Below are 115,343 nucleotides of genomic sequence, written 5' to 3' on the forward strand. Positions count from 1 at the left end.
CGCAAAGAGGCCAAGCGCGGCGGTCTTGAGCCCGATGAATGTTACAAGCTCGGCCCCATCGAGGGAGACGGTGTTCCCGACATCGCCATCGAGGTGAATGTCTCACGCTCCCACCTCAACAAGCTCGAGGTCTACCGCCGTTTGGGTGTATCCGAAGTTTGGGGGTGGGAGTCGTCCACCAAGGAGATCGTCATCCATCGCGCCACGCCCGAAGGCTACGTGCAAGCGTCTGCGAGCGTTGTCTTGGCGGACTTGGACATTGCGCTGCTCGCCCGGTTCGTTCGGCCCGGCGAGAACCAGACGCAGCTCTCGATCGCATACCGAGACGCTCTACGCGAGACGTGAGCGTCCATTCCATCACGGAAGCTCGTTGATGCCCACTGGCTGCACGTTGTCGATGACCGAAGGGTCATGACTCCCCGCCTCCCCGGCCTTGGCCTCGGCCGCGACCGAGCTCGCGCTGATGTACCCGATCGGCCCGCCGGCGACCGTGGTGATGAAGACATCGACGGTTCGTTCATCGCCCGCGCGAAGCGGCTTTGAAAGCACGCACTCGAGGATTTGCGGCATCAAGGGGTCCGGATCGGCGAGGAGCAATTTGCACCCGCGGGGGACCTTGCTTTCGACGAAGTTGCTGAAGAACGCCGAGACGTACACGAGGCGAATCGGTGCGCGTGTGGCATCGGGGCCCTGATTGCCGACCACGAGCTTTTGACGCTTCACGTCCCCCGGCGCGACCGAAGGCACGTCCCACGAGAGATAGACATTGGCGCTGTATCCGGTGGCCGCGGCGCTCGAACGCTCCTCCGATTCGAGGAATTGAACGTAGGGTGCCACCCAGTTCGTCGTGAAATTCTGCTCGGTGTCGATGCGCTCGTCCGGTGACACGATGGCGCCGCCATAGGTCATACCGACGAGCGTGGCATGGGTCGTCACCAGGTGAAATGTCAAGGTCACGCGGTCATCCGGGCCTAGGCCCGCAGGGATTTTGCAGTCCACGATCTCGGGGATCAGCGGATCCGGATTTTCGTACGCATAGCTGCAGCCCGCGGGGAGCGACGCCCTCCGGTCGAAGTTGACGAAGGTCGGCGTGACATACACGAAGCGCGATTCGGCCCGCGTCGGGGCGCCGCGGTTGGTTATCACGAAATCCTGCGTGGTCCCCTCCCCCGGCGCGGCGGACGCAATCGTCGAATAGAGCTCCAAATCCACGCGCCCCGGCGCACCGAGCTCGCTTTCGCGGCTCATGAGCGCATCGAGCTCGCGTTCATGGCCCGCGAGCGTATCGAGCTCGCCCTCGCCACCTCCCGTACCGTTGGTGGCCGACTGCAGCGAGCACGCCGACGGCACGCCAAGGAGCACCGCGAACGCGGCCATGGCCGAAGCCTTGCCGTATCGAATGGTCATCATGGTTCCCCCCGAATCCGTGAATCGTCGAAGACGATATGCGTCTTCCAATCCTTCGAAAGCAAGCATTGGTCATGCCGCCTTCGACGACGGATTTGGATTTCGAAGTCGTTCGATGTCACACCGCCAACCGCGGTGCAAAATGCACCATGCGTATCGGAAGAGCGACGCGCGAGGAACGAAACGACTATCCCGCGTGGGACTTCAACGATGCCGCGAGGCGCACCGCGGAGGTGCCCAGCCCCGTGGGCATGAAGGACCGATCGCGCGGCGCGGGCGGCGCACTGGGGGAGAGCGCGGCGCGGGAGCGACGGAGCTCGGCCTCCGTGTAGCGCGCGCACCGGCGGTGCCATTCGAGGATGCCGGACATCCAGCTTTGAAGGTGCTCGGCGTGTTGGGTGAGGATCGCGCGGACGGGTTGTTCGAGGCCGAAGTCATCGAACATCGCGGGCAGGTCCCGGCTCACGATGAGCTCGAATTGTTGCATGCGCAACTTCATGAGCTCCGCCACGATGTCGCGGGCCCTGAAGCGATCGACGTCGAGGAAGTGCTCGATCACCAGCACGATGTTGTGAAGCTCGCCCTCGAACTCCACCTCTTTTTGGTAGGAGAACAAATCGTTGGTGAAGCACGCGTAGTCCTGCGCCGCGGTCTCCATTTCGTGCATGACGCGCGTTTGGGAGAGCTCTCGCGGCACCACATCGAAGTGGGCCAGCTTCGCGAGCGTGAGGGTGAAGTCCGATCCAAATGTCTTGCGGCGCATTTCCACGTAGTCGATGGGATCGGGGATGCGGTTTTGCGCTTGGTTGGCGAGCTCCCAGAGCCAGCTCGCGGTCATGTCCTCGATGGTCTCGCGAAACTGCAGCCGGGCCTCGTCCTTCATCGGCTTCACGGTGCGGCGCCAGAGATCGGCGAGGCCGCGTTCGATGGGGTTCGTCGGCTCGGGGGTGACCCCGCCATCGAGCGGCATGAACGCAGCGAGTCGGGTGTTGGCGACCTTGGCGGCGGCGAGGTTGCGCGCGGCCCCGAACACCCACGGAAAATAGTCGTCGCCGTAGGTGCCCCACGCGAGCCAGTCCGATGACAGCTGGAGCTGCTCCAGATGGGCGTCGGAGTGGATCATGGCGGCGCAGTGGGCGAAATCGAACCCAATGAACCGCCGCTCGTCCCAAATGCCGCCGCGCTCGACGCCGGGCACCGAGTCGAACATGCCCATGCTCCGCGCCCAGCCCACCGCGTCCCGGCGCGCCGCATGGATATGCGGGCTGGTGCGGAAAGAAAACGGCATATACAGCTCCGGCAGCTGCAGATGGCCCACCACCGCAAAAGGCTCGTGGGCGTGCTGCTTGGCCCGTCGCACCAGACCGAGGCTCGGCAGCCGCGTGGCGGAGGTGCCGATGCCGGTGGGACCGGGGAGCGCGTACGAGGGCTCTTTGACCGCGCCCTCGTTCATGTAACGGCTGGAGCGCGCGTGCCACTCGTGCCCGCCCGATTGCCAGTCTTGCAGGCCTTTGACATAGGCCGCCACGGCGAGCTGCTCGTTCGGGGGCACCGCGTGATCCGCGAACAGGGCTGGAACCTCGGTCAGCGCCGTGTTCTCGAACTGCTGCAAGCGGGAGGTGAGCTGATCGTTCACCAGCTCCGCGGCCTCTTGCGTGCTGCAATCGAAGAACCGCTCGAACACCAGCACCGCGTTGGAGTTCTCCCCTTCTTCCTGCACCTCGCGCTGGTACGAAAACAGATCGTTGCGCAGGTGCACGGCGTCGGAGAACGTGTCGCGCAGGACCTCCATCGGGCGCGAGGCTGCGATGTTCGCCGGGACCTCCGCGCCCACCGCAAACTCGACCAAATTCGCCGACCAGGGCGCGCCCCCCACCCTTCGCCGCATTTGCACGTACTCGATGGGGTTGGCAATCCGGCCAAGCTCGATGTTGTGGAGCTCCCACATCGACTCCACCATCAAATTGTGCGACGTGGTGATGAAGCGTTCCCGCCATGCACCCGACATGGCCGGCGTGGTGCGCGCCCAGAGATCCTTTAGGCCGGCCTCCGCGGGGTTGGTGGGCTCCGGCGACGTTTCTCCCTCGCGGATCATGAAGCGCTCGAGCTGATCCAGGTACTCCTGCCCGCCCCGGACATTGCGCGAATATTTGAAGTGCTCGAGGAAGTGATCGTCGAAGAAAAACACCCAGACGTACCAATCGGTGATCAAATCCAGCTTGGCACCATCGCAATCGGGATGGGTATACGCGCACATGAGCGCGTAATCCATTTTGGCCAGCTGCTCCTCGGTCCACACCACCCCGCCGCCGGGCTTGGGGGCATCGAGCATCCCCATTTCCTTGGCCCACGCCATGGTGTGCGCGCGGGCGCGCTCCAGGTTCGGGTTGAGCCTCGCCGGATACGGCATATAAAACTCGGGCAGTTTGAACGCCTGCATGACGATGCCTCCGCACCCTTGGCCGGCCGGCCGCGGGATTCGTGCATTGGGACTTTGCGACATCCAACCGAGCGATATCCCGTTACCGTGGGCGGTTCGGTTTCGACCGACTGCGTAACATCTCTTGCGCACCGAAGTCCAGCCCCAGAGCACATTCGTCCCGCGCGCGATGCGCGATTTACAACGCGCACCCGCGATGTGCAAAAGCCTCGATCGCGATACGCAAAGCGCCAGCTCGGGAAAAACTAAGGGGTGGGCTTGAGCACGCCGTTGGCGTCGCGTTTGAGAGGGTGCGGCTGCTTGGGCAATGGAGCGCCGGGCGCCTGGGCGACCGAAACACCCTCGTGCCAGTCGGGCGGCGCGATGGCGACGAACCGCGCAAAGCCGCCGGTGCCGCCCTCCGGCTTGGCATAACCGATGGATACCAGGGCGCCCGCCTCGGGGACCTTGTCCAGGTTTGCGACACCCTCGGCCTGTGCGAAATGGTTATGCATCAGCCACGCCTCGCCCTCGAGGGTGGGGGTCGTATCGGTGTCGAGCGGCTCGTGGCCGTGGAAGAGGATCTTGCGCTCGAGGTGCAGGAGCTTGAGCGCATCGAGCTTGATGCCCGGAAAAGGCGCCACGGCGAATCGCTCGACCTCATTCCACTTCTTGTACCAGTCGGAGCGGATCATCACCACCGAGCCCTCGGGGATGGTGCCATGCCGGCCTTCCCATGCTTTGATATCGTCGACCGTGCAGTGGTAGCCGGGATCTTTGGCGACCTGCTCGTGAATGTCGATGACGACCAAGGGGCGCACGGAGAACGTGGGCGGCAAATCGCTGATGGTGGCGCCGTATTCGTCCCAATGCGCGGGCGGATCGAGCTGGGTGCCGTATTGATCGGTGGTCAATTCGTAGCTCGATGCGATGAAGCCATGTTGCTTGTACGTAAACTCGTCCCCGGGCTTGATGAAGTCGGGAATCCCCCGCCCGGCGACGGTGGGCTTGAACTTGGCGGCGCCGAAGCCTGGCCACACCGGGATGGTGGGATTGAAGGCGTGCGTCAAATCGATGTACTTTGCTTGCTTGAGCCGATTCTCGTAAATATCCCACAAGCCTTGCTTCGCAGGCGGCTCCTTCTTGTCGCACGAAGCGGCGAGAGGCCATGCTGCCAATAGAACCAGGGATGCGAGGCGCGTGGATCGGGTCATTGGGGTGACGATGACCGTAGCACGGCGGTCACGTGGCCCGGCCGCGCGCATGGCGGCGGAATGCGATGCCGCGCGGCGAGAGGCGATAGCCCGTCTCCAGGCTCTCGGTGAGCCCGAGCTCCTTCAATTTGCGGACGTCCAGCTTGAACGATGGGGGATCGCGGCCAATGGCGGCCGCGAGCTCGGCGGCGCGGGTGCCCTCCGGGTGGGTCGCGATCACCTCGAGCACCGCGTGGGTCCACGGACCGCGGCGACTGGCCGCGTCGAGCCGCGCGAGCCTTCGTACCAGGGCATCCAGCTCCTCGTCGTCCATGGTGGCTCGGGCGCGCAGGGCGATGCGGGGATCGGCGCCCGCGACGCGAAGGTGGATGCAATAGATCGTGCCAGGGCCATGTGCATCGAGCTCGGCGAGCAGCGCGTCGCGATGGTCGTAGCCGGCCGCGCGGGCATCGTCATCGGTGATCGCGCGCGGGGAGACTTCGTCGACCCGGTCGATGGCGAGCTCGCCCGCTTGGGTCCGCAAACGCCCCCCGGCTTTGACGCGGGCCCGTTCCCACCGTCGGTAGGCGCGATCGATGGTCCCCGCGACCAAACCGTCCAAGATGCGTTGCTTCAAGAGCATGGCAGAAGTTTACGCGAACCATCTGCGCGAGGACGCCCACCTCGGTGATGCCCGCACGCGCCGTTCTTTTTTTGATCACCTGCAGAACCCTCGGTGTCGAACGGGGATATGAGCATCATCGACTTTACGAAAATCCGTCTTGGTCCTGCGAGCTTGGGACTTCTTCTTACCGCCGGCGCCCTCGGCACGACCGCGTGCAAAAACGACGATGGAGCACCGACGAACGGCAAATTGGGCCGAATCCAGGTGACGAACACCGGCGTATCGCGCACCGACGCGTCGATGAACCAGTACGTCGCGACCGCCGAGTTCATCGACTACGACGCGCCGGGACACCGTCCGAGTCCGACCCGTCGACCGTCTTGCGCGTCGAATGCCGCTACTCCTCCGAGGAGCAGAGAGGGCGCATTCCAGCCGCGGTGCTCAACAAATTGCCCGCGGGCAGCGCCGATTTCGCGATCTCCACCGAGAACGGCGATCTCTACTCGATGGACGCGTGGACCATGATCGTGCACCTTCACTCCATCGCCGCCCGCGAGGGCGGAAGCGCGGCCGGCAAGGCGACCTTGAAGTGAGCGAGGCTCGGGGCGTTCGTCCTATCCGCTCGGACGATCCCCGTGCTCCTCGATTCGATCGCCGCGCGCCGAGGTGAGGTCGTCCTCGGCACCGCCATCGTGCCGCAACGGCGAATGGGCCGACCATGTGAATCGATCGATCAAGAGCGGCTTCTCGTCCTTTGCGAGCGGGTCGACCAGGCCCACCGCGAACACCTCCACCCGGCCCTCGTGGTCGACGCGCAATCGAAGGAAATGGCGGTACGCGGGGCTCCCCAGCGCGGCAAAAGGCTGCGAGTGATTGAGCCCCAAGCGATGAATCATCGCCAGCATCGCCCCGAACGCCAAGCCGCTGCCCCACGTGGCCACCAGCCAGGCGATGACCATCCAAAACGTGCGCGGCAGGGCCCCGGCGCCGGTGAGGAAGACGCCCAGCCGGTCGATGATGAGCGCGACATCGACCGGCAGCATGCCCGTGAGCAGGCCAAACGCCATGGCAAACGGGATCGAGCGCCACGCGCGATGCCGGCGCCACCCGATCAGCAGCGCCGTGCCCACGGCCACGGACACGCTCATGGCGAAGGAGACCCCGAGCGCGGCCCTCGGGCTCGCGTTCACGTAGGCCAGGAGCGCCAGGGCGTGGCCGGCGGCGAAGACGGCGGTGATGAGCCACCCCGAGCCGCCGGAGGCCACGTGCCACGGCAGGCGCCCGAGCATCTGCCGCGACGCACGCGGCCCCGGAAATTCCGCGTCGATGCGGTAGGCCGCGCCGCGCGGGGAGACGCGTGCACCATGCAAGAATGCGCCTCCCCCGCCCGCCACCACGTGCAGGCTCGCGCCTTCGCTCGAGCGCTCGTAGTGGTGCACGTCGCCCGCGATGAAGAGCGTGGGGACCTGGGCGGCGTCGATGCCGATGGCGTTGAGCATCAGCGCGCCGTTCGGCCGCACCTCGCCGTAGGCGCGCGCGGGATCGGGCATCATCACGATGCGCGCGCCCGAGCTGGGCACGCGAAAATACGCCTGCTGGCGCGGATCGATGCGTTTCAGCTGGCGATCGACGGCGAAGAGCTCGAGCGACGGCGCCAGCGGGAGACGGAAATAGCTGGCGCGCTGGATCGAGGTGTAGCCGTAGAGCGCCATGGTGTCGGGCTTGTCCACGGCCACGCCGCGGCGAAAGGCGTCGGCCCAGGCGAGCACGGGGAACTCGTTGGTCACCGGGTGCAGCGCGCGCTGGCTGAGCGGCGACTCGGTCTGCTCGAAGGCGCACGGCGCCTGGCAAAGACGCGCAAAGCCGTCGAGCCCATCGTACCAGTCGTGGTTGCCGGGGATGGCCAGAAGGACGCGGGGGACCTCGTCGCCGAGCTCCTCGAGCACGCGGTTCCAGGGCTTCACCAGCCGCCGCGAGACCTCGCGCACGGTGGCCACGGGATAGGCCAGATCGCCGCCGAGGATCAGCACATCGCCGCGCGGGAGGCGCGTGCCGTCCTCGAGCTCGTAGGTGCCGAAGACCAAGCGCGCGACCGCCTCGCTCACGGACACGTCGTCCCCCGTGTCGGCCACGAAGTCGATCCAGAGATCGCGGCCCATCGCCTCGACCAGGGTCGGCGCCTTCTTCGCGCCGCGCTCGGAGAGCACGTCGGCCGCGCGCTCGATCAAGCGCGGCGGCGCGTCGGGCACCATCCACTGGCGCGAGTCGATGTTCTCCGTGGCGATGGCCGAGGCCACCAAGTGCCGGAGGTGCCCCCAGAACGCCGTGAAGCCGAACCACGCGATGGCGCGCGGCCGCCGGCGTCCGCGGGTGTACGTGCTGCGCGGTACGTCGGGCGGGGCGGGCGAAAGGCGAATCGGAGTGGAGCGCGCGGGGAGCTCGGGCTCGAGGGCGGGTGCAGCGCCGATGCCAGGTTGCGGGGGCACGCCCCGAGAATACTGTCTTTTACTCGAGGATGGCGCCGGTGTCGGCGGCGAGCGCCCGCTCGAAGAGATCGCTGAGGCCCATGGCGAGGGGGTGCGGCACCTCGTCCTCGCGGAAAAAGGCGACTTCGCGGATCTCGAGCGGGTTCACGCGCTCCTTCGCGGGGGCGCTCTCGGGCGGCTCCACCTCGCAGCGGACCAGCACATTCACGGCGTGAAAGCGGATATCGCGATCGGGGCGCGAAAAGACCCCCACCACCCGCTCGAAGACGGGATCGCTCACGCCCGTCTCCTCCAAGAGCTCGCGCACCATGGTGCTGCGCAAGGTCTCACCCCACTCGAGGGTGCCGCCGGGCATGGCCCATGTGCCCGTGTCGGCGCGGCGGATCAAGAGCCATCTTCCGTCGCGCGTGTGCGCCGCCACCACGATGCCGACCACCGGACGGCGCAGTACGTGCCGCATGATCTCGTAGAGAATCTTGAGGGCCCCTTTGGGAAGCGCGGACAGCGGTGCAAAGTTCATGTGCTGCCGTTCTACTCCACATCCGCCCTACCTTCGCGGATTTCCAGGCTGAAGATCGGGCAAGACGTGCTTAGTATCCGGCCCATGCCGACGCTCCGTCGATACACGGTTCTTCCGCGCCTCCCCGCCCCCCTCGAGCGCCTGCGCGACATCGCGCACAACCTGTGGTGGGCGTGGTCCCCCGTCGCAGTTTCCCTCTTCGTTCGCGTCGATCCCGATCTCTACGACGAAGTCTTCGGCAACCCCATCGAGCTCCTGTCGCGCGCCTCGCAGCGAAGGCTCGACGAGCTCTCCACCGACGATGCCTTCCTCAGCCACCTCGAGATGGCGTGGAGCACCTTCCAGGCCTACATGTCGCGCGAGGGGTGGTTCAAAAAGACGTACCCCGACGCTCAGAATGCGCGCATCGCGTACTTCTCCATGGAGTACGGGCTGCACCAGTGTCTGCCCATCTACTCGGGTGGTCTGGGGGTGCTGGCCGGCGATCACCTGAAGACGGCGAGCGATCTGGGCATCCCGCTGGTGGGCGTGGGCCTCGCCTACGCCGAGGGCTATTTCCGCCAGGTGCTCAACGACGACGGCTGGCAAGGCGAGCGCTATCCCATCAACGACTGGCCGCGCCTGCCCGTGCAGCCCGTGCGCACGGCCGACGGCAAGCGGCTCATGATCCGGGTCGCCTACCCCGATCGCAACGTGCTCGCCCAGCTCTGGAAGGTGCAGGTCGGGCGGGTGCCGCTGTTCTTGCTCGACACCAATGTCGAGGAGAACGCCAAGGCCGATCGCGCCATCACGGGCCCGCTCTACGGCGGCGATCAGGAGTTCCGCGTGCGCCAGGAGATCATGCTGGGCATCGGCGGCGTGCACGCCCTGGAGGCGATGGGCATGACGCCGACCGCGTGCCATATGAACGAGGGCCACTCCGCCTTCTTGGCGCTCGAGCGCATCGGGCGCTTGATGCGCGAGCGCGGCGCCAGCTTCGCGGTGGCGGGCGAGGCCAACTCCGCGGCCAGCATCTTCACCACGCACACCCCCGTGCCCGCCGGCAACGACGTGTTCCAGGCCGATCTGGTGCGCCGCTACCTCGAGCCGTACCGGGCGGCGCTCGGCATCAGCGAGGAGCAGCTGCTCGGCCTCGGCCGCGTCGATCCGCGCGACACCAAGAGCGCCTTCTCGATGCCGGTGCTCGCCATCCGCTCGGCCGACCACTACAACGGCGTGAGCGCGCTCCACGGCGAGGTCTCGCGCAAGATGTACCAGACGCTCTGGCCCGAGCTGCCCGAGCACGAGGTGCCGATTGGCTCGGTCACCAACGGCGTGCACATCGCGTCGTGGATCAGCTCCGAACATGGTGCACTCTACACGCGTTACCTGGGCCCGCGCTGGGCCGACGAGGTCGACGATGCGGCCCTCTGGGCGCGCGCGCAGAACATCCCCGACGCGGAGCTCTGGCAGACGCACGAGCACCGCCGCCACCGCCTGGTGCAACTCTGCCGTCACTGGCGCAGGCTGGCGGCCGAGCGCCGGCAGCTCGCCCCGGAGGAGGTCGAGCGCGCCGAGCAGGTGCTCGATCCGCGCGCGCTCACCATCGGCTTCGCGCGCAGGTTCGCCACGTACAAGCGCGCCACCTTGCTCTTCAGCGACATGGCGCGGGTCAAGCGGCTGCTCTGCGATCCCGATCGCCCCGTGCAGCTCGTCTTCGCCGGCAAGGCGCACCCGCAGGACAAAGGCGGCAAGGAGCTGATTCGCTCCATCGTCCACGCCAGCCGCGATCCCGAGCTCCAACGCCGCGTGGTGTTCATCGAGGACTACGACATGCGCATCGCGCGCGCCATGGTCTCCGGGGTCGACGTGTGGCTCAACACCCCCCGCCGTCCGCACGAGGCCAGCGGCACCAGCGGCATGAAGGCGGCCGCCAACGGCGCGCTGAATGTCAGCGTGCTCGATGGCTGGTGGGCGGAGGCCTGGAAGAGCCACGGCTCGGAGGTGGGCTGGGCCATCGGCCGCGGCGAAGAGTACGAGGATGGCCTGGGCGACGCGCTCGAGGCCGAGGTCCTCTACGATCTGCTCGAGCGCGAGGTGGTGCCGCTCTTCTTCGACCGCACCCCGCACGATCAGCTGCCGCGCGGCTGGATCAAGCGCATGAAGAACGCCATCTCCAAGCTGGTGCCCGAGTTCAACACGGCGCGCATGGTGCGCGAGTACACGGAGACCTTCTATGTGCCCGCCATCACCCTCTCCGAAAAGCTCCGCGCCGACAACCTGGCCGAGGCCGAGCGCCTGACCCGCTGGAAAGAAAAAGTGCGCCAAGCGTGGCCCCACGTCGCCATCCACTCCGTGGCCCTGCGCTCCAAGGAGCAACTCTATGTCGGCGAAGCCATGGACGTCGAAGCGGTGGTCGACCTCGGCGCCCTCGCCTCCGACGATGTCGTGGTCGAGCTCTACCACGGCCCCGCCGCCGCCGGCCAAGACCTCCCCCACGGCGAGGTCATCCCCATGAGCCTCGCCTCCCGCTCCCCCGAGGGCCGCCACATCTACCACGGCGCCATCCCCGCCCGCGACAGCGGCTCCCACGCCTTCGCCGTCCGCATCATGCCGCACAACACGGCGCTGACGCATCCTTACGAGACGAGCTTGGTGCGCTGGGGTTAGGCCACCATGCCGTGACGTGCGTTGGCCGGTCTCGCCCGATTGCTACCCGGGTAGCACCGATTGCTACCCGGGTAGCACCGATTGCTACCCGGGTAGCACCGTGTGCTAATCTTTCAGCAATGGCGAAATCAGCAAAACGCAAGGGCGCCACGACGACGTTCTCCGTCTCGGTCGATTCGGAGACGAAGAAGATCCTTCGCAAGCTCGCCGACGATGCATACGGCGGCAACCTCTCCGCGCTGGTCACCGAGGTCGCGAGGGACGCGGCGCGGCGCCAGGCGGCGGCCGAGCTCCTGCGCATGAACGGCCTCGAGCCGATGGGGTTCGCGGAGACATTGGCCTTCGAGAAAGAGATCGAAGCAGAGCTCGCGAGCCCCTCGAAGAGAAAGCGCAAGGTCGCATGATTCCTTGCTTCGTGCTCGACACGGGCGCGCTCATCGAGGCCGAGCGGCCGGGCCCCCGCATGCGCGGATTTTTATCGATGGTGCACCACGGCCGCGCCGCAGCTGTCACGCCAACGTCGTGCGTGCTCGAGTGGTGGCGAAAGCGGACAGACCGGTGCGAGAAGGTCCTCGCCCTGGTGAATGTGGAGCCGCTCACGCTCGCGGCCGCGCAGGCTGCCGGCGTCGCGCTCGGAAAAATGAAGGAGCGCGTCGATAGCAAGCTGTCCATCGACGCGAGCGTCCTCGCCACGGCGTCGTTGCTTGGCGCCATGGTGTTGACGGGAGACTTCGACGACCTCTCCCGCGTTGCAACGCATTTCCCCGGAGTGCGCGTGCTCTCGTCGCGATCCGAAGGTGGCTCCTCCGCACGATAAACGCCTTAGCCGATCGATCCCCGAGCCAACCGTGACGCGGGGCGCTATGGTCGACGGCGGAGGGCTCGCGGCATTGGAAATGCAAAGCGGGCCACGTCCGAATTCATGCGGAGGTGATCATGGGCGTCGTGCAATTCGAAAAGGGAGCGGCGGTGGGAACGAACGGCGGACCGCCCGCGGGCGAGATCATCCGGAGCTATGCCCCTGCCAGCGGCGAGCTGCTCGGCGAAGTCCCGGTCATGTCGCAGAACGAGATCTTCGCGGTGGTCGAGCGCGCGCGAAAGGCGCAGGCCGCGTGGGGTGTTCTACCCGTGGCCGAGCGGTGTGAGCGTCTCTTGCGCCTGCGCGACGCCATCGTGGAGCACGCCGAGGAGCTGGTGGAGACGATCACCCGCGAGTGCGGCAAGCCGCGGCACGAGGCCCTCGCGCACGAGGTCACCATCATCGCCGATCTGCTCACGCATTATTGCCGCCGCGCCCCCGATGTGCTCGCCCCGCGCCCCATCGATCTGCACCTGTTCAAGCACCGCAAGAGTTATGTGCATTATACACCCCGCGGGGTCGTCGGCGTCATCTCGCCCTGGAACTACCCGTTCTCGATCCCCATGGGCGACGTCGTCTTCGCGCTCATCACGGGCAGCGCCGCGGTGCTCAAGCCCAGCGAGGTCACGCCCCTCACGGCCCTCAAGGCCAAGAGCATCTACAACGGCACCGGCCTCCCCGAGGATCTCTTCGCCGTGGTCACCGGCCTCGGGGCCGCCGGCCAGGCGCTCATCGACGCCGGCGTGGACAAGCTCGTCTTCACGGGCGGCGTGGAGACCGGGCGTCGCGTGGCGGCGGCTTGCGGGGCGCGCCTCATTCCGTGCGTCATGGAGCTGGGCGGCAAGGCGCCGCTCATCGCCTGCGCCGACGCCGATCTGGAGCGCACCGCCCGGGCCATCGTCTATGGTGGCTTCTCCAACGCCGGGCAAGCGTGCATCTCGGTCGAGCGCGTGTACGCGCACAAGGACGTTCATGCGCAGCTGGTCGCGCGGGTGAAGGAGCTGGTGGGCGAGCTTCGCGTCGGCGATCCGTCCAAGGACTACGTGGACGTGGGGGCGATCATCTTCCCCAAGCAAATCGAGATCGCCGAGCGCCACATCGAAGATGCCCTGGCGAAGGGCGCCGAGCTGGTCACCGGTGGCAAGAAGCGCCCCGGCCCGGGCCAGTTCTTCGAGCCCACCGTCCTCGCCAACTGCACCCACGAAATGACGGTCATGACCGAAGAGATCTTCGGCCCCATCGTCCCCTTCGCCAAGGTGGAGTCCAACGAGGAGGCGCTCTCCCTCGCCAACGCCTCGCACCTGGGCCTCAACGCCTACGTCTTCACCCGCGACACCGCCAAGGGCCGCGCCCTGGCCGAGCGCATCGAGGCCGGCAGCGTGGTGCTCAACGACGTCCTCGTCAACTACGGCGCCACCGACGCGCCCTTCGGCGGCATCAAGCAGTCGGGCTACGGCCGCGTCCACGGCGACGACGCCCTCCGCGACATGGCCGAGTCCCGCCACGTCAACTACAACCGCTTCGCCGGGCCCGAGCGCGATCCCCTCTGGTACCCGTACACCGGCAAGAGCCTCGGCTGGATGATGCGCGGCGTGCGCTTCCTCTTTGCCGGCAACGGCATCATCCAGAGGCTCGGGAAGCTCATTTAGAGCCGCGCGAAGAAAATATACACGGTGTCGCTCGAACGAGGGAAGATTGCAAAACAGGCCGCCTCGCAAAGGCAGCCGATGCGCCGTCGCAAGGGCCGCCCGATGCGCCGTCGCAAGGGTCGCCAATGCGCCGTAGCAAGGGCCGCCCGGTGCGCCGTCGCAAGGGCCGCCCGGTGCGCCATCTTCCCCGCTTCCGGCAGTAGCCCCTAAATCACGGTCGCGGCCAAGCCCGTCGCATTGCGGCGGGCCTCCACGACGAAGGAGTAGCACTCCAGCGCGTCGCGAAAGCCGACCTCGTCGCTCTGCCGCGCCGCGCGCACGAGCGAACGGAATTTCAGGTAACGACGGCCGTCGAGGCCGAGCAAGAGGCACACGAGCCCCGGATCGCGCGGCGCATCGACCGAGCCGCCCAGGCCTGCGGCGGAGGCGAGCACGCGGGTGAGGAGCACGTCGCACGCCATGATGGCCCCCAGCGCGTCGTGCGCCCCCAGCAAATGCTCGCACTTGCGAACGGCGTCGCGGTCCGCCTCGGGCCATAGCTCGGCCATGGTGAACACTGTGCCCCCCTGCGACGAGGGGGACACCGTCGGCACCAAGTACGAGCCGCTCTGCGAGCCATCGCCGCGCGCGAGCGCCGGACGCGGCTGAGGGCCGTCGGGATCGCGCGCCAGCGCGTGCGCCGCTTGCCCCACGGGCGAGGGACGAGCCACCGGCGAGGCGCGGACCACCGGCGAACGCTTGTCGTGCGGCTGCGCCATTTGGGGGCGCGCGTCCGGCTTGGGGCGCGGGGACTCGGCCAGACCGCGGATGGCATCGGCGATGCCCGACGTCTCGTCGTCGAGCAGCATGATGATCTCGCGGCGGTTCGGCAGCTCCTCGCGGTAGGTCTCCATGGTCAGCTTGGTGATCTGCTCCAAGCCCTCGAACACCCCATCGCCGCGCGTGGCCACGGTCCCCACCGACGGCGCGCTGAACAAATTGAAGCGCCGATCGAGCTCGTCCTCCGAGACCACGTCCGCGAGGTCGCGCTTGTTCCACTGGAACGCGTGCGGCATCTGCGAGAGCGCCCGCCCGTGGTCGGCCAAGTTGGCGTTCAGATCCTCGAGCGACTCCTGGTTCGCGTCGAGGCGCGCGCCCTGCGAGTCGGCCACGAAGACGATGCCGTCGGCGCCCGTCAGCACCAGCTTGCGCGTGGCGCTGTAGTAGACCTGGCCCGGCACCGTAAAGAGCTGCAGCCGCACCGTCATGTTGCGGATCTTCTGCAGGCGCAGCGGCAGAAAGTCGAAGTAGAGGGTCCGGTCGGTGGGCGTGGCGAGCGAGACGAGCTTGCCGCGCTTCTCCGGCGCCGAGGCCGCGTGGATATGTTGGAGCGTCGTCGTCTTCCCCCCGAGGCCGGGACCGTAGAAGACGATCTTGAAGACGAGCTCCTGAGTTAGTGGGTTGAGCGAGGCCATACGCGCAGCTGCGTGGAACGTCGGGCGCCGCAAGCGGCGGACCTGCGTTCGGGACGCTGCGAAAGCATCGTAGTAGCAATTCGCCCCAGATCAGGTCCAATTCCTCAACGAGAATGCGCGATTTTATCGATCTCCATAGCCACTGGATCGCCCACATCGACGACGGTGCACGCAGCCCCGAGCTGGGCATCGCCCTCCTTTCCCGCCTGCACCAGGCCGGCTTTTCCAAGGTGATCGCCACGCCCCATATGCGTCCAGGTATGTTCGACAACGACCGGCCCGCACTGGAGCGGGCGTATGAGGCGATGACCCCCCACATCCATGAGGCGCGCGAGGCCAAGGTGGCCCTGCCCGAAATCGGCCTAGCCAGCGAGCACTTTTTCGACGACATCGTCTACCGGCGGCTGGTTCAAGGCCAAGGCCTCCCCTACCCCGGCACGCGCGTCTGCTTGATCGAGCTGCCGCCGCAATCCTTCCCCGCCTTCCTTCAAGCGCGCCTCTTCGATCTCCGCCGGGCCGGTCTCACCCCCGTCCTCGCCCACCCCGAGCGCTACCAACCCGTGTGGAAAGACCCTGCCGTGCTCACCCCCCTGCTCGACGCCGGCACGCACCTGCAGCTCGACCTCTGCTCGTTGGTGGGAAAGTACGGCCGCAAGGCCCAGCGGGCGGCCGAGGAGCTCCTCGAGGGCGAGGCCTACGAGATCGCCTGCTCCGACGCCCACAAGCCGGACGACGTCGATGCCGTGGTTTCGAGCATCGAACGACTCGAATCGCTCGTCGGACGCGACGAACGAGCACGTTTGCTCATCCAAGGCCCTCGCACACTGCTAGCTCCCAAACCCGACTGAACCCTGCAGACGTTTGCCTGCCTGAAATCGGCCCTGGACGGGCCGAACCTGGCTCAACCTGCCGGACCTCCGATTTTGAACCTGATTGAACCCTGATTGAACCTGACTGAGGAAAGATTCCCCATGCCAACCGAAGGAAACGAACGGATCGCCGTCATCGGACTCGGATACGTCGGTCTACCGGTGGCGCTTGCCTTCGCGCGCCAATTTCCTGGGACCGTCGGTTTCGACATCGACAAGAAGAAAGTCGAAGAACTCCAGAACGGCTACGACCGAAACCACGAGGTGAGCAAAGAAGTGCTCACCGGCACCCCGCTCCGGGCGTCCAGCGATCCGAACGATCTCAAAGGCATCACCTTCTTCGTCGTCGCGGTGCCGACCCCGGTCGACGAGCACAACGTCCCCGACCTCACGCCGGTCATCCGCGCCTCCGAAACCGTGGGCAAGGCGCTCGCAAAGGGCGGCGTGGTCGTCTACGAATCCACCGTCTACCCCGGGGTCACCGAGGACGTGTGCGGCCCGATCTTGGCGCGCGTATCCGGCCTCGATCGCAAGGATTTTCGCCTGGGCTACTCGCCCGAGCGCATCAACCCCGGCGACACGGAGCACACGTTGGAGCGCATCGTGAAGGTGGTCTCCGGCGAGGACGGCCCCACGTTGGAGCGCGTGGCCAACACATACGGCGCGATCATCCAGGCCGGCGTTCACCGCGCGCCGTCCATCAAGGTGGCCGAGGCGGCCAAGGTCATCGAGAACACGCAGCGCGATTTGAACATCGCCCTGATGAACGAGCTGGCCATCATCTTCGACCGCATGGATATCCGCACCAGCGACGTGCTCGCGGCGGCGGCCACCAAGTGGAACTTCCTCAAGTTCAAGCCGGGCCTGGTCGGCGGTCACTGCATCGGCGTCGATCCCTATTACCTCACGACCAAGGCCGAGCAGCTCGGCTACCAGCCGCAGGTCATCCTCGCGGGCCGCCGCATCAACAACAACGTGGGTCCCTTCGTGGCCCAGCGCACGGTCAAGCTCCTCATCGACGCGGATCTCCACGTCAAGGGCGCGAAGGTGGGCGTCTTGGGGCTCACGTTCAAGGAGAACGTCAACGACCTTCGCAACAGCAAGGTCCCCGACATCCTGACCGAGCTCGATCAATTCGGCATCAAGGCGCTCATCCACGATCCGCTGGCCAACGGGCCGGAGGCCGTACACGAGTACGGGCTGCACCTCTCCGATCTGAGCGCCTTCCAAGATCTGGACGCGCTCATCTTCGCCGTCTCCCACGAGGCGTACATGAAGCTCGGCCAAGCCAAGATTCAGTCCTTTTTGCGTCCCGGCGGCGTGTTCGTCGACGTCAAGAGCGCCTTCGATCCGCGCAAGGTCGATCGCAACATCCGCTACTGGAGCCTCTGACGAACACATTCACCCTCGCGTGAACGCCGCGAGGCGTGTCGCGAGCTCGGGCTCCATGCTGTGCGCCGCCGGGGCTTTGGCTCAGGGGGCGCACTGCGGGAGCTGGTCGTCAGTCGCCCCTCGCGTGAACGTTGCGAGGCGGTTCGCGAGCTCGGGTTCCACGCTGTGCGCCGCCGGAGCCGGCCTTTGGCTCAGGGGCACGCGCAGCCGGGAGCCCGTCGTCAGTCGCCCTCGAGTGAACGTCGCGAGGCGGGTCGCGAGCTCGGGTTCCACGCTAAGCGCTGCACACCGCCGGGACTTCGGCTCAGGGGCGCACCGCGGGAGTTCGTCGTCAATTGCCGTCGGGTGAACGTCGCCAGGCGGGTCGCGAGCTCGGGTTCCACGCTGTGCGCCGCCGGCCTTTGGCTCAGGGGCGCGACGCGGGAGCCCCTCGTCAGTCGCCCTCGGGTGAACGTCGCGGGGCGGGTCGCGAGCTCGGGCTCCATGCTGTGCGCGGCCGGGACTTCGGCTCAGGGGCGCCGCGGGGAGCTCGTGGTCAAGGCGTTTTGCGGAGGGGGGTGCGGTGCTTTTCGGGCAAACGATGTCCCGTGGGACGACTTGCGAGGTGGTACGGCCGGACACTCCGCGCTATAGGTGCGTGCCGAAGTGGCCGCCGAATCCCGCAACCCCCTCCCGACATCAACCGAGCTGAGCACGCAACCCGCACCGCCCCCCGGATTTTTCCGACGTCATGCCGCGAAACTGATCGCGTCGGCGGTGATCACAGCGAGCATCATCTTCACCCTGCAAAAGGGAGGGCTCAAGCTCTGGCCCGATAGCGGCAACTTTGCCCACGTGCAGTGGTGGTCCATCGGCCTCTATCTGCCGCTGCTCATCGCGGCCACGTACTTCCGCGCGGTGCGCTGGCGCTTCTTGCTGCGCTCCATCGCCGATATCCCCTTGCGGCGCGTGCTGGCGGTCTCGTGGATTGGCTTCGCCGCCATTTTGCTCATGCCCTTCCGGCTCGGCGAGTTCGTTCGCCCGTACATGATCCGGGACAACAAGGGCAAGCTGTCGATGTCCGCCGCCACCGGCACCGTGGTCGCCGAGCGGGTCGTCGATGGTCTCTATTTGAGCATCGTGCTCGCGGTAGCGCTCATCACCGTCCCGCACCTCGAGCCGCTCCCGGCCACCGTGGTGGGGCTGCCCGTGTCGGTGGCCGCCGTGCGCCACTCGGGCTTCGTGATGCTCGGCTTCTTCACCACCGCCTTCATCGTCATCGGCGTCTACTATTTCGCGCGCGAGTGGGCCCGCAAGGTGACCCTGGCCGTCTTTGGCTTGGTCTCCAAGAAGCTCGGCGAAAAGCTGTCCGGCATCGCCGAGCGCCTGGCCGACGGGCTTCATGCCTTCAGCCGCGGCCGCGACGCCATCGGCTTTCTCTGGGAGACCACCCTCTACTGGTTCTTCATGGTCGCCAGCATGTGGGCGCTTGCTTGGGGTTGCGGTGTCGCGCACGCCGACGGCAGCGCCATCACCTTCGGCGAGACCTGTGCGCTGATGGGGATGCTCAGCGTGGCCATCCTCATCCCCGGACCGCCGGGTCTTCTCGGTGTGTTTCAAGCGGGCATCTACGCCGGCATGACCATGTACTTTCCGACCCACGTCGTCATCGGCGAGGGCGCGGCCTATGTCTTTCTGCTCTACCTGGTGCAGCTGGTGTGGACCGTGATCGCAGCGCTCATCTTCTTGGTCGGGGATCGAGGAGCGTTGAAGCAGCTGAGCTCCACCGACGGCGACCCCGGTGCGGAGCGCGCGGCCGCCTCGTAAGTGCTACACCTCGGCATGGCCGAGACCTCCCTCCCGATCCCTCCGGTCGACTTTCTCGTACGCCAAAGCGACCTACGCCAAATCGAGGTGCGCGAGCTTCCACCGCCTGCGAAGGTGCACCTCGACGAGGGTGACATCCTGGTATCCGTCGAGCGATTCGGATTTACGGCGAACAACATCACCTACGCTGCGCTGGGCGACAAGTTCGCATACTGGCGCTTCTTCCCCGCCCCCGAGGGCTGGGGACGAATCCCCGCGTGGGGCTTTGGCACCGTGTTGCGCTCCCGTGCGGCGGGCGTTCCGGAGGGCGAGCGGCTCTACGGGTTTTTGCCCATGTCTTCGCACGTGGTGCTGCGCCCTACGAGCGAAAAAGCGTGGGGCTTCATCGATGGCGCCCCGCACCGGGCGGAGCTCTTCGCGCTCTACAACCAGTACACGTACACGCGCTCGGATCCTGCTTACGATCCGGCGAAAGAGGCGGAGCAGATGCTCTTTCGCCCTTGTTCCTCACGTCCTTCGCGCTCGACGATTTTCTGCACGAGCGCGCGTGGGACGGGGCGGACACGGTGCTCCTCACGAGCGCGTCGAGCAAGACCGCCGTCGGACTTGCCTTTCTGCTCGCCGAGCGAAGGCGCAAAGGCGATGCGAGCCGCGATGGCATCGACGTGGTCGGGCTCACCTCGGCGCGCAACGCGGCGTTCGTGCAGGGGCTCGGCTACTACGCCGCGTGGTGACGTACGATGCGCTCGCGAGCTTGCCGGGCAAGCGGATCGTGCAAGTCGACTTCGCGGGGAGCGGGCCGCTCATCGACGATCTGCACGAGCACGTGGGCTCGCGGCTGCTCGGGACCCACGCGGTGGGGCTTACCCATTGGGACCAGCGGGAGAGCACGGGGACGAGGTCGGGGTCGCCGCGTTCGGTCTTCTTTGCGCCTGCTCAGATCCGCAAACGCTCCGAGGAGTGGGGCGCGGCGGTGTTTCAAGCGCGCTTCGGCGAGGCGTGGCGGGGCTTCGTGGGCTCGCCCGCGGGGGTGTCCAAGTGGCTGCGGGTGCAGGACCATCGCGGGCCCGAGGCGGCGCGGCGTGTTTATCTGGACGTGCTCGATGGACGTGCCAAGCCGGATGAAGGCTTGATCGTGGCGCTGTAGTCGTCGCGTGGGGCGCGAGGGGCGCCGTCATGCGCGGCGCGGAGGTGCGCCTTGACGCGGGCGCAAAGCGTTGTACCATTCGGTAAACACTGTGACGTTTGGTACAAACATCGACTTCGACTGGAGGAAGTGCACATGACCCTCGCTCGCCCGCCTGTTCCGCCGTTTACGTTCGAAACCGCGACCCAAAAGGTGCGTCTGGCGGAGGACGCCTGGAACACGCGTGATCCCGAGCGGGTCGCGCTGGCCTACACGGAGGACAGCCGGTGGCGAAACCGGTCGGAGTTCCTCCAGGGGCGACCGGCCATCGTGGCCTTTCTCACGCGCAAGTGGGCCAAGGAGCACGACTACCGTCTCATCAAGGAGCTATGGGCCTTTCACGAGAGCCGCATCGCGGTGCGGTTTCAGTACGAGTGGCGCGACGATGCCGGCCAGTGGTTTCGCGCCCACGGCAACGAACAGTGGGAGTTCGATGCGCACGGCTTGATGCGCCGTCGTGAGGCCAGCATCAACGATGTCTCGATCCGCGAGGCGGACCGCAAGTTCATTTGGCTGCTGGGTCCCCGCCCGTCCGATCACCCTGGCCTGACGGAGCTCGGGTTGTAATCTCGACAGCGGGAGCTCGGGTTGTAATCTCGACAGCGGGAGCTCGGGTTGTAATCTCGACAGCGGGAGACATGGCCAAGACCGTCAGCGAGCGTCACGATGTGCTTCCAGCCCTGGGCGAAGTGTTCCGCGAGCATGGCTTCGAGGGCGCGAGCCTTTCGCTCATCACCGAGCGCACGGGGCTTGGAAAAGGGAGCCTCTACCACTTCTTCCCTGGCGGAAAAGAGGAGATGGCAAGCGCCGTCCTGGCCGACATCGACGCATGGTTCGAGGGCCACATCTTCGCCCCCCTCCGCACCGACGACGATCCCAAACGCGCCATCCGACAGATGCTCGCCGCCGTAGAAAAGTATTTCCTATCCGGGAGGCGCGTCTGCCTCGTCGGCGCCTTCGCCCTGAGCGAGAGCCGCGACCGCTTCGCCAAATCCATCCGCAGCTACTTCGTCTCCTGGACCGACGCGCTCACCGACGCCCTCCTCCGCACCGGCCAAGACCCCAAATCCGCCAAAGACTTCGCCGAAGAAATCGTCGCCACCATCCAAGGCGCCATCATCCTAGCCCGCGCCCTCAACGACCCCGCCTCCTTCCGCCGCACCCTAAGCCGCCTCGAATCCCGCCTTTGACGCACGCACGCAACGCAGAAAAGACGAAAACAGGCGCCACCCGCCTAAACCAGGGCGCTTCACTGGAAGACAAAAGCCAATCTCGGGCCCCCTTCACTGCGAACGCGACGCCGTAGACGAATGCCGGCCCCGCCGCCTCCAAACACAGCGCCGGTCTCAGGCCCCCTTCACTGCGACGCAACGCCGTTGACGAAAGCCGGCCCCGCCGCCTCCAAACACAGCGCCGGCCTCAGGCCCCCTTCACTGCGAACGCAGCGCCGTTGACGAATGCCGGCCTCGCCGGCTCCAAACACGCCCCCGGTCTCAGGCCCCCTTCAACACAAACGCAACACACGTAGACGAGAAGCCGGCCTTTCCGGCTCCAAAAACAAAAAAGCCGGCCTTGGGCCGGCTTAACCGAGAGAGAGCACAGGAAGACGAGAAGACAGGAAAGAGAGAGGGGGATATGGATTCCGAGACATTCGGAAACCGTTCCCGTCTCCCCGCCTACCTGTGCTCTCTCTCGAGAGACGCCGATGTCGAAAGGATGGGAATCACCGCCGGTGGGGCGGCTCGAAAGACGTTTTCTACGGGAAGCCCGACACAGTCGGGCCGTCAGCTAGCTGCCCGCGAGCAGCTGAGAGGTTGCAACCGCCTTGGCCTTCGCCGGCTGCTCGGCTTTTTCCGGCTTGGGAGACGCGGTGGCGGTCTCCGTGGAGGGAACGTCGCCGCAGCAGCGGAAGCCGATTTGGTAGAAGATGAACGTTTCGTTGTGCGCGGTGGTCATCGGACGGCAGCGGGTGCGCACAGGGCCCCAGTAACCGCCTTTGAGGCCGCTCTTGTAGGGGCGGCCGCTCTCGTTTACGACCCACTCGTCGACGTTGCCGGTCATGTCGTGGACGCCGTAGGGGCTCACGCAGGCCTCGCGGAACCCCGACGGATCGCGTTGGTCGAGGCGCGCCACTTCGGCGTCGCGCGTGCGGGGGTCGGCGATCAGCTTTTCGTCGGGCTCGGGGTGCGGCTTGTCGATGTTGCACGCCTCGGCGTTGCGCTCGAGACCGTAGGGGTACGGTAGGCGCTCTTGGCCTTCGCAGGCCACGGTCCATTCCGTTTCGCCGCAAAGACGTTTGCCGAGGGATTCGCACGTGGCCTTTGCTTCGATCCACGTTTTCATCACCACCGGCTTCTCGCCGGCGATATTGGGATATTCGTATTTATCGATGCAGAACTTTTTGTGGCTCGTCGCCGACTGGCAAGGACCGGTCGGAGCGAACTCGGCGCACCGCATCTTGGTCTCGGGGTCGACCCAGCGCAGGCACTTCTGTTCGAGCCAGGGACAATAGTCGCCCTCGACTTGCACCATATCCGCCGGGCAGGCGCCCGAGGCGCCAAGCGCTGCAGGTTCAGCGCCGGTGGAAACTGCAGGTATGGCGGGTGCGGCAGCCGCCGCAGCAGGCGCCGCAATGGCGGCCGTTACTCCGTCTCGCTTCTGCAGCTCGCTGTTCGCGAGCTTGTTGCCAGCTGCCGACGGGCTCGGATCGGACGGCGCCGCCGTGGCCACGCCTCCGTCCGGAGAGCTGGCACCAAAGATGACCGCTGCAATCGCAACACTGACGAAAATACCAAGTTGACGCATTGTGGTTCCCCCCGTGGAGGGGGCACTTCCTCTTCGGCTTTCCGCCGCAGGGACTTCGCGTTTTGCGAAGTCGCTAATTCGTATAAGCAATTGTCTCGCCAAGATTTTACGTGTCTCTCGACCACGCTCCCCGCGGTGGCGGATGCCGCCGCCGCGACCCCATCGCGACCCATCGCAAAGTCCAACCCGAGAACGCGACCCGCTCGCGCCCTGGAAATTTCCCTGTATTTCATACTCTAATGGAGACAATGTAGGTGGGTCACGTTTTCGGAGCGACACCCCTGGGGACATGTACGCCGTATCCGGGTTCTCACAGCGACATCCACCGCGACACCGGCGCCAGGGTTTCGTGCTTCGATTGCGAGAGGGCGGTAAAAGTGCGTAAGTGTCGATGCGCGAAAGGCCCGCGCGATGTACGCGTACAGGCGACTTCTTTGCGCATTTGGTTCGCGTACAGCCAATATAAATACATACATAGGACACAAGGTCGTAGATGTGTGCGAGCCTTGTTTCCGCGCATTTTCAGGGCAGTTCCAGCGTATTTTCGACGTACTTCTGGCGCGCTTCAGCGCACGCAGAGCAGGGCGGTTGCCGCCTCCAGCGGAATATCCTCGACGATCAGCGCCTCGCCTTGAATGCAACCGCCCTGGCAGACCGCCACCGGCTTGGCCTGGCCGGAGTCGCAACGGTGCACCACACCGCGCGCGCAGTGGAACCGCTCCACCTCGCAAAAAGCGCCCAGCGCCTCGGGATCGTGCGCCGGCGGCGGCGAAAGACCGGGATCCACCGCGGGGTGCGCGAAGACGGCCGCAGGATCCGGCGCGCAAAGCTGCTTTTCCGCGCTCTCGCGCGGCATTTCCATCTCCAACCCCTCGACGACGCAGCCGCGCGCGCAGGCGGGCAGCGAATCCCACGGGCAGCGGCACCCTTCCGGCGAGCAAGGCCCGGACGGCGTATGGGCGCGCGACACGGAGACCACACCCCCGCGGCACCGCGCCAGCCCGTCGGGGCACGGTGCCTCCTTTGGTTCGCCCGGCATGGGCGGCTTTGGAAAGTCGCCCGCAAACCCGTGGTCACGCAGCCACGTGGACAGACAGCCACGCTGACACGCCGGAAGCACCACGAGCAGCACCCACGGCATCAGGCGCCGCAGGCGGGTGCGGCGGGATACGTGCGGTGCGGCGGGTACGCGAGGGGCGGCCACCTCGACGAGGTTACGGCGTCGCTTGCGTGCGCGGCGCCAAAATCGCGGCCAAAACGTCGGGCTTGGCCGGATCGCGTTCGAGGCGCGGCACGCGCAGCCCCCCGTTCCAGCTCACGCGAAGGGTGCGGTAGTAGCCATCCTTCTCGGTAATGAGCTCGATGGGCGCGTTGGTGCCCTTGGCCGCGAGCACGCTCTTTTCGAGCACGTCCGCCGAGTACTTGCGGCCGTTGACGGCGACAATGGTCGAGTCCGGCAATAGACCTGCGCGGGCGGCGGGACCTTCGAGCGACAGATCCTGAACCACACCTTTGTCGTTGAGCACGAACCCTAGCGATGTGCGCTCGTTGCGAAAATGCGCCACACGCTCGATGGAGGAGCGCAGCTCGTTGGGCTTGTCCTGGTAGACGAGCTTGTAGCCGCTGCCCTCGATGCCGCCCAGCGGCGCATGCGGGGCGACGGCCATGATGCGCTGCTCGAAGAAGCCCTTCCAGTCGTGGGCAGCCACGTCCCCTAGGGCCTTGAGCACATCGGCGAGCTCGTAGGGCTTCACCTGGGCGCCCGTGTTCTGGCCCCCGAAGAACGCGCGGGAAAAGTCATCGAGCGAGCGCTTTCCACCAGTCTTTTGGCGGATGAGCGTGTCCACCTCCAACCAGATCAGCAAGCTCTCCGGGTAGTAATCCATCGCGCGCTGCGCCGAGTACCAAGGCCGGTTCGACTCCTGCCCAAAGGCGGGCGTATACGTGGTGTCGGCCAGTGAGCGCCACTTGCGGCCGGGAATCGAGTCGAGGGTGGCGGCGACGAGCGCCAGCTGGTCTTTGGCGTCGGAGACGGACCCCAAGCCGCTGCGCGCGGCGAGGAGCCAGCCATAGTAGTCCGTGAGCCCCTCGTAGACCCAGAGCAGCTCGTTGTGCATCGGCTGCTGGTAATTGTCGGTCGCCAGGCCCTTGGGCCTTCGGTATTTGCCATTCCAGGAGTGCGCGAACTCGTGCGGGAGCAGCTCGCGCGCCAAGCGGAACGTGTCGTCCTTGGAAAAGAGGCTCGCGCCCGAGAGGTTCTGGCTGGAGGCATGGTGCTCGAGGCCACTGCCGGCGAAGTCGCCGGTCAGGATATACAAGAAGGTATATTTGTCGTAGTGGCGCGCGCCGAAGAGGCTCGTCGCCTCGGCGATCAGCCGGCGGTAGAGGGCGATTTGCTTGTCGTTCGCCTCCAGCGCCTCTTTGGTCTCCGCCACCAGCTCGAGGGAGTGCGAAGCGCCGAGCGCGGTGCCCAAATCGATGGTGCGGCCGTAGCGGCCCATGACCACCGGCGAGTCGACCAGGGTCTCGAGCGATACGGGCTTGAAGCTCACCGTGCCGCCACCGCCGCCGCCCCCCTGCTGAGACGGCGACGTCGACTGCGACTGCGATGCGACCGGCAACGCCGTGGCCCAATGCCAATTGGCGGGGACGTCGACTGCCGCCTCGACCTGCACATCGCGCGCGCGCGTGCCCTTCGGATAGAGCAGTACCCGGTTCCAATTGAACTCCGAGACATCGGCGGTGGCCAACCATCGTTTGTCGACGACCACGTCGAGCTCCACGTCGACCGCCGTGCTGCCGGCCGGCAACGTCATCGAAAATTCCGAGATCTGCTCGGGATCACGCTGCCACGCGAGCGCCTTTCCGCCTGCCGAGAAGCGCAGCCCGCTGATATCGGCGACCTTGCCCGTCGGCCCGTGGTTGCCTGGAATCCACTTTGGGTACACCAGTGTGATAGGGCCCGGCCGCGCAGGAACATGAATCTTGGCGTGCAGAATCATCTGCGGCACGTCGCGCGCATCGACGCGCACGGTCATCGGCCCCGCAAGGGAGGTGGGCGCGGCCGGTGCCGCCGAGGCATCCGGGGCGCACCCGGTGAGCCAAAGAGCGATGGGAAGAAGATGCAGGCCAGCGGTTTTTCTCATGGCAGTATCTCGCTCCTACCACCAATTTGGCCATCCCTTGCAAGGTTCTGGATGAGCTGACGCTTTGGCGGTTTTTCTCCCGATTCGCCCATGGGATTCGGGAAATTTTACTTCTCACACATCGCCCCCAACTTCCAACTGCCGGCACACGCCCGAACCGCCGGCTCACATCCCAAATGCCGGGCGTACGCCGAACGCGAATCATCACGCACCCAGGCGCCCGCCGAGCGTGAAACGCCACGCGCCCAGGCGCCACCGAACGCCCGAAATGCCGAGCACACGCCGAACGCGAAACGCCACGCGCCGAGGCGCCGCCGAACGCCCGAAATGCCGAGCACACGCCGAACGCGAAACGCCACGCGCCGAGGCGCCGCCGAACGCCCGAAATGCCGAGCACACGCCGAGCGCGAACCACACGCCCGAAGCGCCGCCACACGCCCGAAGCGCCGCCACACGCCCGAAGCGCCGCCACACGCCCGAAGCGCCACCACACGCCCGAAGCGCCGCCGACCCCCCCGAAATGCCGGGCACACGCCAAACGCCGGCGCGACGAGTCCTTAAATGCGAACGGGGAACCGCCTTTTTGTAGCGTTCCCCGTTGCTATGAGCCCGCGATGCGGGCCGCTACGACTCGATGAACGACTTGAGCTGCTTCGACCGGGACGGATGGCGAAGCTTGCGGAGCGCCTTGGCCTCGATTTGGCGGATGCGCTCGCGGGTGACTTCGAAGTCTTGTCCGACTTCTTCGAGCGTATGATCGCTCTTCTCCCCGATGCCAAAGCGCATCCGGAGGACTTTTTCTTCACGCGGCGTGAGGGACTTCAGGACTTTGCGGGTCTGCTCGGCGAGGTTCATGTTGATGACCGCTTCGGCCGGCGACACCACGCTCTTGTCCTCGATGAAGTCTCCGAGATGTGAATCTTCCTCTTCTCCGATGGGCGTCTCGAGGCTGATCGGCTCCTTGGCGATCTTGAGGACCTTGCGCACCTTATCGAGCGGGAGCTCCATCTTCTCCGCGATTTCTTCGGGGGTCGGCTCGCGGCCGTACTCCTGCACCAGGTAGCGGCTGGTGCGGATCAACTTGTTGATCGTCTCGATCATGTGGACCGGGATGCGGATCGTGCGCGCTTGGTCGGCGATGGCGCGGGTAATCGCTTGCCGAATCCACCACGTGGCGTACGTGGAGAACTTGTAGCCGCGCTTGTATTCGAACTTGTCGACGGCCTTCATCAGGCCGATGTTCCCCTCTTGAATGAGGTCGAGGAACTGCAAGCCGCGGTTCGTGTACTTCTTGGCGATGGAGACCACGAGGCGCAAATTCGCCTCCACCAGCTCCGCCTTGGCCCGCTCGGCCACCCGCTCGCCCTCGCGGATCTCGTTGTAGGTCGCGCGCAAGGACTTGATGTCGAGCTGCAGCTCCTCTTCGACCTTCTTCAGGTTCTTGACGGCCACCGCGTGGTTCGAGAGGACCTCCTCGGGGGTCACCCCGTGGCGGCGCTTGAAACGGCGCTCGCCGTTGGGATCGCCCTTGGCCGTGCGCGCCTCCTTGCGCAGCTGGTCCATGTCGACGCCGGTGCGCTTCTCGATCTCCGTCGACCCGCTCTCGGCGCGCTCGATCTTCTGGATCAAGGTGCGGAGCTTCATGACGACGCGATCGATGGTCTTCTTGTTGAGGCGCATGTCCTCCAGCGTCTCGACCATCTTGGCGCGGTTGCCCTCGATCTCCGCGTCGATGGCCTTCTTGCGGGCCGCGCTGGCGCCGGCGAGCTGCACGCGCAGATCCTGGGTGGCCTTGTCCAGATGACGGACCTTCTCGATCAGACGCAGGATGCGGCGATCGGCCTCCTCCTCGTCGAACTCGCGGTCCTCGTCCTCGGCGTCGCGGATGATGTCCTTCACCCGGATCTTGTGCTTGCGCAGCTTGTCGCCGAGATCGATGATCTCGCGCACGGCCACGGGGCTGTTCAGGATGGCGCCGAGGATGGTGTGCTCGCCCGTCTCGATGCGCTTCGCGATCTCGACCTCGCCCTCGCGCGTGAGGAGCGAGACGCTCCCCATCTTGCGCAGGTACATGCGGACGGGATCGTTCGACTTCGAGTAGTAGCTGCCGTCGTCGGCTTCTTCCTTCTCGCTGCGGGGAACCTGCTTCGTCTTTTCGGCGGCTTCCTCGGCGGCGATGCGCGTGGGGGCGATTTTGACCTGCGTCGCAGCATCGACGATCTCGATGTCCTCGTCGCCCAGGACGCCCATCACGTCGTCCATCTGATCGGCGACGACATCGGCCGGCAAAGCGTCGTTCACCTCTTCGTAGGTGAGAAAACCCTTGGTTTTGCCAGCCTCGATGAGCTGCTGAACTTCTTTCCGGTCGCGGTTCTTCGTCGCCATCGCGTCTTATACCTCGTGAGGTTTCTGCTGCAGGGTCCGCGGGCAATGCGCGGGTCTAAACTAGGGCACTGAAGGAAGGGTTACTGAGGTCGATTTGGGGCAGGAACAGTGGGGGGGAGCGGTTACTCGCAGGGGGAGCGGGGAATGGGGGGAGCAGTCGGCGGTCGACTGAGAGAAAATGAAGCGAAAGGGTAAAGGAGTCGTTCTTTTTCTAAAGCGACCCGTCCTAATACTCGGGTTCGGCTTTGGGTCCAGTGTCTAGGCCAAAGATTTTTGAAGAAGTGATGTCGGGCGCGCCATCGCGGGCGCCATCCCGAGCGAATGAGCCGGGCGGTCGGTTCTCGCGGGCGTCCGTTCGGGTCGCCTGAACACGGCGGTGCGCTTCCCTCGCCGCGGTCAGCTGAGATTCGAAGTCACCGTCATTTTTCTGGCTATCCGCAATTTCGCGGGTGGATTCGGCCAGCCGGATCGCGCGAAGCGTGCCCGCGGCCCGGGACGCTTGGGTCTTGGCTGCCTCGACCGATTCATGAACCGGTGCCGCAAGCCGCTCCGCCGCGAAGGAGCGAATGGCGGCATCGAGCGACGACAGACGCGATTGAAATCGGTCGGTGTCGAGCCGCTCGCCATCGAACGACTGGGCCAGCGCGGCCACCGTTTGTGCCGAAACGCCCTCGAGGAGCTCGAGCCATGGCTCCACCTCGGGATCGCGCAGAAGCTCCGGGTGCTCGATGAGCGCCCCCACCAGATCGCGCCGGGCGCCGGCGCCCGGGGGCCGGGCCGGCAAACGCGCGCGCGCCGGGGGATCCGACGACTCACCGCGGCGCAAGGTGGGCGGCGGCCCGGCCTTGGCAACGGCACGTTTGACGGAGGCCTCCAAGGCGCGAAAGGCATCCTCGGGGACGTGACGCGCTACGCCGTCCAAAAGACGCAAATCGATGCGGCCGGCCAGCTCCATGGCGTGGGTCTTTGCCATCATCTTAATGAGAGGATCGTCCTCCTCTGCGAGAAGTTGCGACACTTCCGCGACGCGCGCGGCCCGCTCGTGAACGTCGGACGCGGTAAACGTGGCATCGAGTGCGCCATCGATCAAAAACTCGAGCATGCCCCGCGCGTGCGCCAGGATTTCATTCAGCGCCGCTACCCCCTTGGTGCGTAGAAACTCGTCCGGATCGACCCCGGCGGGCAAGTTCCCGACCTTGGCCGAGAGGCCGACGTCTCGAAGGTGAACGCGGGAGGCGCGGGTGGCTTTGCGGCCAGCGGCATCGGCATCGAAGAGCAGCACCACCCGTGACGCGAAGCGTTTGAGCAGCTTGGCCTGTTCGGCCGTAAAGGCCGTGCCAAGGGGCGCTACCACGTTTTTGACGCCGCGCGCCTGAAGCGACACGACGTCGAAGTTCCCTTCGACGACGATGGCGCACTGCTCTTCCCGAATCGCATGCCGTGCTTGATAGATGCCGAAGAGCATCTGTCCCTTGCTGTAAATCGGACTCTCGGGCGAATTGATGTATTTTGCAGGCTTATCGTCGCGCCCCCCATCATGATTGGAGCGCTGGGAGCGCGCGGAGTCCGGATCGTCGGACGGCGCAAGGGGGCGCAAACTGCGGCCGCTGAAGGCGACCACCCGGCCTTGCGGGTCCACCACGGCAAACATCAAGCGATGTCGAAAGCGATCGTAGTGCCCCGTGCCCGAGGAGCGCGGGACGAGCAGCCCCACGTGCTCCGCGAACATCGGGGAGACGCCCTGCTGCTTGAGAAAGGTCGCCAAGCCATCCCACGCCGCCGGCGCATAACCGATGCGGAAGGCTTGCAGCGCGTCATCGATCGGAGATAGCGGCGATTCGGTGTCGTAGGCATCGTACGCGGTGTCGCCCGAGGCCCATGTTGGCACCAGCTCGCGGCGCGCGAGCTCCTCCAAGGCGTAGTGGCGGTGGGGATGATCGCGCAGCTGACGCTCGAAGAACGTGGCCGCCAGGTTGTTCACCGCGTAAAGGTCGTCGCGCTGCTTTTTCTGTCGGTCGACTTCGCTCCGCTCGCGGACGTCTTCCTCGATGGGAATACCGGCCTTCTCGGCCAGAAGGCGAACCGCCTCGGGGAAGGTCAGGCCATCGAGCTTCATGACGAAGTCGATGGCGCTTCCACCCTCTTTGCAGCCAAAGCAGTGGAAGAAGCCGCGGTCCGGATTGACGTGGAAGCTCGGCGACTTCTCCTTGTGAAAAGGACAGAGACCGGTAAACGATCGGCCGCGGCGCTTGAGCGTCGGCACGCTCTCGAGAATGAGGGCGACGATGTCCGTGCGCTCGCGTACGAGCGCGATGGTCTGCGGCGATATCAACGAACGACCGTCCCGAACTCTCCGTGCCTCGCGAGCTTAATGCCATGTGACAGAGCGACACCGTCCGGTCAAGTGCTGGAGTCACTCGGAAAAAAACGTACCTTCGGCGACACCTTGCCGCAGGTCCCTCGACGCCAAATTTGCGTCCGCGCTCGGGCTCGGACCTCCTCGCGATCGGGCGCGCGCCCGAATCCGCAACGGCTTCGATTTCGAGCCCGATGTCGTCCAATCTGGCGTTGGCGTAGGGCGCGGGTGTGCTTTTGCCGTTCCCGAGGTTTGCAAATCCCGATTTTGGAATCCCCGGCTCGGATCCTCAAAAAGACCGGAAACGGCGACGAGCGCGGCGCCGTGGGAGGCGCTCGGGGCTACGAACGGGGTGGACTCGCAAGGGTCAAGCATGGTATGCGCGGCCGCGGAAAACACATGACTTCTCCCTCCATCCCCACCGGCTCCGGCACCGCAGCAAACAGGCAAGGCAAGATCGTCCAGGTCATCGGACCGGTCGTCGACGTCGAGTTCCCCGAAGGGCAGCTGCCCAAGATTCTGAACGCTTTGAAGGTGACCAACCCTGGCATCTCCAAGGCCAAAGAGAATCTGACGCTCGAGGTCGCCCAGCACCTCGGTGAGAACACGGTGCGCACCATCGCCATGGACACCTCGGACGGCCTCGTTCGCGGCATGGAAGTGCGTGACACGGGCGGACCGATCGCCATGCCGGTCGGGCCCGAGTGCCTCGGGCGCATTTTGAACGTGATTGGGGAGCCGGTCGACGAGGCTGGTCCGCTCAATGCGAAGAAGACGGCGCCGATTCACCGTGCACCGCCTACCTTTCAGGAGCAGTCGACGAAGGTCGAAGTCTTCGAGACGGGCATCAAGGTCATCGACCTGCTCGCCCCGTACCGTAAGGGCGGCAAGATCGGGCTGTTCGGCGGCGCCGGCGTCGGAAAGACCGTGCTCATCCTCGAGCTGATCAACAACGTCGCCAAGGCGCACGGCGGTGTGTCGTGCTTCGCCGGCGTCGGCGAGCGCACCCGTGAAGGAAATGACCTCTGGCTCGAAATGAAAGAGTCGACGCTCGACAGCGGCGAGCCGGTCATCAGCAAGGCCGCCCTCATCTTCGGGCAGATGAACGAGCCCCCGGGAGCCCGCGCCCGCGTGGCCCTCTCGGCCCTCACCGTGGCCGAATACTTCCGTGACGACGAGGGTCAGGACGTCATCCTCTTCGTCGACAACATCTTCCGCTTCACGCAGGCCGGCTCGGAAGTGTCCGCTCTTCTCGGCCGTATCCCCAGCGCCGTCGGTTACCAGCCGACCCTGTCGACCGAAATGGGCGCGCTCCAGGAGCGCATCACGTCGACCACCAAGGGCTCCATCACCAGCGTGCAGGCCATCTACGTGCCCGCCGACGACTTGACCGACCCCGCGCCCGCTACGACCTTCGCCCACTTGGACGCCACGACGGTTCTTTCGCGCTCCATCGCGGAGCTCGGAATTTACCCCGCCGTGGACCCGCTCGACTCCACCTCCACCCTGCTCGACCCGCAGATCGTCGGCGAGCACCACTACGCCGTCGCGCGCCGTGTGCAGTCGACCCTGCAGAAGTACAAGGACCTGCAGGACATCATCGCCATCCTCGGTATGGACGAGCTGAGCGAGGACGACCGCCTCGTCGTCTCCCGCGCCCGCAAGATCCAGCGCTTCCTGTCGCAGCCGTTCTTCGTGGCCCAGAACTTTACGGGTATCCAGGGCAAGCTGGTGAAGCTCGAGAAGACCATCGAGAGCTTCGAGCAGATCCTCGACGGCAAGTTCGACGACGACGCGCTCTACCCGGAGCAGGCCTTCTACCTGGTCGGCGACATCGAAGAGGTCAAGGCCAAGGCCGCCGAGCTCACGAAGAAAAAATAGAAGAAAAGCGATCGCGGGGTGTCTTTGGCGAGGTAGCTCGTCGAAAGACGCCCACCACGCGATACACGCGAAAAGAACGCGAAAGATCGAAAGACTACGATGGCCGACAACAAGATCGAACTGGAGATCGTGACGCCGAGAGGGCGCGCACTCGCCGCCACGGTGGACGAGGTGACCGCGCCCAGCGTCAACGGCGAGCTGGGTGTGCTTCCGGGCCACTTGCCGCTGCTCGCCGCCCTGCAGAGCGGCGTCGTTTCGTACAAAGTCTCGGGCGAGCAGAAGAAGTGCGCCGTGGGGCCGGGTTTCGCCGAGATTGGGCCGGAGAAGCTGCTCATCCTCACCGACGAGTTCACCGAGCGCGACGCCATCGACCCGGTGCTGCTCCGCAAGGAGTTCGCCGAGATCGACGTGGAGCTGACCAAGCTCATTTCCGAATCGACGACCGACGCGCCGGCCGCCGCCAAACGGCGCGAGCTGGCCGCGCGTGAAAACTGGATCGCCGCCCAGCTCGAGCTCTACGGCGATCCGCCCCCGCCCACGATGCGCACCGAGGAGTTCGGCCCGCCGCCGCCTCCGGCCGCCGAGGACGTTCCGCAGGGGTCGAGCGAGACGAACGGGGGTTAGGTGAGCTCCCATGGCTAAGGACGCCGCGAGCAGCGCACGTGAAAAGTCGGGCGCCGCAGGCGGCGCCCCGCGGTGGCCCCTCATGGCGTTGGGGGGCGCGGTGGTGGTGCTCGTGGGCTACCTAGCCCTCAAGGGCGGTGGTTCGGGCAGCCCCAGCGCGGCCAACCCTGCCGACGCAGGCGCCGACAGCGCGAGCGTGGCGCCCGATGCGGCGTCCACCACGGCCGAAGAGGTCGCGCTCGACGCCGGGGATCCCTTTGGCCTCGGCGCCAGCGAATCGGTCCCCACGGAGCGCGAAAATCGGGACGCGGGGGTGGGCGCGGTCATGGCCGATGGAACGCCGGTCCCTCCCCTGCCCAAGGACGCTCCGCGCTCGGTCCGTTTCGGCGTGATTCTGGTCAGTTACACGGGTGCGCAAGGCGCGCCGGCGAACGCGCGCTCCAAGAGCGAGGCCAAGGAGCTGGCCGAAAAACTTGCAGCCGAAGCAAAGACCGACTTCCGGGCGGCCGTGGCGCACGGTGACAGCGGATCCTCGGATGATCTCGGGCGAATTACCCGTGGTACCTTGGAGCTCGCACCGGAATACATTCTTTTCACCCTAGCCTCGGGGCAGACGAGCGACCCAATCGATACCCCTCGCGGTTTTTGGATCGTGAAGCGCACCGACTAACCACACCCGCCCAAAAAAGGGCACCCAAACCAGCGAAAAGGCAACCACTCATGGCCACCATCGACATCGCGCGCCCCCACACGCTCACCAAGGAAGAAGCCAAGAAGCGCGCCGAGGAGCTTGCCAAAGGCATGCAAGAGAAGCTCGGGATCGTGTGGAACTGGGTTGGAGACGTCATCGAGTTCAAGGTCCCCAGCGGCGCGGCCAAAGGGGCCGAGGGCAAGGTGCGGGTCTCCGACCGCGACGTCCGCGTGGAGGTCGATCTCCCGTTCATGCTGAAAATGATGAAGGGGGCCGTCGAGAGCAAAATCCAAGAGAAGCTCAAGGACCTGCTCTGACGGAGTAGCGGCCAAACGCGACCAAAGAAGACTCGACGGTTTTCTATCGCGTACGGGGGATAGCCTGCGCTACCTTTCGGCTCAAACCAGGGCATGGCGCATATGTCCAACAATATCAGCCTGCCGCCCGATCGCGGACCATCCGCGGCGGCGGGATCTCCGGAGTCGCCAAAGGGGGGCGAAGTCGTCAAATACCTGCGCGCGGAGGTAGCCGCGACGGAGGACCGGGCCAGGCAGGCTAGGCTGCTCGGCGAGATCGGGGATTTGCTCGAGCGCGCCGGGGATGAGCCGGGCGCCGCGCGCGACTACCTGGCGGCGTTCAACGCCGATCCGATGTTTCGGGAGCCGCTCGAGGCGCTCGTGCGGCTCATGGAGCGCCGCCGCTCGCTCAAGAACCTGGGCCGGGTCATCGATGCGCTGGTCCGCGCCTCGGTCACCCCCGAGGAAAAGACGCGGGCGCTCATCATGCGCGCCGCCTTCCTCGAGGATGTGGCGGGCGATCTCAAAGGCACGAAGGAAGCGCTGCGCGAGGCCACCGAGCTCGCGGCCGCCGATGTGGAGTCGGTGGGGGCATGGCTGGCGCTGGAGCTGGTCGCGGCCAAAGGCGGCGATCCCGAGGCCCGGCGCCAGGCGCTGAGCGAGCGCGCCCACCGGCCCAGCGATCCCACCTGGCAGGGCCTCTTGCTCATCGACCTGGCCAAAATGCTGGCCGAGGCGCGCGAGCACACGGCGGCGCTGGCCGCGCTCGAGGAGGCGCGCGCGCGGGGCGCGGGCGCCACGTACCTCGCGGCGGTGGCGGCCGAGCGGCTCGCGCGCGGGGAGTCGGGGCAGTCGATTTTGGGCACGGCCGAGGAGGCCAAGGCGCGGGCCGAAGCCTATGCGTCGGCGCTCGATGCGCAGGCGGAGCTGATGGTCACCGCCATGAACGATCCGGCGCGCGGGGACGTCCTGGGGGTTCCGCACGGGGTGCGAACGCTCGCACACGTGACCGATGCCTGCCTGCGGGCGGCCGAGGTGCGCAGGCACCTGGGCAACCTGGCCGGCGCGGCGAAGTCGCTCGACCGCGCCCTTTCGCTCACGGAGTGGGGCGAGGAGGTGGGGGCCAAGAGCGAGAGCTCCGTCCTCTCGAGCCACAAGGCGGACCCGCGCGCCGAGAACGAGCACGCGGGCAACGCCGGGGCGCACCTGCCGCTCTTGGCGGGGGCGCGGGTGCGCGTGGCCGAGCAGATGGGCGACATGGAGCTGGCCTCGCGGCTCTCGCAAAAGCTGTTGGGCATCGAGACGGAGGGGACCATCAAGGCCTCCTTGGCGATGCGCTTGGCCGAGCGCGCGGTGGAGGTGCGCGATCGGCGCGGGGCGCTGGAGTCGCTGTCCAAGGCGGTGTCGCACGACGCGGTGTGCCTGCCGGCGCGCGCGCTGCAGCTCGATCTGCTCGCCGACTCGGGCGATCCCGCCGCCTTTGCCTCGCAGCTCGAGGCCTTCGCCGACTGTCTCCCGACCGAGGCCGCGCGCGCGCGGGCCTTCGTGCTCGCGGCGTACGTATGGGGCGTGCAAGCCGACGATGCGGCGGCCGCCAAAGCCGCGCTGGCCGAGGCGCGCATGCTGGGGACCTCGGACGACATCGTCTGGCGGGTGGCGCGGATGATTGCGCTGGTGCGCGGCGATGCGCAGTGGGCCGAGGACGTCACCCGGCGCATGATGGTGGGCGGCGGCGAAGGCTCGACCAGCCCGGCACAGGCGCGCGGGGAGCGCGAGCGAAAGTCCGACGCGGCCCCCAACGATCTCGAGCTTTCGCATCTGTGGCTCGGCTCCGTTCGCAACAAGCTGGTCCGCGGCGACGAAGAAGGCATTCGCAAGGCCCTGTCGGAGCTGGCCGATACCGGCGACGGCGCCTGGCTCGCGCATCTGCTTCAGGCATTTCTTCCGCCGCCGGCCGACGTCGCCAAGGGTGCCAACGGGGCCAACGGGGCGCCCTCGTCGGAGACGCAGCGGCAGTCGCTCGAGAAGCTGGCGGATCTGGAGCACAAGGCCCGGCTCTCGCGCGGCCTCTCGCTCTTGGCCGCATGGCGCGCGCACGACGCGGGCGATCGGGCCGCGGCGCGGGTGCGGCTGCGCGGGCTCACCGGAAAAGATCCGTCCGATCCGCTGGTGGCCACGTATTTGGCCGATCTGGAGCGGGAGGACGGCGCGTACGCCAAGGCGGCGGCGGCGCTCACGGCGTGCGCCATGACCACCGACGACGACGAGCTGTCGGCGGCGCTCCACCTGGAGGCGGGCCTGTCGCGCTGGCGCGCGGGCGAAAAAGAAGCGGCGCTCGACGCGTTCGAGCACGCCGGGCAAAAGGCGCCCATCGCGGCGCGCGCGCTCCTGGCCTGGGCCGCGCGCGGGATGGCGGGCGAGTCCATCGAGCGGCGGCGGCGGGCGATCCGCTTTGCCAAGCCGGTGAACGAGGACACGGCGATCCTGGAGCTCGAGCACTTTGCGACCGAGGTCTTCGCCGGCGATCACGAGGAGGCGCAAAAGGCGCTGGCCCGGTTCGAAGATTCGAGCGACGGCGATCTGGCGCTCGCCGCGGCCCTGGCGCGCCTGGCGTGGCAGGATTCGGCCGCCACGCGCGAGCGGGTCGAGCAGGCCATCGCGCGCATCGCGCCCGCGGGTCCCATGGCCAACCAATTGGCGGCGGCCGAGCAGCTGCGGCGGGTGCGCGGGGTCGATCCCGAGGCGGCCACCCAAGCCGCGCAGCGCTGGTTCGACACCGGCGGCGGTCTGGCGGCCGCGTTCGAGTGGCTCACGGCGGCCATCGGCAGCCGAAGCCCGGAGCGCGAATCGGACGCGCGGCGGGCCATCGCGCGAACCATGCGCGGCGAGGAGCGCGAGGCCATGCTCGCCAGCGCCGCCGTGCTCGACGCCCTCAAAGGGCGCGCCGACAAAACACCGTTCCTCGTGGGGCACTCGCCGGCCGCGCGCCTGGCGAACCTGGAGATCGCCATCCCCGGCTCCGATCCGCGAAGGCGCGCCCAAGCCCTCCAAGGACTGGGCACCGTGTTGGGCGAGGAGACGCGGCTCGATGCCAGCGCGCTCTCGGGTTGGTCCCTCCTCGTCGCCGGCGACCACAAGGGCGCGCGGGCGGCCTTCGAGACGGCGCTCGCGGCGCATCCTTCGGATCTCGCGTCGTGGGAAGGTCTGCGCACGGCGGCGGAGGTCCTCGGCGATCGCGCCACGCACGCCCGCGCCGCCATGGAGCTGGGCACGCGCGCCAACGACGACGTCCGCGGCGCGGCATTTCTGGAGGAGGCGGGCGGCCTCTGGCGGGAGCTCGGCGACGACGCCTCCGCCGAGCAGGCGTTCGACCTGGCCTTCGAGCGCGACGCCTCGCGCAGCTACTCGTTCGACAAGATTTTCCGCGCGGTGCGCGCCCGCAAGGACACCGACAAGCTCCTCTTGCTCATCTCGCGCCGGGTCGAGATCTCCGAAGATCCGGACGAGCTGTCGAAGCTCTTTTGGGAGCAGGCCCGCGTGCTGCGCGAAAAGGGCGACATCGACGGCGCGTTCAAGGCCCTCGAGAGCGTGACGATGTTCGAGCCCGAGCACGTGGGCGCGCTCGCCCTCACGGGGGAAATCTTCATCCGCCGCGGCATGTACGACGAGGCGGCCGAGAGCCTCGCCAAGCTGGCCACCATCCATGGCGCGCCGGCGAAAAACCGCGTCACCGCCGGCATCGCGGCCGTCGATCTGTACGAGAACAAGCTCGATCGCTTCGACAAGGCGCTGGCGGTGCTGGTGAACCTCCACGCCGCCGGGCTCTCCACCCTGCCCGTGCGCGAGCGCTTGGCGCGGGCCGCGGCCCGAACCGGGGCCTGGCACGAGGCGACGGCCATCCTCCACGAGCTGATGCACGAGCGCCTCGAGCCGCAGGGGCGCATCGCCGCCGCGCGCTTGGCCATGGCCATCCACCGCGATCGCCTGGGCAACCCGCAGGGGGCCGCGCCGGCCATCGCCAAGCTCCTCGAGGAGTCCCCGGCCGACGGCGAGGCCATCGATCTGCTGCTGAAGATCGAGATGGAACCCGAGGTGAAGAGGCGGCTCTTTCTGCGGGTGAAGGACGCGCTGGTGATGGCGCTGCGCGAGAACCCCGTGGACAGCACCACGGTGCGCCGCCTGGCGCGGGTGGCGCGCGGCGCGGCCGACACGGAAATCGAGCATGTGGCGCTGTCGACGGCGCAGCTCGTGATCGGCACCGATGGCAGCGACGAGGCGGTGCTGCAAGCGTTCATTCAGCGCAAGGCGCGCGTGCCGCAGATGGCCATCGACGCGGGGCTGCGCTCATCCATCGTGGCCCCCGGCGACGCCGGCCCCATGGCGGAGTTCTTCCAGCTGATGGCGCCCACCCTGGCCGAGGCGCTCGGGCCCTCGCTGTCGGCGCTCGGCTTGAGCAAACGCGATAAGGTCGATCCCCGAGGCGGCGCCACCTTGCGAAACGAGGTCGCGGCGTGGGCGGGCGCGTTCGGCATCGACGCCTTCGACCTGTACGTGGGCGGGCGCGATCCGCTGGGCGTCTATGGCATTCCGGGGGAGGTCCCGGCGCTGGTGGTGGGGGCGGGCATCTCCTCGCCGCTCATTCCGCCGCTTCGCGCGCGGGTGGCCAGCGAGCTCTATGCGATGGCGCGCGGCAGCACCATCGTGCGCAGCCGCGACGCGACCTCGGTGGCGGCCATCTTGGTGGCGGCGTGCCACCTGGCCGACGTTCCGGTGGAGGCGCCGCCTTACGCGGTGTTGCCCGAGATTGAAAAGAGCATCGGCAAGGTGATCGCGCGCAAGACGCGGAGGATCCTGCCGGACGTGTGCCGCGCCGTGCTCCAATCGGGACAAGACGCGCGCACCTGGTACATGCGCGCCCATTTGACGTTGGCGCGCTGCGCGCTCATCGCCTCGGCCGACGTGTCCTTCGTCATTTGCGATGCCATTGGTGAACCGCCCGAGCGAGTGCGTGTGGTCCTGAAAAACGAAGATTACGCCGTGGAGCTCTTGCGCTTTGGCTTCTCCCCCACCTACCTCGAGGTGCGCCGTGCCCTCGGTCTGGAGGGGCTGTCATGAGCGAGCCGAAGCCGCCGCCGCCGCCCGGCAACGCCGGTCTGTTCGTCGACGAAGACTTCGATTGGGATGCGGCCCTCGACGAGTGGGAGAACAAGAGCTTCGCCGTCGACGAGGGGGAGCCCAAGGCCGGCGCGGCGCCGGCCGCCAATCCGGACGCGGAAGCGCTGACGCGGGTGAGCGCGTTCCCCGGGCCGGAAGCCGCCCATGTCGAGGAGTTGGCCACCCGGGTGAGCGCGTTCCCTGGGCCGGAGACGGCCGGCGTCGCGGCAACTGCGGCACCAGCAGCACCTGCGGCATCAGCAGCGCCTGCGGCATCAGCAGCGCCTGCGGCATCAGCAGCGCCTGCGGCAACGGCTGCGCCGCCCGGTGCAGGAACGTCGGAGTCGCCCCCCGCGGTCACCCAGACGCCGACGATGAAGCCGGCGCCGGGCCCGGAGCCGATTCGGAAACGGCCCATGACCCCGGAGCTGGTGAACCTGGCCGGCGACAGCGACGACGGCGACGAAGAGGGCGCCACCAGCGTCGCGTCCCTCCCGAACCTCGAGTCCATCCGCAACCCGAATTTGCGCGGAGGGCTGTTCAGCGGTGTCACCCGCTCCAAGGCCGGCCTCGGGCAGCTGTTCGGACGCAACCTGGAGCCGACCGCCATGCTCGGGGGATCGTCCGAGTCGGGCGGCCCGTTGAGCAGCGGCAAAGCCGAGCGCGAACGCGAGGGCACGGCCGAGGAGCGCCCGGAGGCGCGCGAAGCTTCGGTGGTCACCAGCGCCAAGGACATCGCCCGCGCGGGTTCCACCGAGGTCCTGCGGCGGCCTCGCCCCTTCGAGCCCAAGGTGGCCGAGGGCGAAATGTTCGATCCGTTCGCGGAGACGTTCGACCTGCGCAAGAGCGACGTTCCCACCTCGCCGCCGCCCGCGCTCTTGCCCACCCCGGTCCCAGGTGCGGCCGAGGACAACGCGAGCTTCGGGGTCGCCGAGTTCGAGTTCGACCGCGACGACGAGCGCGAAGACGATCCTGCCGAAGCGCAGCGGGAGACCACCGGCCTCCGCCCGCGAACCACGGCGCCCCCGCAGCTCCACGGCACGTCGCCCTCTTCGGTGCCGCCCGATGTCACCTTCTCCAAGCTCCGCTCGTTCGGCGACGAGGAGGAGATGGAGACCGCGATCTACGCGATCCACAGCCCCGAGGGCGCGCCGCCCTCCCTGCGGCGCTCCCTGGCCCCGTCGATACCGCCCTCGTCGCGCACGAGCGCGCCGCCGGGCCTCCCCGTGCGCGGCGAACGTGACGAGGGCGGCGAACGTGACGAACGCCACGAAGAAGAGACGCCCGCGCCGCAGTCGGTTCCGCCGCCCCTCTCCTCGTCGCAGGCCAAGTTCGAAGGGCAAAAGCCCGCGTCGGAGTGGCTCACCGACGACGCGCGCAGCGCCATGGAAGCGCGCAGCACCTGGCTCGAGGAGGAGGCCCGCGCCTCCGGGGATCCGGCCGTGCGCGCTCGCGGTCTTCTGGCGGTGAGCGAGCTGCGCGCGATGCTCGGCCAGCGCTACGAAGCGGAGAGGCTCGCCATCGAGGCCCGCGACGCGTGCCCGGAGCTCGCGATGCCGCACAAACAGGTGCGCGCCCTCGCCGACGTCGAGCGGATGGTGAGCCAGACCGACGACGAAGAGATCATCTTCGCCGACGCCCCCAAGCCCTCGGCCGAGGCCCTCTTCGAGCGCCTCGATGCCTCCGCGCGCCTGGCGCCCACCGACGCAGGCAAGCTGCACGATCGGCTCCTGGCCGCGGAGGCCGTGCGCATCTTCGGCGGCGACGACGATCTCCTGGACGACCGCTGGGAGCAGGCCCTGCAATCGGCTCCCGACGACGTGCGCGTGGTCATCGGACGCGCGGCCCTGGCGCTCTCGCGCGAGCAGATGGCCTCCAGCGCGCTGCGTTTTCCGGAGGCGCCGGAGCTCGCCCCCGTCGCAAAAGCCATGGAGAGCGCGCTGCGCCTGCGCGGCGTGGAGGCGGGGCTCGAGGCCACGGGCGAGCGCCCGGCGGTGGTGCCATCGCTGGCCGACGCCGGCTTGCTCACCACCGAGGCGGCCGACGGCGAAAAGAAGGAGCCCGCGCGCTCGCCCGACGGCGCGGGCATTTTGCGGCGCGCACGCACGGCGCTCACCTTGGGGCAACCGGTGCTCGCGGCGCGCATCCTGGCCGAGTTCTCCGATGTGCCGGAGCTCTCCGGCGCCGCCGCATGGCTCTCGGCCGCCTTGTCGGTGACCGATCCGGAGGCGCGCGCCTCGTCGCTGGCCGGGCTCAAGGGCCTGGAGGATCGCGCCGCCGTGCGCGCACGCGCCGCGCGCGGCCTCGAGCTCGGCGACACCGACGTCGTGCTCTCGGCGCTTCGCGTGCCGGGTATCTTCGCCCCGGAGGAGGAGCTCGTGCTCCGTCTCTTGACGGGCGCGCTGGACGAAGGCGCGCAGCACATCGCCAAGAGCCTGGGCGAGGACGAGGCGCTCGTGCCCTTCTCCGCCGCCGCCTCGGCCTTCGTCGGCAGCGACGCGCGTTCGTCCGCCGCCTCCGGAGACGACGCCAAGAAGCGCGCCGTGGTGCTCGGGCGCCTGCTCGCCCGCCTCGCCCCCATCGCCGAGATTGAGGCGGCAGCCCTCGCGCGGCGGGAGGACGCGCCCGAGGAGGCGCGCGCGCTGGCCCTGGAGATCGCCTTCCGCTCCGGGCGTTGGGACACCCTGGGCGATACGCTCGCGGCGTGGGAAGGCGGTCCGCGCGCGAGCGACCGCTGGATGGCCGCTGCGTTCGTGGCCGAGCGCCGGGACGACTCCGCGCGCGCGCTCGCCGCCTACAAACGAGCGCGCGAGCTCGAACCGGAGAACGAGGTCGCGCTCCGTGCGGCCGTGGAGCTCGATCCGTCGATCGACTTGAGCGCCGAGCTCCGCGCGATGGCCCTCAAGCTGGATCGGGGGCCGCGCGCGGCGCTGACGGCCATCGAAGCGGTGGCGCGCAAAGGGCAGCTCGACAACGAGGCCAAGCTCCAGCTCCTGGAGGCGGCGCATCGGGCCGCGCCTGCCCTGCCCTTCGCGTCGTTCTTGGGCGAGCGCATCGCGCGCAAAGAGGGCGACGTGACCAAGGTGGTGAGCTGGGTCCAAAGGCGCAAAGAAGCGGCGAGCGATCCGCTCGAAAAGGCGCTGGACGCCGTGCGCGAAGCGCTCCTCGTGGCCGACCAGGATCGCGCCCTCGCCACCGCGCGCCTCCAAGAGGCCCAGCGCGCCCGCCCCGACGACGTCGCCCTGCGCGATCTCTACGAGCGCATCTCCGGCGAAGCCCCCCAAGACGGCCCTTCCTGGCGCGAAGCGCGCGCCGCCGCCGCCCCGGGTACGGGCGAGACGCGTCAGCGCTGGTTGCTCGAGGCCGCGCACGGCTACGAGCAGCGCGGCGATCGCGAGGGCGCGCTGCGGGCAGCCGCCGAGGCCGCGCGCACCAACCCCCTCGCCGGGCCGACCTTGGAGCGCATCGCCCTGGAGCGGGCCGAGTTCACGACCGGAAACGTAGCGCGGCTGGCCGACGAGCTCCTCGCGCTGGCGCGGCAGACGGACGACGTGGTCGTCCGGCGCGAAGCCTACGAGCGCCTGGCCGATCTGGACGCGACCGCGCGCCAGGATCCGGCGAGCGCGCTGCTTTTGCACCGGACGATCCTCGAGGACACGCTCGACCACAAGCCCAGCCTGCGCTACGTCGAGCACGCGCTGCTCGCCGAGGCGCGCGACGACGAGCTGGAGCCGGTGTCCACCTTGATCGCGCGCGTGCTCGCCGGCACCCCCGGCGGCGAGGCCTCGGCGCACGCCGGCCTCGCGGCGCGCCTGCGCATGCGGCGCGGCGACTGGGGGACCACCTTCGACCTCGCGGCGCTGGGCAAGGCCGAGAGCGATCCGCCCATCTGGGCCTTGCGCTTGTACAACGCGCACGCGCGCATCCGCCACGATCTCGCGGCGGAGCTCGAGGCCACGCAGGCGCTCCTGCAGCGCGCCTCCCGCAGCGCGGAGGTCTCGTCGCTCCTCTTGCGCGCCGGACAAGCCGCGGTGATGCTCGGCCGCACCGCCGAGGGCAAAGAGCTCTTGGAGCGCGCCATCACCGAGGATCCCGCGGACATCGTGGCGTGGGAGAAGCTCGCCGAGGCACGCCGGGCGTGCGGCGAGACGCGCGAGGCGGCCACCGCGTACGAGATGGTGGCGCGCGCCTCCGCGGTGCCCGCCCACCGGGTCTCGGCCTGGTACCGCGCCGCGCAAATCTGGCTCGACGATCTGCACGACGACGATCACGGCATGCTGGCGCTCAAGGAAGCCGCGCGCATCGACGTGAGCGACACCAACGTCTTCACGCGACTCTGCGCCATCTACGGCAAGCGCCATCACTACAACGAGCTCGGCGCGCTGCTCGAGGCGCGCGCGCAGACGGTCGCCGATCCCGGCGAGCGGCTGGCCCTCGAGGTGGAACGCGGGCGGGTGCTGCTCGGCGTGGGCGACTCCATCGGCGCGCGGCGCGCCCTCGAGGCGGCGCTTTCCATCGATCCGGATCACGTGGAGGCGCTCAAGACGTACGGCGAGCTCTCGGCCGCCGTCTCCGACTGGCCCGCGGCCGAGCAAGCGTGGGTGCGCCTCTCGCGGCTCACGGTGTCCGCGGACGAGCAGTGCACCATCTACGAGCGGCTGGGCGATCTGTACGCGCGCCACGCGGTGAACCTCGAACGCGCCGAGCTGGCCTACGAAGAGCTGCTCAAACGCAAACCGGGCGATCTCGCCACCTTGTCCCGCCTGGTCGACATCTACCGGCAGCGGGGCGACGTCGCCAAGGCGCTGGATCTGCAGAACCAGCTCTTCCTCGCCACCCGCGATCCGGCCGAGCGCCGCATGCGCTACATCGAGCGCGCCTCCATCTACGAGGAGGCCAAAGATCCGCGCAAGGCCGAGCAGACCTTGGACGCCGCCCGCCGCGAGTTCCCCCAGGACGTCGGCATCCTGCGCACCCTGGCGGAGTTCTACATGCGGCACCGGCAGCTGCCGGCCGTGCACATCCTCCTCGATCGCGCCGCCGCCGACGCGCGCCGCGCCTTCGCCGCGGGCAAGTTCGCGCCGACCACCTTCGAGACGATGGCCACCGTCTACGAGCTGCGCGGAAAGAAAGACGCCGCGCAGGTCGTCAACGCCACCTTGGCCGCCTTCAGCGGCAAGCCCGTCACCCTCGCGGGCGCCCAAGCGCGCGCCGGCGACGCGCGCCTCGACGAAGTGCTCGCCCCCGACGTGGTCATCCCTGCCCTGCGCGCCCTGCTCGCGCGCACCGGCGACGCCCTCGACGCGATCGTACCGCTCGATCCCCGCTCCGTGCGCGCAGGCTCGCTCCCGCCGGCGGCGGCGAACGTGCACGCGGCGGCGAACGCGCTCGCGGCCGGAATGGGCATCACCGGCTGCCAAGTGCTCGTCTCGCCGCAGATCGGCCTGACGTGCATCCCCGTCAGCTCGACCCCGCCCGTGATCATCCTGGGCGAGGCGCTCTTGCAGCCGCACATCAACGAGCTGAGTCGCACCTTCCTCTTGGTGCGCGCGCTGAAGCTCGTGCAAGCGCGCGCCTCGGCGCTCCTGCGCATCGTCGCCAAGGATCTCCCCGTCCTTGTCGCCGCATGGCTGCACGTGTTCAACCCGAGCTGGAAGCCGCAAGGGATCAACCCCACGGCCCTGGCCGAGGCCGCGCGGCGTCTGCAGGCGGCCCTCCCCCGCCGGCTGGACCAAGACGTGGGCCTGATGGCGCTGGAGGTGGCCGGCTCGGTGGGAACGCAGGCGGCCGTCCTGGGCCCCGCGGTCGTCTCCTGGGCCGATCGCACCGGCCTCTTGGCGGTGGGCGATCCCAACGCGGCCCTCGAGGCCATCGCCTGGACCCTCGGGCACACCTCGCTCCCGAGCGATCCCGACGAACGCGCCGACTGGATCGCGCGCACCCCGCAGGCCCGCGAGATCATCGGCTACAGCGTCAGCGACGGCTACGCCGAGGCGCGCGCCCGCTCCGGCATGAAGTAGCGGTAGCGCGCGGCGACGCCGGCAAGGGCGTGGACGACACCGGCGAAGTCGGGGCGATGTCGGCGCAGGGCGTGGCGATGTCGGCGAAGACTGGCTACATCGGCAAAGTCGCAGCTACACCGGGCAAATAGCGACCTCGAGCGCGTCGAAAAGACTCACTTCGAAAGCAACGCGCATCACCCCGCTTGCCCAGCGCACGGCGGAGGCGTAAAGATGCGCGCCCTCACTGCCGCTACGCGTCGCGCAATCCAGCGCATTTTCCGACACATTCATGGCACAATCGCTTCGAAATATCGCCATCGTTGCTCACGTCGACCACGGTAAGACGACCCTCGTCGACCACATGCTCCGCCAAGCCGGCACGTTCCGGGAGAACGAAGCCGTCGTGGACCGGGTCATGGACAACAACGACCTGGAGCGCGAACGCGGCATCACCATTCTGGCCAAGAACACCAGCGTGCGCTGGAAAGAGCCGGGCGACACCGTCGCGACGAAGATCAACGTCGTCGACACCCCGGGCCACGCCGACTTCGGCGGCGAAGTCGAGCGCACCCTGCTCATGGCCGACGCCGCCATTTTGCTGGTCGACGCGGCCGAGGGCCCGCTTCCGCAGACCCGCTTCGTCCTGCGCAAGTGCCTCTCGCTCGGCTTCCCCATCATCGTCGTCATCAACAAGATCGACCGCTCCGACGCGCGCCCCAACGAGGTGCTGAGCGAAGTCTTCGACTTGTTCTGCGATCTCGACGCCACCGACGCGCAGCTCGACTTCCCCGTGGTCTACGCCATCGGCCGTCAGGGCATCGCCAAGCGCGCCTTGGACGATACGTCGACGGATCTCTCGCCGCTCTTCTCGCTCATTTTGAAGACGGTGCCGCCCGCACCGGGCGATCCCGACGCGCCGCTGCAAATCCTGGTGAACAACCTGGATCACGACGAGTACACGGGCCGCTTGGCCATCGGGCGCGTGGTCTCGGGCACGGTCAAAGCGAACCAGCCGATTGCCGTTTTGAAAGAGGGCGGCGCGGTCAGCAAAGGGAGCATCAAGGTGCTCTCCACCTTCGAAGGCTTGAAGCGCGTGGCCTCGCCCGACGCGGGCGCCGGCGAGCTGGTGGCCATCGCCGGCCTGGAAGACGTGTTCGTGGGCGACACCATCGTGGACGTCTCGCCCGGCTTCGAGGCGCGCGCCTTGCCGCGTATCCTGGTCGAGCAGCCGACGATCAAAATGCGCATCGGCGTCAACACCTCGCCCTTTGCCGGCAAGTGCAAGGCGTCGAAGTTCTTGACGAGCCGCCATCTGCGCGAGCGCCTGGTGCGCGAAACCCGCCGCAACCTGGCGATTCGTTTGGAGGAGACGGAGTCGCCCGACACGTTCATGCTCCTCGGCCGCGGCGAGCTCCAATTGGCGATCCTGGTCGAGACCATGCGCCGCGAGGGCTACGAGATGCAGCTCGGCAACCCCGAGGTCGTGACCCAAGAAATCGACGGCCAGATCTGCGAGCCGATGGAGCTCGTGGTCATCGACGTGCCGGACAGCTTCATCGGCGTCGTCACCGAGCGCCTGGGCGAGCGCCGGGGCCGCATGGTGAAGATGGCCAACCACGGCTACGGGCGCGCGCGGCTGGAGTACCGCATCCCGAGCCGCGGCCTCATCGGATTCCGCGGTGAATTTCTGACCGCGACGCGCGGCACCGGGCTGTTGAACACCGTGTTCGACGGCTGGGAGCCCTGGGGCGGCGCCATGATGAAGCGCAAATCCGGCGCGATCGTCGCGGATCGCGCGGGCATCTCCACGCCGTACGCGCTCTTCCACCTGCAGCCGCGCGGCACCTTCTTCGTCTCCACCGGCATCGACGTCTACGAGGGCATGATCATCGGCGAGCACAATCGCCCGAACGACACCGACGTCAACGCGATCAAAGAGAAGAAGCTCTCGAACGTGCGCAACCACGGCAAGGACGAGAACGTCCTGCTCGCCCCGCCGCGCGTCCTCACCATCGAAACGGCGATGGAGTGGATCGACGCCGACGAGCTGGTCGAGGTCACCCCCGAGGCGGTGCGCGTGCGCAAGCAGATCCTCAAGGTGAATCTGCGCCCGCGGCGTGAAGACGCGATTGAAGACGCGCAGTCGCAGGATCGGGCGTAGTTCGCCTTCACAGCACGAGCAGTAGCGATCTCCGGGTCGCCGAGGGGCAAAGGTCCCTGGGGCCCGGAGATTCGTGTTTTGAGCGCACGGAGCGATCTCTCCGCAATGCGCCGCATTGTTCCCACACCGCCATCTGGCGCGCCCCATTCCGCCGGACGAAGTGTCGGTTGCGACGTGCTCCCACGCACACGCTGCGCAACGCGATGCAACTTGCGACGTGCACCCGCGCGCACGCTGCGCAACGCGATGCAACTTGCGACGTGCGGCTCGCAACTTGTTGCACGCAACACGACGCAACTTGCAACGTGCGGCACGCAACACCACGTGCACCACGCAACGTGCGGCACGCAACGCGACGCAACTTGCGGCTTGCACCACGCAACGTGCGGCAAAACGGACGCCTTTGCAACGCGGACGCTCGGACCTTTTGGCGCGTGTCGAAGGCGGCGAACGCACGCGCCAGTCGCCAAAATTTCACATTGAGAGCTCAACCCCGCGGGTACTACGCTGACGAAACTCCGCGCCCCTTCTCGGTACGTCCCGACAGGAATATTTCAACGCTGATGACTATCTAGATCTTGACAGAAGAAAATGCAGCACCCCATCATGCAAGCTGACCGAAGGGTTAGTGGGGAAAGGTACCAATGCCCGCGCCGTTTACGCGCCAATCCGTGTCCGAACGCGCGCTGGCTCGCGTAGGGACGACTGTTCAAGGGAAGTACCGAATTGATCGCCTGATCGGCATCGGCGGGACCGCAGCCGTCTACGCGGCGACCCATCGAAACGGCCACCGGGTCGCGATCAAGTTCCTTCTCGATCACCTGCTGGATGATACCGATATGTATCATCTTTTCAGCCGGGAAGCGTACGTCGCCAACCGCATCGGGCACCCCGGCGCCGTCCCCGTGCTCGACGACGACGAAGACGACGACGGGTGCGTTTTTCTCATCATGCCCCTGGTCGAGGGCGAAACCTTACGCGCGCGATGGGAACGCGCCGACAAGCACCTCCCCTTCGCCGAAGCCGGCGTCCTGATCGCCGACGCACTCGATGTCCTCGCGACAGCACACGCCAAAGGCGTCGTACACCGCGATATCAAGCCCGAGAACCTGTTCGTCAACACCGCCGCTCAGGTTCGCGTGTTGGACTTCGGCATCGCCCGCCGCACGGGCACCGAGTCCACCCTGACGATGACGGGCCGCTTCATCGGCACCCCCGCCTTCATGCCCCCGGAGCAGGCGCTGGGGAACCGCTACGCCATCGGCCCCCAAAGCGACTTGTGGGCGGTCGGCGCCACCATGTTCTCCCTCCTGTCGGGAGAGACGGTGCACCTCGCGGAGCACAGCGGCGCTCAGCTGGCCGCTGCAGCCACGCAACGCGCCCGATCCATCGCCACCCTCGTCCCCGATCTGCACCCCGCGCTGGTGCACGTCATCGACAAGGCGCTCCAATTCGAACCGGCGGAGCGATGGTCCAGCGCCGGCGCCATGCGCGAAGCGTTGCTCGCCGCCCTCGAACAGGCGCTCGAGGAGCGAAGCGACGTCACCGCCGCGCGCGTCCGCGACGAAATCGTGGCCGAATTCGCAGCCAAGGCCGCCGAACGCGCCGCAGCAAACGGCGGCAACGGCGATGCCCAGGAACCCGACTTGCGCTCCGGCCCCGCGCGCAAAACCCCACGGACCGCGGCCGCTGTTCACGACGATACGGTGGCCCCCACCCCCGTCGACTACGATTCTCCGATGGGAGGCTCCGAGCGGCGTGGGGACGAGGTAGGTTCAGGGCGGCGCCACGCGAGCGGCGGCGGCGCCACGCGCGGGCCGGATGATACGCACATCTCAGGGTCCGACGAGGAGCCCCGGTCTCCAGTACGCGACGATCTCGTATCAACGCAACCGGAAGCGATGTTGCCGGACGTGCCCGGGCTAGAGACGGATACTCCGATCGCGCGGCGAAGGAGTTGGTTCTCCCGAGCGGTAACTTGGGTTGCGGTCGTAGCGCTCGCGGGGATCACGGGGGCGGGCGCGATGCGACGGTGCGGGGGCGCGCTTGGTGATGGAATGGGGACGACGGCATCGATTGCAGGAGCGTCGAAAAATTCGGATGCACAAGCTTCGCTGGACGCCGGAATTCAACTATGGCGAGACGCGTCGACAGGAGCGGCTCGCAACAAGTTCGCTGAAGCGGCACGCATCGATCCCGGCCTTGCCGTAGCTCATTTGTACTTCGTTGCGACATCGGAGTGGCTGGATCCGGACGTGCGACCGCACTTTACAGAAGCTCGAGCACTTCGCAGCCGCTTGTCCCCCTCTCAAGCAGCGCTGTTCGACGCGCTCGAACCGATGATGCAAGAGCCTCCCGATCATACCGAGACGACCCGACGCCTCGAAGCGTTGACCAACAAGTTTCCGAACGACGCGATCAGCTGGACGGTGCGAGGAGCCCACGATCTGCGCACGAAAGATCCAGAGCGGCTCCTTTCGATCGTGCATCATATTGACGGCGCACTCGCATTCTGGTTTCGCGGTCGTGCCGAAATCCTCAAAGGCGACGTAGCAGCCGGCCGCAGATCCCTCCAATCTTGCATATCTGCGTCATCCCAAGGAGGGATGGACTGCCTCGTTTGGCTTGCGAGATTGGAGGCAAACGAAGGTTCATGCGAAGAGTCTGCCTTAGCTGCACGCCGAATGATTTCAATCGATCATACGGCACCCGATGGGTACCGATTTCTTGCACGCGCCGAGTACGGACGCAGCCATCGGACGAGCGCGGTACGAGCAATACTCGAGGGTCGGTGGGCCAGGCTTCCAGAAGCCAAACGTGAGATCGAGCATCAACGCGATGAGTTCGATTTAGCCGTACTCGATGGTCAATTCGATCGTGCATACGCCGCGCTCGCTGCATGGGAGAAGGCGGCGATCAGCTCCGTCAATGCTTATGACCGTGTAGTTCCGTTTATAAGTCGAATTGATCTCGCTCTCGAACTGGGTCAAAACGAACCTGCACAACAAGCTGCACGTGACTTCATCGAAGCCTCCCAGACGTGGCTACCCTATGACACCTGGGACATGCCGACCGAGAGAACCCGCGCGCTTTACCTCACTGGCATCATTGACCGCAACGAGTTTCGTCGGCGACGAGCACACGATGAAGAGGGGTTGCTCGCACGTGGTGGGTATTACGCTGCGCCTGGTGTACGCTGGTGGGACGCATATGTTCAAATTATCAAAGATACAGAAGATTCCCGCTTCGCTATCGAACATCAGCCAAAAGGCGCTATCACGGACGCTGAGTTTTTCGATCTCGCGGCGGATGCGCAACTCGGACGAATGTATCTTGATGTCGACCAAGTCGACAAAGCCCTTCAGTCATTGGGGCGCGCCGTCAAGTCTTGCGTGTACTGGAAAGCTATCCATGGAGTTCGTGCGCATGCTTTATACGCCGATGCTCTCGCGGCAAGCGGTCGCCCTCGAGATGCATGCGAGCACTACGCATACACCCTCGAGCGTTGGCGGGATCCTCGAAGCCTTACGGCTCGCGCAGCGCGCGAGTCTGCGGTTCGTAACGGTTGCCCCGGTGTGACGGGGGGTTCATATCCAAATGTAGTAAAAGGAGTCAGCAAGTGAAAATTGAGTCAAATGTGCTCACGGGTGCCGTTGCCCTGAACGAGTCCGCGTTCGGTGTCATCGGTAGCATCGTCGACTCGGCCCCCTCCGCGGCCATGAAGCCCGGTCTTTCTTCGGGAGGGACGAAGGTACTCAACTTACTATTCGTCGAGACGCAAGATACCATTCCAGGCTTTCCGAAAGGCATTGTTTCGGCTGGAAGTGAAGATGGGGGACCGGGTGGTGAAGACGAGGCTGTAGACGATGACGATAATGATGATGGCGATGATGGTTCGAAAGAATGAGTCACATTAATGTGAATATCACATTGAACACTCTCACCCTCTAGTTCGCATTCTTGACATTATCTTGACGCGGTAGCGCGCGATCCTGAGCAGACACCTTCGATTTTTCCGGAGAGAACACCATGACTGTACCGCTTATTGGGCTCGCCGACTGGTTCGCCCCTCTCGGGCTCGAACGATTCCAACGCGAGATACTTGGACAGCAGCCGTATTTCGTCGGCCCACGGCTCGAGATAGCCAATCGACTTTCAAGGACGCTCGCGATCGGTACCGTCGATGATCTGCTCTCGCTTCGAGGAGCGAAAGTATATGCATGGTTTCAAAAGCTGGATGGCGCACATACCGCAGCGCCTATCCCATCCACGAGCGGAAAACGATTCTATGACGCCGGCACTACTCTATATTTTCGACGAATCCCTCAGTTTGCAGCACACGAGCGTGAAGTTGCAGATACGCTAGGGATCCCAAGAGAGACCGCGGAATGCGCCGTCTTCTGCAATCGCCCCGGAGCAACGACACGTGCGCACTTCGACCGTGCCGATCTTATTATGATTCAACTGAAAGGTAGAAAAACGTGGAAGATTGCGCCCAACACCTTTGCGCCAATGCCACTGGAAGCTTGGGCAACTCTGGATCGCGTACCTCCCGAGGTGCGGCGTTACGCACAAGGACTTCCGCCCCGAGAAATACCTTGTAATGCGACGTCATACGATTTAGAGCAGGGGTCGATACTATATGTGCCGCGGGGTTATTGGCACGAAACATTTTCGGATCAAGATTCAGTATCCCTACACATTCAACTGGCGTCGCCGACGAGGCTGGACGTCCTTATCGCCGCACTGAAGAATGAGCTCGCTCGCGACGAATGGTGGCGCCAACCCGCGTACAGTCTGAGCGCGGGAGATCCGCATGCCCTAGAGCTCGCGTCGACGGCATGCAAATCGCTAGTGGACGCTGCATCGAGATTGGATGCCCTGGATATTATTCGCCCGACCGCGAGAGAGCATGCCATCGAGGCATCCTCGCGTTTTACGCGAAGCGCTCTCGTATCGTTCGGCGTCGACACAATAAACCCTCAGACGGATACGACACGCGTCGTAATATCGACATATGGGTTCCGAGAGAAAAAAACTGCGCACCTGGAAATGAGTGTCGATTACGTTTCGGCATGCCGATGGGTGGATGCGCTGGCTACCGGAGCGACATTCACGTTTGCTGATCTGCTACGAGCGGCTCCAAGCTTGAGCGACGATGAGGCGAAAGCTCTTCTACATTTGCTTGAGAAGACCCACCTCGTCCGGCGGCAGGAGGGGCTTCGCGCGCCCGACTGAGGATCGGGCCTCATGCCAACTAGGTATTGGGGATGGGCGGACACCGAATTCGTCGAACGTCGCGCATTTCGAGGATGAGCCGACTGCCCACCTCACTCGACACTCCGGCACGCACGGGCATTTTATCCAACGCGCATGCGCGAACGGCTCGATGAGTACAGTACGCATACCGCCTCATGACATATCGGCACGTCGCTCTGCGGCCGGTATCGCATTCGCCACTTGATAGGCGCCGATGGTATGGCCCTGTTTACGCCGCCACCCACCGCAACGGCCACCCTGTCGCCATCGAGGGCCTTCACGACCGCGCTCCGCCGCTCCCATCATTGCACGTTTCTTTCGACGCGAAGATCTGCTCGCGATTATTGGCCATCCGGGCGGCGGCCCCGTCACTCGATGTCCTTGCGATCCGCTGCGAAGATTCCGCACCTGCCGTGAAGCGGCTTATCGCGATTTTCCGGACCGCACGCAATCGTGTATACCCGGACTTGCGGAATGCCAATCGGTAAGAGACCTCTTCACCGATGCACCGCGCTCCCCCGGGAATTTCGCTGGGCAAGATGTCCACCGTTCTACGGGCGGGTGCTCGGATGCCCTTCCCGCACGTTTGCCCTGCTCTCTGACGCAGGCCGGACCTGGCGGCTCACCTTCGGAAGAACGGCTCGTCACGCAGCGGGTACGTTGTTCGCGACCCGGGAAGAGTCGCTCGGACCCCCGTCGTCGCTTGACAGCCGGGTGCGTCCTGGCATCCTCGCCATGGGCATGCAGGAAGGGCGCGACGAGTCCAACACCCACGCTGCCCTACGACGAATCGGGACCACCCTCTGCGGCCGATACCGCATCCGCCGATTGATCGGCATCGGCGGCATGTCTGCCGTTTACGCCGGCACCCACCGAAACGGCCACCCCGTCGCCATCAAGATCCTCCACGAGCGGCTCTCCGTAGACCCTGAGGTGGAGCGCATCTTTCGGCGTGAGGCGCTTCTCGCGAACGCCATCCGGCACCCCAGTGTCGTTCCCATCACCGACGACGACGTCGCCGAAGACGGATCCACCTTCCTGGTCATGCCGCTTCTCTCGGGTGAAACCGTGCGAGCACGTGCGGCCCGCAATGGAATGCGGCTGCCGCTCGAAAGCGTGATTGTCATTGCCCGCGCGCTGCTCGATGTCTTACAAGCGGCGCACACGGCCAAAATCGTCCACCGTGATATCAAACCCGACAACATTTTCATCACTGACGACGGACAAGTTCGGGTCCTCGATTTCGGCATTGCCCGCTTCTTCGAAACCAGCGAAACCACGTCGATCACGGGTTCGGGCCGCGCCCTCGGAACGCCTCCGTTCATGGCTCCCGAACAAGCTCTCGGGCGAGTGCGCGACATCGACGGACGAACGGATATCTGGGCGGTCGGTGCCACCATGTTCACGCTCCTTGCCGGGCGGTACGTCCACCCCGCCGAATCTGCGAGCGAGATGATCGTTCTCGCAGCCACGCGACCCCCGACGCGGCTCTCCGAGGTGGCGCCTCTCGTTCCGAGCGCGATCTGCGAGGTGATCGATCGCGCTTTATCCTTCGGTAAGGCCGAACGATGGCTCGATCCCGGAGCGATGAACGAAGCGCTTTGCTCGGCGTGCGCATCAACGCTCCGTAAGGCGCCGTCCGAACTTCGGATCCTCTCCACGCCGGCTCTATCGCCATCGGCGAGTTATCACGACACGACTACGGATGCTACCAAACGCCACGAGCGCGTCATAGAAGGAACGATTTCGCATGGGCAACCGCCGCGCGCATCGACGTCCGGCTCGCTCAAAGGCACCTTCGCCGTGGCTCTTGCTCTCGCCTTCGCCGTGGGCATCGTCGCAGGCTTCCGCGAGCGTGGGAAATTCACGACCGAAAGCGTCGCAACTGACGGCAACACTCCACCGCTCGAATCGTCTCCCAACGCCGAAGCACAGGCCTTGCTCAAGGCAGGACTCCAGCATTGGAGAGATGCGTCCACCAAAGCGGCGCGGAAGAAATTTGCGGAAGCAGCGCAGCGCGACCCGGGTCTCGCGACGGCACACTTGTTCTTTGCGGCCGCATCGGAGCGGCTCGATCCCGAAACGCGCACCCATTTCTCCGAGTCCCAATCGCTCCGAGGGCGCCTCTCGCCAGCGCAGGTTGCGCTACTGCATGCACTCGCACCTTCGTTCGAAGAACCCCCCAATTTCGCATTGACAGCGCGCCATCTAGAGACAGTCACCGAGCAATACCCTTCCGATGACGTCGTATGGATGGTTCGAGGCGGGCATGCCATCCGCACCCGAGAGGCGCCGCAGCTTCTTTCGATTGCGGACCACATTCCGGGCGCAATCGCACTATGGCTCCGTGCGCGTGCGGAGCTTCAGCAGGATGATCTGACTGCTGCGCGTAAGTCACTCGACGCGTGCGTGGCGGCCGCACCGCAAGGTGGAGTAAACTGTCTCGTCTCACGTGCCAAGCTCGAGGCGAACGAGGGTGCTTGCGAAGATTCGGCGCTTGCAGCGAGGCGGCTCATCGCCATCGACCATGACTCGCCCGACGGTTATACGCATCTCGCGCGCGCGGAGTTCGGCCGCAGCCATCGTACGAGCACCGTACGAGCAATTCTCGACGAGAAATGGGCGCGTGTTCCCGAGCCTTCCCGGGAGCTCGAACATCACCGCGACGAATTCTACCTGTCCGTCCTCGACGGCGAATTCGATCGCGCCTACGCGGCACTCGATGCTCGGGACAAGGCCTTGGTGAAGTCCGTCAACGCACACCATCGTGCAAAGGCGTTCATCGATCGATTCGAGCTCGACCTCGAGTTGGGACGGACAGAGGAGGCGAAGCGAGGCGCTCGCACATTTATCGAGGCATCCCAGACCTGGGTAAGGTCCGAGCTGTACGATCAGGCAGTTGAAAGTACGGTCGCACTCTATCGAACCGGACAAATTGACCGTGACGAGATGTTGCGCCGACGTGCACACGATGAAACAGGGCTTATCGCACGAGGCGGCATTCTCGCATCCCCTGGCGTGCTGTGGTACGTGACCTACGTGGAATACGTCGTCACCACGGACGATGCGAAGCTTGCTGTGGCCCGCCAACCGCCCATTCATCCCGTACACGATGCCGAATTCCGCGAGGTCAATATGGACCAAGCCCTCGGTCGAACCTATCTCTATGCCGACCAGATCGAGAAAGCGTTGCAAGAGCTTCGACGGGGCGTGAGATCTTGCCTGTATACAAGCTCGAGGTGGAGTGTCTACGCGCACGCCCTCTATGGCGATGCTCTCGCAAAAGTGAATCGCCCGCGCGAGGCGTGCGACGAATATGCGTACGTGCTCCAGCGATGGGGCCGAGAGCCTCGGAGCAATACGGCGCGCAAGGTACGTGAATCCGCAATTCGTCTCGGTTGCTCCGGCTCCGTCGAAGCTTTCCCACGAAAGTAATCCTCGTTCTCGCGGCTTGAATCGTCAAACGTGGAGACGCTTCGTTCAAGTCGAATCGAAGGTTCCCGCGATCGACGGTATCGCGCTGCCGGCGGCTCGACATCGGCGAGCGCGGACCTCTTGACTCCCCGCAGAGCCCTGGCATTTTCCGGTAAGCATGACGGCCCGGCTCGACGAATCCAACGCGCACGCCGCGTTGCGGCGTATCGGCACATCGCTCTGTGGCCGATACCGCATCCGCCGATTGATCGGCATCGGCGTAACCGTACGGGCAAAGACGCCGTGCGGGGCGGTCGCGTTTGATGTTCATTGCGCGCATGGCGAGACATGATGCGAACTGGTGGGCTGAGCGGGTCAAGGAGCTGGCGCAAAGCGGCGATGCGGCGGGGATCGCCCGCCGACATAGCGTCAGGGAGCGGACGTTGATCTGGTGGCGATCCGAGCTTGAGCGGCGCGCGCGCACGGCAGGCCCCACGCGCCTGCTGCCCGTCGTCGTGACACGACCTGCGACGGTGGAGCGCGATATCGAGCTTGTCGTCGAAGCCGGACCGGCACGCATCACGATGCGTGGAGCGATTACGGCCGAGCATCTTGCGGCGCTGGTGGCCGCCGCGGCGCGCGCGTGTTGAGTCTCGGGCCCGGCATCGAGATCGTCCTCGCGAGTGCGCCCGTCGACCTTCGGCGCGGACACGATGGCCTCGTGACGCTCGTGCAGTCTTTGTGGAAGGCCGACCCGTACAGTGGCACCCTCTTCGTGTTTCTTGGTCGCCGCATGGATCGCGTGAAGATCCTCTTCTTCAGCGCGGGCGGCTTCGTTGTCTATTACAAAAGGCTCGAATCTGGGCGCTTCACGCTCCCGCGGATCCCTGAAGGGGCCTCACGCATCGACCTCGACGCGACGTCGCTCACCATGCTGCTCGATGGTGTCGATCTTCGTCTCGTTCGACGCACACCGATGTGGAAACCCGCGAAGACGACCGCCGAAGCGAAAAAGGGGATCGACATTCGGCGGAGTGCATGATCAAAGCTGTTTATTGGTCCCTCCTCCCGACAACGACGAACACGGTTCCTGCGCTTGGCGCGAGTACGCGCAGTACCTCGAACAGGAGGGTGCGCGGGCGCAAGCTCGAATGGATATCATGCAGGCCGAGCTCGAGGTGCTCAAACGCGCCTTCGCCAGGCGTACCGAGAAGATGGGCAAGATGCCCAAGATCGCGCGGCCACCGAGGACGCTAGCGGAGATCGCCGAGCGCCGCACGGAGCAGGCTTTGCTTCGCGCGGAACACATCGTCACAGAAGAGAAGACGGAGCCCGTGCCCGAGACGCTGAAGAAGTGTCATCTTTGCGGCGGCACGAATTTTCGCAGCGTCGGCACCGGCAAGCCATCCGAGGTTTACTCGTACGTCCCGGGCTACTTCCGACGTGTTGTGCACACGCGCGAGGTCGTCGCGTGTCGATGCGGTGGATGCGTCATTACCGCGCCGCCGCCGGAGCGTTGGTCGGACAAGACGCGGTACGATTCGAGCTTCGTTGCGCACCTCGTCGTCTCGAAGTGCCTTGTCGTCACGCCGCTTTATCGTCTCGAGCAGTCGTTCGCGCGGCTCGGTATGCCCATCGCACGAAGCACGATGAATGACTTGTTCCGGCGTGCGGCGCAAAAGCTCGAGCCCCTCCGAGCCCCGCTCTTCGACGTCATCAAGAAGGACTTCCTCGTCCATGTCGACGAGACGTCGTTTACGCTGACGAAGCAAACCTCGAAGGCGTTTATCTGGTCCTTTGTTGGCAAGCGTCTCACGGGATATCGCTTTGAGCTCACGCGTGGTGGCGATGCTCCACTCGAGGTCCTCGGTGATTCGCCTGGCGCATTTCTGTGCGACGACTATCGTGGATATGACCCGCTCGAGAAGCGAGGACTCCGTCAGCGATGTGGCTGTCTCGCTCACGTTCGTCGGAAATTTTTCGAGACCGGGGAGGTGCCCGAAGCGAAGGAAGCACTCGACCTCATCGCCGGAATGTACGGTGTCGAGCACGAGGCAGAGCATCGCGCGTTTCTTGGCACGGCCGAGCATCTCGCGCTGCGGCGCACCTATGCACGGCCTCTATTTGTCCGATTACTTCTGCTTTCTCGCGAACTTCGTCGTGCACACGGACCGAAGACGTTGCTCGGTCGTGCCGCGCACTATGTATGGCGCAACCTGCGCCCGCTCGGCCGTTTTCTCCGCGATCCGCGCATCCGCCTGGACAATAACTTGGCAGAAAATGCCCTTAGGCTCATCGCTCTTGGCCGGAAAAATTTTCTATTTGTCCACAGCGAGGACGCCGGTAAGGAGCTCGCACTGCTCTACTCACTGGTCGTTTCGTGCACACGCGTTGCCATCAATCCCGTTGAGTACATCGCGGACGTCCTCGAACGCATCGACAAGACCGCCGACGACAATCTCTCGAACCTCCTGCCCGATCGCTGGAAACCACACGCGATCGCATCACCCTCGACGTTTTTCGACGCTTAGACCATCGCGGATCGAACGGAACCCCGTTCAGGCCGTTCGCCGTACGGTTACGCATCGGCGGCATGTCTGCCGTTTACGCCGGCACCCACCGCAACGGCCACCCCGTCGCCATCAAGATCCTCCACGAGCGGCTCTCCGCCGACCCCGTCGTCGAGCGCCTCTTTCGGCGCGAGGCGCTGCTCGCGAACACCATTCGCCACCCGGGCGTCGTTCCCGTCACCGACGATGACGTCGCCGAAGACGGCGCGACCTTCCTCGTCATGCCATTGCTCTTGGGCGAAACGTTGCGCGCGCGCGCGGCGCGAACGGGGATGAAGCTGCCACTCGAGGAGGTCATCGTCATCGCACACGCGCTGCTCGATGTCCTGCAAGCGGCGCACGCCGCCAGGATCGTCCATCGCGATATCAAGCCCGACAATCTTTTCGTCACCCGCGAAGGAGAGGTTCGCGTCCTCGATTTCGGCATTGCACGCTTCTTCGACATCAACGAGGGTGCGTCGGTCACACGTTCCGGTCGCACCATGGGAACACCCGCGTTCATGGCCCCCGAACAGGCCCTTGGGCGAACAGCCGATATCGACGGACAGACCGACATCTGGGCTGTCGGCGCCACGCTCTTCACACTTCTCTCCGGTCGCTACGTTCACCAGGCCGAGTCTCCGAACGAGACGCTCGTCCTCGCCGCGACGCGAACGCCACTCGCCCTCGAAGCTGCGGCGCCACACGTTCCGCGGCCGATCGGCGATGTGATCGATCGTGCTCTCGCCTTCGATAAGGCGCACCGGTGGCCCGACGCAGGATCCATGGCTGGCGCGCTTTCCCTTGCTTGCGAGTCGGCATTTGGCATCACGCCCTCGAAGCTGCAGCACCTATCGTCTTCGATTGTCCGGCCATCCACGGATCCCGAAGACATGACAACGATTCCGCCAGACGCGAGAGCGCCCGCGACCCTGGAGCCGAAGCTGCCCAAGCCGCCGCGGCCCGCGTGGATCCGCCGTGCGGTCGCGATGATGCTCGCGGTCGTCGCCGCAGCAGCTCTCACCATCCTGATTCGCGCGAACAGCGCGACGCAGAGCCGCGTTCCGTACGCAAATGCATATTCCGAAGGACCCGGGGAGCTGTTCCAAGCCGACGCGGGGGCTCAATCCGACATGACGCGGGGCCCGGAGCGTAGCGACGAGCGTGGTCAGGTTTTCGTTTCGGTCACCTCGGGGGCAATCGCCTTCTTCTTCCGCATCGAGCCGCCCCGAAGGGTCACCACGTGGGCGTTGTGCACGAGGCGGTCGCAGATGGCGTCCGCCATTGTCGCTTCGCCGATGGCTTGATGCCAAGTTTTCGTCGGAAGTTGCGACGTGATCACCGTCGACGATTGGTCGTACCGATCCTCCAGCACTTCGAGCAGATCGCGCCGCTCGATCTCCGTCATCGGCGACAACAGAAAATCGTCGAGCACGAGGACCGACATCTTCGCGATGCGCGCGAGCGCCTGGGCGTAGGTGCCCGCGGCACGCGCGACGGCGAGCTGCTCCAGCAGGCGCGACGTGCGAATGCAGAGCGCCCGAAAGCCTTGCCGGCACGCCGCTTGGGCGAGGGCTGCACCGAGAAAGCTCTTTCCGCCTCCCGTTGCTCCGACCACGATCACGTTCTGTTTCGCTCGGACCCAGTGGCAAGCCCCGAGCGTACGCGCGAAGGAGCGGTCGACACCGCGGCCTGCTTCGCACGATAGCTCTTCGAGGCTCACGCCATTGGGTATTCGGGCGTCTTTGAGCAAACGTTCGAGTCGCTTGTTTTCCCGTGCCACCCATTCGCGGTCGATCATCATCCCGATCACCTCGTCAGTGGAGAGGGGTTCCGTCGGGGGAGACGCGTGCATCTCGCGCACCGTCTGTGCCATCACGTGCAGCTTCATCTCGACGAGCTTCTGAATCGTTTCTTCCAGGATCACGTTCATCCTCCGTATCGAAGTAGCTTGCGCCGCGAATGTGCTCGTGCGCGATGGGCGCTCGAGTTGGGGGCTCGACCCGCGGCGCGCGGTCGAGGCCATTTTTGAGAATCGCCGTCACGCTCTTGCACGTGGGGCTGCCGATGCTCAGCGCACGAGCACACGCCGCATTCACGCGAGCCTTGCCGTATCGGTCGGCGAGCCGAATCACCCCGAGGCAGGTACGGTATCCGGTCTCTGGGTGCGTACGCTGCCCGAGAGCCCGACGCGCGAATTCACCGACCTGATCGCCAATGCTCTCGGCCCACGCGACCACGCGCTCGGGCGGCCACTTGCCATAGTCGCGGTGCTCGCGTGGCCGGTGTTCGTCGCAGATCACCGCCGTGCCCTTCGGACCATAACTGCGCACGTGGGACGCCACGCGCTCGCTCTGGTGCAGGATCTCGACACTCGTCGCGGTTGCACGAATCTCCACCTCGGCCCCCACCATCGTGTACGGCACGCTGTACAGTCGGTGCTCGTAGTCGACGCAGTAATCAATATTGACCTTCACCTTTCGCCACTTCGCGATCTGGTAGCGGTGAGCGGGCAGAGGGCGCATGGCGGGCTTGTCGATCGTCTCGAAGGCCGAGTGCCGGCATCCTTCGAGCTTTTGAAACGGGCGCTTGTTGAGCTGCTCGAGCAGCTCGCGGACCGCCACATTGAGCTCACCGGGTGAGAAGAAAGTCCGATTCCGGAGCGCCGCGAGGATCCACCGCTGCGCGATCAAAACGCCTCCCTCGACCTTCGCTTTGTCCCTCGGCTTTCTCGGCCGCGCCGGAATCACCGTTACGCCGTAGTGCTGCGCCATCTCGAGGTAGGTCGGGTTGATGTCCGGCTCGTACCGATCCGGCCCCGAAACGGCGCTGCGAAGTTGATCGGGCACGACGACCTCGGGGACGCAGCCGAAGTACTCGAAGGCGCGGATCGTCGAGCCGACGAAGTCGGCGACCTTCTGCGTGCGCGTCGCCTCGGCGTACGTATAGTTGCTCGCGCCGAGCACCGCGACGAACAGCTCGACTTCGTAAACCTCTCCGGTCGATGGATGGACGACGTGTGGCTTTCTCCCTGAGTAATCGATGAACATCTTTTCGCCGGCACGATGCACCTGGCGCATGACGACGCTCAGCTTCTTCTTCCACTGGGCATACAAGGCGCAAAAGCGGCTGTATTCGTAGGCTTTGAGCGGTGCCTGACCCATCGCCCCATCGCGGTACTCGACCCACAACGTTTGCAACGTGACCGCCGGACGCGACAGCTCTCGATGCACCCACGCGAAATCGATCGGCACGCGCGACGGCGGCTCGTTACGGCCACCATCGTGGAACAACCGCCCCTCCACCTCGGCGTCGCTCAGCAACCGGGCCTCCGCCCACGCGAGCCCCGCGGCACGTGCGCGCGCCAGGTAATCGCCGACGGTCGTCTCACCGATTGCCACCGACGCCGCGATCTCGGCGTGGCTGCGCCCGCACTCGAACTTCAATCTGAGAACTTCTCGGACCTTCCGCATGGACACTCGCTCCGACATCGCGCCTGTCTACGCGATGAAGCTGTGACCCTGCTCGCCGCTGCGGGGGGGACCGCCCCCTTTGGAATGCGTCCCCGGGTGCCTAGGAATCGGCCCCCGGGTGTCGTTGGAATGCGTCCCCGGGTGCCCAGGAATCGGCCCCCGGGTCACGTTGGAATGAGGCCCCGGGTGTCGTTGGAATCGATCCCCGAGTCACGTCGGAATACGCACGCAAACATCAATCCGCCCCCGATATCCGAGCACGCGGCGAGCACCGAAGCGCAAACCCTGTTCAACGCGGGCCTCCAACTTTGGAAGAACGCATCGAGTGGCGCTGCTCGCAAAAAGTTCGCCGAAGCGGCCCAACTCGACCCCGGCCTCGCTCCGGCGCATCTCTACTTCGTGGCGGCATCCGAGTGGCTCGAGCCCGATGTACGAACCCATTTTTCAGAGGCGCGAGCGCTCCGGAACCGATTGTCTCTCACCCAAAGCGCACTTCTCGATGCGCTCGCACCGCTGATGCAGGAGCCGCCGGACCACGAATCGGCCACCCGTCACCTCCGAGCTCTCACCACCGAATTTCCGCAAGACGAGATCGGATGGATCGTTCGCGGAGCCAATGAAATCCGCGTGCAGGATCCGACGACGCTGCTTGCAACCGTACAGCACATCGAAGGCGCTCTCGCCCATTGGTACCGCGGACGGGCCGCCGATCTGCTGGAAGATGTCGCTGGTGCGCGCAAATCCTTCCAGGAGTGCGCGGCCACCGCGCCGCGGGGCGGCATCGATTGCCTCCTTTGGCTCGCGGGAATCGAAAGCAACGAAGGTGCGTGCGAAGACGCGGCCCTCGCTGCGAAGCAGCTCATCGCCATCGACAGCTCCGCACCCCAAGGGTACCACTGGCTTGCGAGAGCCGAGTTTGGCCGCAGTCAGCAGACGAGCGCCGTACGCGCCATTCTGGAGGAGCGCTGGGCGCGCCTTCCCGAGCCGCAGCGCGAAGCCGAACATCGGCGCGATGAGTTCGACCTCGCTGTGCTCGATGGTCGATTCGAACAAGCCTATGAATCGCTCGACGCGTGGGACCACGCCATCGCACATTCCGCGGACGCCCACGAACGAGCGATGCCATTCACCTGCCGAATCGATCTGGACCTGGAGCTGGGTCGCACGGAAGCGGCCCGTCGCGCGGCAACGAGCTTTGTCGAAGCGTCGCAAGCTTGGCTCCCTGAAGAAACCTGGGATATGCCCGCCGAACGAACACGAGCGCTTTACCTGACGGATCAAATCGGGCGCAGCGCGTTTCGCCAACGCCGAGCGCAGGACGAGCTGGAACTCCGGGCACGGAACGGCTGGTGGGCCGCCCCCAACGTGCGCTGGTTCGATTCCTACGTGCAGAATGTCAAGGATGCGGAAGACGCGCGTGTCGCGGTAGCAGCGCAGCCAGCTACCCGGCCGTTTCTCGAGGCGGCATTCCGCAATCGTTACGTCGATAGCGAATTGGGTCGAATGTATCTTTATGCCGGCCAGCTCGACAAGTCGCTGGAGTTGCTCCGCCGCGCTACGAAATCCTGTTCGTATGTTCGAGGGCTCTACGTCTTCCGCGCACACGCCCTCTACGGCGACGCGCTCGCACGGAGAGCTCGCCCGCGTGAAGCCTGTGAACATTACGCCTATGTCCTTCAGCGGTGGGGCCACGAGCCGGGCAGTCGCACGGCCCGTGATGCGACGGAATCGGCGCTCCGGCTCGGGTGTCGAGGTAGCACCGACACCGCACTTCGTCTCAGGCGATAGCCAGGAAACGAAAGGTGGACCGTCAGCTCGGACTTCGTCGTCGAGGGCGAATCGTACCGCGCGCGTATCCTCTGCACGCCATGCCGGACCGGCAGAGATGTATCAAGTATCAATCAAAACATACCGCCAGCGTTTTCTGGACAGCCCTCACCAACATGAAACGGACGGCTCCAATCGGAAGGCTCGTGCGGAGGCCAGGGTGGGTCGGAAAGGACGATCTTCCGAGAGCAACCGACCGATTCATGCGTGCGAAGGTGTCTATGATTCAACGAGCGCGCAGGGTTTACCCTTCTCTTGTCACTCGTTGAGCTCGAGCCGGCTCTCCAGTCGAGCATGTGAACACGGATTATGGTGTCCCTTTCTTCAGTCGCGTGGTGAACGGGATACGTCGAACCATCCGAATAGGAAATAGAGCGTCCCCCCGGAGGTAAGAAAGCCTAAGTGGTTTTGGGAGACGCTCGCCCGCACCTAAACGCAAGACACGGACCAGGCTGTACGCGGCCACGTTAAATTGACCCACGACGGCCACCAGAAATTGACCCACCCGGCGGAGCGAAGCGCGGGGGGGAGCAGTTTCGGCCAGGGAAAATTGACCCACCCCTGAAAGGGGTGGACAGGCGAGCGGGCGATGGAGTCGTCGTCCGGGGATGGTGCCGATGGACGTGGTGGCAGTGATTCGACACAAGGTGGCGAGCGAAGGGGTTCCGATTCGAGAAGTGGCGCGGGAGCTCGGATTGTCGCGAAACACGATTCGGCGATACGTGAGGGCCAACAAGATTCCGGTTCCAAGGCCAGAAAAACAGGTCCGACCAAGCCCGGTGCGCGACGAGGTGGCCACGGCGGCCGCGGCTATCTGGCGAGCGCGCCGATCCTTTACGGCGGGCAAACAGCGGCTGACGGCCAAGCGGCTGTGGGAGCTATTGCGTGAAAACGGGCACACGGCGAGCGAGCGCACCGTGCGGCGATTGGTGGCCGAATTCCGGAGCGGTGAGCGTGAGGTGACTGTTCCCCTGGTGTACACGCCGGGCGAGCTCGCACAGGTGGATTTTTTCGAGGTGTGGGTCGAGCCCTCGGGGATTCGCCAGAAGGCGTGGATGTTCGTGATGCGCTTGATGCACTCAGGGCGCGACTTCGCCATGCTCTGCGCGCAACAAGACGCCACTTGGTTCTTAGCGGCTCACGTTGCGGCGTTTACCTACTTCGCGGGGGTGGTGGCCGCCGTGGCCTATGACAACTTGAGCGCTGCCGTGGCCAAGATCCTCGTTGGGGCGCCACGGCTGCTTCGGCCCCGATTTGCCGCGCTTTGCGCCCACTACGCCTTCGAGCCACGTTTTTGCCGCCCCGGCGAAGGCCACGACAAGGGAGGAGTCGAGCGCCGCGGAGGACACGTACGTCGCCAGCATTTGGTGCCCATTCCGCGCGGTGAATCACTTGCCGCCATGACCACGGCTTTGCAAGCACGCCTCGATGCTCAGCATTCGCGCAATCCGATGTACGTCGAGGCCTGGGCCCGCGAGCGCAGCGCGCTGCGGCCTCTCCCAGCGCCTTTTGACGGCCGCCAGGTGCGCACCGTGCAGCTTCGCCACCACGCCAGCTACCTCGTCGCGGGCGCTCACTACTCGGTGCCCAGTCGGTGGTGCGGTCAGATGGTCGACCTATTCCTAGGCATCGACACCGTCACCTTCGCCAAAGGCGACGAGACCATCTGCCATCCTCGCGTGGCCTTCGGTGGCCGAAGTATCGACTATCGGCATTTGTTACTGCCACTATCGCGCAAGCCACAAGCTCTGCGCCAGGTCGCTCACGAGTTGGTGGCACAATTCGGCTCACCATGGCCCGAGCTCTGGGAGACGCTTTGCAATCGGTATTCGCCCGACCTGATCGAAGCTGCACGAAGACTGGCTCCGTGGTTGGAGCGCGCTGACCGCGAGGGAGTCGGTCGGGTCAAGCGAGCCATCATCACCGCCCTTGCGTGCGGTACGCTGGTGCCCTTTCTGCAACGCACAAGGCGCACCGAAACCCTCGCCGCTGTCCCGCTGGCATTATCGGAATACGCGGTCGAGACGCCCGACCTATCGCGCTACGACGTGCTTCTCGAGAGGGCATCGGCATGAGCACCGACAACGTGCTCTTGGCCGCCGTACGCGCCCATACGCGCGTACTCAAGCTGCCGACCGTCGCACGAGAGTGCGAAACGCTGGGACGTCAATCGCTGGCCGAAGGCTGGTCACCGTTGCAGTACTTGCGGGCGTTGCTCGACGCCGAGCTCGCAGTCCGCGCCGAGCACGCGATTGGGCGCCGCATGCGAGCGGCTCGTCTGCCCGTGCACAAAACGATGTCGCAATTCGATTGGCGGAGGCCACACGGTCTCGAACGCGCCCGCGTCGAAGACTTGGCTCGTGGTGCCTGGATTCCGACGGCGCGCAACATCGTGATCTTGGGCCCCGTGGGCACCGGAAAAACGCACTTGGCCATCGCGCTCGCCATCGAGGCCATCAAGCGCGGCCACCACGTGCTCTTTTACCGCGCCTCCGACTTGGTCCGGGCACTGACCGAGGCCCGGGATGCACGCGCTCTTTCTCGCCTGCAAGAGCGACTGCGAAGGGTTTCACTCTTGGTGGTGGACGAACTTGGCTTTGTACCGTTTGAAAAAGCCGGCGGAGAGCTGCTCTTCGACGTCTTGTCCACCCGGCACGAACGGTGCGCAACGGTGATCACATCGAATCTGGCTTTTAGTGAATGGAACCGGGTCTTCGTCGACGACAAGCTGACGGCCGCACTCCTGGACCGTCTGGCCCAGCATGCGGAGGTCCTCGTCACTCGCGGTCCGGGAGACCGTGTCCCGGCCGCGGCCACCAAAAAGACAGATTCAAGATCTGACGAGAGCAAACCCAAAGCGACCCAGGAGGTGCCGGCGCTCACGCGGTGAGTGCCCCCCATCGCGGCGGGGTGGGTCAGTTTTTGATGGCCGAGATGGGTCAGTTTTCGGTGGCCGTTGACACAGGCTCCGGCAATTCGTCCTTTCGGAAGATTCCGGCCACCTCCCCGCATCCCCCGCCGCCGGACAGCGACCAACGGAGGCGATTCCCCCGCTCCTCCTTCGCCCCACCGGGAAAATATCCTCACGGGGTCGAGAAATGCACCTTTTCCGGGCCGTCGACCGCTGCGGAAAATATCCCGGCGCGCTCGTCCCGCCGCCACCCGCACTCAGCTACCGCTCCGCCGCTTATTGAATGTCGTCCGATCGATTCCCAAAAGAGCGGCCGCGCGCGTCTTGTTGCCGGCGCATCGAAGTAATGCGCTCTCGCGGTTCTTCGCCTGCAGCAGCTCCTCGTTCATCGGCAATTCTACGAGCATCGCCGCGTCCTGAACCGGCGCGAGCGCCACTTTCGCGACGGCGCGAATTTCGAGGGGGAAGTCGGTCGCATCCAGCATCGGCTTTTCGCCCAGGACCATGGCGTGCTCGATGACATTGCGGAGCTCCCGCACGTTTCCGGGCCACGGATAGCGCTGGATCACGTCGAGTGCTTCGGGTGAGAAGCCATCCACGCGCCGGCCGCTGCTCGCGGCCATATCGTGCAGCAGCTGCTGGGCGAGCGTCACCACGTCTTCTCCGCGCTCGCGCAGCGGGGGGACGACCCGCTTGATCACCGACAATCGAAAGAACAAGTCGCTCCGGAACGTCCCCTCGGAGACCATTCCCGCCAAGTCTCGGTTCGTCGCCGCGAGGATCCGCGCGCGCAAAGGGAGCGAGCGGTTCGACCCGAGACGTTCGAATCGCTTCTCCTCGACCACCCGCAGCAGCTTGGCTTGGCTCGCCAGCGGCAGCTCGCCGATTTCGTCCAACAACACGGTGCCGCGTCCGGCCGACTCGAAGATGCCCGGCTGCGCCGTGACGGCGCCCGTGAACGCGCCTCGCTCGTGGCCGAAGAGCTCGCGCTCGATCAAATTCTCCGGGATCGATGCGCAATTGATGACCCGGAGCGGCTCCTTCTTGCGGGGCCCCGACTCGTGAAGCAATCGCGCCACGAACGTCTTGCCCACCCCCGTCTCGCCCGTCAAAAGGACAATCGCGTCGCTGGTGGCGAGCCGGGGGATCACGCGAATGAGCTCGTTCGCGGCCGCCGACGTCCCCAGAAATGCGCGCGCGCTGCCGACGGCCTGCTGCCGAAACGCCTCGTTTTCCTGCTTCATGGTGAGCATGGCCGAGAGCTGCGCCAGGCGGGAGCCGCAAAGGGCGGCCGCGAGCAACACGAGGCGCCGGATGGAGTCGGTGATTCGGCCGGGATCGCGCTTGGTCGTGAAGGCAAGCCACCCCGATGGCGATCCCGGCGCCACGACGAGCAAGCGCGTGCCACCATGAGGCGCCATCCTCTCCACGACCGGTCCGGCGGACTTCATCGTCTCGTGCTCCTCTCCGGCGGGGGCGATTTCGACCGTGTCGCACGCCGCGTGCGCGTTCGCCCAGGTGGCGAGGACCTTTTCGATGGAGTCGAGGTCGGCCGTCTCCATCAAGGCTTCGTTGAGCGCAAAGACGGCGGAGAGCGCGCGGACGTCGGCGGCGGGGCCGCTCAGCAACGAGTGCGCGGCCGTGGTCGCGCTCTCGGATCGCACGAGGAGGTCGGAATTGGTCCGCGGTTCTGCGGCGGTGACGAAGAGGATCGTGTTGCCCACCAAGAACGATTCGCCGATGGCGACGCGCGCGTCGCGTACCTCGCGGCCTGCGCGCACGAGCGGTGCAGCGCCGTCGCACACTTGGAAGCAAACGCCCTCCCCCGCGGCGGCAACATGGAAGTGATGCCGGGAGACGGAGCGGTCGTCCAAGACCAGATCGGCGCCGCGTGCGCGGCCGACCATCTTCACGGCGTGGTCGACGATAAGCTCGGCTCCGACATTGACGCCTTGGGTGACGACGAGACGAACGAGCGATCGAGCCGTTGGAGCAGACACACTGAGACGATACGGGAAGGTTCTCACGCGAGTCTCGCCTCTCCATTTCGATCCATAGCGAAGATGTAGCTCCAACACCCCGGCTCCAACCGTCGCCGGCAAGACATCCGTGCTGCAAAGTCCTCGCCAGCATTCCAGCGCAGCACCGCGGCGCGATAGCCCCGAAGGCTCTCCCCTTGACTCCGTTGCGTGCCCTGGCATGTTCCGGGCGAGCATGCCGGTACGGCTCGACGAGTCCAACGCACACGCCGCTCTACGGCGCATCGGCACGTGGCTCCGCGGGCGATATCGCATCCGCCGCTTGATCGGTATTGGCGGTATGTCTGCCGTTTACGCGGGAGTCCATCGCAACGGACATCCCGTCGCCATCAAGATCCTGCACGAGCGACTCTCGGCGGATCCCGTGGTCGAGCGCCTTTTCCGGCGGGAGGCGCTCGTGGCGAATACCATCCAGCACCCGGGCGTGGTCCCCGTCACGGATGATGACGTGGCCGAGGATGGCTCCACGTTCCTCGTCATGCCGCTGCTTTCGGGTGAGAACTTGCGCACCCGCGCCGCCCGAAGGGGCATGATCTTGCCGCTCGAGGAGGTCCTCGTGGTCGCGCATGCGCTGCTCGATGTTTTGCAGTCGGCGCACGCGGCCAGGATCGTCCACCGCGATATCAAACCCGATAACGTCTTCATGACCGAGGACGGCGAGGTTCGCGTCCTGGATTTCGGCATTGCTCGCTTCTTCGAGGCCAACGAGGCGGCGTCGGTCACGCGCTCGGGTCGTGCCATGGGCACGCCGGCCTTCATGGCGCCCGAGCAGGCCCTGGGGCGGACCCGCGAGATCGACGGGCAAACGGATCTTTGGGCGGTCGGCGCCACCATGTTTACGCTCCTCTCCGGGCGCTATGTTCATCCGGCCGAGTCCACCAACGAAATGCTCGTCTTTGCGGCGACGCGACCGCCCATACCGCTCTCCGAGGTCGCGCCGCACGTTCCAAAAGACATTTGCGATGTCGTGGACCGCGCGCTGTCCTTCGATAAGACGAGGCGATGGCCGGGCGCGGGATCGATGAACGAGGCCCTGCGCGCGGCCTGCGCGTCGGCGCTCGGCAAAGCGCTCTCCGACTTGCCGATCCCCGCGGCCCCGGGCTCGCCGGCGACCGAGCCACACAATGATGCGACCACGGTTCCTCCCACCCCGCGCGCGCTCCTCACCGCCGATACGATATCGCCCTCGGCAACGCGGCGTCCGGCGGTAGGCCGGCGGCGCGCGGCGTTCTTGGCGCTCGTTTTCGCCTTCGCCATGGGCGCCGTGGCCTACGTTCGCGTGCGCGGCCGGGTGTCGGCCGATCCCCCGGTGACGGCGGACACCTCCCTTCCGACCTCCGATTCTTCTCACAATACCGAGGCGCAAGCGCTGCTCGAGGCGGGCCTTCAACTCTGGAAAGACGCCTCGAGCGCCGCCGCGCGGGCCAAATTCGCCGAGGCTGCGCAGCGCGATCCGGGGCTCGCCGCGGCCCACCTCTTCTTCGCCGCGACGTTCGAGTGGCCCGAGCCGGCGGCGCGCACGCACTTCGCGGAGGCGCGCTCGCTCCGCAGCCGCCTGTCATCCATGCAGACCATGCTGCTGGAGGCGCTGGAGCCCACGATCGAGGAACCGCCCAATTACGGCTTGGCGACGCGCCGACTGGAGGCGTTGACGGAGCAGTTCCCGAACGAAGACACCGGGTGGATCGCTCGGGCGGCGAGCGCCATTCACCTCCGCGAGCCGGAGCGGTTCCATGCCATGGAAGACCGTGTTCCAGGCGCCATGGCGTCTTGGTTGCGCGCCCGCGCCGAGCTTCAGCAGGACGACTTGGCGGCCGCCCGCAAATCCTTGGAGGCATGCGTCGCCGCGGCGCCGCAAGGTGCGGTCGATTGCCTCGTAGCGCGCGCAAAGCTCGAGGCCAACGAGGGCGCCTGCGACGACTCGGCGCTGGCCGCGCGCCGGCTCATCGCGATCGATCACAACTCACCCGACGGATATACGTACCTCGCGCGGGCCGAGTTCGGGCGCAGCCATCGCACGAGCGCCGTGCGGGCGATCCTCGAGGAGAAGTGGGCGCGGTCGCCCCAAGCGGATCGCGCGCTCGATCGCTACGGCGATGAGTTCTTCCTGGCGGTGCTCGACGGTGAATTCGATCGCGCGTACGCCGCCCTCGATGGTTGGGACAAGGCGGTGGCAGCGTCCGCCGATGGCCTCGAGCGCGCGAGGCCGCTCATCGCGCGCTTCGAGCTCGACCTCGAGCTCGGGCGCACCGAGGAAGCCCAGCGCGGCGCCCGCGCGTTCATCGAGGCATCGCAAACGTGGCTGCCCTCGGCCCAGCACAATCAAGCCGTGGAGACCACGGTGGCGCTCTACCGAACCGGGTTGATCGATCGCGACGAGATGCTCCGGCGGCGGGCGCGCGACGAAGAAGGGCTCATCGCGCGGGGCGGCTACATCGCCGCGCCGGGCACGCGATGGTACGTGGCCTATGTCGAATACGTGGTAACCGCCGAGGACGCGAAGCTGGCCGTCGCGCACCAGCCGCCCGTCCATCCCATTTATCCGGCGGAGTTGCGCGAGGTGAATATGGATTTGAGCCTTGGCCGAATGTACCTTTACGCCGGCCAGCTCGAATTGGCGCGCACGGAGCTCCGGCGCGGTACGCGATCGTGCCTGTTCCGGAAATCGATGGGTCGCCTTCAAGCCCACGCCCTGTACGGCGACGCCCTCGCCAAGGCCGGCCGCGCGCGCGAAGCGTGCGACGAATACCGCGTCGTGCTCGAACGATGGGGCGGCGAGCCGCGGAGCATCACGGCACGCGCCGCGCGCGCCGCTTCGCTCCGCCTTGGTTGCGCGGCCGCCGCGGCGCCGAACGCCTCTACGCCTCGTCCGGATCCGCCGGAGCGACCGTGAGCACCGGGCACGGGGCGGTGCGGACCACGCGCTCGGCGACGCTGCCGAGCAGCATGCGTGCAATTCCCTGGCGGCCGTGCGTTCCCATCACGAGTTGCGCGGCCGCCGCGGCGCCGAACGCCTCTACGCCTCGTCCGGATCCGCCGGAGCGACCGTGAGCACCGGGCACGGGGCGGTGCGGACCACGCGCTCGGCGACGCTGCCGAGCAGCATGCGTGCAATTCCCTGGCGGCCGTGCGTCCCCATCACGATCAACTCGGCGCCGATCTCGCGCGCGACGTCGGGGATGGTGTCGAGCGGGTTGCCGCTCTTGAGGAGCGACTTGAGCGAGACCCCCGCGCCTTGGCGCTTGGCCAGCGCCGCATCGAGCGCCGATTGCGCGTTGGCGCGCACATGGGCGCCGGACACGGCGGCGACGTCGTAAGCGTGCACGACGGTGATGCTCGCGCCCAGTTTGGCGGCGAGGACGATCGCGTAGTCCAACGCCTCATCGGCCGTGGGGCTGAAGTCCGTGGGAACGAGGATATGGGTGGGGAGGTTCATGATGGGCCGAGTGCTCAATCTCTTGCCACGGCGACGTCGAGCGCTCAACCTCCTCGCGCCGTCGCGCGAAAAAAGAGGCCGAACGGCTCGCTCCAAGGCCTTTCCCTGGGGAACGGAACAGGTGATCGCCAAGGTGTCCGAACGGCGCGAGCGCGCGCCCGTGCGCGGTCATGTCACGCGCGAGCGCGCCCTCGGATAGCTCTCGTACGCGCGCGTCTCGGCGATGGTGCGCAGGCGCGCGAACGCATCGTAAACATCGATGTAGCGCGTGTAGAGAGGCGCCACGCCGATGCGCAGGCGATCGGGCGTGCGGAAGTCCGGAATGACCCCGGCCGCCTTCCACGCCTGACACAGTGGCCACGCCTGGGGATGCGCCAACGCGATGTGCGCCCCACGCGCGCGCTCGTCCCGCGGTGACGCCAAGGTGAACCCCAGCGGCGCGAGCCATTCCTCGAAGAGCGTCACCGCGAGGGACGTCAGCCCGCGTGCCTTGGCGAAGATCGCATCCACGCCCGCCTCCGCGCTGATCTGCGCGCCCTCCAGCACGCCGTAGAGCGAGAGCACGGGCGGCGTGCCCGCGAGGAAGCGCTCGATGCCCTCCACCGGCGCGTAGTCGGCCGCCATTTCGAACTGGTCGCGCTGGCCGAACCAGCCCCAAATGGGCTGTCGAAGGCGCGCTTGCAAATCCGAGCGAACGTACAGAAACGCGGGCGCGCCGGGGCCGGCGTTGAGATGCTTGTACGTACAACCTACGGCCAGATCCGCGCCCGTCCCCGCGAGATCGATCGGCACCGCGCCCGCCGAGTGGCAAAGATCCCACAAGGTGAGCGCGCCCGCGCCGTGCGCGGCCGCCGTGATCCCCGCGATGTCGGCGATGGCGCCCGAGCGGTACGCGACGTGCGAGAGCGCGACCAGCGCGACGTCCGCGTCGAGCGCTTGCCGCACCTGCGCGAGCGTGATCCCTCCGTCGAGATCCGCCGGAATGGGCCGCAGCTCGAGCCCCCGCGCCTGGGCGAGCCCCTGCACGATGTATTGATCCGTGGGAAAGTCGTTGGCGTCGGTGACGATGATCCGCCGCTCGCTCCGCGCGTCCAGCGCCGCAGCGGCGAGCTTGTACAGGTTGACGCTCGTGGAGTCGGAGACCACGACCTCACCGCGGCGAGCCCCCACGATGCCCGCGATCACGTCGCCGGCCTCGCGCGCGAGCTCGATCCAGTGGTCCCAAGCGCCCACCAGCTCGCCCGCCCACTCCTCGTCCATCGCCCGGCGGATTCGCTCGATCGTAGCCCGCGGCGGCCGCCCCAGCGAATTGCCGTCCAGGTAGATGACATCGCCGTTCCCCGGCGCAAACCGCTCGCGAACGTGCGCTAGCGGATCGTCGGCATCGCGCGCGAGCGCCTCGTCACGGGTGATCACGAGGCGATTCTACGGCCTCGCCGTGCAAGGCGCAAAGCATCCCGCAAACGCCCTGCAAGGCGCAAAGCATCCCGCAAACGCCCTGCAAGGCGCAAAGCATCCCGCAAACGCCCTGCAAGGCGCAAGCATCCCGCGAACACGCCGCGTGAAGCGCCCCCCGCGCCGCGCTTCACGCCTCGGCGCTCAGAAGCTCCCCCGCACCCCAAACCGGAACTGCCGCGGCTCCTGGTACGCGTTGGCGTTCCCGAAGTTCGGATTGACCGACTTCGGATCGAGCGTCCCCCCCGCCACCTGGCGCACGTTCCCGGGAAGGTCCGATCGCGTCCCGTTCGTCACCGCGTAAACCTCGTTTCGCGTGTAACGCTCGTCCGTGCTCAACGAGCCTTGGAAGTTGAGCAAGTTGAAGATGTCGACCGTGAACGACAGCGACATTCCGTTCTCGAACCGCCACCCATACCCCAGGTGCGTACCGACATTGGCGTTCCACGGCAGACGCTCACCGGCGCCGCGCCCTAGAATGAACACCTCGTCCGCGCCGTAAATGGGGTGTGCGCCCAGGTAGTTCGTGGGCCCGCCCGAACGCGCTTGCACGGAGCCGCCCACCTGGGCAACCGACGTGCGCCCGATCTTGAAATCCTTGGCCGCATACACCTTGATGCTATGGCGGTGGTCGCCCGGGAGATCGCCGGATTGATTGACCAGGATCGACTTCAAGTCGAATGTCGCGTTCGAATTCGGATCGAGCTGCCCCGTGTCCGGCTTGTAGAGCCCCGCGATGTTGCCGCGCAGCCACGACAAGGTGTAGCTCACCTGCGCGAGCCAATCATCGGCAAACGTCTTTGCGAAGTAGACCGTCCCTGAATCGTAATCGCGGCGCGCTTCGGGGAAGCCGCTGGCGATGCCCTTGCCCGGATTGCCGACGAAGAACGTGGCGCTCTCGTCGTTGCTCATGTCCTCGATGACGTTGTTCATCCACCTTCGGACATAGGTCAGACCGATGCGGCCGTTCTTGACGAGCTCGTACTCGCCCCCGCCGCTCAACTCGCTCATCGATTGCGGGCTGAGATCGGGGTCGACCACCCGCTTGCCCGCGCCGTAGGTCGAGAAGACGCGGTCCGGTGTATTGGTAATGCCTTGTTTGCCGCCGACCGCGGGCCACACCCGGCGCGCCGAGTCGGCGTGGCATACGCGCTGGGCTTGCGACACGTCCAGCGGGTTGCACGTATTGAGGTTGGTCGACTTGGAGGTCGTGGGCTCGACCCCGCGGTCCAGCATGTTCAGAGGCACGCTCTCGTAGAAGCGCGCGTAGCTCACGAAGAGCTTCGAGCGGCCGTTCTGCAGCGGATCGAAGATGAGGCCGATGCGCGGGGATATTTGGTGCGGGAGCGTGATGAAGAGCTTCCCGTCGGTGCCGAAGAGGAACTGGTTGTCGTAGCGGACACCGATGTTCAGGGTGACTTTGTCGGCGATCGACCAGCTGTCTTGAATGAAGCCGCCGATGCTCACGGAGTGGGAGCGGGTGACCACGCGATCGAGCAGAAGGCCGTTGTCGGGGCTCGAGAGGTGGCCATAGCCGCCTCCGGTGTCGTAGCGGGTGCCGCTGGCCGACTCCGTGAAGGTGCGGCCGCCGGACGAGCCGCGGCTGGCCCACGACGAGGAGAGCTCGAACTCGGCGCCGGCCTTGATGACATGGTGGCCGAGGCCTTGCGCCAGCACCGTGAGCACGCTCTTGGCGGCGAAGGTGTCGAGGACTTGCTCGTCCATGAAGCCGGGGCCGCCCGTGCGGTATTGGAGCACCGGGCACGTGGCCTGGGTGCCCCCCGCCAAGGAGCCCGCGGTGATGGGGCGACGGCCGCACCCGGGTGTGTTCTCGAACTCTTCGATGCCGTGGTAGCTCGGGTTGCGGCGGAGCGTGACCGAGGGGACGGCCGACAACCCCAAGCCGCTCCCGACCCCGAAGCCATCGGCGCCGATGTTGCCACCCAGCTCGTGGTGCCACCCCAGCACCGTCTCGATGCTCTTCGACTTGTTGTCGAAGTCCGTGGTCCACTTCAAAATCGTGTCGTAGGCGCCGGAGCGGCGCACGCGCGCCAGGCGCCCGTAGGTGCCGTCGATGTTGAATTCGCTGAGCGTCCCCTCCACTTGGCCGGAGGTGGGGCTCACCGAAAAATCACCGCCCCCGCCTGCGAAGGTCGGCGTGGCCGCGAAGCTGAGCGCCAGTTTGTTGTTTTGGTTGATCCGGAGATCGAGCTTTCCGAAGAGCTGGTACGAGGTCGACGTGGCCGCGAACCTTTGCGTGGTGCCGGGGAGCTCCGAGGCGCCTTGCAGGCTCCCATCCTCGCCGGTGTCGTACCGGTAAATGCTTCGATCCAGGTTGTAGATGGCGCGCGAGACGTCGAAGCCCACGTAGTACCAGAGCTTGTCCTGCACGATCGGGCCGCTCTGATCGAAGCCCACGTCGTAGACGTTGCCCAGGGAGCGCCGGGTCTGGATGGAGGTGCCGAAGAAGAAGGGCGATTTGCGCGAGCCCTCCAGCGCGCCCGGGGTCCAGTTGGCCCACACCGAGCCGTGGTACTCGTTGGAGCCCGACTTGGTGACGACGTTGAGGATGCCGCCCGTCGATTTTCCGTACTCGGGCAGGTAGCCGCCGGAGAGGACGTTCACCTCTTTGACGAACTCGATCGAGAGCGGTGAGCCGTTGACCCCGTAGCGCGAGCCGTTGGTGCGCAGGCCGTCGATGACGTACGAGTTCTCGGGCGACGTCGTGCCGTTGATCGAGGTGCCGTAACGGTCGGCGCTGGCCCCGGGTGCGGCCTCCGCGACCGACTCGAACGTCCGCTGGGCGCCGCCGCGCGCGCCGGGGTTGGTCACCGGGATGCGTGACGTGAAGTCGCTGTTGATGTTGGCGCCGCTCGTGGTCGACCCCACGTCGACCGTCGGCGCGTGCGCCACGACGACCACCTCTTCGGCCTTGAGCCCCTCGGGGAGGAGATCGGCGTCGAGGCGGATGGTGGCGTCGGCGCGGAGCTGAATCTCGTCGCGCTGATAAGCTTTGTAGCCCTCTTTATCGAGGTGCAGGGTGTAGACACCCGGCGGCAAGCTCGGGATGCGGTACGTTCCCGTATTGTCCGTGGTGACGATTTGCTCGCCTTGCAAGGCGGGCGACGTGACCGTCACCACGACGTCGGCCGCCCCCTTCTTGGAGGCGGCGTCGACGACCTTACCTGTGAGAACCGCCGCGCCTTGTTGGGCGCGCGCCGGCGCCGGCGCCACGAGGACGATCGAGGCGCTGAGCGCGGCGGTGGATAGATAGAACGTGCGACTGAATCGCGATTTCATCGGGCTCCCTTACGCGTGCGAAAGAGAACGACCCACCCCCGCCCAGAGAGGACGGGAGGAGGCCGTTGTCGATACAGCGCGCGGTAAGGGAGACCCCGTTACGCAATCAGAAGCTCCCGCGGATACCGAAGCGGAACTGACGCGGCTCTTGGTACTGGTTCGGCGTGCCGAAGGCCGGGAAGATCTGGCTGGCGGAGAAGGCCTCGCCGGTCGGCGTCTTCACGTTGCCGGGCAGGTCGGCCTTGGTGCCGCCCTGAATCGGCAGAACGTCGGACTGCGTGTAGCGCTGGTTGCGATTGAGCTCGCCCTGGAAGTTGAGCAGGTTGAAGATGTCCATCGTGAACTGGAGGGACATCCCGTTCTCGAAGCGCCACCCGTAACCGATGTGGGTACCGATGTTGGCGTTCCACGGCAGACGCTCGCCGCTTCCTCGCGGGAGCAGGAACACCTCGTCGGCCAGGTAGATGGGGTGCGAGCCGAGGAAGTTCGTCGGCTGGCCGGAGCGGGCGTTGAACGATGCGCCGAGCTGCGCCGTCGACTCCTTGGTGACCTTGATGTCCTTCGCGCCGTAGATCTTGAACTGGTGGCGGCTGTCGCCGGGCAGGTCGCCTTCCTGGTTCACGAGGATCGACTTGAGGTCGAACGACGAGTTGGAGTTCGGGTCGAGCTGACCGGTCTCCGGGCGATAGAGGCCCGGCAGGTTGCCGCGCAGCCACGACAGGGTGTAGCTGACCTGGGCGAGCCAGTCGTCGGCGAACGTCTTCATGAAGTAGACGGTGCCGGCGTCGTAGTCGCGCTTCGCCTCGGGGAAGCCCTTGGCGATGCCCTTTCCAGGGTTGCCGATGAAGTACGTCGCCGCCTCGTCGTTGCTCATGTCCTCGACGACGTTGTTCATCCAACGGCGCACGTAGGTGGCTCCGATGCGGCCGTTCTTGACGAGCTCGAACTCGGCGCCGGCGCTGATCTCGCTGCTGGACTGCGCGCTGAGATCGGGGTCGATGACGCTCTTGCCGCCGCCGGTCGGCAGGTACTTCCGGTCGGGGATCGTGCCGCCCAGCGCGCCCGCGCTCGCCGCGTACTTGCGGAAGTTGCGGCATACGCCGTTGGCCTGGTTGACGTCCAGCGGGTTGCACTGCGATTGCAGGACGTTGGCGTTGACCTGCGACTCGCCCGTACCGCGGTCGAGGATGTTGAGCGGCACGCTCTCGACGAAGCGCGAGTAGCTGGCGAAGATCTTCGAACGGCCCTTCTGCGTGGGGTCGAAGATGATGCCGACGCGCGGCGAGATCTGGTTCGGGAACGTCATGAACAGGTTCCCGTCGGTGCCGAACATGAACTGGTTGTCGTACCGGATGCCGGCGTTCACGGTGAACTTGTCGAAGACCTGCCAGCTGTCCTGAATGAAGCCGCCCAGGTTCATCGAGTTCGACCGGCTCACGTAGCGGTCGATCGAGACGGCGTTGTCGGGGCTCGCGATGTAGCCGTACCCGCGGTTCTGCGTGATGTTCGTGCCGGCCACGTTCTCGCGGAACGAGCCCGTGCCGGTGTAACCGCGGCTATGCCACGACGACGAGAACTCGAACTCGACGCCGGCCTTGATGACGTGGTGACCCGCGGCCTGCGCGAGCACCGTGAGGATGCTCTTGGCCGTGTACGTATCGAGGGTCTGCTGGTCGATCTGCCCGGCACCGCCCGTGCGGTACTCGGTGAGCGGACACGTGGCGAGGGTCTCGGGCTGATGATCCGGATCCTGCGCGTACTTGGGGTTCGGGATTCGGCGGCAGACGTTGCCGGGGATGGTCTCGAACTGCTCGATCCCGCGGAGCTCGGGCGTGCGGCGCCAGACCATCAGCGGGATGCCCGCGTAGCCCAAGCCGCTGCCCACGTTGAAGCCGTCCGCCGGGAGGCGTCCGCCCTGCTCGTGGTGCCAGCCGACCGTGGTCTCGACGTTCTTCGACTTGTTGTCGAACTCCGAGGTCCACTTCAAAATCGTGTCGTACGCGCCCGACCGGTACGAGTGCGCCATGGCGCCGTAGTGGCCGTACAGGTTCAACTCGTTGTTCGTATTTTCGATCAAACCCGTCTGCGGGTTGACGGCGTAGTCACCGTTTCCGCCCGACGAAGCCGGCGTCGCCGCGAAGGTCAGCGCGAGCTTGTTGTTCTGATTGATACGGAAATCGAGCTTGCCGAAGATCTGGTAGTTCGTGGACGAGGCCTGGAACTGCTGGCTGGTCCCGGGCACGTACGCCGTGCCGATCGCGTCGCCCGCGTCGTTGTAGTTCGTCTGATCGATGCGGCGATTCAGGTTGTAGATGGCGCGCGAAACGCCGAAGCCCACGTAGTACCAAAGTTTGTCTTTGACGATCGGACCGCTCTGGTCGAAGCCGATGTCGTACACGTTGGCGAGCGAGCGCTGCGTCTGCACCGAGGTGCCGTAGAAGTACGGGTACTTGCGCGCGCCTTCGAGGGCGCCCGGGGTCCAGTTCGCCCACACCGACCCGTGGTACTCGTTCGAACCGGACTTGGTGACGACGTTCAAGACACCGCCGGTGGAGCGGCCGTATTCGGGCATGTACCCGCTGGAGAGGACGTTGACCTCTTTCACGAACTCGATGGACAGCGGGGAGCCGTTGGTGCCGTACTTGGAGCCGTTGGTACGGAGACCGTCGATAACGTAAGAGTTTTCCGGTGACGTCGAACCGTTGATGGACGTACCGAATTGGTCGGCCGTCGCACCCGGGGCAGCTTCCGCCACGGACTCGAAGCTTCGCTGCGCACCGCCGCGAGCGCCGGGGTTCGTGATGGGAATGCGCGAGACGAAGTCGCTGTTCAAGTTTGCGCCGCCGCTGGTCGAACCCACGTCGACGGTCGGGGCATGCGCGACGATCACCACCTCTTCGGCCTTCAGGCCTTCGGGGAGGAGGTCGGCGTCGAGGCGGATGGTCGCGTCCGCGCGCAGTTGAATCTGATCACGCTGGTACGCCCGGTACCCCTCCTTGTCGAGGTGGAGGGTGTAGACACCTGGGGCCAGCGACGGGATCCGGTACGTTCCCGAGCTGTCGGTCGTCACGATCTGCTCGCCCTGCAGCGCGGGCGACGTAACCGTGACGACGACGTCAACCACCCCCTTCTTGGAGGCAGCGTCGACAACTTTTCCGGTAAGAACCGCCGCACCTTGCTGTGCCTGCGCCGGTGCCACCACGACGATCGTGGCAGTCAGCGCGGCGACGGAAAGAGCCAAATTGGGTCGAAAAGCTCGCAGTCTCATCGTGCTCCCTTGATCCCGTGCTCCCGGCCGAGCGACTGTCGCCGGTCGGGTGCGTGTCGTGAAATGAGTCCAGCCCGCAATCACCACGTAACCGGGGTGGTCGGCAAGAAAAACTCGCGCGGGTCGGAATAAATCTGACTTCGCCGGTCTTGCCGCACATCACCGCACTGCGGCAAAAGCGGTCGCTACCAACCCAAACAAGCGGGCGGGTCGAGGGGCGATCCCTCTTATTTTTGGCTCGATTCTATGGATTTACGCGACAGTCGAACGGGAGTTCAGAATCACCTTACATAAGAGACTGATGTATACATACACCCTGCGGTGTGGGGCAAAATTCCCACAACTGCACGGCTAGAAAGTTCCTCGCACGCCGAATCGGAACTGCCGGGGCTCCTGATAGAGAAAAGCCTTACCGAAGTTGGGATTGATCTGCGCGGGCGTGAACGGCGACCTCCCAGGTGCGGCCTTCAGGTTGTTGGGCAGATCCCCGCTAGAACCGCCCTCGATGGGCAGCACGCTGCTTCGCGTGTAGCGGTTGTCGGTGGCGAGCTCGCCCTGGAAGTTGAATAGATTGAAAATATCCATGGTGACGGACACCGACATGCCGTTCTCGAAGCGCCAGCCGTAGCCGAGGTGGGTCCCGACATTGGCGTTCCACGGGAGGCGTTCGCCGCTTCCGCGCGGAAGGATGTAGACCTCGTCGGCACCATAAAAGGTGTGGGCGCCCAAGTAATTGGTCGGTGCGCCCGATCGCGCCTGGATCGAAGCGCCGATTTGCGCCAGCGACGCGCGCGTTACCTGGATGTCTTTCGCGCCGTAAATTTTGAAATTATGCCGGTGGTCTCCCGGTAGGTCGCCCGTTTGGTTGATGAGGAGTGAGCGGAGGTCGAAGGTGGAATTGGAATTGGGATCGAGCTGGCCGGTCTCGGCCTTGTAGAGTCCGGAGATGTTCCCGCGCAACCACGACAACGTATAGCTCGCCTGAGCCAGCCAACCGTCGGCGAAGTTTTTCATGAAGTGAAAGGTGCCGGCGTCGTAATCGCGTTTTGCTTCGGGAAAGCTTTTGGCGATTCCCTTACCAGGATTTCCGATGAAGAAGGTGGATCCTTCGTCCACGCTCATGTCTTCCACGATATTGTTCATCCAGCGTCGCACGTACGTCACACCCACGCGGCCATTCTTGATGAGTTCGTATTCACCGCCGCCCGTGAATTCGCTCATCGACTGCGGGCTGAGGTCGGGATCGATCACGCTCTTGCTGCCGGCGTAGGGCTGGAATTTGCGGTCGGGAGTCGCCGCGTAGCCGCCGTTGGCGGGTCCGAGCACCTGGGCCGTCCGGCACGATCCATTGATCTGCACGGTGTCGAGCGGGTTGCATTGCGCGCCATCGAGGGTGGCATAGAGCGCCGGCTCCCCTGTCCCGCGATCGAGGATGTTGAGCGGGACACTCTCGTAGAAGCGAGCGTAACTGGCAAAAAACTTCGAGCGCCCATTCTGCGTGGGATCGAAGATGACGCCGAGGCGCGGGGAGAGCTGATTGGCAAAGGACATGAACAGCTTTCCGTCCGTGCCGAACAGGAATTGATTGTCGTAGCGGAGCCCGGCGTTCAACGTGATTCGGTCCAGGATGGACCAGCTGTCCTGAATGAAGCCACCCAGGTTGAGGGAGTTGGATCGAGTGACCAATCGGTCGAGATAGGTGGGATTGTCGGGGTTCTTCAAATAGCCATATCCCGCCACCACGTCGAACACCGATCCATCGCTCGACTCCTGGAGGAAGTTGGAGCCCGAGTAACCGCGGTTGTGCCACGACGAGGACCATTCGAACTCCGCGCCGGCCTTGATCACGTGGTGGCCGAGCCCTTGCGCCAGGACGGTCAAGACGCTCTTGGCCGAATACGTATCGAGCACCTGGCGATCTTGGAATCCCGGACCGCCCGTGCGGTATGTCTGCAAAGGGCAGTCGGGCACCGTGTACGTGTTCCCATCGGCGTCCGTGCGCGTCTGGCGCGAGCAGCCGGCGGCCCGCTCGAAGTCGTCCACCCCGTGCAAATACGGATTTCCGTTTTCGTCCACGTTGCGGCGGTAGGTGAGGCCCGGCAAGGTGGAGAAGCCCACTCCGCGGCCGACCCCGAAGCCGTCGGCGCCGAGGGTGCCGCCCGTTTCGTGGTGCCATCCCAGGGTGGTGTCGATGGTCTTCGACTTGTTGTCGAACTGCGATGTCCACTTCAAAATCGTATCGTAGGCGCCCGAGTCGCGGGTGTGCGCCTGGCCGCTGTACTGCCCCGCGAGGTTCAACTCGTTGACCAAGCCCTCGACGTGGCCGCTCTGCGGATCGACGGAGTAGTCTCCGTTCCCTCCGGAGAACGTGGGCGTGGCCGCGAAGCTGAGGGCCAATTTGTTGTTCTGATTGACGGCGTAATCGAGCTTGGCGAAGAGCTGATACGAGGTCGAGGTGGCGTTCGCGCGCGATCCGGAGCCGGGGATCTCGGCCGAGCCGCCGTACTTGCCATCGGCGTCGATTTCGTATTTGTGAATGGTGCGATCGAGGTTGTAGATGGCGCGCGAGACGCCGAAGCCCACGTAGTACCAGAGCTTGTCCTTCACGATCGGGCCGCTCTGGTCGAAGCCCACGTCGTAGACATTGCCCAAGGAGCGGCGGGTCTGCACCGAGGTGCCGTAGAAGAATGGATATTTGCGCGAGCCCTCGAGCGCGCCGGGGGTCCAGTTGGCCCACACCGAGCCGTGGTATTCGTTGGAGCCCGATTTGGTGACGACGTTGAGGATGCCGCCGGTGGAGCGCCCGTACTCCGGCATGTAGCCGCCGGAGAGCACGTTCACCTCTTTGACGAACTCGATGGAGAGGGGCGAGCCGTTCACGCCGTACTTGGAGCCGTTGGTGCGGAGGCCATCGATGACATACGAGTTCTCGGGCGACGTGGTGCCGTTGATGGACGTGCCGTAAAGGTCGGCGCTGGCTCCGGGCGTGGCCTCGGCCACCGACTCGAAGCTGCGCTGCGCGCCTCCGCGTGCGCCGGGGTTCGTGACCGGGATGCGTGAGGTGAAGTCGCTGTTGATGTTGGCGCCGCTCGTGGTCGACCCCACGTCGACGGTGGGCGCGTGCGCCACCACCACCACCTCTTTGGCCTCGAGGTTCTCGGGCAGGAGATCGGCGTCGAGGCGGATGGTGGCGTCGGCGCGAAGCTGGATTTGATCGCGCTGGTAGGCGCGGTATCCCTCTTTGTCGAGGTGCATGGTGTAGACACCCGGAGGGAGCGCCGGAATGCGGTACAGTCCCGTGTTGTCGGTGGTGACGATCTGCTCCCCTTGCAACGAGGGCGACGTCACGGTCACGACCACGTCCGCCACGCCTTTTTTGGAGGCCGCGTCCACGACCTTGCCCGTCAGAACCGCCGCGCCTTGCTGGGCTCGCGCCGGCGCCACCACCACCATCGCCGCTGCGAACGCCGCGGCGGAAAGCGTCCCATACCGTCCCAATGATTTCATGTGTCCCTCTTCGGGTTGGCCACGCTAAATGGGGCGAGCCCAACATACAAATAGGAATGGTTGGAATCCGCGCTTGCTCCTCTACAATGGCGGGGATCGACCCCATGGCCTTCGCGCTCCGCACGCTCATGACGCTTCTGCTGTTGCCCGCGGCGCTGCTCGTCGCCCCCGTCGCCAAGGCGCAAACGGTGGCCGAAGAGTTGATTCGCGAGGCGCGTGTGCACGAAACCGCGGGCGAAGAGCAAACCGCCCTTCGCCTCTACACCGAGGCGCTCTCACTCGATCCCACCTCCGGCGAGGGCTACTTGGGCCTCGCGTCGTTACGGCTGCGCCTCGGCGATTTGCGCGAGGCGGAGCGCGTGTACTCGGTGAGCCTGGAGCGCGTGCCGGCCCTCTACGCGGCGCTCCTCGGGCGCGCGCGCACCCGGCGCGCCATCGGCAAAGGCCTCGAGGCGGCGCAAGATCTGGAGACGTACGCGGTGAAGGAGAACGATCCGCGCGCGCTGCGGGAGCTGGCGCGTTGGTACGGCGAAGACGGGCACCCGCTCGCGCAGCTGGGCGTCTGGCGCAGGCTCCTCACATTGGCGGCCGCGCGCAGCGATCCGGATCTCGCGGCGGAGGCGCGCACCATGATTCGGGCGCTTCAAATCGTGGTGCACCCCATCGATCCGGTGAGCGCGCCGTCCGGGCGCGAGCGCATGCGAACCACGATCGCGCGCATCGCCCAGCGCGGCGGCTGACCTTTGCGCGCGCGATCGCGCTATCGGCGAACGGTGGACGCGTTCTGTCCGAAGAGGATCTTGCGCGCCTCCTCGGTCATGGCGGCCGGCTGCGCTTGCACGCTCTTGGCCTTCTCGTAGGCGCGCACGGTGGAGGGACGCGCGCGGATGGTGTCGAACCAGCGCTTCACGTTGGGGTACAGGGCGAGATCCTGCCCCTGCTTCTGGTGCGGTACGATCCAGGGGTAGCAGGCGATGTCCGCGATGGAGAACGTGCGGGCGATGAACTCGCGATCGGCGAGCTGCTTGTCGAGCACCGCGTAGAGGCGGCTGGTCTCGTTCACGTAGCGGTCGACGGCGTAGGGGATCTTCTGCGGCGCGTACAGGACGAAGTGGTGATTCTGGCCCAGCATGGGGCCGAGGCCGCCCACTTGCCAGAAGAGCCACTGGAGCACCTCCACCCGGCCGCGAAGGCTGGGCGAGAAGAGCTGGCCCGTCTTTTCGGCCAGGTAGAGGAGAATGGCGCCCGACTCGAAGATGCTGACGGGGGGCCCCGATTCGACCGGATCGTGGTCGACGATGGCCGGCATCCGGTTGTTGGGCGCAATCTTCAAAAACTCGGCGTTGAACTGCTCCCCTGTGTTGATGTTCACCGGGAAGATGCGGTACGGCAGCCCGGTCTCTTCGAGGAACATGGTAATCTTGTGGCCATTCGGGGTTGGCCAATAGTGAAGATCAAACACGCCTTCCTCCTTTTGGAATTCGAATTACTCCGCGACGCGAACGACCAACTTTCCGGAATACCGACCCGCGAGCAAACCGACGAGACCTTCGGGCGCCCGCTCCAGGCCCTCGACCACGTCCTGGCGCAAGGTCACCTGCCCCTGGCGCAGCCACGACGAGGTGTCGCGCAAAAAGTCGCCGGTGCGCTCGAGGTGCGCCGGGTCGGAGACGATGAAGCCCTGCAACGTCAGGCGCTTGTTCAGCACCGAGCGCATGCTCGGGCCAGGGCGCGGGGACATGTCGTCGTACTCCGCGAGGAGGCCGCACACCGGTACGCGCGCAAAATCGTTCAAGAGCGGCCACACCGTCTGGAGCACGTCGCCGCCCACGTTCTCGAAGTAAACGTCGATGCCCTTGGGGCACGCGCGCGCGAGCGCCTCGGCGAAGTCGGCCGCGCGGTAGTCGACGCACGCGTCGAAGCCCAGCTCTTCGCGCACATAGCGGCATTTTTCAGGGCCGCCGGCGATGCCCACGACCCGCGCACCGCGAAGGCGCGCCATCTGCCCCGCCAAGGAGCCCACGGCGCCCGCCGCGGACGAGACGACCACCGTTTCACCGGCCTTTGGCTGGCCGATGTCGAGCAGACCGACATAGGCGGTCTTGCCGGGCATCCCGAGCGCGCCGAGGGCGGTGGAAATGGGGCCGAGTGAGGGGTCGACCTTGCGCTCGGGGGTGCTGACGACATAGTCCTGCCAGCCGGGCACCCCGCCGGGTGTGAGCACGATATCGCCGGGCGCATAGTCCGGGTGGCGCGATTCGATCACGCGACCCACCGTGCGGCCCACGATCACGCCGCCGATGGGCACGGGCTCCGCGTACGTTTTGCCGCGGATCCGCACGTTCATGTACGGATCGAGGGAGAGCCAGAGCGTGCGCGAAAGGACCTGTCCCGCCGCGTTCTCACCGTCTCCCGACGCGAGCGACGGGACCGGGGTGCGGACCAACTCGAAGTTGTCCACGGTGGCGGCGCCGATGGGGCGGCTCTTGAGGACAATTTGGCGGTTCACCAGGCCGTCGCTCATGGACGTGGTTTTTGGGCCGCAAGGCCTCAACCGTCAAGGTCGACGAAGGCGGCGTGCAGCGCGCGCTGGGCGGGGGCCAGCGCAGCCCCAGGGATGGCGGCGGAGATATGGAGGGGGCCGGCCGACAGCGTCTTGGGGACCGTCTTGACGGCGTCGAGCGCGTCCAAGAAGCGGGGCAGCGCGGCCGCACCGAGCTCCGCCCCCACGATGCTCACCAGGGCATACCCGGCGTCGATGTCGACCCCCGCCGCCACCAGCTTCTTGCGCGCGCGATCCCAGTCGGGCACGTTCAGGAGCGGGACGATGGCGCTGGCCCCTGCGTGCGACCACGACATGTCGAGCAGCGGCAGCTGCATCTTGCCGAGGAGATCCACCACGTGCCGCAGGGACTCGCCGGAGCGCGCGATCACCACGCGATCGAGGCCCACCACGGCGCGCACGCGCGTGATCGCCTCCTCGTGGGCCACCGTTTCGCGCACGCCCACCCCCGCGCCTTGCTCGCGCGGATCCTCCGGGCGAAGGCGCAGGCCGGCGCGCGCGTGCGTCCACGAGTGGTAATCGGCGGTGCGGCGCGCATAGATGGCGATCTTCGCCCGGCGCGCCCACTCGACGGCTTGGGCGTTCAGGACCTTGGCGCCGCTCTCGGCCATCTGCTGCAAGGTCGCGAGATCGACCTCGCCGAGGTGCTTCGGATCGGTCACCACGCGCGGATCGGCGGAGTAGACGCCGTCGACGTCGCTGTAGATCTCGCACGACTCGGCCCCGAGCGCGGCGGCCAAGGCGACGGCGGTGGTGTCGGAGCCGCCGCGGCCGAGGGTGGTGATCTCGCGCTTGTAGCTCATGCCCTGGTAGCCCGCCACGATGACGATGCGGCCGCGCGCCAGCTCGTCCTCGATGCGGTGCGGGCGCACCTCGATGATGCGCGCGTCGAAGTGGCGATCGTTGGTCATGATGCCGGACTGGCTGCCGGTGAAGCTGACGGCGTCGAAGCCGCGCGCGTGGATGGCGATCGACAAGAGGGCCATGGAGACGCGCTCGCCGGTCGAGACCAGCATGTCGAGCTCCCGGCGCGGCGGATCGAAGAGCACGTCCTCCGGCGGGCGCACGGTGCGCGCGAGGGCCAAGAGCTCGTCGGTCGTCTTGCCCATCGCGCTCACGACCACCACCACGTCGTGCCCCGCCGACTTGGCCGCGACGATTTTATCGGCGACCTGCCCGATCTTCACGACGTCCGCGACCGACGAACCCCCGTACTTCTGAACGATGATGGCCATGGCGCGGGATTCTACTCAAGCGGCCATGCCGCTTCCTAGATCAGACGGTCAGACCGAGGCGCGCGGGGCCGCGTGCGGCTGAAAGGCGAGCAGGCCGAAAAGCCCTCCGACCCAGACCACACCCCGCGCATCGTCCCAAGCGAGCGACAGGATCTCGGGATCGTCGCCGAAGTCGGCGCCGCCGACCTCCGCCACGATGCGCGCTTCGCCCCGGGGGAACGCGGAGGGCACCCGAACGAGCCACGCGCGGCCCGCGATGCGCGAGACCAGGGCGACGAGCACGTGGTCGTGCGCCGTCGCCTCCGCCGTCACCCGCAGATCGCCCATCTTGGCGAGGCCGAGGCGGAGCAAGGTGCGCTCGCCCGACTCGGCGTCTTGCTCGGGGGCGCGGGCGCCGAAGCTCTTGGCGTTGTCGGCGGGGACGCGCTCCCACGGGCTCGCATCCCACGGAAGCGGAGCATCGTCGTCGAGCGCGACGTCGTCGAGCACGGCGTCGTCGAGATCGCCGTCTTCGTCGGCGTCCAGGGCGGGGAGATCGGCCTCGCGCAGCTCTTCGTCGGGGCCGCTCGGGCCCTCTTCGCCGCCGTCGAGCAGCACGGCGCCGCGGCCATCCTGGAGCGAGTCGTCGAGGCCGAAGTCCTCGCCGTCGATCCCCGGCTCGTCGTCGTCGCCGATGACCGTTCCAAGCACACCGTCGTTTGCCAGCTGAAGGTCCAAGTTGCCCAGATCCAAAGCCTCGGCGGGTTCGGCGTCCGTCAGCCAGGAGTGCTCTTCCTCGGCCAGCTCCTCGACCGGATCGCCCTCCCCCGTCGAGTCGTCGAAGGGATCGATGGCATCTTGGGAGTCGGTGTCCGATGCGAGCTCGTCGTCTTCCAGCAGAGCCCGGTCGCGGTCGCTTTCCTCGTCCGCCTCGTCGGCGTCACCATCGAGCGGCGGGAGATCGTCGAGGGAGTCCTCGATCTCGATTTGCGCGACGGGTGCTCCGCCATCGGCCGCGCCCGACTTGTTGCCCGCAGGTTTTCCGTGCTCCTGACCCATATTCGAAATTGTCCTACGGTGTTGGCTGCGGGGCAGCAAGAAAACGTGTTCGTCCGGCCTGCACGCGTTGATTCGTGCATGTAGCACGGACCGCCCCCTCGCCTGCGAGCTCGGGAGGCCGCACAGCGGGTTCGGCGGCAAATTCGACCACAGTAGAAGTCGTGACATTCTGACGCAGCGACACACCTCTAGCGTGTGGCAGAAGCCGCACGGTTCGTGTCCCCCGTGACCCGGTTGTCACGTTCCCGCCCACGCCAGCCGACAAAAGCCGACTGCAAGACCTTTCCGGCCCGGGCTGTCGCGACGTTCGCGACGGGGATCGACGAGGGCATGGGTAGTGCATTGGGGTTTGTCATGAGCCACCGACAACACGTTGTCCTTCGCGTGGTGGCGCTCGCAGTGATCGCCTTCCTCCAATTCTATTCGCATGATCGAGGAAGCCCTGCGCCCGCCCCCCAGGCCGAGACCGTCGCCATCAGTCGCTGATTTTGGCGGTTTTCTTCGGAGCGTATCGCAACCGTCGCTCCTTTTGACCAACGGCATTGCGCCCACCGCGCGACCTTCGTACCTTCCGGGTCGCTGATGCGCTTCCTCGTGCTCTCCCGCAATGCCACGCTCTACTCGACGAGCCGCCTCGTGCTCGCCGCGCGCTCGCGCGGACACGAGGTGACGGTCGCCGATCCGCTCGATTTTCACATTGTGGTCTCGCGGAGACGCCCCGCGATGTTCCTGGGAGACCGCCCGGTCCCCCGCGCGGATCTGGTGATCCCGCGCATCGGCGCGTCCATCACGAACTACGGCCTGGCCGTCGTTCGCCAGTTCGACATGATGGGCGTGCCGGTGCTCAACACCGCGGTCGCGATCGCCCGCTCGCGCGACAAACTCCGCGCGATGCAGCTCCTGACGCGCAAGGATATCGACGTCCCCCGCACCGTTTGCGCGAAAACGCCGGACTCGGTCGACCTGGCGCTCAAGTTCATCGGCGGCACGCCCGCCATCGTGAAACTGCAGCAGGGCGCGCAGGGGATCGGGACCATGATCGCGGAGACACCGCAGGCGGTCACGTCGCTGCTGGAAACGCTCTGGGCGATGGGTCAGGACATCATCCTGCAGGAGTACATCGCCGAGTCGAAGGGGAAAGATTACCGCGCCATCGTGGTCGGCCAGCGGGTGGTCGCCTCCATGCGGCGGCAAGCGAAGGCGGGCGAGTTCCGCTCGAATTTGCACCGTGGCGGCCTCGGCGTGCGGGTGAACCTCGACAAGCGCTACGGCCAAGCGGCCATCGCGGCCGTGCGGGTCATGGGGCTGGAGGTGGCCGGCGTCGATATGCTCGAGGGCCGCGACGGCCCGAAGATCCTCGAGATCAACAGCTCGCCCGGCCTGGAAGGGATCGAGCGCACCAGCGGGATCGACGTGGCGGGCGCCATCATCCTGCACGCCGAGCGCTACGTGCAGCGCCGGAACAAGCGAAACGCGCGCAAAGATCTGGTGCTCGAGCAAGAGCGGCGATCGCGCCGCATCCGTCCCCTCGCCTTCGCGAACGGGGGCTGAGCGGCGATGCTCCGAATCCAGCGGTCCGAAGGCGCGCTCATCTGGACCATCGCGCGACCCGAGGTCAAAAACGCGCTGAACGAGGCCACGTTTCGCGCGCTCTCGGCCGCCGTCGACGACGCCCGCGACGACCAAACCGTGCGCTGCGTGATCCTCACCGGCGAGGGCGATGCGTTCTGCGCCGGCGGGGATCTCAACGAGGTGCGCGACATCACCTCGCAGGAGGCCACGGAGCGCTTCGCGCGCCTCGGCGAAGAGCTGTGCTCGAGGCTCGAGGCGCTGGAGGTGCCGGTGCTCGCCGCCATCCCCGGCGTGGCCTACGGCGGCGGGGCCGAGTTGGCGCTCGCCTGCGATATGCGCATCGCCGACGCGAGCGCGCGGCTCTCCTTCAAGCAAGTGCGCATGGGGGTCACGAGCGCATGGGGGACCGTCCCTCGCCTGCTCGCCACAGTGGGCACCGGAAACGCGGCGCGTCTGCTCTTCACGGCGCAAGAGATCTCCGCGCACGAGGCGCACGCGCTCCACCTGGTCGACACGGTCTGCCAAGACGGCGCATGCCTGAGCATCGCGCTCGGGTGGGCGAACGACATCGCCCGCGGCTCTCCCCGCGCCGTCGCCGAAATGAAGGCGCTCTTGCGCATCGCCCGCACGAACCCCGCCGCCGTCCGCGACGAGGAGCGCGCCCGCTTCATCGCCACATGGACGGCCCCGGATCATGCGGAGGCGGTGGCGGCGTACTTCCAGCGGCGCGCCCCCCGTTTCGCGCCGCGCGGCTGATTTGGCGCGCCCGGCGCGGCAGAGGCACGCCGGTTCGAGGGGTCCACCCGTTTCGAGGGGCCTGCCCGTTTCGAGGGGCCCGGCGGGCTTAGAAGAACGAGATATCGTCGACCCAGAACTCGAAGTCCTTGGTGTTCGCGGCCGTGTGAAACTCCACGGCGTAGATGTTTCCCTGGTCGACGCGCTCGGCGCCGTGGGGTTTATCGGGGGTCATATCGGAGAACGCCTTGTCCACGCGCGTCCAGTCGGTCTTCACGTCGACATTGGAGCCGAAAAGGTCGTTGCACGTGCCCGGGGCCTGGCACACGCCGCCCTCGGGATCGCGGTTCTTGTCGCGGATGTTGAGGTAGATGGTCCCGGGGACATTGCCCCTGACCCAAAAGCGGATGCCGCCATAGCCCGAGGCGTTGTACGTGCCGCGCGTGCCCCCGGCCTTGTTCAAATCGAAGCCCAGGCCGGCCCCCTTCGCGGTGAAGCCGTTCACCTTTCCATGCGCAGCGTACTGGCTCCCGTTGTACCCGGGGTTCAGCGGAAGGAACGGGCCGCCCGGCGCCGGCGTTTGCGTGCCACCGGCCGAGCCGTCGTTGTACGCGTACCAGCCCCCGCGCCGCCCATCGCAAGGCAGAATTTCACCGTTGCCGTCCTCCAGATCGTCGAGGAGCTCCCGCTTGCACCCGGGCGCCCCATCGGGATCGTTCCCCGGCGGCTTTCCATCCGGATCGTTGCCCGGCGGCCGCCCATCCGCCCGCGCGCCCCCATCGCGGCCGAACGGATCCGGATCGTACTCGCCGGATGAAATGCCGAACACCAAGCCGCACCCCGTGACGAGCAGCGGCGCGAGCGCGAAGCCGACCGCCGTCCGTAGCGTACGCGCCGCACCTGCGGCGTTCGTGAGCCGGCGCATCAGAACGTCCCCCGCACCATCACGCCCTGGGGCGTGACGCCAAAGGCGGTGTGCTTGGGCACCTTCGGCGCCGTAAACCAGAGCACACCGCCGGCCACCGCGCCCGCCACACCGACGCCAAATACCACGGTCGCCAGGGTGGCTCGACCCACGGCGCCGTCGCGCAGATCGACGCCGCGTTGCTCGCAGCGATCGCCGTTGCAGAACGGCGCCGCCTCGTCGTACTTCGACTTGGCCGTAAACGCGAGCACGGTCCCCACGCCCATGGCGACGATCCCCGCGCTGCCCACGGCGATCGCGAGGGTGCGCCGGCCGCTGTCGGGTGCAGCTTCGCGCGCGCGAGGCTCCTCCGGCGATGCGGCTGCCTTTGCGGAGAGCGATGCGGGCGCCGTGTCCGAGGCCGGGGCGTCCTCCAACGGCGGGACGGAGAGCTTCACCTTCGCGCCGTTCGGGGGGACTTGCACCTCGGAGCTCCACGGCTTTTTTCCCGGTGCGCGAGCCTCCAGAACGTGCGCGCCGGCATCGATCGGCATGGGTACACCCCACTGCCCTTGCCCGAGCAAGGTGCCGTCGCGTTTCACCTCGAGCCCGGGCCCGCCCGAGGCCTCCACCGTCACGATGAGGTGCGACACCTTGGGCTGCACCGCCGCGGCGCGCTCGCGCGCCTTCGCCACCTTGGCGGGATCGTCGCTCACCTTGGCCGCGACCTCCAGGAAGAGCGCCCACGCCGACGCCATGCGGCCCACGCGCTCGTAGCAGTCGGCCAAGAAGTAGCGGGTGTTGGAGCTCTCGTAGAGACGCAGGCTCTCCTCGTATTTGGGGCACGCGCTCTTGGCCTGCCCCGCGTCGACGAGCTTTCCCGCCTCCGCGAACAAGGCCGCGGCACCCGCTTTGTCCTCCGCGTGCGCCACGCGCGCCCCACCGAGCAGCACGCCCAACGCCGCGACACACGAGACTCGAAGCAAGACGAATTTTTTCAACCCGCGCACGGAGATCACGTCACCTGTAAAGGGTCTGGTCAGAAAATGTCACGCTTGAACGGATCGGCGGACTTCGAGGAAGGCTTGCCGCTGCGTGACTTGGCCGGCTTCGCACCTTGCTCCTTCTTCTCGGTCTTCTCCGCCGCCGTCTCTGTTCCCTGCGCCGCGGCGCCCGAGGAGACGGATGCGGGCTGCCCGCCCGGCGCCGACGACGCGGGCGGCGCCGACGATGCGGGCGGTGCCGACGATGCGGGCGGCGCACCGGACGCCGAAGGTGCCGCTGGTGCGGCCGCTGCGACGGGCGCCTCGGGCACCGCCGTGGATTCGGAGGGAGCGGACGAACGCGCCACGGGATCGGCCGCCGCGGACGAACGCACGACGGGATCGGCCGACACCGTACGATGCGAGCGCCCCATCACCCCCCACAAAGCGAGGCTCCCCACCACGAGCCCCGCGCCCACGCCAATGGCCACCGCCACCGGTGCGCCCCGCTTTCGGGCCGCGGGCGACGTCGCCGTTCCGCGATCGTTCGCAGCGAGCTCGAACGGCGTGATCGCCGCGCTCATGGTCGACACGGGCGCAACAGGCGCCCCATGGCTCGACGCAGCATGCGCCCCACGGCTCGACGCGTGCGGCGCCCCATGGCCCGACGCAACATGCGCCCCATGGCCCGACGCAACATGCGCCCCATGGCCCGACGCAGCGTGCGCCCCATGGCTCGACGCGTGCGGCGCCGCGGGGTTGGCCGTGGTCACCTGGGCGCGCGGAACCGGACCGTGGGGACCGCGAACGCCGAGCACCCCGCAGATGCGCTCGAGCGACGCCTGGGCATAGGGCGAGCCGAACGGCGCGAGCGCCAGCGCAAAATCGGCCACGGTGCCGAAGCGCTGCTCGCGCTCGCGGGCGATGGCGGTCAGGATCGCGCGCTCGAGCCCCGGCGGGATGTCGGGCCGCGTTTCGCGCGGCGACGGACGATCGGCTTGCAGCACCTTGAAGAACAGGCGCGGAAGATCGTCGGAGCCGAATGGACAGGTTTGCGTGAGCAGCTCGAAGAGCACGACGCCCATCGAGTACACGTCGGCGCGAACGTCCACGTCGCGCGCGGACGTGAGCTGCTCCGGCGACATGTAGAGCGGCGAGCCGAGCATGCCCCCGGCCTGGGTGAGCGTGTGCTCCTCGGGCTCGGCCACCTTCGAGATGCCGAAGTCCAGCACCTTCACGCAAGGCGATCCATCCGCATGGTGCGTGAGAAACAGGTTCCCCGGCTTGATATCGCGGTGCACGATGCCGAGCGCGTGCGCCTCCGCCAGCGCTTCGCACGCCTGCAGGACGAAATCGACCGCCAACGGGATCGGCAAAGGCCCTCGCACCTCGAGCTCGGCGGAGAGATCCCTCCCCTCCAGGTACTCCATGAGCATGTACGGCAGGCCGTTCTCGAGGGTGCCGACGTCGCTCACGCGCGCGATGTGTTGGCTGCGGATGCGCACGGCGGCGCGCGCTTCACGCAAAAAGCGCTGAACCAAATCGGGTTTGGTCAGGCACTTTGGCAAAAGCACTTTGATGGCGACCCGATCGTCGAGCGACAGATGCCGCGCCGAAACGACCAATCCCATTCCACCGCGCCCGAGGATCCTCTCCACGCGGTACTTGCCGAGAACGAGCTCTCCCGGCTTGATGAACTGTTCGTCCGCGACCGCCATGGAATCGATGCCAAACGCTGCAAAGAAGCGGACGCCACGAGAGCGTATCGCTGTCCTCCCTATTTGCCACGCTTGGCAAGATGAAGCAATTTGCGATTTTTATGAACAGAACGCGCCAATGCTCGAGCGTCTGACCGAATGATCGAATGATTTGAAACGTTTCGGTCAGAACCTTCCCGTGAGCGCCGCCCCCCCAAAGCTCGGCCCAACCAGCGGCACCATCGACATTTCCATGGGCTCCATGGCGGGCGAGGGAGAAGAAGGAGAAGAAGGTGACGAAGGAGAAGACGGGCGCGTTCGACGATCCTCGGGACGCGCACGCGGCGGAAGAACGGTCGGTCGATCGAAAAGATAGAACATGAGCCCGGTCGCCAGCGCCGCGCCGCCCACCGAAAAGGCCAAAAGAGCGCCCGTGCGCCAGCGATCGCGCGCGTCTTTGGCATCATTGTAGTCGCGCGCATCTTCGGGTGAGACGTTGCCCTGCCTCTGCGCATCGGGAATGTCGAGCGCGGCGCTTTGACGGTTGAGCGCGAGCACCGAGAAAACACCGCCCGCCAACACCAGCGCGCCACCGCTTATCAGGAGTGAGCGCGCAACAATGCGTTGCCCTGTCGGCTCCAACGCGACGGACACCGTCTTTGGTTCGTTCCGACGAAAGTCGATATCCTGCGAAAACGCTTTGTAGCCATTCTTGGTTACGACCACCAAATGCGAACCGGACGCGAGCTCGAGGGGCTCGCTTTGAGGAATTGTCCCGACCGGTCGACCGTCAACAAAAATATCGCAGCCGTTGGGCCCCGTCACGCGCAGGCGCGCAGGTCGCTCCCGCAACTCGATGGGGATTGGAACCAAGGTGCGATCGACGGCCAGCACCTCGCGCTCCTCGTCGAAGTACCCCTCGAGGCTCGCGTGCACCCGGTGCTTGCCCGCGGCGACCTCCACGGCATACGGCGCTTGCTTGCGATCCTTGCCGTCGATGGTGAACACCGCGCCGCTCGGCTGGGTGGTGATCATGAGGCGCGCCGGCTCTTTCGCGGGCTCCTTTGGCTCGCCCCGCGCGGGGCTCGTCTCGCCCATGCGGGCCAGGATCGGCTCCAGCTCGGAGAGCGCTTGCGCGGCATCGGCGCGGCGGCCGCCGTCGGGCACCTGCTCGATGTACGCGCGAAACCCCGAAATGGCGAGCTCGAGGTGCGCCTTGTTCTTGTCGAGGAAGTATTGCCTTCGATGCGCCTGCGCCAGCGAGTACGCGATGGCCGGTCGCGGCAAGATGCGATTCGCCTCGGAGAAGGCTTGAATCGCGGCGGAGAACTGCCCCGACGCATACGCTTGCGCGCCGGAGCCGAAGAGCATCTTGGCCCGCTCCGATTCGTTCGATGTGCCGGCACCTTGCGCGTGCGCGGCCGAGGCTGCGCACAGGGCGACGGCCGACAAGGTCACGGCGGCCACCCTGCGAAGAGCGCCTTCGACGCGCATCATCGGGGCTTTCCTTTGTAAACGACGAGCCGGGTCCCGGTCGCCACCAGAATGTCGTCGATGCCATCGCCGTCGATGTCCCCCGCGCCGATGCTCCCGCGGAAGGTCGAGGTCGCGCCCGGGTCGATCCGCAGCGCGCTCGACGCGGGATCGTCCACCCGCACCGGCGGAAGAAACGCGCGCTTCTCCCGGTCGGTCTTGAAGAGATACACGGCCGAGGCCCGCGAGCTCGCGCCTCGTTCGTCGCCGATGTCGCCGCGTTTTCGGGCGAGGACGGCGAGGTCGGTCTTGTTGGGATCGCGCGAGCGTTCATCGGCGTGCAGCCACGTGCAGTCCAAGATGTCCTCCCCTTTCAGATCGATCGCGATGGGGTTGCCGAGCTGCCCCGTGCGCGTGTTGAAGAAGATCCGAAGCTTCGGCTCGGTCTTGTCCTCGAAGAGCACGATGAGATCCTTGGCGCCGTCGTCGTCGATGTCTGCCGCCCGCACCTTCCATCGAAAATCGGAGCGCGAGGCGCCGATGCCACCGCCGATGTCGATGACCGACTGCGCCACCCACGCCCCCTCCGTGAGCCGGGCCACCGCGAGCATGCCCGCGTCGGTCACATCGCTGCCCTCGTCGCTGCCGGACATCGGGGGCGCCACGATCACCACCTCGTCGAGGGCCGGGCCGGAGCCGGCAGGATCGAGATCCAAGGCGGCCATCACCGACAATTTCCAATCGAGCTTCCGGGGGCGATCGAGCGGAAAGCGCGCGGAGGTCACCTGGCCGGTGATCACGCGCGCGTCGCCCGTGAGCGGGATGTTCCACAAGGTGAAGGCGCCGCCGCTCTCGGGCGACGCCGTGCCCAGCGCGGCGATGTCGGGATGCGCATCCCCCACGGAGAAGGAGCCCGCCGCCGCCATGAGCGAGCGCGCGGCGCTGTTGGGCCGGCCCTCGATGTGGAGCTGAAAGGGGGAGATCAATTTGCGATGAACCGATCCCCCCAGCATGGAGACGAACTGCGAATCCGGCTCGAGGTTCGGCTCGCCCGCTTGAAGGCCCACCACCGCGAGATCGGCCAGACCATCCGGCGGACCGCCCAGGGTCCCCGGCGCGACCCCCGCCGAGAGGTGCTGAATGGCCGAGCGATTGGGGACGGCCGGAAAGCGCCCCAAGCTCACGGGCGCGCTCGGACCACCGCGCCCCGCGCCAAATGCGGCCAGCACCTCGTTGCCGCTCGCGAAGGCCACGTCGAGCGCTTGATCTCCGTCGAAGTCGCCCACGGCAAAGTGCTTGGCGCCGTTCAGCACCGGGTGGCTGAACGGCGTCATCACCGTGGGCTGGGACGTTCCCGCATAGAAATCGAGGGTCCGGCTCGAGCCGGCCACGACGTCGACCGCGCCATCCCCGTTGAAATTTCCGATGCGGGCCTCTTGCCATGGCAAATCGGGCGGTCCCGGGATCTCCTGCACGAGCACGTCGGACGATCCGCCGTCGCTGCCCGGGGTGCCCAGACGAGGCGTGCGCAGAAGGACGCGCTTGGGCAAAACGAAGTCGCAAATGGAGTCGCCCGCCGTGACCTGCCCGGCGGCGAGCGGAAAAATGTCGTCGTCGCCATCGCCGCTGCGCCGGAAATCGATGTCGAGCGGCGAGGCGATGCCGTCGATGCCCGATGCATCGCCGGGGGGCTTGGAGCGGAATTGGCCATTGCCCGCGCCATAGGCCACCAGGACCCTGGGCCTGCGATCGTTTGCAATGTCCGTATCGACCTCGGCGTGCACCAGGATATCGAGTTTGTCGTCGCCATTGATGTCGGCGAGCAGTACGCCGCGGTTGCCCACCACGAAGCGGTCCTTGGGTTGCTCGGGCACCGGTGGAAAACGAACGACGGGGCCCGGTGCGCTGGCCGGCGAGGCCGGAGGCTTTCCGTCCGGCATGGCCGTGCAAGGTCGAAATAGCTCCACGCCGGGCTCGTTCGCCCCAATGGCGCGGCGTTGGAACGCGTAGACCATGTCGGGGCACCGCTCGGGGTCGTTGTCGACATCGCCCACTTGAACTTCGCCCGCGAGCACCGAGGCGCCCCCGCGTAAGAGCTGCAGCGGGGTCAGGGCGCTCCCCTGCTGGAGCACGATGGCCGGCGAGCCTGCGCCCGATCGCGGGGCGAAGAGGAAGGTCTCGTCGCCGGGGGACAGGGCGCCGCCGATTTGCCGATGCGAATCGAGAAAGACGACGCGCAAGCCATCGGTCGCGCCGCCAAAGACGGCGGTCGGATAAGGAATGGCCTCCAGGTTGCGGTCGCGCAAGCCCTTCCAGATGGCAATCTGCCCGGTCGGAAAGAGCAAATACGCCGGGCGACGCGCGCTGTCCGGGGTGAGCGGGGTCACCAGGGGAGCGGCCGCGCCGGCGTTTGGGATATCGGCGAAGGCGTTGAACCCGTCGACCTTGGAAAATCGAACGCGCGTCAGGCCCGCCGAGGTGGCGATCAAATCTTTGAAGCCATCGTCATCGACGTCCGCCACCTCGACCCGGTGGGCGTCGGAGGGGATCGTGCTCTCCAGCGCCACGAACTGGCCGGAGGGCGCGCGGCAGGTGTTATCGGCCAGCCCGCAAAAATAGCCGCCGGGGCATGCAAAGGTGGCCGGCTCCGAGGACGCATCCGCCGCGGCCCCCTCGGGCTTCGGCGCGCACGAGAAATGGCAGGCCGCGTTGCATACGGTGCCGGGCAAGGTGGCGGCGCCATCGCAATCTTCGCCCAGCGCCACTTCGACGATTCCATTTCCACATGTGCCGGTGTCCGGGAGGGTGCGGCAGGACGAGACGCTCGCCATCGCCGCGATCAAGGCCACCCCGAGTCGTTGAATGTTCATACCCCTCCGCTCTTGCTCCCCCGCTCGTGATCGCCGGTCTATTTTTCGTTGATGTCGGACGGGATCTCGCCGCGGACCTCGGCCGCCGCCGACGTCTTCGCCTTGGCCGCCGGACGCGCGGCCGGGCGCTCGATCTTCGTCAGCGCCACGGCGATGGTCGCGTTCTCGGTGGTGCCCACGGTGACGACCGAAGGCTTGTACCCGTCGGACGTGACGAGGAGCTTGGTCGGGCTGCTCGAGCGCGCGAGCGCGATCGGGCCGGGCGCTTCCCCCAGCTTCACGCCATCGCGCCAGATGGCGGCATGAGCGGGCGTGGTGTCGATCGTCACCAAAACGTCTTTGGTTTCGACCGCCGTCGTTGGCGCAGCCGGGGCGGAGCTCGCAGGTGACGCCGTCGCCGGTGCGACCTTCGCCGTCACCTCGACCTTCACCGGCGCGGGCACCGCGGATGCGGCATTTTTCCCGGCGCCGCCGAGGACACCGGTGGCCACCAGCGCGATCAGCACCAGCGCGACGACGCCAAAGCCCACGACCCCCACCAACGCCGAACGCCGGCCCTGCCCCGCGCGGCCCGCACGCACATCGGACGCCGCCGGTCCAAACGTTTGCGACGGCGACGACGAAAGCTCCGCGACCGACGCCCCAGACGCGACCAACGCGGCCGACGCCGCAGACGCGTCCGACGCCCCAGAGAAGGTCGGCGCGGACCGCGTGCCTTCGCGCTGCGACGTCGACAGGCTCTCGTCAATCGTCGCCGCATGACCGATAGTCGCCACATTGCGCGCATCATCTTGCGCCCCCGCGCCGGTGGTCGCGCCCAGACGCTCGTCCGATGCGCGCGGCGTCGCGACGCGATCCTCCGGCGCGCGCGGCGTCGTGCGAAGCGCATTGGGCCCGCTCGCGAGCGCTACCGGCACATCGAACCCCGCGGCCCTCGCCGCCACCGCCAACGCATCGAGCGCCGCGCCCACCGATGCGGGGCGCCCTTCCGGCTCCTTGGCCAGCATCTGCAGAACGGGCGCATCGAGCGCCGCCGGCACGGCTGCGCACATGGAGGACATGGGCGGCGGCGGCTCGCGGGTTTGCTTCATGAGGAGCTCCACCACATCGGCGCCCTGGAAGGGAACGTCGCCCGTGAGCAGCTCGTGGGTGAGCACGCCGAACGAATAGATGTCGGTGCGGTGATCGACCTCTTTGCCGCGGCACTGCTCGGGGGACATGTAATACGGAGTTCCCATCGGCGTGCCGGTGCGCGTCTTGAGATCGACGCCGCTCTTGGCGGCGCCCACCAACTTGGCAATGCCGAAGTCGAGCAACTTGGGAAACGGGCGCCCGTCTTCGTCGAAGGAGAGGAAGATGTTCTCCGGCTTCAAATCGCGATGCAAAATGCCGGTGAGGTGCGCGGCGTCGAGCGCGCGGGCCACGCCGCGCAGGATGGGGATCGCCTCCTCCGGCGAGAGACGGCCTTTTTCGTCCTTCAAGTACCGATCGAGCGGCATCCCATCCAAGAGCTCCATCACGAAGTACTGCCGGCCATCGTCGAGGGCGCCAAAGGAGAAGATGTCGATGATGTTCCGATGGCGGATCTGGTTGACGGCGCGCGCCTCCGCGATGAACCGCGAGACCACCTGCGGGTTGGACGAATACTGCCGGCTCAGGACCTTGATGGCCGCCGTCTTGCCGATGAGCGGATGCACCGCGCGGTACACGGAGCCAAAGCCGCCCTCGCCGATTTTCCCCTCGATGCGGTACTCGCCCACCATGAACCCCGGCTCGAGCTCGCGATCGAGCCCAGCAAATGCCACGTCCGGCAGGAGCCCATCACCGTCCTTTGCGCAGGTGCTGGTCCCCTCCGGATACTGCGTGCGGCAGGTGGGACATGTCGGCATGCAGTGCTGTCGGATGATACGATGGAACGCGCCTTCGGTATCGCGACAAAGTCGCGATCGCTCCCCCGCGACCCATACCGGCCGAAGCCCCCGCGCTCGTCAGGATGCGCGCCGCGAACCTCGCGGTTGCGATTGGCCCAGTTGCTTTTTCGTGGACGCCCCTTGATCCGACTTCCCAACCCGTGATGAATGCGGGGCATGGGAGAAGCAGGCTACTTTGGCCCGTTCGGCGGGCGGTTCGTTTCCGAAACACTGATCCCCGCGCTCATCGAGTTGGAGGGCGCCGTCGCGCAGATCGTGCGGGGAGAGTCGTTTCAGAACGAATGGCGGAGCTTGCTCGAAACCTATGTTGGCCGCCCCACCCCGCTCACCGAAGCGCGCCGCCTTCGCGAGCGCATCGATCCCGGGGGCCGCAACCTCGCGCGGCTTTTTTTAAAGCGCGAGGACCTCTGCCACACGGGCGCGCACAAGATCAACAATGCGCTCGGTCAGGTGCTCCTCGCCAAGCGAATGGGCAAGGCGCGAGTCATCGCCGAAACGGGCGCCGGGCAACACGGTGTGGCCACGGCCACCGCGTGCGCGCTGTTCGACGTGCCCTGTGATGTCTACATGGGCGCGGAGGACATCGCGCGGCAGGCCCCCAACGTAGGTCGCATGCGCCTGCTCGGCGCGCGGGTGATCCCGGTGGAGGACGGCTCGCGCACCCTCAAGGACGCGATGAACGAGGCGCTGCGCGACTGGGTCACCAACGTGCGCACCACGTACTATTGCATCGGCAGCGCCGCGGGGCCGCACCCGTACCCCGAGCTGGTCGCGCATCTTCAGAGCGTGATCGGCGACGAGGCGCGCGCGCAGATCCTGAAGGCCACCGGCGCGCTCCCCGACGCCGCGGTCGCGTGCGTGGGCGGCGGCTCCAACGCCATCGGCATGTTCCGAGGCTTCGTGAAGGACGAGAGCGTCGCGCTCTACGGCGTGGAGGCCGCGGGGCACGGGGTGGAGTCGGGGCAGCACGCGGCCACCTTGACGGCAGGGCGCGTGGGCGTGCTTCACGGATCGAAGAGCTACCTGCTCTGCGACGACGAGGGGCAGATCCAGATCGCGCACTCGATCAGCGCCGGGCTCGATTACCCCGGCGTGGGACCCGAGCACGCGTGGCTCAAAGACACGGGGCGCGCGCGCTACCGCCACGCCACCGACACAGAGGCGCTGGCCGCGACCAAGCTGGTGGCCCGGACCGAGGGCATCTTGCCGGCGCTCGAGACGGCGCACCCCATCTCCAAGCTGGGCGCCATCGCCGAGGAGCTCGCGCGCGAACGGGGGCGCGCCGTCACCTTGGTCCTCTGTTTCTCGGGGCGGGGCGACAAAGATCTCGAAACGTTGCTTCGATCGGAGGAGGCCGGCCATGGCGCAGTCTGAGATGCGGCTCGAGCGCACGTTCCAAGAGCGGAACCTCGCCGGGAAGAAGACCCTCGTGGCGTACCTCTGCGTGGGGGATCCCAGCGTGGAGGAGTCGGTCGATCTCGCGCTGGCCTGCGTGGCCGCCGGCGCCGATGTGCTGGAGCTGGGGGTTCCCTTCAGCGATCCCACGGCCGATGGTCCGGCCATCGCGCGCGCGAGCCAGCGGGCCATCGCGGCGGGCTCCGGTCTTGGAGCTACCCTGCGCGCGGCGAAGGCCATCCGGGCCAAGACCAACGCGCCGTTGGTGCTCTTCGGCTACTACAACCCGCTCTTCGTCCGCGGTGAGGAGCGCGCGGTGGACGACGCGGCCGATGCGGGCGTGGATGCGCTGCTCGTGGTCGACTTGCCGCTGGGTGAAGGCCGCGCGCTGCGCGAGCGCGCCAAGGAGAAGAACATCGCGGTGGTGCCGCTGCTCACGCCCACCAGCTCCGAGGAGCGCGTGGCGCAAGCCCGCGACGGGAGCAAGGTCTACCCGGCGGGCTTCATCTATTACGTGTCGGTGACCGGGGTGACCGGATCGGCCGCCGCGCCGCTCGATGACGCCAGCCGCGCCGCGGCCTCGTTGCGCGAGCGAATCGGGCTGCCCGCGGTGGTCGGTTTCGGCATCGATTCGGCCGAGAAAGCCAGGGCGGCAGCAGCTCACGCGGACGGTATCGTGGTGGGCACCGCGTTGGTGCGCCGCATCGAAGAAGGAGCGACGCCCGAGGCGCGCAAGACAGCCGTGGTCTCGCTCATCCGCACCTTGCGTGAAGCGTTGGACGGAGATCCGCTCGAGGCAGCCGACCTTTCGCGCCGCGGTGCTCAGGGTCGCACCTAGGATCACCTTCACGGAGGAATTTTTCGATGTGCGCAGCGCGGCCTGCGTAGGTCGGAGAGCGCTCGCCTCACCTACGCTCCACCCAAAGAAACCGGCGTTTTCGCCGCGCCATGCGGCTCGCGTCAAGGTGCGCAGGCCATGCGGGCGCGGCGTTGACGTTACAACAATCGTTCGGGGGGAGTCGCGAATCGATGTCGCCCCGACTAAGATTGACGAGAGTTCGATGATTCTTCTCTGCATCTCTGACATCCAGGGTCATGTCGACGCACTCGCCGCCGTGCTGGCGACGGCCGAACGTCGCGCTTTCCACAAGTTGCTCGTCGCGGGCGACATCGTCTTCCCGGGCCCCGCGCCGCTCGAAACGTGGCGCCGCCTCTCGAGCGCGGGGGCCACGTTGGTGCAGGGGGTCACCGACCGCGCCATCGCCACCCTCGATCCCAAAGACCTCCGCCCGTCCAACGATCACGAGCGGCGCATGATCGATCGCATGCGCGCCGCGCGCTCGGAGCTGGGCGATCTCATTCTGGAGCGCATCAAGCGCCTGCCCACCCACGTCCGCATCCCGCTGGAGGATGGGGGCGAGCTCCTTCTCGTCCACGGCTCGCCGGTGGATGCATCCGAGTCCCTCTCGCACGACATGAGCGACGAAGAAATCGACGCCTTGCTCGGCGACGATCCGGCCGACGTAGTGGTCTGCGGCATGAGCCACGTTCCCTTCGATCGAACCATCTCGGGCGTTCGTGTCATCAACGTTGGAAGCGTGGGGGAGGCTCCGCGCTCGGCTGGAGGCGCCTACGCGAACGCAACATGGATCGAATCGACGCCGTCGGGCCTCAACGTGGAATCGATCATCGTCCCGCTCGACCATGCCGCGGTCGAGCAACAGATGTCCGCCGTCCGCTAGCGGTCCGCCCCGGCGTCCACCTGGGCATCCACCGCCACCTGCGGCGGCCGGGGCGAACACCCGCCAGCGTTGAGTTACGTCAAAGAGTTGCTCGTGCGGGCCGCGGCGCGGCACGATCCGCATCGTGACAGCGAGACCCGGGCCTTCACTGGCCAAGACGCGCGGAGAGCGGCTTCTCCGGACGCGGCAGACTTCCTTTGTTCGAGCTTCCGACGCCCGCCTTCGTGATTTGCTGGCCTCCGCCGACGTGATCAGCGAGGGCGCGATCACCGTAGAGGAGAGCGGCAGCGTCTGGTATGGTTCCACGAGCTTCATCGTCGCTGTCCCCTTCGACACGGAGGAGGAGCGCCAGCTTTTCGCCGAGGTGGCCGCGCGGGACCCCCACGTGCGGGTGCGCGTGCTGCGGATCGCCAAGCGGGAAGCCTCGATTCGGGCGACCGCACCGCTCGGTCGTGCCTCGTGCGAGCTCCGAATGGCGGCGGATGAGCGGGGCCTGGTGATTGACGTGGACATCCAGGCACCGTTGATCGAAGAGCGTCGTCGAGGCAGGATGCGCGGCGACGCGGTCTCCTCGCGTTCCTCTCCCCGCTCGCCATGACCGATTCGACCAACGAGACCACCCGCGATCGCGAAAAGCGCAAGAAGCGAAAGCGCAGCGTCTTCGCCAATGTGATCCGCGTCGAGTTCGGCGCGGGGGGTGGTCGGATCCAGCCGGTGCTCTCCCCCATCCGCGCCGGCAGCGCGGCCAACGCCAACAACGCCCATCACGCGACCGGGTCGGGCGCGGCCAAGCGCGACCGCGAGCCCAGCGAGCAGTGGCGGCGAGCCGAGGCCGGCGCCTCCCCCGTCGAGCCGGTGACCGACGTGTTCTCGGCCAAGGAGGTGGCGCGCCTGCTCAACTTGAGCGAGGGAAAGCTGCGCAGCCTCGATCGCGCGCAGATCGTCTCCCCCACCGGCTCGCGCCGCGGCCGCCGGGCCTACACGTTCCAGGACCTGATCGCCTTGCGCGCCACGCTCCTTCTGTCGAAGGAGGTGAGCCCGCGCGAGATGGCCCGCGCCATCGACGCGCTGAAGCAGACGCTCCCCAAGGTGACGCGCCCGCTGCAAGAGCTGCGCATCGTGAGCGATGGCCGCAAGGTGGTGGTGCGCGCCCAGGAGGGCGCCTTCGAGCCCGTCACCGGGCAAATGGTGCTCGACTTCCAAGTCGGCGGCCTGCGCGACGACGTGGTGCGCGTCCTTCGCCCCGAGTCGGCCGCCACCCGCGCCCGCACCGCCTACGATCTCTATGTGAAGGCGAGCACCCTCGACGAAGAGCCGAGCACCTTCGACGAGGCGGAGTCGCTCTACCGCCGCGCCATCGAGCTCGATCCGGAGCTCTCCATCGCCTACACGAACCTGGGCAACATCCGCTTCCGCCGCGGCGACGATCACGGCGCCGAGGCGCTCTACCACCAAGCCTTGTCCATCGATCCTTCGCAGCCCGAGGCCCACTACAACCTGGGCTACGTGATGCTCGAACGAGGCCAGGCCGACAACGCCGTCGCCTCCTTCGAAAAGGCGCTCCTGCGCGACACGCGCTTCAGCGACGCGCACTTCAACCTGGCGATGGCCCTCGAGCAGCTGGGCGATCGCGCCCGCGCCCGCGTGCACTGGAAGCGTTACCTCGAGCTGGAGCCGCAGGGGACCTGGGCGGACATCGCGCGGCAGCACCTGTAGGCTGCGCGCGCCCGTCCGCAACGCGCCGGCCATCGCGCGCCAAGCACGGCGCGAAGGACACCTGCGTCCGGCACGAGCGCGTAGCGCCTCCGTCGGGAAAGCGCCGAGCGCCTCCGTCGGGAAAGCGCGAAGCGCAGCGGACGGCTATCGCGTCGAAAGCGCGTCGCGAAGGGCGTCCGCCACTTCCTGCTGCGTTTCGGGGCGGATGTTGGGGCACAAGGGCAACGCGAGCACGTCGCGCGAGCGCTTCTCCGCCTCGGGGATGGCGCCGCGATGGTGCGCCGCCGATTGGAACACCGGCTCGTCGGGGATGGGTCGGTCGTAGTACGCGCGCGCATCGATGCCCTGCGCACGGAGCGCGGCGAGCACGCGGTCGCGATCGCGGACGCGCACCGCGAACGGGTTGTGGGTCCCGTCCTCCAGCGCGTCGATGCGCGAAACACCGTCCACGCCGTGCAAGAGCTCCCCGTAGCGGCGAGCCGCCTCTTTGCGCGCCGCGATCCAGGCGTCCAGGTGCCGGAGCTTCACCTGCAGCACGGCGGCGTGGAGCGCATCCAGGCGGCTATTTTCGCCGATTTCAACGACGCGCCCGCGCTCGAAGCCATGTTGCCGCAGGCGGCGAACGCGCGCGGCCACCGCGTCGTCCGACGTGACGAGCGCGCCGCCATCGCCCCACGCCCCCAAGGTCTTGCTCGGAAAGAAGCTGAACGCCCCTGCGATTCCCCGCGCCCCCGCCGCCACCCCCTCGCGCACCGTGCCGAGGGCCTGCGCCGCGTCCTCCACGAGAACCAAATCGTGCGCCGCGGCGATCTCCGCCAGGGCGCGCGCATCGGCGCACGCGCCAAAGAGGTGGACCACCAGGATCGCGCGCAGCCGCTCGGGACCGCGCCACCGACGGATGCACTCGGCGACGCGCTCGGGCGAGAGGTGCACACCGTCCACGTCGACATCGACGAAGACTGGCGTCGCCCCGACCCGTACGATGGCCTCGGTGCTGGCCACGAACGTAAAGGGCGTGGTGATCACGGCGTCGCCGGGCCCCACCCCCAGCGCCACCAGCGCGAGCCGCAGCGCATCGGTGCACGATGCAACCCCCACGGCATGGCGCGCGCCCACGCGCTCGGCGAGCCGGCGCTCGAGCTCCGCAACCCGGTCGCCCAAGATGAAGATTTGGTCCGCCACCACCTGGCGAACCGCGTCCATGATTTCGTCTTCGATGGCCGCGTGCTGGGCGCGCAGATCGATGAGGGGGATGCGCATCACGGGATCACGCGCTCGCGCTCACAAAAGCCGCACGTGCTCGAGGCTCGGCAGCGCGCTGCGCACCTTGTCCTGGTAGGCCAAGTCGAGCCGCGCCACCGCGAACCCCTCGCCTTCACCGGCTTGCGCGAGCACGTCGCCCCAAGGGTCGACGATCAAGCTCTTGCCGTACGTTTGCCGGCCTTGCGGGTGCTTGCCGGTCTGCGCGGGCGCGAGCACGAACACCTGGTCTTCGATGGCGCGCGCGCGCAGCAGGACGTGCCAGTGATCCTTGCCGGTGGGCACCGTGAAGGCCGCGGGCACCGTGATGATGCGCGCGCCGCGGCGGACGAGGGTGCGGTAAAGCTCGGGGAAGCGAACGTCGTAGCAGATGGTCATCCCCAGCACGGTGGAGCCGATCGACGCGGTCACCCGCTCGTCGCCCGGCAAGGTGGCGGCGCTCTCGTAGAGGCTCGTGCCGTCGGGGAGGCTCACGTCGAAGAGGTGGATCTTGCGGTACGCCGCCACGATGGCGCCATCGGGCCCTGCGAGCAGCGATGTGTTGTAGGGGCGCTTGGGATCGGGGCTCTTTTCGGGGAAGCCCCCCGCCACCAGATGAATGCCGAAGCGCTTGGCCGTGTCGCGCACGAAGCGCACGATGGGTCCCGCGCCGGGTTTGCCGCCTTCTTCCACCGGCTCGGCGATGGCGCGCTTTTGCTCCTGATCCCCCATGTGGGCGAAGTTTTCGGGCAGCGCGACCAGCTTGGCACCGGCCGCGACGGCCCCCTCGATGAGCTTCTCCGCCCGCTCGAGGTTGCTCGGCACGTCCGCCTGACTGGAGAGCTGCACCACCGCAGCAACGAGGGATGTACTCATGGGTGAGAGAAACGTAAACGTACCCCTGCAGGAGTCAAACTCGTATCGCGTGCACGGTGCATGTACGCTGTGGGCGTGCAGTTTTCTCCTCTTTTCCAAACAGGTCCCCGCGTCCGTCCTCTCGCCGCGCCGTCGCCGTTCGCCGCCCTCGCCGCCGCGCTCTTCGTGAGCGCGGGCGCGAGCGGGATCGCGGGCTGCGCGAGCACGGGCAAAGCACCGAGCACCCCCGTCACCACATCCGGCGAGGCATCCCCGGGCGGAACGTCGTGCAAGGCGGTCGCCTCCCGCCTCGATTCGGTGGGCGTGCACGTGGAGCGAGCCTCGCGCGCCACCTACGTGTTCGACATGCGCATCACCAACCCGGCGAGCTCGCCCCGCTGGCTGGTCTTGCCCGAGCTCTTTCCGCGCGAGGGCAAAGAGGAGCCCGCCCCCGGGCGCGGCGGCATCGATCGCATGCGGGTCGACCGGCTCCCGGGCCGGGGCCGCGTGGTGATCGTTCATGCCGTGGGCCCCGGCGGCTTTCAGGCGCTCCTGCTTCCGGCCGGCGGCAAGGTGACGCTCAATGAGCTCTCCATCGGCGCGACCGAGTGGAACGGCGCCCGCGCCACCGCGAAAATCGAGGTGATCCTGGCGCGCGACATCGCCATCGACGACCTACCCCTCGCGTCCTGGGTACAAGGCTCCCTCCTCGCCGATCCCGACGGCGACGTGAGCCTACGCGGGGATCCCATCGGGCGCCTGGAGCTCACCAAGCCGCTGGCCCCTTCCCTCACCAGCGCCACCTTCGGGCTGCAATCCTCCTGCACCTCCGACACGGGCTGCCACACCGTCTCCATCGAGGAGGACTGCCGCATCACCGCGCAAGCAGTCCTCAAGCACGAGGAGCCGTAGCTTCGAAAAAGCTCAGACGCAGTCGTTCGAGAGCATCGCCTGGCGCTCGCTGGCCGGCCAGCTGCGCGTCTTGCCCGGCATCCTCGCGCGCAGGTGCCAGCGAACGCCGGAGACGCTGCCGAGGGTCACCGCGCCCGCGAGCTTGCCGAAGGTCCGCTGCGAGGCCCAGGGTCGGATCTGAATCTTCACCCGAGCCGCCGCGCGCACCTCGTCTTTTGCCCCATCCTCGGATCCCGCCGGCGCGGCGCCGCTCCCGAGCATGTAAACGGCGTGGCCGGTCGAGTAGAACGCCGCCACGTCCACATAGGTGACGGAGGCCAGAACGCCGCCCGCCATCACGGTTGCCGCCAACCAAGCAAGAAAGAGCCAAGAAACGAGGCGTCCACCCTTGTGCCGATTCGGATAGCTGGCCATGGAGTGCACTCTACGCGCCCTCTCCCACGGGCGCGCCGTCACTGCAGCCAGCGGCCAGCCCCGTGCAGGGACCGGCATGACGCCACGGCGGTAGGTGGAACATCGCGTCCAAAACCGGCGTTTTGCACCCCCGCGGCGTGTTGGATCCGGCGCCCCGCGAGCCCGCAGCGCCGATGGATCCCGCGCCCCGCGCGGCGGTTTACCGCGGCCGCCCGATGCGCCGTTCGAGCTCCGCGCGCTTGCGGCGGCTCACGGGGATCTGAATGCCCGTGTGGAGCACCACCATCGCCTCCCCGCCCGCCGTGCCGTGCACCTCGCGAATGCGCCGCACGTTCACGATGGCCGAGCGATGGATGCGCACGAACTCCAACGGGTTGAGGCGACCTTCGAGCGCGCGCAGGCTCTCGCGCATCACGTGCGTCTCGGCGCCCACGTGGATGCTGCAGCAATAGTCGTCGGCCTCGATCCAATCGATGTCGCGCACCTCGATGATCGAGGAGCGATTGCCGAGCCGGATCGCCAGGCGCTCGGCGAACCCCGTCTGCGACTCCACCGGCGACGCGGGGGCCGCGGGCGCGGCGGGGGTGACGCTGGGCAGCCCCGCCACCAGCGCCGCCTTCGGCACCGTGTCCAGATCCTGCAGCAGGTGCGCGAGCCTTTGCCCGAGCGCGGCCAGCTCCCCTTGCCGGATCCGCTGGCGGGCGCGCGCGAGGGCGTCGTCGAACCGCTCCTGGCTGCACGGCTTGAGCACGTAGTCGACGGCGTGGATCTCGAACGCCTTCAGCGCAAACTGATCGAACGCCGTCAGAAAGAGCACCGGGGGCATGAGCGCCGCGCCCACCTGGCGCACCACCTCGAAGCCATCGTACTCGGGCATCTGCACGTCGAGCACCACCAACCCCGGTGGATCGCGCCGGATGGCGTCGATGGCCTCGGCGCCGTTGCGGCACTCGCCGCAGATTTCGACGTCGGCGTGCGGGGCGAGCAGGTGCCGCAGCCCCGCGCGGGCCGGCGGCTCGTCGTCCACGATGAGGACGCGCAGCTCACCCGCCATGGATACCGCTTGCGGCGAGCTCGGTGCGGAACGGCAGCGAGATGCGCGCCAGGGCGCCGCCGCCGTCGATGCGCTCGAGCCGGAACTCCGCAGCGCCCCCGTACTGTTGCTCGAGCCTCTCGCGGATGTTGCGCAGCCCCAGGCCCGAGCAAGCCTTCAAGACGAAGCCCTCCGGCGGTCCCGGCCCATCGTCGCGCACCGTGAGGTGCAAGCGATCGCCCTCGCGGTCGGCGTGGATGCCCAGCGCGCCGGCCGATGCCCGGCACGCGATGCCATGGCGAACCGCGTTCTCGACCACCGGCTGCAAGAGCAGCAGCGGCACGCGCGCCTCGAGCACCGAGGGCTCGATGGTCCACGACACGCGCAAGCGATCGGCGAAGCGCAGCTCCTGAATCTCCAGGTAGCGCTTCAACATCGCCACCTCTTCACGGAGGGTGACGTCGGCCGAGTCGACTTGGCGGAGCACGTCGCGCAGGATCTCGCTGAGCAGGAGCAAGGTGCGCTCGGCCGTCTTCACGTCGCCCTGCCGCACGAACGCCACCGCCGTGTTGAGGGCGTTGAAGAGGAAGTGCGGCTGCAGCTGCGACTTGAGCGCCGAGAGCTGCGCCCGCACCAGCTCCGTGGTGAGCGCGGCCTCCCGGCGCTCGCTCTCGCGATGCCGCCGGTGCGCCGCGATGGTGGCGCTCGCGAAGACCACGATGCCGTAGTCGAACAGGAACTCCAGGATCCAGCCGACCAACATGCGGAGCACGCGCTGGCTGTACGAGTACTCGCCCATCGCCAGGCCCGTCCTCATGTCGACGAAGGCGTAGACTAGCGAGAACCCCAGGGACGCGACGAAGAAGAGCCCCAGGTGGGCCAGCACCATCTTGGGGCGCGGCGGCCACGTGGTGCGCTCCGTGAGGCGCATGATGAGCGGCGTCGCCAGCGCCCACACGTACCAGATGGGGATGCGGCCCATCAGGCACGTGGCGAGCGAGACGGGGAAGCCCTTGAAGGTGTTGCAGTAGTAGTAGGTCTCGACCGCCGAGACGAGCCCGGCCGCTGTCCACGCGGCGAAAACGATCCACCAAGTGCGCGTCCGCGATTGCATATCGTCTAGGCTCCCATCCTGCTACACCCCGGCGCGGGCGGCTACACTGCTGCGCGGGCGCCTTGCTTTTTGGCCTCCGCTCTCTTCTTGTAGAGCGCGTCCAAAAGCGGCCCGTACTTCTCGAGGACGCTGCGGCGTTTGAGTTTGAGGCTCGGGGTGAGCATGCCGTTCTCGGTGGTGAAGTCGCTGTCGATGACGGCAAAGTCCTGCACCGCCTCGAAACCCTTGAACTTTTCGGAGTATTTCTCGATCTCCTTCGAGAGCAGCTCCCGAACCTTCGCGTCCTCGAGCAGCGCCTGGCCGCCACCTCCAGGAAGCGCGTGCCCCTCCTTCTCCGCCCACGCCTTGACCGCGTCGAGGTTGGCCACCACCAGCGCGACATTGTGCGGGCGGTTGTCGCCGTACACCATCACATTGGTCACATAGGGGGAGAGCTTGATCTCCTCCTCCAGCGGGGTGGGCACCACGTACTTGCCGTTCTCGAGCTTGTACTGCTCCTTGATCCGGCCGGTGATGAAGACGAACCCATCGGGATCGATGTAGCCCATGTCGCCGGTGCGGAAGCCACCGTCGGAGGTGAAGACCGCGGCGTTCTCCTCGGGGCGATTGTGGTAGCCCTGCATGACGTTGGGGCCGTAAACCACGAGCTCCCCTTCATCGCGCCCGCCCTCGGTCTTCTTGCCCCCGGTCGACGACGTATCGATCACGATGCGGCAATCCGGGATCACCTTGCCCACGGAGCCGATGCGGCGTCCGCGGGTGGGGCTGTTGCCGGTGGCGATGGGGCTCGTCTCGGTGAGGCCGTAGCCCTCGTACACCATGACCCCGATGCCATCGATGAACTCCGCCACCTCGCGCGAGATGGCCGCGCCGCCCGAGAACGCATATTTCAGCCGTCCGCCGAAGCGCGCGCGCACCTTGGAGAACACCAGCTTGTTGGCCAGGCCGAGCACCAGGCCCTCGCCCAACGTGAGCTTCTGCCCGTCGCGCTGCTTGGCGGCCGCGCGGAGCGCTGCCTTCACCATCGCCTGCACGACGCCGGGCTTCTCGGAGATTTGCTTTTGCACCGCCATGTAGAGGCGGTTGAAGATGCGCGGAACGCTGAAGAGCAAGGTGGGGCGCACCTCCGACAGGTTCTCGAGGATCTTGGGGACCGACTCCGCCAGGCCCATCGAACCACCTTGCGAGAACAAGGCGTGGAGCTCCACGGTCTGCCCGAACGAGTGCGCCCACGGCAAGAACGAGAGCGAACGATCCTCGGGGAACATCGGAAAGCACACGTTCATCGCGGTCACGTTGGAGGCGATGTTGTTGTGGCTCAAGATCACGCCCTTGGGCACGCCGGTGGTTCCGCTGGTGTAGATGATACAGGCGGTGTCCTTCTTCTCGGCCCGCGTGATGGGCGCGGGGCTCTTCTCCCCCGCCCGAACCAGCGCGTCGTAGGCGTGAATGGTGTGCCCGTCGCTCGCGCCGTCCAGCACGATGATGTGCTCGAGCGAGGGAATGAGCTCCAAGAACTTCTTCGTGCGATCCAAAATGTCTCTCTTGGAGACGACCAGCGCCTTGGCCGCGCAATCTTTGATGATGAACTCCCAGTCCTTCTCGAGCTGGGCTTCGTACATGGGAACGAGCGCCACACCCAGACCGAACGCCGCATACGCGGTCACGGCCCACTCGACGCGGTTGTCGGCAATGATGGCTATCGCATCGCCGCGTTTGAGACCGAGGCCTGCGAGGCCGCCCCGGAGACCTTCGACCTGGCGCCCGAACTCACGGTACGTGGTCCAGTGCCAAGCCCCGTCTTTCTTGGTTCCGAAGAGTTCGCGATCCGCGAACTTTCCGATGCTGCGTTGGTAGATGTCGACCAAAGTGTCAAAATGTTGCGGCTCTCCCATATCCATTCGAAGAGTATGCTAAACGCAGTGGCTTTCAAATGATGGCTCGTCGCTATTGCCTCAAGACGTTCGGCTGCCAGATGAACGTCCACGACTCGGAGCGAATGGAGGAGGCCCTTCAGGCATTCGGCTGGAAGCCCGGCGCGGTCGAAGAGGCGGACCTGGTCATTTTCAACACTTGCAGCGTTCGGGACAAGGCCGAACAGAAGGTCCGCAGCGAGGTAGGCAAACTTTTGCCCCTCAAGCTCGAGAGGCCCCATGTGGTCCTTTGCGTGGCCGGCTGCGTCGCCCAGCAAGAGGGCGAGCGGCTGCTTTCGCGCATCCGGCACCTCGATTTGGTCATCGGGCCGGACAATTTGCACGAGCTCCCGGCGCTGGTCGAAGGGCAAATGGCCGGCTCGCCCCCCCTGGCGCGCACCGTCTTCGACGTGGATTCGCCGCAATTTTTGGAGGCCCGGCCCCAGGTACGGGGTGCTGCCGCGCCGGTGAGCGCCTTCGTGACCACCATGAAAGGGTGCGACGAGCGCTGCTCCTTCTGCATCGTGCCCTATACGCGCGGCCCCGAGCGCTATCGCCCGGCGCGGGAGATCGTCGAGGAGATCGGGCGCTTGGTCGAGTCGGGCACGCGGGAGGTGGTGCTTCTCGGTCAGACCGTCGACAGCTTCCGCGATGCCGAGCTGCCGCCGCCCGAGAGCGACGATCCCGACGAGTCGCAATTTCCCGCGCTTCTGCGCAAAATTGCCGCGGAGGTCCCGCGCTTGGCGCGCCTGCGCTACACCAGCCCCCACCCGCGGCACGCCACGCCATCCTTGGCGCGGGCGCACGCCGAGCTCGATGTGCTCGCCCACCACGTGCACCTGCCGGTGCAGTCGGGAAGCGATCGCATGTTGAAGCGCATGATCCGGCGCTACAAGCGTGCAGAATACATCGAACGCGCGGAACGCCTCCGGCGCGCGCGGCCCGACATGACCCTCTCGACGGACATCATCGTGGGCTTCCCGGGCGAGACGGACGAAGACTTCGAGGCCACGCTCGAGTTGGTGCGCGAGGCGGGCTTCGTTCAGGCGTTTGCCTTCAAGTTTTCACCGCGGCCGCACACCCCCGCGTTGAAGCTGGCCGACGACGTCCCGGAAGGCGTGAAAAAGGAGCGTCTGGCGCGGCTCTTCGAGGTGGTGGAAGCTCAGGGGCGCGCGCACTTGGAGCGCCTCGCCGGGACGCGTGCGCATGTCCTGGTGGAGGGCGAGAGCAAGACGCAGGCGGCGGATGCGGCGCATGGCGCGCATGGCGGTCACGCGGCGCACGGCGCGCTCGCGGGGTCGATAGGGCGCGCGGCGGGGACGGTGATGCTCCAAGGGCGTACCGAGCGCAACGAGATCGTGCACCTCGAAGGCGGATCGCCGGCGTGGATCGGGCAGATGGTCCCCGTCGACATTCTGCGCGCGAACAAACATTCGCTCTTGGGACGCCCGACGGAGAGCGCGCTTTCCGAGCTTTCCGCGCTGAGTGCGTTGCCGCGTCCGGCTCCTTTGGCCCCCGCGACGCCTTCGCCGACGGTCTTCGCGGCCGGGCGGGCG

Annotated in this window: 77 protein-coding genes and 2 pseudogenes (2 of these 79 running past the window's edge); 40 read left to right on the forward strand and 39 right to left on the reverse strand. The window is 66.6% G+C overall.

The annotated features are described in order from the left end of the window. Nucleotides 1-345, forward strand: partial view of a Uma2 family endonuclease gene (locus tag LZC94_23560; protein WXB10853.1) — the 3' portion only. Its footprint begins 285 nt before the window's first position; only the last 345 of its 630 coding nucleotides appear in the window; its start codon lies beyond the left edge, outside the window; the stop codon is at nt 343-345. Nucleotides 346-357: 12 nt separating this feature from the next. Here the strand turns inward: LZC94_23560 and LZC94_23565 are convergent, their stop codons facing one another. From LZC94_23565 to LZC94_23580, 4 genes are all read right to left on the reverse strand, one after another. Continuing rightward, nucleotides 358-1,410 (reverse strand): hypothetical protein, encoded by a 1,053-nt coding sequence (locus tag LZC94_23565; protein WXB10854.1) that lies wholly within the window; start codon nt 1,408-1,410, stop codon nt 358-360. A 184-nt stretch (nt 1,411-1,594) separates the two neighbouring features. Next, nucleotides 1,595-3,847 (reverse strand): germacradienol/geosmin synthase, encoded by a 2,253-nt coding sequence (locus LZC94_23570; protein WXB10855.1) that lies wholly within the window; start codon nt 3,845-3,847, stop codon nt 1,595-1,597. Nucleotides 3,848-4,092: 245 nt separating this feature from the next. Beyond that, nucleotides 4,093-5,040 carry a cyclase family protein gene (locus LZC94_23575; GenBank protein ID WXB10856.1) on the reverse strand — a complete coding sequence of 316 codons (948 nt, stop codon included), beginning with the start codon at nt 5,038-5,040 and terminating at the stop codon, nt 4,093-4,095. Nucleotides 5,041-5,068: 28 nt separating this feature from the next. Continuing rightward, nucleotides 5,069-5,662 (reverse strand): hypothetical protein, encoded by a 594-nt coding sequence (locus LZC94_23580; GenBank protein WXB10857.1) that lies wholly within the window; start codon nt 5,660-5,662, stop codon nt 5,069-5,071. Nucleotides 5,663-6,024: 362 nt separating this feature from the next. Between LZC94_23580 and LZC94_23585 the strand changes: the two genes are divergently transcribed. Beyond that, nucleotides 6,025-6,237: a hypothetical protein gene (locus LZC94_23585; protein ID WXB10858.1), complete on the forward strand. Its 213-nt coding sequence runs from the start codon at nt 6,025-6,027 to the stop codon at nt 6,235-6,237. A 21-nt stretch (nt 6,238-6,258) separates the two neighbouring features. Here LZC94_23585 and LZC94_23590 read toward each other — a convergent pair whose 3' ends face one another. Continuing rightward, entirely contained in the window at nt 6,259-8,130 is a 1,872-nt protein-coding gene (locus LZC94_23590; protein ID WXB10859.1) for a hypothetical protein, read from the reverse strand. 19 nt (nt 8,131-8,149) lie between these two features. Further along, nucleotides 8,150-8,650, reverse strand: coding sequence for an NUDIX hydrolase (locus LZC94_23595; protein ID WXB10860.1), 501 nt, complete (start codon nt 8,648-8,650; stop codon nt 8,150-8,152). Nucleotides 8,651-8,734: 84 nt separating this feature from the next. Between LZC94_23595 and glgP the strand changes: the two genes are divergently transcribed. The 4 genes from glgP to LZC94_23615 all read left to right on the forward strand — a co-directional run bounded on the left by glgP (nt 8,735) and on the right by LZC94_23615 (nt 13,807). Beyond that, a complete protein-coding gene (gene glgP / locus LZC94_23600) occupies nt 8,735-11,299 on the forward strand; it encodes an alpha-glucan family phosphorylase (GenBank protein ID WXB10861.1) in 2,565 nt (854 codons plus the stop codon). 119 nt (nt 11,300-11,418) lie between these two features. Beyond that, the gene (locus tag LZC94_23605; protein WXB10862.1) at nt 11,419-11,703 is read left to right on the forward strand and encodes a hypothetical protein; all 285 of its coding nucleotides are present in this window, start codon (nt 11,419-11,421) and stop codon (nt 11,701-11,703) included. Further along, nucleotides 11,700-12,116 (forward strand): hypothetical protein, encoded by a 417-nt coding sequence (locus tag LZC94_23610; GenBank protein ID WXB10863.1) that lies wholly within the window; start codon nt 11,700-11,702, stop codon nt 12,114-12,116. Before LZC94_23605 ends, LZC94_23610 begins: the two co-directional genes overlap by 4 nt. A 119-nt stretch (nt 12,117-12,235) precedes the next feature. After that, nucleotides 12,236-13,807 carry an aldehyde dehydrogenase family protein gene (locus LZC94_23615; protein WXB10864.1) on the forward strand — a complete coding sequence of 524 codons (1,572 nt, stop codon included), beginning with the start codon at nt 12,236-12,238 and terminating at the stop codon, nt 13,805-13,807. Nucleotides 13,808-14,013: 206 nt separating this feature from the next. Here LZC94_23615 and LZC94_23620 read toward each other — a convergent pair whose 3' ends face one another. Continuing rightward, a complete protein-coding gene (locus tag LZC94_23620; GenBank protein ID WXB10865.1) occupies nt 14,014-15,054 on the reverse strand; it encodes a GTPase domain-containing protein in 1,041 nt (346 codons plus the stop codon). 320 nt (nt 15,055-15,374) lie between these two features. Between LZC94_23620 and LZC94_23625 the strand changes: the two genes are divergently transcribed. The 6 genes and pseudogenes from LZC94_23625 to LZC94_23650 all read left to right on the forward strand — a co-directional run bounded on the left by LZC94_23625 (nt 15,375) and on the right by LZC94_23650 (nt 21,704). Further along, nucleotides 15,375-16,109: a protein tyrosine phosphatase gene (locus LZC94_23625; protein ID WXB10866.1), complete on the forward strand. Its 735-nt coding sequence runs from the start codon at nt 15,375-15,377 to the stop codon at nt 16,107-16,109. 123 nt (nt 16,110-16,232) lie between these two features. Further along, nucleotides 16,233-17,522: a nucleotide sugar dehydrogenase gene (locus LZC94_23630; protein ID WXB10867.1), complete on the forward strand. Its 1,290-nt coding sequence runs from the start codon at nt 16,233-16,235 to the stop codon at nt 17,520-17,522. A 756-nt stretch (nt 17,523-18,278) separates the two neighbouring features. Then, a complete protein-coding gene (locus tag LZC94_23635) occupies nt 18,279-19,328 on the forward strand; it encodes a flippase-like domain-containing protein (GenBank protein ID WXB10868.1) in 1,050 nt (349 codons plus the stop codon). Between the two features lie 15 nt (nt 19,329-19,343). Further along, nucleotides 19,344-20,475: pseudogene (locus LZC94_23640) on the forward strand (DUF2855 family protein). Between the two features lie 135 nt (nt 20,476-20,610). Next, complete coding sequence (locus tag LZC94_23645; protein WXB10869.1) at nt 20,611-21,081, forward strand: nuclear transport factor 2 family protein; 471 nt, start codon at nt 20,611-20,613, stop codon at nt 21,079-21,081. A 71-nt stretch (nt 21,082-21,152) separates the two neighbouring features. After that, a complete protein-coding gene (locus LZC94_23650) occupies nt 21,153-21,704 on the forward strand; it encodes a TetR/AcrR family transcriptional regulator (protein ID WXB10870.1) in 552 nt (183 codons plus the stop codon). A 598-nt stretch (nt 21,705-22,302) separates the two neighbouring features. Here LZC94_23650 and LZC94_23655 read toward each other — a convergent pair. From LZC94_23655 to LZC94_23675, 5 genes and pseudogenes are all read right to left on the reverse strand, one after another. Continuing rightward, nucleotides 22,303-23,319 (reverse strand): formylglycine-generating enzyme family protein, encoded by a 1,017-nt coding sequence (locus LZC94_23655; protein WXB10871.1) that lies wholly within the window; start codon nt 23,317-23,319, stop codon nt 22,303-22,305. Between the two features lie 565 nt (nt 23,320-23,884). Further along, nucleotides 23,885-24,523, reverse strand: a complete 639-nt coding sequence (locus LZC94_23660) for a hypothetical protein (GenBank protein ID WXB10872.1) — start codon at nt 24,521-24,523, stop codon at nt 23,885-23,887. A 10-nt stretch (nt 24,524-24,533) separates the two neighbouring features. Then, the gene (locus LZC94_23665; GenBank protein WXB10873.1) at nt 24,534-26,465 is read right to left on the reverse strand and encodes a M61 family peptidase; all 1,932 of its coding nucleotides are present in this window, start codon (nt 26,463-26,465) and stop codon (nt 24,534-24,536) included. 624 nt (nt 26,466-27,089) lie between these two features. Next, nucleotides 27,090-28,851: pseudogene (rpoD, locus tag LZC94_23670) on the reverse strand (RNA polymerase sigma factor RpoD). Nucleotides 28,852-29,076: 225 nt separating this feature from the next. Beyond that, complete coding sequence (locus LZC94_23675; GenBank protein WXB10874.1) at nt 29,077-31,182, reverse strand: CHC2 zinc finger domain-containing protein; 2,106 nt, start codon at nt 31,180-31,182, stop codon at nt 29,077-29,079. A 423-nt stretch (nt 31,183-31,605) separates the two neighbouring features. Between LZC94_23675 and atpD the strand changes: the two genes are divergently transcribed. The 6 genes from atpD (at nt 31,606) to LZC94_23705 (ending at nt 45,872) form a co-directional block, all read left to right on the forward strand. Then, nucleotides 31,606-33,087, forward strand: a complete 1,482-nt coding sequence (gene atpD / locus LZC94_23680) for a F0F1 ATP synthase subunit beta (GenBank protein WXB10875.1) — start codon at nt 31,606-31,608, stop codon at nt 33,085-33,087. Between the two features lie 99 nt (nt 33,088-33,186). Then, the gene (gene atpC / locus LZC94_23685; protein ID WXB10876.1) at nt 33,187-33,711 is read left to right on the forward strand and encodes an ATP synthase F1 subunit epsilon; all 525 of its coding nucleotides are present in this window, start codon (nt 33,187-33,189) and stop codon (nt 33,709-33,711) included. A gap of 10 nt (nt 33,712-33,721) precedes the next feature. After that, a complete protein-coding gene (locus LZC94_23690) occupies nt 33,722-34,381 on the forward strand; it encodes a peptidyl-prolyl cis-trans isomerase (protein ID WXB10877.1) in 660 nt (219 codons plus the stop codon). 50 nt (nt 34,382-34,431) lie between these two features. Continuing rightward, nucleotides 34,432-34,719, forward strand: coding sequence for a polyhydroxyalkanoic acid system family protein (locus tag LZC94_23695; protein WXB10878.1), 288 nt, complete (start codon nt 34,432-34,434; stop codon nt 34,717-34,719). 102 nt (nt 34,720-34,821) lie between these two features. Continuing rightward, nucleotides 34,822-39,813, forward strand: a complete 4,992-nt coding sequence (locus LZC94_23700) for a hypothetical protein (protein ID WXB10879.1) — start codon at nt 34,822-34,824, stop codon at nt 39,811-39,813. Further along, nucleotides 39,810-45,872: a hypothetical protein gene (locus tag LZC94_23705; protein ID WXB10880.1), complete on the forward strand. Its 6,063-nt coding sequence runs from the start codon at nt 39,810-39,812 to the stop codon at nt 45,870-45,872. The genes LZC94_23700 and LZC94_23705 overlap by 4 nt, the downstream gene beginning before the upstream one ends. A gap of 114 nt (nt 45,873-45,986) precedes the next feature. Here LZC94_23705 and LZC94_23710 read toward each other — a convergent pair whose 3' ends face one another. Beyond that, on the reverse strand, nt 45,987-46,145 hold the full coding sequence (locus tag LZC94_23710; protein WXB10881.1) for a hypothetical protein: 159 nt from the start codon (nt 46,143-46,145) through the stop codon (nt 45,987-45,989). Between LZC94_23710 and typA the strand changes: the two genes are divergently transcribed. From typA to LZC94_23750, 8 genes are all read left to right on the forward strand, one after another. Continuing rightward, nucleotides 46,144-48,015: a translational GTPase TypA gene (gene typA / locus LZC94_23715; GenBank protein ID WXB10882.1), complete on the forward strand. Its 1,872-nt coding sequence runs from the start codon at nt 46,144-46,146 to the stop codon at nt 48,013-48,015. The two genes, LZC94_23710 and typA, sit on opposite strands and share 2 nt — an antisense overlap. A 644-nt stretch (nt 48,016-48,659) precedes the next feature. After that, nucleotides 48,660-51,638, forward strand: a complete 2,979-nt coding sequence (locus LZC94_23720; protein WXB10883.1) for a serine/threonine protein kinase — start codon at nt 48,660-48,662, stop codon at nt 51,636-51,638. Beyond that, the gene (locus tag LZC94_23725) at nt 51,635-51,922 is read left to right on the forward strand and encodes a hypothetical protein (GenBank protein ID WXB10884.1); all 288 of its coding nucleotides are present in this window, start codon (nt 51,635-51,637) and stop codon (nt 51,920-51,922) included. Before LZC94_23720 ends, LZC94_23725 begins: the two co-directional genes overlap by 4 nt. A gap of 122 nt (nt 51,923-52,044) precedes the next feature. Further along, on the forward strand, nt 52,045-53,253 hold the full coding sequence (locus LZC94_23730; protein ID WXB10885.1) for a cupin domain-containing protein: 1,209 nt from the start codon (nt 52,045-52,047) through the stop codon (nt 53,251-53,253). Between the two features lie 756 nt (nt 53,254-54,009). Further along, entirely contained in the window at nt 54,010-56,709 is a 2,700-nt protein-coding gene (locus LZC94_23735; protein WXB10886.1) for a serine/threonine protein kinase, read from the forward strand. A gap of 299 nt (nt 56,710-57,008) precedes the next feature. After that, nucleotides 57,009-57,338 carry a hypothetical protein gene (locus tag LZC94_23740; GenBank protein WXB10887.1) on the forward strand — a complete coding sequence of 110 codons (330 nt, stop codon included), beginning with the start codon at nt 57,009-57,011 and terminating at the stop codon, nt 57,336-57,338. Continuing rightward, complete coding sequence (gene tnpB, locus LZC94_23745; GenBank protein ID WXB10888.1) at nt 57,332-57,730, forward strand: IS66 family insertion sequence element accessory protein TnpB; 399 nt, start codon at nt 57,332-57,334, stop codon at nt 57,728-57,730. Before LZC94_23740 ends, tnpB begins: the two co-directional genes overlap by 7 nt. A gap of 118 nt (nt 57,731-57,848) precedes the next feature. Continuing rightward, the gene (locus tag LZC94_23750) at nt 57,849-59,219 is read left to right on the forward strand and encodes an IS66 family transposase (protein WXB10889.1); all 1,371 of its coding nucleotides are present in this window, start codon (nt 57,849-57,851) and stop codon (nt 59,217-59,219) included. Between the two features lie 47 nt (nt 59,220-59,266). Here LZC94_23750 and LZC94_23755 read toward each other — a convergent pair whose 3' ends face one another. From LZC94_23755 to istA (LZC94_23765), 3 genes are all read right to left on the reverse strand, one after another. Further along, complete coding sequence (locus LZC94_23755; protein WXB10890.1) at nt 59,267-60,088, reverse strand: hypothetical protein; 822 nt, start codon at nt 60,086-60,088, stop codon at nt 59,267-59,269. Between the two features lie 317 nt (nt 60,089-60,405). Beyond that, nucleotides 60,406-61,164 (reverse strand): IS21-like element helper ATPase IstB, encoded by a 759-nt coding sequence (gene istB / locus LZC94_23760; GenBank protein WXB10891.1) that lies wholly within the window; start codon nt 61,162-61,164, stop codon nt 60,406-60,408. After that, nucleotides 61,055-62,728 carry an IS21 family transposase gene (istA, locus tag LZC94_23765; GenBank protein WXB10892.1) on the reverse strand — a complete coding sequence of 558 codons (1,674 nt, stop codon included), beginning with the start codon at nt 62,726-62,728 and terminating at the stop codon, nt 61,055-61,057. The genes istB (LZC94_23760) and istA (LZC94_23765) overlap by 110 nt, the downstream gene beginning before the upstream one ends. Before the next feature lie 609 nt (nt 62,729-63,337). On the opposite strand from istA (LZC94_23765), the gene LZC94_23770 reads away from it, so the two are divergent. The 3 genes from LZC94_23770 (at nt 63,338) to istB (LZC94_23780) (ending at nt 67,427) form a co-directional block, all read left to right on the forward strand. Then, nucleotides 63,338-64,498 (forward strand): hypothetical protein, encoded by a 1,161-nt coding sequence (locus LZC94_23770; GenBank protein ID WXB10893.1) that lies wholly within the window; start codon nt 63,338-63,340, stop codon nt 64,496-64,498. Nucleotides 64,499-65,145: 647 nt separating this feature from the next. Beyond that, nucleotides 65,146-66,612 carry an IS21 family transposase gene (gene istA / locus LZC94_23775; protein ID WXB10894.1) on the forward strand — a complete coding sequence of 489 codons (1,467 nt, stop codon included), beginning with the start codon at nt 65,146-65,148 and terminating at the stop codon, nt 66,610-66,612. After that, entirely contained in the window at nt 66,609-67,427 is an 819-nt protein-coding gene (istB, locus tag LZC94_23780; GenBank protein WXB10895.1) for an IS21-like element helper ATPase IstB, read from the forward strand. The genes istA (LZC94_23775) and istB (LZC94_23780) overlap by 4 nt, the downstream gene beginning before the upstream one ends. A gap of 278 nt (nt 67,428-67,705) precedes the next feature. On the opposite strand, the gene LZC94_23785 is transcribed toward istB (LZC94_23780), so the two are convergent. Continuing rightward, nucleotides 67,706-69,475, reverse strand: a complete 1,770-nt coding sequence (locus tag LZC94_23785; GenBank protein ID WXB10896.1) for a sigma 54-interacting transcriptional regulator — start codon at nt 69,473-69,475, stop codon at nt 67,706-67,708. A gap of 292 nt (nt 69,476-69,767) precedes the next feature. Here LZC94_23785 and LZC94_23790 point away from each other — a divergent pair, with 292 nt between their 5' ends. Then, a complete protein-coding gene (locus LZC94_23790) occupies nt 69,768-72,380 on the forward strand; it encodes a serine/threonine protein kinase (protein ID WXB10897.1) in 2,613 nt (870 codons plus the stop codon). On the opposite strand, the gene LZC94_23795 is transcribed toward LZC94_23790, so the two are convergent. From LZC94_23795 to LZC94_23820, 6 genes are all read right to left on the reverse strand, one after another. Then, nucleotides 72,346-72,549, reverse strand: coding sequence for a universal stress protein (locus LZC94_23795; protein WXB10898.1), 204 nt, complete (start codon nt 72,547-72,549; stop codon nt 72,346-72,348). The genes LZC94_23790 and LZC94_23795 overlap by 35 nt on opposite strands. After that, on the reverse strand, nt 72,504-72,923 hold the full coding sequence (locus LZC94_23800) for a universal stress protein (protein ID WXB10899.1): 420 nt from the start codon (nt 72,921-72,923) through the stop codon (nt 72,504-72,506). The genes LZC94_23795 and LZC94_23800 overlap by 46 nt, the downstream gene beginning before the upstream one ends. Before the next feature lie 168 nt (nt 72,924-73,091). Beyond that, nucleotides 73,092-74,339 (reverse strand): kynureninase, encoded by a 1,248-nt coding sequence (gene kynU / locus LZC94_23805; protein ID WXB10900.1) that lies wholly within the window; start codon nt 74,337-74,339, stop codon nt 73,092-73,094. A gap of 183 nt (nt 74,340-74,522) precedes the next feature. After that, nucleotides 74,523-77,678 carry a TonB-dependent receptor gene (locus tag LZC94_23810; GenBank protein WXB10901.1) on the reverse strand — a complete coding sequence of 1,052 codons (3,156 nt, stop codon included), beginning with the start codon at nt 77,676-77,678 and terminating at the stop codon, nt 74,523-74,525. Between the two features lie 106 nt (nt 77,679-77,784). Further along, nucleotides 77,785-80,802, reverse strand: coding sequence for a TonB-dependent receptor (locus tag LZC94_23815; GenBank protein ID WXB10902.1), 3,018 nt, complete (start codon nt 80,800-80,802; stop codon nt 77,785-77,787). Between the two features lie 495 nt (nt 80,803-81,297). After that, nucleotides 81,298-84,453 (reverse strand): TonB-dependent receptor, encoded by a 3,156-nt coding sequence (locus LZC94_23820; protein ID WXB10903.1) that lies wholly within the window; start codon nt 84,451-84,453, stop codon nt 81,298-81,300. 104 nt (nt 84,454-84,557) lie between these two features. Between LZC94_23820 and LZC94_23825 the strand changes: the two genes are divergently transcribed. After that, nucleotides 84,558-85,193 (forward strand): tetratricopeptide repeat protein, encoded by a 636-nt coding sequence (locus tag LZC94_23825; GenBank protein WXB10904.1) that lies wholly within the window; start codon nt 84,558-84,560, stop codon nt 85,191-85,193. Nucleotides 85,194-85,213: 20 nt separating this feature from the next. Here the strand turns inward: LZC94_23825 and LZC94_23830 are convergent, their stop codons facing one another. Genes LZC94_23830 through LZC94_23845 form a run of 4 tightly spaced genes read right to left on the reverse strand, consistent with a single transcriptional unit; the run spans nt 85,214 to nt 89,289 of the window. Next, on the reverse strand, nt 85,214-85,915 hold the full coding sequence (locus tag LZC94_23830; GenBank protein WXB10905.1) for a glutathione S-transferase N-terminal domain-containing protein: 702 nt from the start codon (nt 85,913-85,915) through the stop codon (nt 85,214-85,216). A gap of 24 nt (nt 85,916-85,939) precedes the next feature. Beyond that, nucleotides 85,940-86,977: an NADP-dependent oxidoreductase gene (locus tag LZC94_23835; GenBank protein ID WXB10906.1), complete on the reverse strand. Its 1,038-nt coding sequence runs from the start codon at nt 86,975-86,977 to the stop codon at nt 85,940-85,942. Between the two features lie 26 nt (nt 86,978-87,003). Beyond that, nucleotides 87,004-88,251, reverse strand: a complete 1,248-nt coding sequence (locus LZC94_23840) for an aspartate kinase (protein WXB10907.1) — start codon at nt 88,249-88,251, stop codon at nt 87,004-87,006. A gap of 48 nt (nt 88,252-88,299) precedes the next feature. Next, nucleotides 88,300-89,289 (reverse strand): hypothetical protein, encoded by a 990-nt coding sequence (locus LZC94_23845; protein WXB10908.1) that lies wholly within the window; start codon nt 89,287-89,289, stop codon nt 88,300-88,302. Between the two features lie 582 nt (nt 89,290-89,871). Between LZC94_23845 and LZC94_23850 the strand changes: the two genes are divergently transcribed. Both LZC94_23850 and LZC94_23855 read left to right on the forward strand, forming a co-directional pair. Then, nucleotides 89,872-90,840: a RimK family alpha-L-glutamate ligase gene (locus LZC94_23850; protein WXB10909.1), complete on the forward strand. Its 969-nt coding sequence runs from the start codon at nt 89,872-89,874 to the stop codon at nt 90,838-90,840. Between the two features lie 6 nt (nt 90,841-90,846). Further along, a complete protein-coding gene (locus tag LZC94_23855; protein WXB10910.1) occupies nt 90,847-91,617 on the forward strand; it encodes an enoyl-CoA hydratase/isomerase family protein in 771 nt (256 codons plus the stop codon). Between the two features lie 88 nt (nt 91,618-91,705). Here the strand turns inward: LZC94_23855 and LZC94_23860 are convergent, their stop codons facing one another. The 6 genes from LZC94_23860 to LZC94_23885 all read right to left on the reverse strand — a co-directional run bounded on the left by LZC94_23860 (nt 91,706) and on the right by LZC94_23885 (nt 101,412). Then, nucleotides 91,706-92,521, reverse strand: coding sequence for a hypothetical protein (locus LZC94_23860; GenBank protein WXB10911.1), 816 nt, complete (start codon nt 92,519-92,521; stop codon nt 91,706-91,708). Beyond that, nucleotides 92,521-93,510: a hypothetical protein gene (locus tag LZC94_23865; protein WXB10912.1), complete on the reverse strand. Its 990-nt coding sequence runs from the start codon at nt 93,508-93,510 to the stop codon at nt 92,521-92,523. Before LZC94_23865 ends, LZC94_23860 begins: the two co-directional genes overlap by 1 nt. A 29-nt stretch (nt 93,511-93,539) precedes the next feature. Next, complete coding sequence (locus tag LZC94_23870) at nt 93,540-95,201, reverse strand: serine/threonine protein kinase (GenBank protein WXB10913.1); 1,662 nt, start codon at nt 95,199-95,201, stop codon at nt 93,540-93,542. A 165-nt stretch (nt 95,202-95,366) separates the two neighbouring features. Beyond that, nucleotides 95,367-96,677, reverse strand: a complete 1,311-nt coding sequence (locus LZC94_23875; GenBank protein ID WXB10914.1) for a PEGA domain-containing protein — start codon at nt 96,675-96,677, stop codon at nt 95,367-95,369. After that, entirely contained in the window at nt 96,674-99,523 is a 2,850-nt protein-coding gene (locus LZC94_23880; protein WXB10915.1) for a VCBS repeat-containing protein, read from the reverse strand. The genes LZC94_23875 and LZC94_23880 overlap by 4 nt, the downstream gene beginning before the upstream one ends. A gap of 38 nt (nt 99,524-99,561) precedes the next feature. Continuing rightward, entirely contained in the window at nt 99,562-101,412 is a 1,851-nt protein-coding gene (locus LZC94_23885) for a serine/threonine protein kinase (GenBank protein ID WXB10916.1), read from the reverse strand. 198 nt (nt 101,413-101,610) lie between these two features. Between LZC94_23885 and trpB the strand changes: the two genes are divergently transcribed. From trpB to LZC94_23910, 5 genes are all read left to right on the forward strand, one after another. Further along, on the forward strand, nt 101,611-102,828 hold the full coding sequence (gene trpB, locus LZC94_23890) for a tryptophan synthase subunit beta (protein ID WXB10917.1): 1,218 nt from the start codon (nt 101,611-101,613) through the stop codon (nt 102,826-102,828). After that, nucleotides 102,815-103,687, forward strand: a complete 873-nt coding sequence (gene trpA, locus LZC94_23895; protein WXB10918.1) for a tryptophan synthase subunit alpha — start codon at nt 102,815-102,817, stop codon at nt 103,685-103,687. Before trpB ends, trpA begins: the two co-directional genes overlap by 14 nt. Nucleotides 103,688-103,910: 223 nt before the next feature. Continuing rightward, nucleotides 103,911-104,591, forward strand: a complete 681-nt coding sequence (locus tag LZC94_23900; protein WXB10919.1) for a metallophosphatase family protein — start codon at nt 103,911-103,913, stop codon at nt 104,589-104,591. Between the two features lie 229 nt (nt 104,592-104,820). Beyond that, complete coding sequence (locus LZC94_23905) at nt 104,821-105,189, forward strand: hypothetical protein (GenBank protein WXB10920.1); 369 nt, start codon at nt 104,821-104,823, stop codon at nt 105,187-105,189. Beyond that, nucleotides 105,186-106,307, forward strand: a complete 1,122-nt coding sequence (locus LZC94_23910) for a tetratricopeptide repeat protein (protein ID WXB10921.1) — start codon at nt 105,186-105,188, stop codon at nt 106,305-106,307. The genes LZC94_23905 and LZC94_23910 overlap by 4 nt, the downstream gene beginning before the upstream one ends. A gap of 144 nt (nt 106,308-106,451) precedes the next feature. On the opposite strand, the gene LZC94_23915 is transcribed toward LZC94_23910, so the two are convergent. Both LZC94_23915 and LZC94_23920 read right to left on the reverse strand, forming a co-directional pair. Further along, nucleotides 106,452-107,567 (reverse strand): DegT/DnrJ/EryC1/StrS family aminotransferase, encoded by a 1,116-nt coding sequence (locus LZC94_23915; GenBank protein WXB20234.1) that lies wholly within the window; start codon nt 107,565-107,567, stop codon nt 106,452-106,454. 21 nt (nt 107,568-107,588) lie between these two features. Beyond that, nucleotides 107,589-108,422: a carbon-nitrogen hydrolase family protein gene (locus LZC94_23920; protein ID WXB10922.1), complete on the reverse strand. Its 834-nt coding sequence runs from the start codon at nt 108,420-108,422 to the stop codon at nt 107,589-107,591. A gap of 75 nt (nt 108,423-108,497) precedes the next feature. On the opposite strand from LZC94_23920, the gene LZC94_23925 reads away from it, so the two are divergent. Further along, on the forward strand, nt 108,498-109,313 hold the full coding sequence (locus LZC94_23925; GenBank protein ID WXB10923.1) for a hypothetical protein: 816 nt from the start codon (nt 108,498-108,500) through the stop codon (nt 109,311-109,313). Nucleotides 109,314-109,325: 12 nt separating this feature from the next. Here the strand turns inward: LZC94_23925 and LZC94_23930 are convergent, their stop codons facing one another. The 4 genes from LZC94_23930 to LZC94_23945 form a co-directional block, all read right to left on the reverse strand. Next, nucleotides 109,326-109,727, reverse strand: coding sequence for a hypothetical protein (locus tag LZC94_23930; protein WXB10924.1), 402 nt, complete (start codon nt 109,725-109,727; stop codon nt 109,326-109,328). A 199-nt stretch (nt 109,728-109,926) separates the two neighbouring features. Beyond that, a complete protein-coding gene (locus tag LZC94_23935) occupies nt 109,927-110,781 on the reverse strand; it encodes a response regulator (GenBank protein WXB10925.1) in 855 nt (284 codons plus the stop codon). Beyond that, on the reverse strand, nt 110,771-111,874 hold the full coding sequence (locus LZC94_23940) for a histidine kinase (protein ID WXB10926.1): 1,104 nt from the start codon (nt 111,872-111,874) through the stop codon (nt 110,771-110,773). Before LZC94_23940 ends, LZC94_23935 begins: the two co-directional genes overlap by 11 nt. A 41-nt stretch (nt 111,875-111,915) precedes the next feature. Continuing rightward, the gene (locus LZC94_23945) at nt 111,916-113,775 is read right to left on the reverse strand and encodes a long-chain fatty acid--CoA ligase (GenBank protein WXB10927.1); all 1,860 of its coding nucleotides are present in this window, start codon (nt 113,773-113,775) and stop codon (nt 111,916-111,918) included. 32 nt (nt 113,776-113,807) lie between these two features. On the opposite strand from LZC94_23945, the gene miaB reads away from it, so the two are divergent. Continuing rightward, nucleotides 113,808-115,343, forward strand: partial view of a tRNA (N6-isopentenyl adenosine(37)-C2)-methylthiotransferase MiaB gene (gene miaB, locus LZC94_23950; GenBank protein ID WXB10928.1) — the 5' portion only. It continues 33 nt past the right edge of the window; 1,536 of the gene's 1,569 nt are visible here — the first part of the coding sequence; the start codon lies at nt 113,808-113,810; the stop codon falls past the right edge of the window.

It is taken from the genome of Sorangiineae bacterium MSr11954 (assembly GCA_037157815.1).
In the GTDB taxonomy this organism is placed as follows: domain Bacteria; phylum Myxococcota_A; class Polyangia; order Polyangiales; family Polyangiaceae; genus Pendulispora; species Pendulispora albinea.

What these genes read in the sequence shown, in the direction of transcription:
- LZC94_23825 (WXB10904.1), top strand. Translation starts at nt 84,558, where the DNA reads ATGGCCTTCGCGCTCCGCACGCTCATGACGCTTCTGCTGTTGCCCGCG.
- typA (WXB10882.1), top strand. Translation starts at nt 46,144, where the DNA reads ATGGCACAATCGCTTCGAAATATCGCCATCGTTGCTCACGTCGACCAC.
- istA (WXB10892.1), bottom strand. Translation starts at nt 62,728, where the DNA reads ATGTCGGAGCGAGTGTCCATGCGGAAGGTCCGAGAAGTTCTCAGATTG.
- LZC94_23655 (WXB10871.1), bottom strand. Translation starts at nt 23,319, where the DNA reads ATGCGTCAACTTGGTATTTTCGTCAGTGTTGCGATTGCAGCGGTCATC.
- LZC94_23900 (WXB10919.1), top strand. Translation starts at nt 103,911, where the DNA reads ATGATTCTTCTCTGCATCTCTGACATCCAGGGTCATGTCGACGCACTC.
- LZC94_23630 (WXB10867.1), top strand. Translation starts at nt 16,233, where the DNA reads ATGCCAACCGAAGGAAACGAACGGATCGCCGTCATCGGACTCGGATAC.
- LZC94_23605 (WXB10862.1), top strand. Translation starts at nt 11,419, where the DNA reads ATGGCGAAATCAGCAAAACGCAAGGGCGCCACGACGACGTTCTCCGTC.
- LZC94_23940 (WXB10926.1), bottom strand. Translation starts at nt 111,874, where the DNA reads ATGCAATCGCGGACGCGCACTTGGTGGATCGTTTTCGCCGCGTGGACA.
- LZC94_23800 (WXB10899.1), bottom strand. Translation starts at nt 72,923, where the DNA reads ATGAACCTCCCCACCCATATCCTCGTTCCCACGGACTTCAGCCCCACG.
- LZC94_23855 (WXB10910.1), top strand. Translation starts at nt 90,847, where the DNA reads ATGCTCCGAATCCAGCGGTCCGAAGGCGCGCTCATCTGGACCATCGCG.
- LZC94_23620 (WXB10865.1), bottom strand. Translation starts at nt 15,054, where the DNA reads ATGACGGTGCGGCTGCAGCTCTTTACGGTGCCGGGCCAGGTCTACTAC.
- LZC94_23730 (WXB10885.1), top strand. Translation starts at nt 52,045, where the DNA reads ATGACTGTACCGCTTATTGGGCTCGCCGACTGGTTCGCCCCTCTCGGG.
- trpA (WXB10918.1), top strand. Translation starts at nt 102,815, where the DNA reads ATGGCGCAGTCTGAGATGCGGCTCGAGCGCACGTTCCAAGAGCGGAAC.
- atpC (WXB10876.1), top strand. Translation starts at nt 33,187, where the DNA reads ATGGCCGACAACAAGATCGAACTGGAGATCGTGACGCCGAGAGGGCGC.
- LZC94_23810 (WXB10901.1), bottom strand. Translation starts at nt 77,678, where the DNA reads ATGAAATCGCGATTCAGTCGCACGTTCTATCTATCCACCGCCGCGCTC.
- LZC94_23695 (WXB10878.1), top strand. Translation starts at nt 34,432, where the DNA reads ATGGCCACCATCGACATCGCGCGCCCCCACACGCTCACCAAGGAAGAA.
- LZC94_23580 (WXB10857.1), bottom strand. Translation starts at nt 5,662, where the DNA reads ATGCTCTTGAAGCAACGCATCTTGGACGGTTTGGTCGCGGGGACCATC.
- LZC94_23595 (WXB10860.1), bottom strand. Translation starts at nt 8,650, where the DNA reads ATGAACTTTGCACCGCTGTCCGCGCTTCCCAAAGGGGCCCTCAAGATT.
- LZC94_23615 (WXB10864.1), top strand. Translation starts at nt 12,236, where the DNA reads ATGGGCGTCGTGCAATTCGAAAAGGGAGCGGCGGTGGGAACGAACGGC.
- LZC94_23610 (WXB10863.1), top strand. Translation starts at nt 11,700, where the DNA reads ATGATTCCTTGCTTCGTGCTCGACACGGGCGCGCTCATCGAGGCCGAG.
- LZC94_23945 (WXB10927.1), bottom strand. Translation starts at nt 113,775, where the DNA reads ATGGATATGGGAGAGCCGCAACATTTTGACACTTTGGTCGACATCTAC.
- LZC94_23720 (WXB10883.1), top strand. Translation starts at nt 48,660, where the DNA reads ATGCCCGCGCCGTTTACGCGCCAATCCGTGTCCGAACGCGCGCTGGCT.
- LZC94_23910 (WXB10921.1), top strand. Translation starts at nt 105,186, where the DNA reads ATGACCGATTCGACCAACGAGACCACCCGCGATCGCGAAAAGCGCAAG.
- LZC94_23690 (WXB10877.1), top strand. Translation starts at nt 33,722, where the DNA reads ATGGCTAAGGACGCCGCGAGCAGCGCACGTGAAAAGTCGGGCGCCGCA.
- istA (WXB10894.1), top strand. Translation starts at nt 65,146, where the DNA reads ATGGTGCCGATGGACGTGGTGGCAGTGATTCGACACAAGGTGGCGAGC.
- LZC94_23870 (WXB10913.1), bottom strand. Translation starts at nt 95,201, where the DNA reads ATGGCGGTCGCGGACGAACAGTTCATCAAGCCGGGAGAGCTCGTTCTC.
- LZC94_23700 (WXB10879.1), top strand. Translation starts at nt 34,822, where the DNA reads ATGTCCAACAATATCAGCCTGCCGCCCGATCGCGGACCATCCGCGGCG.
- LZC94_23625 (WXB10866.1), top strand. Translation starts at nt 15,375, where the DNA reads ATGCGCGATTTTATCGATCTCCATAGCCACTGGATCGCCCACATCGAC.
- LZC94_23570 (WXB10855.1), bottom strand. Translation starts at nt 3,847, where the DNA reads ATGCAGGCGTTCAAACTGCCCGAGTTTTATATGCCGTATCCGGCGAGG.
- LZC94_23650 (WXB10870.1), top strand. Translation starts at nt 21,153, where the DNA reads ATGGCCAAGACCGTCAGCGAGCGTCACGATGTGCTTCCAGCCCTGGGC.
- LZC94_23835 (WXB10906.1), bottom strand. Translation starts at nt 86,977, where the DNA reads ATGAGCGACGGCCTGGTGAACCGCCAAATTGTCCTCAAGAGCCGCCCC.
- LZC94_23860 (WXB10911.1), bottom strand. Translation starts at nt 92,521, where the DNA reads ATGCGCCGGCTCACGAACGCCGCAGGTGCGGCGCGTACGCTACGGACG.
- LZC94_23880 (WXB10915.1), bottom strand. Translation starts at nt 99,523, where the DNA reads ATGAACATTCAACGACTCGGGGTGGCCTTGATCGCGGCGATGGCGAGC.
- LZC94_23930 (WXB10924.1), bottom strand. Translation starts at nt 109,727, where the DNA reads ATGGCCAGCTATCCGAATCGGCACAAGGGTGGACGCCTCGTTTCTTGG.
- LZC94_23645 (WXB10869.1), top strand. Translation starts at nt 20,611, where the DNA reads ATGACCCTCGCTCGCCCGCCTGTTCCGCCGTTTACGTTCGAAACCGCG.
- LZC94_23790 (WXB10897.1), top strand. Translation starts at nt 69,768, where the DNA reads ATGTCTGCCGTTTACGCGGGAGTCCATCGCAACGGACATCCCGTCGCC.
- LZC94_23840 (WXB10907.1), bottom strand. Translation starts at nt 88,251, where the DNA reads ATGGCCATCATCGTTCAGAAGTACGGGGGTTCGTCGGTCGCGGACGTC.
- LZC94_23845 (WXB10908.1), bottom strand. Translation starts at nt 89,289, where the DNA reads ATGGGTCAGGAGCACGGAAAACCTGCGGGCAACAAGTCGGGCGCGGCC.
- LZC94_23705 (WXB10880.1), top strand. Translation starts at nt 39,810, where the DNA reads ATGAGCGAGCCGAAGCCGCCGCCGCCGCCCGGCAACGCCGGTCTGTTC.
- LZC94_23920 (WXB10922.1), bottom strand. Translation starts at nt 108,422, where the DNA reads ATGAGTACATCCCTCGTTGCTGCGGTGGTGCAGCTCTCCAGTCAGGCG.
- LZC94_23885 (WXB10916.1), bottom strand. Translation starts at nt 101,412, where the DNA reads ATGCCGACATGTCCCACCTGCCGCACGCAGTATCCGGAGGGGACCAGC.
- atpD (WXB10875.1), top strand. Translation starts at nt 31,606, where the DNA reads ATGACTTCTCCCTCCATCCCCACCGGCTCCGGCACCGCAGCAAACAGG.
- glgP (WXB10861.1), top strand. Translation starts at nt 8,735, where the DNA reads ATGCCGACGCTCCGTCGATACACGGTTCTTCCGCGCCTCCCCGCCCCC.
- LZC94_23935 (WXB10925.1), bottom strand. Translation starts at nt 110,781, where the DNA reads ATGGCGGGTGAGCTGCGCGTCCTCATCGTGGACGACGAGCCGCCGGCC.
- LZC94_23820 (WXB10903.1), bottom strand. Translation starts at nt 84,453, where the DNA reads ATGAAATCATTGGGACGGTATGGGACGCTTTCCGCCGCGGCGTTCGCA.
- LZC94_23850 (WXB10909.1), top strand. Translation starts at nt 89,872, where the DNA reads ATGCGCTTCCTCGTGCTCTCCCGCAATGCCACGCTCTACTCGACGAGC.
- LZC94_23710 (WXB10881.1), bottom strand. Translation starts at nt 46,145, where the DNA reads ATGAATGTGTCGGAAAATGCGCTGGATTGCGCGACGCGTAGCGGCAGT.
- LZC94_23750 (WXB10889.1), top strand. Translation starts at nt 57,849, where the DNA reads ATGCAGGCCGAGCTCGAGGTGCTCAAACGCGCCTTCGCCAGGCGTACC.
- LZC94_23915 (WXB20234.1), bottom strand. Translation starts at nt 107,567, where the DNA reads ATGCGCATCCCCCTCATCGATCTGCGCGCCCAGCACGCGGCCATCGAA.
- trpB (WXB10917.1), top strand. Translation starts at nt 101,611, where the DNA reads ATGGGAGAAGCAGGCTACTTTGGCCCGTTCGGCGGGCGGTTCGTTTCC.
- LZC94_23575 (WXB10856.1), bottom strand. Translation starts at nt 5,040, where the DNA reads ATGACCCGATCCACGCGCCTCGCATCCCTGGTTCTATTGGCAGCATGG.
- LZC94_23565 (WXB10854.1), bottom strand. Translation starts at nt 1,410, where the DNA reads ATGATGACCATTCGATACGGCAAGGCTTCGGCCATGGCCGCGTTCGCG.
- istB (WXB10895.1), top strand. Translation starts at nt 66,609, where the DNA reads ATGAGCACCGACAACGTGCTCTTGGCCGCCGTACGCGCCCATACGCGC.
- LZC94_23735 (WXB10886.1), top strand. Translation starts at nt 54,010, where the DNA reads ATGGGCATGCAGGAAGGGCGCGACGAGTCCAACACCCACGCTGCCCTA.
- LZC94_23665 (WXB10873.1), bottom strand. Translation starts at nt 26,465, where the DNA reads ATGAGAAAAACCGCTGGCCTGCATCTTCTTCCCATCGCTCTTTGGCTC.
- LZC94_23875 (WXB10914.1), bottom strand. Translation starts at nt 96,677, where the DNA reads ATGATGCGCGTCGAAGGCGCTCTTCGCAGGGTGGCCGCCGTGACCTTG.